Here is a 113,134-nt window from a genome sequence, read left to right as displayed (position 1 = left end):
CAGCGCCTCGGTCCCGTAGGGGGTCACGTCAAAGGTGTGCCCGGCCTCCATCAGCGCGGTCCACAGCTGCATCGCGTGGCCGGCCGGCACCGCAAGCTCGTAGCTGAGTTCCCCCGAGAAGGAGATGCGGAAGATCCGCACCGGGATACCCGCAACTATGCGATCCACCCAGCCCATGAAGGGCAGCGCCGCCGCGTCGATCTCTGCCGTGCCCAACACCTGCAACACCGCGCGGGCATTGGGGCCGACCACGGCGATCTGGCCGAAATGTTCGGTCACGTTGACCACGTGGACCTTCATGTCCCACCATTCGGTTTGCAGCCATTCCTCCATATGGGCATGGATCCGCTCCGCCCCGCCGGTGGTGGTGTGGCACAGGAAGGTATCGTCATCGATCCGCGCCACCACGCCGTCATCCATCAGAAAGCCATTGTCCGAACACATCAGCCCATAGCGGCAGCGCCCCGGTTTCAGGCTGGACATCATGTTGGTGTACATCATGTCCAGGAAGCGCCCGGCATCGGGGCCGGTCACGATCAGCTTGCCCAGGGTTGAGGCATCCAGCAACCCCAGCGAATTGCGCGTGGCCGTGACCTCCCGCGTGACGGCGGCATCGCGGGTTTCGCCGGCGCGGGGGTAGCAATAGGGGCGGCGCCACTGGCCCACCGGCTCCCATTCCGCGCCCTGTTGCGTGTGCCAGTCGTGGATCGGGGTCCGGCGCAGCGGCTGGAAGGCCGCGCCGCGCGCCTCCCCCGCGATGGCACCCATGGAGATCGGCGTATAGGGCGGGCGGAAGGTGGTGGTGCCGACCTGCGGGATCGTCGCATTCAGCGATCGCCCCAGAACAGCCAGACCGTTGATATTGCTCAGCTTTCCCTGATCCGTCGCCATTCCCAGCGTGGTGTATCTTTTGGCGTGTTCGACGCTTTCGAACCCTTCCTGCGCGGCCAGCTGCACATCGGTGACTTTCACGTCGTTCTGAAAATCCAGCCAGGTCTTGGCCCGCAGCGCCTGCGGCGCGCCCTGGGGCATGGCCCAGATCGGGACGATCGGGGCTTCGGGCTGCTCCCCCTCTGCCACGGGGGCGGCGGTGTCGGCGGGTGTATGGCCCAGCCCCTGCGCGATGCGGCGGCCGGTGGCATGGGCGTCGGACAGGATCGCCTGCAACGCCAGCGCGCCATTGGCCGCGCCGACGCAGGTGACAAAGCCCGCGCCATCCGCACCGGTGGGCGGACGGTCGGCATCGGGGCGGAACATCACCGCCGCGTCGTCCCAGGTCAGCTTGCCGCCGCAATGGGACCACAGGTGCACGACCGGCGACCAGCCGCCCGACATCGCCACAGCATCGCAGGCGATTTCCTCGGTCACCGCGCCCTCGCCGGACTGGGCGCAGATGGCCACGCCGGTGACGCGCTTGGTCCCGGTGACGCGGGCGATGGCGCGCCCGGTCTCCACGCGGATGCCGAGACGAGCGGCTTCCGCCGCCAATGTCCCGCCGCCCTCGGGCCGGGCATCCAGAATAACCGGCACGTCCAGCCCGGCTTCCCGGGCTGTGATGGCACTGCGATAGGCGTCGTCGTTATTGGTCACAACCACGATCCGATCTCCGGGGGAAACGCCGTAATCGGTGATGTAATCCCGCAGGGCCGAGGCCAGCATCACCCCCGGCACATCGTTCCCGGCGAAAGACAAGGGCCGTTCGATGGCACCGGAAGCCAGGATCACCTGCCCCGCCCGCACCCGCCACAGCCGGTGGCGCGGACCTTCCGCCGCCTCGGGCGGCAGGTGGTCACCCAGCCGTTCATAGGCCAGCACGTAGCCGTGATCGTAGACCCCGGCCCCCATGCAGCGCAGGCGCAGGGTGACATTCGGCATCGCCTCCAACGCGGCGACCAGGGCCGCGACATGTTCATGCGCCACCTGCCCGTCGATGCGTCCGCCATCGGTGGCGCAGCGCCCGCCCCAATGGGCGCCCTGCTCCACCAGCAACACCCGCGCGCCGGCGCGCCCGGCCTCCAGCGCGGCGGTCAGCCCGGCGATGCCGCCGCCCACCACCATCACGTCGGCAAAGGCGTAGAGATGTTCGTACCGATCCGCATCGCGGTCCTTGGGCGCCTTCCCCAGACCTGCGGATTGGCGCACGATCGGCTCGTATACATGTTTCCAGAAGGCGCGCGGCCAGAGGAAGGTCTTGTAATAGAACCCGGCCGGGAAATACCGCGCCAGCCGGTTGTTGATCGCACCGACGTCATGGTCCAACGACGGCCAGTGGTTCTGGCTTTGCGCCTCCAGCCCGTCGAACAGCTCTTGTGTGGTGGCGCGCTGGTTGGGTTCGAACCGTGCGTCCCGGCCCAGCCCGACCAGCGCGTTGGGTTCCTCCGCGCCCGATGCCACGATGCCGCGCGGGCGGTGATACTTGAACGACCGACCCACCAGCATCTGATCATTGGCCAGCAAGGCCGCCGCCAGGGTATCCCCGGCAAGGCCGGTCATCCGACGCCCGTTGAAGGTGAACCCGATCTGCCGGGCGCGATCCACAAGGCGCCCCCCCTTGGCCAGTCTCGTGCTCATGTCGTCAATCTCCGTTCTTGTGCGCTGTGGGCGGCTGCTGGGTCGTCGGGGTCAGGGCGGGTCCGGTCATGCGATATCGCGCCAGACGAAATCGGGCCTGCGGCTGCGGATCGTTTTCAGCAGATCGTCGGGCGGCGCGGTCATCTGGGCGGAATAGGTGCCGAAGACCTCAAGCGTGGCGGTATCGCGGGCGACGTTGAACCATTTCCCACAGCCATTCACATGGCGCCAACGCTCGAAATGCACACCGCGCGGGTTCTCCCGGTGAAACAGGTAGGCCTCGAACATGTCGGCCTCGGCCTGGGGGGCGGGGCGGGCGATATGCGCCTCGCCGCCACCGTGGAATTCGGTCTCTTCGGCGGTGACACCGCAATAGGGACAGTCAAGCAGCAGCATGTGCGGCCTCCCGTTGTGCAGACAGGGGAACGGTGCCGGACGCCGCGATGCGGCGGGCCGGACACGAAAAAGGGCCGGACGCCGATGGCGCCCGGCCTAGGGACAGGTAAGGGACAAGGGAAAAGGAATGGACCGGATGGTCCTGTCTTCTCCCAGGCAGTGTGGACACAACGCCGCGGCGGGCGGTCCGGTTCCACGCCCCCGAAACACGAAGCGGCGCGATTACAGCGGCTTGCCGCGCATCGACGCCTGTCGAAGCGGGGAGACGTCGCGGATGATGAGAGGTGCCGGTGGCGGGGTCTGCGCGGGAAACGACCGCATCCGGCGCCCAGCTGAGCGAACGGAGCAGGGCATCATCGCGCCCCGCGATGGCACACGAACCGGGGCAGCGGGCCTGCGCCCCCTGCCCCGGACCCGGACGCCAGGGCGCCCGGTCGTTGTCATTCAAGCGAGGGCCGTGGCGCACCGGCAAGGCCGCCCGCCCCACGCGATCAATTCTGCGCGTCAGCGCCGGACGTTGCGGCAGCGCCCGTTTCATCAGCACCCGTGTCGGCACCTGCGCCTGCACCGGCTTCAGCACCGGCACTTGCCGCCGCACCGTCATCCGCGCTGTCGGCAACTGCGCCGCTATCAGCTGCGGCCCCTTCACCGCCGGCACCCGCGGCGCTGTCGGAGGTGGCGTTGATCTCGATATCGCCGGCAGGGGCGGGATCACCCGTGCCGCCGACATTGCCGAAGACGATGTAGAGAACGATCCCCACCGCGACGACAAGCCCGCCAACGACGAAGGCGATTGCCCCGCTGCCGCCCGAACGCGGCTTGGGATCGGTGTGATAATCAGTGTGATAATGCTGGTCAGCCATGGTGGCCCCTCCGAAATTGCTTCGATTGGGAGGCCAACACCAAGCGCTCGGCGCAGGTTCCACCGGGCCACCGGCCGGGCGGATTGGCGCCGAGGCGCCGCAGCCCCCGCCCGTTGGGCGGAACTGCCGGGCGCAAAGGGGCGTTGTGCACATGAAGTAGGCAATCCCCCCCGGCGCCACCGAATTCTGCGGTACGTCATGGGGCCTACCACAGGATCTTGTGGCAAGCTGTAGACACCCTGTTGCGTAATGGAGCGACGAACATGGCCCGACCCGACTTGACCCGACCCGACACGGCCCAAGGCGAGCTGACCGAAGGCGACATGACCCAAGGCGAGACTCCCCCGGACAGCCCGGCCCCCACAGGCCACATGCTGGTCTTCGATCCGCGCGATCCCGGTGAGGCGCGGCGCAGCGGCGTCCCCGGACCGATCCGCTTTGCGCGCCATGACACGCTGGACGACCTGCCGCACGGGCCGGGTCTCTACGTGCTGATGGGGCGCGGTATCGCGGGCGGGGACCCCGTACCCCTGGCCTTTGGCCACGTGGCGGAGGATCTGAATCAGGCGCTGCCGAAACAGGCACTGTTCCGCGATGCGGTGGCACAGGGGCTGACAGGCTTTGCCTCCGCGCCCTGCCCGGCGGCTGCCCGTACAGATCCCGACAGGCTGATCACCGCGCTGGCCGAACGCTACCACGCGCCGCTGAACCTGCGCCGTCTCGCCTTGCAGGAGATCGAGCGCGCGCAGGCCCGGATGCGCCGAACCCACCCGCGCATCGCGGCCGAATAGGGCACAGGCCCCGCTCCGCCCGGCCTTGGGAATATCCAGCGCGCCTGTGATCAATGCGCCACCCCGGCGGCCACGCTTTCGTCGATGAACCGTCCGGCGCGGAACCGGTCCAGCCCGAAGTCGCGGGCCAGCGGACCGGGTGTGCCCTTGGCCATCATCTCGGCCATGGCCCAGCCGGATCCGGGGATCGCCTTGAAGCCGCCGGTGCCCCAGCCGCAATTGATATAGCAATTTCCCAGCGGTGTGGGTGAAATGATGGGGGAACGATCCCCGGTCATGTCCACGATCCCGCCCCATTGGCGCAGCATCTTCAACCGGGAGATCATCGGAAAGGTCTCCACCAGCGCGCGCACCGTTTCCTCGACATGATGGAAACTGCCACGTTGGGTGTAGTTGTTGTACCCGTCCGCGCCACCGCCGATCACCATCTCGCCCTTGTCGGATTGCGACATGTAGCCGTGCACCGTGTTGGCCATGACGACCACGTCCATGCAGGGCTTGATCGGTTCCGATACCAGCGCCTGCAAGGCCACGCTTTCCACCGGCAGGCGAAAGCCCGCCATTTGCGCCAGCACTCCGGAATGGCCTGCCACGACGATCCCCAACTTGCCGCAGGTGATGCGGCCCTGCGTCGTCTCCACCGCCGCGACATCGCCTTGCGCGTCGCGGTCGATGCCCGTGACCTCGCATTGCTGGATGATGTCCATGCCCATCGCCGAGCAGGCCCGCGCGTAGCCCCAGGCCACGGCATCGTGGCGCGCGGTACCGCCCCGCGCCTGCCACAGCGCGCCCAGCACCGGGTAGCGCGGCCCGTCCAGGGAAATGATCGGTACCAGTTCCTTGACCCGTTCGGGGGTGATGTATTCGGTCTGCACGCCCTGATGGGCATTGGCATGGGCGGTGCGCTTGTAGCCGCGCACCTCGTGTTCGGTCTGGGCCAGCATCATCACGCCGCGCGGGGAGAACATGATGTTGTAGTTCAGATCCTGGCTGAGCGTCTCGTAAAGGCTGCGCGCCTTCTCGTAGATCGCGGCAGACGGATCCTGAAGGTAGTTCGACCGGATGATCGTGGTATTGCGCCCGGTGTTGCCGCCACCCAGCCAGCCCTTTTCGATCACTGCCACGTTGGTGATTCCAAAGGTCTTGCCCAGGTAATAGGCGGTGGCCAACCCATGCCCCCCCGCGCCCACGATCACCACGTCGTAATGCGGCTTCGGCGCGGGAGACCGCCAGGCGCGGTCCCAGCCACTGTGGTACCTGGCTGCCTCGCGGGCGATGGCAAAGGCGGAATAGCGTTTCATCGGCAACTCCCTGAACACCGGATATCTCGACCGGCTGTCTTCACCGGGCCTGATCGCCGGGGGTCCGACCTGCGCCCCCGGTTCTGCGCGACCCTAGTCTTTCCATCATTCCGGCCCCGCCGCAAACCGTCACAATGACGTGCGCTTGCGACACCTTGACCGGGCGCGGGCATTTGTCCCTTTTTCGGGGCGTCTCGGCGGGCTAGATGAAACCCATCGCAACCACGGAGGGCCCATGCCCACGATGCTGTTCTGGGTGATCATCGCCGCGCTGTGCCTGGGTGTGGCCGCCGTTCTGGCCCGCGCCCTTCTGCAAGGCGGGGAGGACGACGGCCCGACCTCGGCGGCGGCCTTCGATGTGGCCGTCTACCGCGATCAGCTGGCGGAGGTCGATCGCGACCTGGCGCGCGGCACCCTGCCCCAGGCCGAAGGCGACCGCCTGCGCACCGAGATCTCCCGCCGGTTGCTGGCCGCCGATGCCCGCGCCCGGGCCGGTGCGGATGCCGGGCCCGCCACGACCACCGCACATCGCTGGCCCGCCCTACTGGCGGCCGGGGCCGTGGTGGCGGGGGCGGCGTCCCTCTACCTGATGACAGGCGCGCCGGGCTATGGCGATCTGCCGCGCGCCGACCGGCTGGCCGCGGCCCAGGCCCGGCTGGCGGACCGTCCCTCGCAAGCGGAGGCAGAGGACCGCCTGCCCGAAGCCCTTGCCATTCCCGGCGCCACCCCGTCGCAGGAGTTCACCGCCCTGATGGAAAAGTTGCGACAGGCCGTGGCGGACCGTCCCGACGACCTGCAAGGATTGCGCCTGCTGGCCCGAAACGAGGCGACATTGGGCAATTTCACCGCCGCCCACCAGGCCCAGGCCCGCGTTCTGGAGCTGACCGGCCCGGAGGCCAGTAGCCGCGATTTCGCCGATCACGCCGACATGATGATCCTGGCGGCGGGCGGCTATGTCTCGCCGGCGGCAGAGCGGTCGTTGCGCACCGCCCTGTCCCGCGATCCCGATGACGGTGTGGCCAATTACTACTTCGGTCTGCTGATGAATCAGGTCGGCCGCCCCGATGTCGCGTTCCGCCTGTGGGACCGGCTGCTGCGGCGCGGCCCGGCGGATGCGCCGTGGATCGCCGCGATCCGCAGCCAGATCCCCGATGTCGCCGCAGATGCCGGGCGCCCGAATTATACCCTGCCGATATCAGCCGAACCGCTGGCCGGCCCTTCCCTCGCCGAGATGGAGGCCGCGCAGGACATGGATGACGCGGACCGCGCCGCGATGATCCGGGGCATGGTCGACAGCCTGTCCGACCGCCTGGCCCGCCAGGGCGGCAGTGCCGCCGAATGGGCGCGGCTGATCACCGCGTTGGGTGTTCTGGACGAGACGGCGCAGGCCCGCGCCATTCATGCGGAGGCGCAAAAGGTCTTTGCCGCGCGTCCCGCCGAACTGGACCAGGTTGATGCGGCGGCGCGCCGCGCGGGAGTGCTGCAATGATCATCGAGGACATGGCCGAATTCGCCGCCGCCTTGCCCGATTTCGGCGGGTTGGCCGGGTTGGACCTGGGCGACCGGACAATCGGCGTCGCGGTCAGCGACACGATGCGCGGGGTCGCCACCCCTCTTGAGACGATCCGGCGCAAGAAGTTCACACCCGACGCGCAGGCTCTGCTGGCGATTGCAGACAGCCGCCGCATCTGCGGGCTGGTGCTGGGCCTGCCGCGCAACATGGACGGCACCGAAGGGCCGCGCTGCCAGGCCACCCGCGCCTTTGCCCGCAATCTGACACGGCTGACGGATCTGCCGATCTCCTTCTGGGATGAACGGCTGTCCACGGTGGCGGCCGAACGGGCCCTGCTGGAGGCTGATACCTCCCGTCGGCGCCGGGCGGAGGTGATCGACCACGTCGCCGCCTCCTATATCCTGCAAGGCGCGCTGGACCGGCTGCGCCATCTGGGGGCGGCATGAGCGGCGGCCGCGAGATCTGGAAGCGGGAGGAGGTTTCCTCTCCGTGCATCAACATCTGCGTGATCCATCCGCAGGCCCGGCTGTGCACCGGCTGCCTGCGCTCCATCGACGAGATCACCGGTTGGGCCCGGATGAGCGAGGCGGAGCGACAGCAGATCATGGCCGAACTGCCCGCCCGTGGCCCGCTGAAGGCCGAACGCCGGGGCGGCCGCGCCGCGCGCCTGAAAAAGCGGGATCCGGGCAAGGAATAGGGCACCGTCCGCGATGTGATGACCGCCCCCTAGCAGGCCCGGAAGACATCGCCGTCCAGACCGGGGAAAGGCCACCGCGCGTCCCTCCGCCACCACCGAAGACCAAGCCGGGCGGTCGGAGCGATGCCTCCCATACCCAAGCCGCCCCGCCGAGGCGCCGAATCCCCCAGCCCCCGCGCGCGGCACCAATTCCAGTATACCCGGTCTTTACATGGGCGTTGCGCGTGCCCTGGTTGCGCGGAGCGGCCCCGCTGCCGCCGTGGTGGCATCCGCGCTGCGGGCCTGGAGGCCGCGCTCCGCTCAGGCGACCTGTGCGCTTTCCTGCACCAGGTCGATGTGATGGGCCTTCACCCGGCCCAACCCGTCGATGACCACCGCCACCACGCTGCCCCCCAGGGTGATCCGCGCGGCGCCGGGGCGGTCGGGATCGGGCAGGATGCCGATCCGGCCGCTGCCCGCCTGGGAAGGGCGGTAGGAAATGACGATCTGGTCTTCGTCGGGGTTGAAATCCTCGATGATCGGGATCTCGGGCATTGTCTCCGTAGAGAGGGTCGGGGCGCCGTCAGCATCCAGCAGATCGCCCAGACGGTCGCCGGCTCTGGCCTCGCCTCGGCCCTCGTCCACCGCCGTATCGGACCGCGCGCGGGCGCGGCGGCCCTGGTTCACGTCCTCGGCACGCGGGGGGTCGACAAAATCGGCAGCTTCCAGCTCTGCCGCGGCGAAATCGCGGAACTCGGCCCGCAGGGCGGCGGTGTCGGTCACGCTGCGGGTATGGCCGGAGGCTTCGGCTGGCTGGCTGTCCTCCTCCGGCAGGTCTTCGAAGATGGCGCGGCCCTGGGCGGCGGCGGGATCTTCGGGATCACCGGCCCGATGTGCCCAGGCCTCGTTCACGTCGTCGTCCCAATCGGCGGCCATGGCGGGCATGGGCCGGACGTCGGACCTGTCCTCCGCTGGCCGCGCCGCGCCGGGCCAGAGGTCGGCGCTATCCGTGTCGGCGCTATCCGTGTCGGCGCTATCCGCATCGCGCGACTTCGCGGATGCGGAGGTGGTGGCGGGTGCGCTGTCGGACTTCGCCCCCCGCCCGGACCGTGCCGCCCGCGCCCCGCGCCGCTTGCGTCCGACGTCGATCCCGAAGATGCCGACGCTGTCGGCCCGTTCATCCGCACCATGACGGGCGGATTTGCGGGCGGCGGCCAGGCTTTCCTCCTCTCCGGTGTAGGAGGTGAAGACCACGCCGATGGCGGCAAGGATGACGACGACGATGAGTTCCAGCATGGATTCGGATTCCCCGTAAGGCTCCCGTGCAGAACACCATCCAAACATGCGGTGAAGACGCCGGAATTCCGGCTTTTTCTGGCCCCTGCCCCTGGTACGCGCAATCGGCCGGAACTGGCCGAAGGGGGCGGAATTGTTGCCGGATCAGCGCGCTATAAGCCGCACCCCCCGGCATTGTCGTCAAATCGGAACCAAACTCTAACCAAAGATCGCCCCGCGCAGCATGTTCCCCGCCACAACCAGCAGAAACAGGGCGAAAATGCGACGCAGCGGGCGCGGGTCCGTCGCGTGGGCCAGCCGCGCGCCCAGCGGCGCGGTGATCAGCGTCATGGCAATGACCAGCAGAAAGGCCGGCAGGTTGATCGCCCCCAGGGTCAGCGGCGGACGGGCGGTGGCGGGAATGTCCAGCACCGCGAAGCCGATGACCGAAGGCACGGCGATCAGCATTCCGAACCCGGCCGCCGTGGCGACGGCGCGGTGGATCGGCCGGCCATATAGCGTCATCACCGGCACGCCGAAACTGCCGCCACCGATGCCCATCAGCACCGACAGGAACCCCAGGGCCGGCGACAGAACCGACCGGGTCAGCAGGCCCGGCATCTCCTGCGCGATGCGCCAATGCGGCTTGCCGAACGCAAGGTAAAGGCCGATCACGATACCCAGGCAGCCAAACAGCACCTGCAACGCCAGCGAGGACACCCCCGCCGCCACCGTGACCCCCGCAATGGCGCCCAGCACGATCCCCGGCGCCCAGCCGCGCAGGATCGCCCAATCCACCGCGCCTTTGCGGTGATGGCTTTGCAACGACCGGGCCGAGGTCACGATGATTGTCGCCAGAGAGGTCCCCAGGCAGACCTGCATCAGCCCCGGGCCGTCATAGCCAAGCGTCTGGAACGCATAGAAGAATGCCGGCACCAGCACGATCCCGCCACCCACGCCCAGGAGGCCGGCCAGCACGCCCGCCAGCGCCCCGATCACCACCAGCAGCGCGCCCATCGACATCAGCAGCCCGAAATCATCCATCGTCGTCTCCCATTCCTGACCGCCGCAGCAGAAGCAGCTTTTCCCCACAGGCGCAAGACTGGCGCCGCTGGCGGACAAGGCGCCCCCTTGGGACAGGGAGCCAGCCAGGCCGAACCGGAGCGGCGGGGCGGTCGCCGGGCGGTGCGGGCTGCATCGGGTGGGTCCGGGTGGCGCGGGCATGGAGGGAGCAAAGGCGGGGATGCGCAAATGTTCCTTGGCACCCGCCCCGCACAGGGTCATGGAGGCGGCGCAATTCCCATCCCGCCCGAGTCTTCCCAGCTCTGCCGTCCGCCCGCCGAAAGGTTCATGATATGTTCCGCCTTGCCCTGATCCTGGGGCTGATGTCCCTCACCAGCCCCGCCGCCATCGACATGTACTTGCCCGCCCTGCCCGACCTCGCCCGTGATTTCGGCGCGACCGAGGCGGCGGTGCAGGCCACCCTGTCCAGCTATTTTCTGGCCTTCGGACTGGCACAGGTGATCTATGGCCCGATGGCAGACGCGATGGGCCGCAAGGCGCCGCTGATGCTGGGCATGGGGATCTTCCTGATCGGATCGGTCGGCGCGCTGCTGTCGGGCACGCTGGGGGCGCTGATCGCCTGGCGCTTTGTTCAGGGGCTGGGCGGCGCGGCACTGATGGCCGTCCCCCGCGCGGTGATCCGGGACCGCTACACCGGGGCCGAGGCGACGCGGCTGATGGCGATGATCATGCTGGTGATCTCGGTCTCGCCGATGCTGGCGCCACTGGCAGGCAGCCTGGTGCTGGCCTTTGCAGAATGGCGCGCGATCTTCGGCGTGCTGGTGGCGCTGGCGGTGCTCAGCCTGGGGTTGACCGCCTTCGTGCTGCCCGAAACCCTGACCCCGCAAAAGCGCCGCCCTTTCAGCCTGGCCGCCATGGGCCGGGGTGTCCGGCGACTGGTGACGGACCCGATGTTCATGGGCCTGACCTTCATCGGCGGATTCGGCATGGCCAGTTTCTTCGTCTTCCTGGCCACGGCGACCTTTGTCTACACCAAGAGCTACGGCATGACCCCCACCGGGTTCTCCATCGCCTTCGCGCTGAACGCGGTCGGCTTCTTCTCCGCCTCGCAGATGGCCGGGCCGCTGGGTGCGCGGTTCGGCATCACCCGGCTGGTGCGCCTGGGCGTCACCGGGTTCTTCGTCTCCGAACTGGTGCTGCTGACGCTGGTGCTTTCGGGGGTGGGCGGCATGTATGTGGTGATCCCCGGTCTCTTCATCGGCAACGCCTTCCTGGGGCTGGTGATCCCGACGACCATGGTTCTGGCGCTGGACGATCACGGCGATCTGGCCGGGCTGGCCGCCTCTCTCGGGGGGACGATGCAGATGGTCGCCGGGGGCGTGATGATCGGTCTCGTGGGGCCGTTCACCGATGGCAGCGAAGCGCCGATGGTCGCCGCGATCGCCATGTGCGCCACGATCAGCTTCGTACTGATGCTTCTGACTTTCCGGCGACGCATCGTCACCGCCTGAGCGGTCGGGGATCGGTACCGCGGGCGGGCGGTCAGGCTGCCCGTGCCGTGACTTCGCGCAGCGCACGTTCGACCAGCGCCGGGCCGGCATCGGGCCGGTGCGCGCCCTCCGACAGGATCCGCCGCCAGGCCCGCGCGCCGGGCCGGCCCTGGAACAGGCCCAGCATGTGGCGCGTGACCTGCGACAGCTTGCCCCCCGCGCTCAGGTGGGTCTCGATATAGGGCAACATGGCGCGGGCCGCATCCTCGGGCGACAGCCCGCCGGGATCGCCGAAGATCGCCGCATCCGCCCCCACCAGCACCGCCGCCGGATCATGATAGGCCGCGCGCCCCACCATCACCCCGTCCAGCCCGGCATCCAGAAAGCCGCGCGCCTGGGCCAACGTGGTAATGCCGCCGTTGATCGACAGATGCAGCCCGCCGAACAGGCCGCGCATCCGCTGCACCAGGTCATAATCCAGCGGCGGGATATCCCTGTTCTCCTTGGGTGACAGCCCCTGCAACCAGGCCTTGCGGGCATGGATGATGAACCGCTCGCAGCCCGCCGCCCCGACGCGGGAGAGGAATTCGGGCAGCACCTCCTCCGGCTTCTGGTCATCCACGCCAATGCGGCATTTCACCGTCACCTCGACATCCACCGCCTCGCGCATCGCCGCCACGCATTCAGCGACCAGGCCGGGCTGTTTCATCAGCACCGCGCCGAAGGTTCCCGATTGCACCCGGTCCGACGGGCAGCCGACGTTCAGGTTGATCTCGTCATAGCCTGCCTGCGCCCCCATCCGCGCCGCCTGCGCCAGCTCCGCCGGGTCGGACCCGCCCAGCTGCAAGGCTACGGGATGTTCGTCCGGCGTGAACTCCAACAGATGCACCGCCCCGCCCCGCACCAACGCCGGCGCGGTGACCATTTCGGTATACAGCAACGCATGCCGCGACAGCAGCCGATGCAAGGTCCGGCAATGGGTGTCGGTCCAATCCATCATGGGTGCCACGGCAAGCCGTGACGCATATTTTGCATTTAATTTCAAATACTTAGTCTCCGCGCACACAGACAGCCACCTAACGGGATTTCTCGTGATTCCCGGGGGTTTTCCCCGGTTTCCGTGGGTTTTCCAAGACAGCTTGCTACCGAGTAGCAACATCCATCCCGCCAATCATGTCCGAGCCAGAGCTCCGCCAGGGTCAGGCGAACCACCTGATTCTGGCGGAGCCCCGACTTACCCCATTCGGACGGTTTCCGGCCAGATCGAAGTGACACCCCGTTCTCGACGATCAACGAGGAAGGGACGGTCATGTCTCACACGACCCAAGTTAGCTCCAAAAAACTACTCCAGCAAATCTCGCGTGACCGCGCAGCGGGTTCTCCATTTGCCTTCCGCGCAGAACTGCCCGCCCAGCCGCGACCTGCCGAAAGTTCCGGGACCAGCAAGAAAGACTCTTCGCGAAAGCCGAAACAGACCAAGCGGACGCAAGTTTCGACCAAAGCAGATAACTTGCCCACAGTAGAAGACTGTTCGGACGAACCCTTCATTTCGGCACGCGCTCCGAAAGACGGCCTCCCGAGATACTGCGCGCAAATCCGTCGCAGGACCGACGGTGGTCCAATCAATATAAGCAAGACGTTCACCAGCCTCAAGGACGCCAGGAAGTGGCGAGATGACACCTTGGCCCAGATACAACTGGGTTTACTTGCTCCCAAGCAAGAAGAATGCTCAAAATCAGCACCTCGTGTCTGCGATCTAATTCAAAAAAGGAACGACAAGGGGCGGAGCGTCGAGAAGACCGCAACTCAAAATCTCGAATTTTGGATCAATCACCCACGCTGTCAGGAGCCAGCGTCTACCATAGACCTGAAGTGGTTCCAAAACGCGGCAGAGGACCTGCTCAAGTTGGAAATGATGCCGCAAGGCCGCCGGCTTTTCGGAGGGTCATGGACGGTGTCCTTTCGGGTGGTCTGCCGCATCGGCGAGGCGTGCGAAATGGTCGGAAAGGCGCCGCGTCCCGTAGCGGGGCGCGACCATGTCCATCCCGAGCGCGGTCAGGAAGAAGCGCGCGGGGCCGCTCATGCGGCGCGGCAGGATCCGCAGGATGGCAAGCGCGGCGCGGCGCAGGGCATCCGGGAGGTGGGTGATGCGCGGCTTGGTCCCCAGCGCGGCAAAGGCGGCAAGCGCAATCTCGTCCTGCGTCATCACGTCGGGGCCGCCGATCTCGGCCCACCCCCGTCCCGCATCGGTCGCGTCTGCGATGGCCTCGGCCAGGTCGGCGCCGTTGATCGGGTTGAGGCGCTGCGACCCGTCGCCGAACAGCCAGACACGGCCCTGCCGCGCCATCGCGAAGAGCTCGCCCATGTCAGAGAAATACCCGGTTGGCGCGATCACCGTCGCGGGCATGTCGGAGGCATGGAGCGCCTCGACAAGCGCAGCCTTGGCATCGACCAGCGGCACGCCGGCCATGGCGTCGGCATTCAGCACATGGACATAGGCAAAGCGTTTCACGCCCGCCGCCTCTGCCTCGCGCAGAAGATTCAGGTTGGCCTGAAAGTCGACCTCGCGATAGCCCAGCCCGTCGGCCTGCCGGGTGATCCCGAGTGACGAGACGACGAGGTCCACGCCGTCCATGACGCCCGTCAGCGTTTCGGGTCGGGTGGCCTCGGCCTCTACCAGCACATCGGCAAGCCCTTCGGCCCGGGCAGTATCGCGGACCAGCGCCGTGACGTGGTGGCCGCGCCGCGCGTATTCGGCGCAGAGAAAGCGTCCGAGGTAGCCAGTCGCGCCAGCGATGAAAACGTTCATGGATCTTCTCCGGGTCAGAGGAAACCGACGCCAAGCGCGGCGGCGGTCATGAGGAACAGAACCGGCGTCCAGAGCAGGCGCTCCGGGCGCGAGGGGCTTGCGGCATTGGCGGCCAGCGACAGCAGCGTCAGGACGACCGCGGGCCAGAACAGGACGGCCACGGGCAATGGGCCAATACCGGCCCGGGCGAGCACCGCCCCGGCCATCGTGCAAAGCAGCGCCGCCTGGACCAGCGCGAGCACGCGCCAGGCGGGCGGCAGGCAGCCGGGAAAGCGGCCCCCGACCGTCAGCCGTCCGAGAGGGGCGCCCGCCGCGTTGGCCAAGTGCATTAGCACCGGCAACGCGGTCAGGCCGGCGTAGGCGAAGGCGAGGGTCTGGGTCATCGGCCTGCCCTCACCGCCACCGAAAGATGCGCGCCGGGCGGGAGCACCGCTTTTCGGGCGTCTGATCCACCGGCAGGCCGATATCGCCCCAAAGGTGCCGCGGCGGATAGGTGGACCGCCATGACGGCTGGCGCGGCACGCCCGTCAGAAAGTGGTGCAGGCCGGTCATGCGCGTGTGGATGTCGTGCATCGCGCCCTCCCTCAATTGACAACCGCGTGGCCGCGGCCGCGAAGGCAGTTCAAGACGATTTCTTCGCGCGTCTCACTCGCCTCGGACACGCCCATCGCGGTGCCGGCCAGTGCGCCCGCAACAGCCCCGCCGAGTGCATCGCCATCGTCGTCCACTTCGCCCAGGAGACCACCGATCCCGGCGCCAATGGCGGCTGCAGCCATCGTCTCGTGATCGAGTTGCTTCTGACTGCGCGCGAGGCTCCGGCAGGCAGACAGGTCGCTCTGGAACTGCGCGTTCGGCGCGCCGTCGAGGATCGGGTCCACATTCGTGCCCATGTCGGCACAGGCGCCCAGAAGTCCGGTCAGGCTAAGCGGGGCAATCAGCATCGGTTTCATATCTTGTTTCCTTCGACCGTGTGTTGTGTCGAAGGCCGGTCTACGCGTCTGCATCGACCGCTGGCATGACCCCAGGGATCAACAGATTGACCGCTGGTATCAATCGGCAAGCCAGGCGGTCGGGCTTGTCCCGGTCCAGCGCCGAAAGGCCCGCACGAAGGCCGAGGCCTCCGAGAAGCCCAGCAGGTAGGCCGCCTCGCCCACCGAGACCTTGCGCGCGCTGAGGTAATCCATCGCCATCCGGCGGCGCAGGTCGTCGTGGACCTGCGCGAAGGTGATCCCCTCGTCCTTCAGGCGGCGGTAGAGGGTCTGCCGGCTCATGCCGAGATCGCGCGCGATGTGGTCCATCGAAAGCGTGCCTTCGTGCAAGTCGGCCAGCATCCGCGTCTCGACGGCTGCGCGCACGGTGTCGTGCGTCGCAAGCTCCTCCAGCAGCCCGTCGGCATGACGCGTGAAGACACCAAAGACATACTCCTTGCCGCCGTCGAAGGCCTCGTCGAGCCAGACCGGATTGATACGCAGCGCATTGCGCGCGGCGCGGAAGGTCACCGGCACTCGGAACAGATCGGGGTAGCGGTTGGCATGGGGCGGCGGCGCGTATGTCACCTCCAGCGCCTGCTCGAACGGGTGTTCGGGGGAAGAGCGGCGGAATTCGGAGATGAACCGCGCAAAGCTCGCCTCCGTCGCCATCCAGCTTCCATCGCAGGGGCGGTGATCGATCAGCCAGACCGCGCCGCCTTCGCGCGCGATTCCGAAGCGGTCCTGCCTGCCGGGGATCGGAACATCCGCCATGAGCCGCGCGTAACGATTGAGCTGACCGAGGCTGTGCGGAAAGGAGGAGGAGGCATGCACGATCTGCCCGACGATGGACATGGTCTCCAGCCGGGTTTCCAGCACGTGGCGCAGAAGCAGCGACGTGTCACCCACGGCCTCGATCCCCGCGGCAATGAGGGCCTGATAGGCGGAAACGGGAATGCGCGTGTCCTGATCGCCGAGCGCGTCTTCGGAGAGTTCTGCTGTCGCAAGCAGGCCCGCGCGCGGCGCACCCTCGGCCACGGCATAGTCGAGAAAGGCCGAGGCGAACCCGGCGGCCATGGTCTGATCCGACATGCGTCTGTCCTCCGGGGTCAAGATCCTGATGCGCCCGGTCATACCGTTGCCGAACCGGCGGCTACAGAATGTCCGAAGACATTACCCAAGGACAACCCCTATGCTGCGCCCCATGATTTCTCTGATCGTCATCCTCATTGGTCTCTTTGCCATCGGCTTCGCATCGCTGATGTGGATCACGCGGGTGCCGCCGCAGGTTCCCGCCACGGTTGTAGACGACCCTGCGCTGCCCCGGCTTCATGGTGAGGGCGTCCTGCTGCATGGCCGCTTCGCCGAAGCGGAAGGCGCACCGCTCGCCGTTGTGCTACATGGCGGTCCGGGCGGCGACCATCGGTCTTTGCTGGCGCTGGAGGCGCTAAGCGACACCTACCGCGTCCTTTTCTACGACCAGCGCGGCGCGGGCCTGTCGGAGCGGGTGACAGAAGCGCGGCTGGGCATGGCGGATCACCTTGCCGATCTCGATGCGCTGATCACCGCGCACGGCGGCGGCCCCGTTCTGCTGATCGGCCATTCTTGGGGCGCGATGCTGGCCACGGCTTACCTCGGCCATCGCCCCGAGGTGGTCTCCCGCGCCGTCCTGATCGAGCCCGGTTTTCTTGACGCGGAAGGCCTGACCTCTTTCGAGTCCCGGCGCGCCGCGCTCTCGCGCAGCCCGCGTGTGGTCTGGGCCGGTCTTCTGGGGGGGGTCCGCGCGCGCGGCGTGACCGGGGATGCAGAGGCGGCGCGGGACAGCATCGTCGGAACGGTCGTTCATGCCTTCGCCAACCATCCGGCGAACCCCTACCACTGCCCGGGGCAGACCTACGACACCCCCGCATGGCGCTTCGGCAGCAGCGCCAGCGACGCCTTCTGGAGCGACCCGGCCGCATCGCTCGGCGCCATCGCGCCTGGCCTCGCCTTCTCCGGTCCGATCCTGATCCTTGCCGGCGGTTGCAACGACTGGACCGGCGCGCCGCTTCAGGCCCGGCACATCGGACTTTTTCCGGATGCACGACTGGAGGTGATCGAAGGCGCGGGACATGACATGGTCTGGGACAAGCCCGAGGAAACTATCGTTGCGATCAGGTCTTTTCTCGCCTCTTCTCTTAGGGCGCTGGACCAGTGAGAGGAGGCTGCGCCATGTCACCTCAGACCTTTGCATTTCATGGTGTAGGTGACTACTGTCAAATTTCGGATCTGGACGACCGCTGCGAGGCCTTATTGAGCGCGACCAAGACCAAGCGTCTCGCTTTTGGAGCATGGTTGCGCGCGACACGACCGCCCCACTCCGGCTGTCCAAAGAGACCTTCGATGCGGCACCGCGCGTCACCGAAGAAGCCATTCATCTTCGCCGCAGCGTTTTCAAGTGAACGATCCCTTCGGCAATCGATTAAGGTTCTGCGGACAAGGCTAATAGTGGCTGTTGAGCGCCGATCCAGCGGTGCGGTCGTTTGTGCTAAAGACAACATCGGTGATCATGGGCTTGAGGCTGCCTTCCGCTGCCACGGAAAAACCCCGCGACGCTCTGAACTACCAGGCGTAGCGGTCGACCCGACCCGAACCTTCACCAAAACGTTTATTGCCGCATCGTAGCTTCCCTGGAGCGATCGTTCGGGAAAGCATATTGGTTTGAAACAAATCAATCTGTCTTCGGCGCCGCCGTCGATATTGAGCTCCGCCCCGGTCATGTAGGCCGCCTCATCTGAGGCCAACATGACGGCCAAGGCGGTGACCTCGTTGGGGTCACCGAACCGGCGCAGTGGTGTGTCCGCGACGAAGGCCGCCATGCGCGCCTGACGATCGGGGCCGGTTCCCAGCATCGGCTCCCAAATCGGGGTCAGGACGGCAGCGGGGTGGATCGAGTTGCATCGGATGTTCAACCGTTGCTCGGCGCAATAGAGGGCGACCGACTTCGTGTGGTTGCGCACGGCGGCCTTGAGAGCAAACAAGCGAAGGATGAAGTCTGGACCACTTCAACGGAAAATGCTCAGTCGGACAGGCACAGCTTGTTGCCGTCGAGGTCTCTCACATAGGCGGAGAACTTCGGGCCACGCTGGTTGGGCGCGCCTTCGCAGGTGCCGCCAAGCTCCAGCGCCCGGCTGTGCATCCTTTCGACATCTTCCCTGGCGCCGACGCAAAAGCCCACCATCGTGCCATTCCCGTTGGTCGCCGGCTTTTCGTCAAAAGGTCTTGCAACGGCGAAGGCAAAATCCTCGCCAAGCCAATATGTCATGCGATCCGAGGGTGACATGCTCTGTAGGCTCATGCCTTCGAAAAGAGCTCCGTAGAAGGCCCTGGATGCGTGCATGTCGTTTGTTCCAACGACAAAGTAGTTCATTTTCATAATAGTCTCTCCGATAGAATTTGTGGTTCCGGCGCTCGCTTTCCTGCGAGACTATCACACCACTACGACATTGCCGCGTTTACGACCGGTCTCGACATAGGCGTGCGCCTCGATCAGGTCGGCCAGCGGGTAGACCCGGTCCATGACCGGGGCGAGGCGCTCCTGGTCAATCTGGGCCAGGATCTCGGACAGCATGATCCGCAGGCGCTGAGGTTTCTCAAGGCCCGCGGCTGCGAACAACGCTCGTTTCCGCCCCACGAGGCGCGAAAGCAGGATTGCGGGTAAGCGCCCCAGCGTCAGCACCGGGCAGAGGTAAAGCCCCGCCGCGGCAAGCGCAGGTTTGGCGGCCGAAAAAGACGCAACGCCTACCGTGTCGAAGATCAAGTTGTATCCGGCGCCGCGCTGCAAAGCCTCCTCGCAGTTGTAGTCTATCACGCAGGTGGCCCCGAGGGACGCGACACGGTCGGCGTTGCGAGCGCTGCTGGTGGCCGTCACCTCTGCGCCCATGTTGGCGGCGATCTGCACGGCTGCGCTGCCCAAACTGCCGGCCCCACCGAGGATCAAGACGCGGTCGCTGCTTCGGACCTGACCGAGGTTGCACAGGTAGTGCCATGAGGTCAGCACGCCGTCGCACAGAACCGCCGCATCCTCATGCGGCAGGCTGTCGGGCTTGGGCATCAGAACCCCGCCCTCGTCGAGGCAGATGTGGCTGGCATTTGCTCCGAAGCGCATCCCGGCCTCGCCGAAAACCATGTCGCCCGGCCCGAAACGGCTAACCTTCCCACCGGCCGCGATCACCTCGCCCGACAGGCCTGTGCCGGACAGCCCGTTGCGCGGACGCCGCAGGCCAAGGAAAGGGCGGGCAAACAGTGGCTCGCCCTTGCGCATCATGCCGTCGGCGCGGGTGACGGCAGAAGCGTCGATGCGGATCAGCACCTCTGACGGGCCGGGTTCGGCCAGTGGAAGCGTGACGGAGGTGAGGACGTCGGGGCGGCCATAGCGCGGGATGTGCCAGGCAGAGCGGGTCGCGGTCATGGGGATCTCCTTGGTCCTGAGGTTTCCATCGGAATAAAGGTTTCAATTCGTTCCGTGCAGGGCCTATGATGACCCAAAGTGGTTCAAAAACGATCCGGGTGACGCATGGACTGGAAATCTCTTCCCGCCTTCCTTGCCGTTGCGCGACACGGTTCGCTCAGGTCCGCGGCCGAGCAACTGGGCGGCACCCATGCAACCCTGCGCCGCCAAGTCGAGGCGCTTGAGGCACAGCTCGGCACGCAGCTCTTCCGGCGCGGCGCGGAAGGCCTGTCTCTGACGGCAGCCGGGCGGCGGCTGCTGCCGCAGGCGCTCGAAGCCGAGGCGGCATTGCTCAAGGGGTTCAACGCGGTGCAGGGGCTCGACCGCGAGGCTGCGGGGCGCATCCGGCTGTCGGCCGATCCGATGACGGCGCATTACCTGCTGGCGCCGGTGCTGGCCGAATTTGCCGCGCTCTATCCTGAGATCGAAATCGAGCTGCGGCTTGCCTATACGCTCGACTCGATCGCTCGGAATGAGACTGACGTCTCGATCCGCCACGCCGCGGCGATCGAGGACGACGCGGTGGGGCGCAAGCTCTTTCCACTGTCGATCGGCGTGGTGGCGTCGCGGGACTACATCGACCGGGTGCTACCTGCGGCAGACCGCAAGGGGCGCGGTCTGAGCTGGATCGGTTACGGAGACGTGCCCGAGCTTTCCACCATGATCGCAAAATCCGCCTTCCCAGAGGCGCGCGTCCGCCACTCTGTGCCCGACCCGGAAATGCATCTGCACTTGGTCCGAGCCAGCGCGGGGATGACCTTCCTTGCGACCTGGGTCACGGCGGTCTTCCCCGAGCTACAACGCGTTCCCGGCACCGAACTCGACCAGCGGCGTTCGACCTGGGTTCTCCTGCACAGCGATCTGCGCCGGGTGCGCGGGGTCCGGCTTTTCGTCGACTACCTTTGCAGCGCGCTCCAGGAACGACGCGCGGCATTTCTGGGATCTTAATTTGATCGACTTCCCGTTAAGGCCGGGACACATGGTCAGACCGCTATCGAGACGAAACAGACCTTGATCCAGATTGTTCAACGCTGCTCACCTACAGTTGGAATAATCCTAAGGCATTCACCACCTCGCGTTTTGTCGCCTCGGTTCGCTCACGCGCCCGTTCCGTGCCCTCTTTGATTACCTCAAGAACGTATCCCCGGTCCTCGGAGAGTTGTGCCCTGCGCTCACGAATTGGGGCAATGAGGTCTTGGAGAATAACTTCCAGACGCGCCTTGATCGTGCCATCGCCAAGTCCTCCACGCTGATACTGTGTCTTGAGTTCGGCAAGCTCGTCCGGTCCTGATCGAAGGCGTCGAGATAGGCAAAGACGACATTGCCTTCGATGCAGCCCGGGTCTTCGACACGCAGGTGGCTCGGATCGGTGAACATTGCCCGAACAGCGCTTCGGATCTTTTCTGACGATGCGGACAGCGCAATGGCGTTTCCACTGGATTTCGACATATTGGCCTTGCCATCGATACCGGGCAACCGACCCGCTTTGGGGATGATCGCTCGAGCCTCGGGCAGCACGAGGCAACCTGCGACTGCATTGATGCGCCGCACAATTTCGTTCGTTTGCTCGATGAGCGGGGCCTGGTCTTCGCCGACCGGAACGACAGTTGCCTTGAAAGCCGTGATATCCGCAGCCTGTGCCGCTGGATTACAGAGAAACCCTGCGGGAATATCACGCCCGAACCCACGCGCGCGGATTTCATCCTTGATCGTCGGGTTCCGTTCGAGCCGCGCAACCGTTCCGAAGTTCAGGTAGAGCATCGACAACTCGGCCAGCGCCGGACGTTGCGATTGCAGGCGGATCGTCGTGTGGCTGGGATCAATGCCCACGGCCAGATAGTCAAGCGCGATCTCGATCACGCTGCGCCGCACCTTTGCAGGATCATGGGCGTTGTCTGTCAAAGCCTGGGTATCAGCCAGCAAAAGGAACTGTTCGTGGCTGTCCTGATAGCGCAGTCGGTTTTCAAGTGAGCCCGCATCGTGCCCAATGTGAGGTGGCCCCGTGGTGCGGTCGCCTGTCAGGATGGTTGGTCTGTGCATTTTGCGTGTTTGAATTGCCCCGCGTTTCTTAGGCTCAGGACCCATTGATTTGGTTGGACGATCGTGACTCACCGCTCGAAAACGAGCGGTGAACATGTCTGATCTTTTCTGGTTGAGCGATGCGCAGATGGCGCGTCTTGAGCCTTACTTTCCGAAGTCGCACGGCAAGCCCCGGGTCGATGACCGGCGGGTTCTGAGTGGCATTATCTTCATCAATCGCAACGGCTTGCGGTGGCGCGACGCCCCAAGGGAGTACGGCCCCCACAAGACACTCTACAACCGCTGGAAACGATGGAGCGATAAAGGCGTCTTCGCCCGGATCATGGCAGGGCTGGCCGCTGAGCACGGCGAGGAGACGACTGTGATGATCGACCCCACCCATCTGAAGGCCCATCGCACGGCGTCCAGCCTGGGCGTTAAAAAGGGGGGCGTGGACGCCTGATTGGCCGGACCAAGGGCGGCATGAACACGAAGCTGCACGCCATCTGCGACAGCCGCGGCCGGCCCATCGACCTGTTCCTGACGACCGGTCCCGTCAGCGACTACATCGGGGCGCGTGTCAGCGCACGCGGTCTACGCGCTTTCCGCAGTCGACCAGCCAGTCGCAGACAGCGGTCTGATCTGATCACGCTGGCCCACATCAAAGAACAATCACGTCTCAGCTTGGGAAGTTACGGCCGGCCACGGATGACCGAAGAACTGAAGGAGATCGGCTTGAACGTTGGACATCACCGGGTTGGCAGATTGATGCGCCAGAACGGCATATCTGTTGTCAGAACCCGCAAGCACAAGGTGACAACCGACAGCGATCACAAGTTCAATATCGCGCCAAACCTGCTGGATCGTGACTTTGCTGCAGATACGCCAAACCAGAAATGGGCGGGCGATATCAGCTATGTTTGGACCCGAGAAGGCTGGCTCTATCTTGCGGTGATCCTGGACCTGCATTCACGCCGTGTCATTGGCTGGGCGGTCAGCAATCGTATGAAGCGCACCTTGCAATCAGAGCTTTGAAGATGGCAATCGCGTTCAGACAACCGCCCAAAGGTTGCATTCATCACACGGATCGCGGATCGCAATACTGTTCCCACGACTACCAGAAGATCCTGCGCCAGCACGGGTTCAAGGCGTCGATGTCTGGGAAGGGAAATTGCTATGATAATGCCGCTGTCGAGACGTTCTTCAAATCCATCAAAGCTGAACTGATCTCGCGGCATACTTGGGAGACGCGGCGCAAGGCTGAGATGGCGATCTTCGAATATATAAACGGCTTCTACAATCCGCGCCGCCGACACTCAGCACTGGGCTGGAAAAGCCCGGTCGCTTTCGAACGATAGGTGGCGTAAACGAGCACTTGGGGCGGCACGAAGGCGGGACAGGTCCAGTTCAGCGCCGCCGCGGCAAAGGTATTGGTCAGGTTCGCGCCACCGACCGTGTCGAACACCACGTCGAAACCGGCCCCTGCGGTCTGCGCCGCGACATAGTCGTCGATCCTCTCAGTCATGAAGTCGACGGGCGTGGCTCCGAACCCCTGGATCGCCGACAACTGCGCGGTGCCCGTACCGGTCGCGGTGACTGTGGCGCCAAGATGCCGGGCAAGCTGGATCGCGATATGCCCGACGCCACCGGCACCGCCCTGAACCAACACCTTCTGGTCCGCTCCGACGCCAGCGCGGTGCAGCCCCTCCCAGGCGGTGATGCCGACCAGCGGCAGCGCGGCGGCCGCGCGCATGCTCAGCGTCTTGGGTTTGGGCGCGATCAACCGCGCGTCGGCCAGCATGAATTCGGCCAGCGCACCCTGAAGATCGGCCAGGCCGCCGGCGCAGCCATAGACCTCATCGCCCACGGCAAAGCCAGTCACACCGGCGCCGACCTCTTCGATCACCCCGGCGCAATCCATGCCCAGCACGGCAGGCAGCGCGGGCGACAACGGCAGGTCGGCGCCCATATCCTTGATCATCGTGTCGATGGTGTTGATGCTGGTCGCCTTGACGCGCAGGACGACATGGCCGGGCGTGGCCTCGGGGCGCGGCGTATCAGCCAGGGTAAAGGTCGCGTCGGGGCCGTAGTCGGTCAGGGCCATGGTTTTCATCGGTCACTCCATTGGAAAGTTGCGTTGACCGACAGATAAACGATCGACCCATTTCGTATAAAAAGGCCAATCGTTCTATCAGTTTTTAGATTTTCGATATAATCTCAATGCGGTGGAAGCCCGAACGCGGCAAGTATCCCGGACGAACCGCCAGAGGTCCGAAGGTCCTTGGACACGGCACCCGGCCGCGCGGCGCCGGTGCCGGTGCCGTGGCACGGGCAGGGCTACCGCGTAGGGCGCGCGCCGGTATCTGCCGCCCCCTCCCCGTCACGAGCGCTGTCAACCCTCCGGGACGGGCCCTGCCAGATCGCCCAGCGCGGCCATCACCGCCGCCACATGGGCCGCGTCGCCCGCCGCCGGATCGGGCCGGGCAAAGCCACCGGCGTCATTGTCGAAATACCGCCCCGTAGCGCCGGCGAACTCCTCCGACAGGGCGGCGCGGCACAGGATTTCGGCGCCGATGGACAGGTCGTTGCCGGTCATGCCGAACCCTTCCCTGACCATCTTCGACGCCAGCAGGGAGCCGGGGTTTACCGCGATGAAAGCCGGGCCGTCAGGCTGCGCGCGGGCCATCTCCTGCGTCCATATCGTGATCGCCAGCTTGCTCTGGGCATAGGCCGCCATGTGATCCAGGCTGCGCTGCCCGCGCAGCGCCGCGACATCGACCCGCGCCTGCGCGGCGGAGGACAGGTTCACCACGCGGCCCCTCGCCGGCAGGATCGGCAGCAGCCGACGGGTCAGCAGGTAGGGCGCGATGGTATTGACGACAAAGCGGGCATCCAGCCCCTGGGCGGTGCGGGGCTGGGGTGTCTTCAGAACTCCGGCATTGTTGATCAGCACGTCGATCCGCTCATGGCCTGCGGTGATTTCCCCGGCCAGGGCGCTGACCTCCTCCAGTTGCGACAGGTCGGCACGGTAGGTCCGGGGCGCGGCACCGGATGTGCTGACGCTTTGCACCGCCGCGGTCAGCTTCTCGGCGCTGCGGCCGTGCAAAAGCAGCGTGTGGCCGTCCTTGGCCAGCATCCGTGCCGTAAGCAGGCCGATACCGTCGGTGGCACCGGTGATGAGGATGGTCTTGGGCATGGGGAATTCCTAATTGTCGAAGTCCGGCAGGATCTCGTCCGCCAGCCTGTGCATGGTGCTGTCGATGGCCGCGCCGTTGAACCGCAGGTTCAGCGCGACGTGGTTGATGCCCAGGTCGCGCTGCTCGGACAGGTAGCGGCGCAGATATCCCGTGCCGGACCGAAAGCCGAGGTGGATGGGCGCCGGCGGCGCGTCCGGCTGGTCCACCAGATCAATGTAGAGCGATTGCATCACCGGCTTGTCCGACAGGCCCGCCGCACGGATTCCTTGGCGATACTCCGCCACCACCCGCCCCTGCGCAGCGGCATCGCGCGGATAGGTCATCCAGCCGTCGCCATGGCGTGCCACCCAGTCGGGCGATTGCCGGCTGCCCCCGGTGATCAGCAAGGGCAATTGCCCGCCTGCGGGTTTGGGCAGCATGTCGATTCCGCCGGACAGCCGGCCCTGCGCGGTGTCGCACTGCGGATAGTTGTCTGCCATGGCGCGGATGTAGGCGATGCTGTCGCGGAACCGTGCGCCCCGGTCCGCAAAGCCCATGTTCAGTGCCGGATATTCGTCCGGCCGGTCCCCAGATGCAACGCCCAGCAGGACCCGCCCGCCCGAGAGCACATCAGCGGAGGCTGCCGCCTTGGCCACATGTGCCGGGTGGCGCAGCGGCAACACGATGCTGGCAACGCCCAGGGCGATGTCGCGCGTCGCGACCGCCAGCGCCCCAAAGTAGACGAAAGGATCGAACACCTGTCCGGCATCGCCGAAACCGGGCACGTTGAACGGCACGTCGCGCAACCACAGCGCCGCAAAGCCGAGATCCTCCGCCAGCCGGGCACGGGCGAGGTGCTGCGTCATCTCCGGTACGGACGTGTCCGGGTAGCTTTCCAGCGGCACCACCAGGCCAAGGCTCATCCGGCCGGGCTGAAACACCGCGTTGTAGGCACGGTTCAACGGCGGGAAGGTCGTGGATTGCGAGGGGTCGGGCATCTGACGCTTCCTGTCCTGCGGCGGGATCAGAGACCGGTCAGGACCTGCTTGCCGATCACCCGGCCACTCTCCTGGCGACGATGGGCGGCGCGCAGGGATTCCACGCTCAGCGCTCCGGCGCGTTCGGTGACGGTGGAGACCAGGGTGCCCGCCTCGATCATCGCCGACACCCGGTTCAGCAGCGCGCCCTGCACCGCGATATCAGGCGTCCCGAACATGGAGCGGGTGAACATGAACTCCCAATGCAGGCTTAGCGCCTTGGGCTTGGCGGCCTTGATGTCCAGCGCCTGCGGGTCGTCGATCAGGGCGATCTGGCCGCGCGGGGCGATCGCCTGGATAATGGCGGGCCAATGCTGATCGGTCGCGGTCAGCGCGGCGACATGAGTGGGTACAAGGTTCAGCGCCTCGACCTGTTCCACCAGGTTGCCCCGGTGATCGATCACATGATCGGCGCCCATGCGGCGCACCCATTCCTGCGTTTCAGGGCGGGAGGCTGTGGCGATGACAGTCAGTCCGGTCAGCGCCTTGGCCAGTTGAATCAGGATCGAGCCCACGCCGCCGGCCCCGCCGATGACCAGCAGGCTTTGCCCCGCGCCGTCGCCTTCGGACAGGCGGAAGGCGTCGAACAGCATTTCCCAGGCGGTGATGGCGGTCAGCGGCAGGCCCGCCGCCTCCGCGAAGTCGAGGTTTTCCGGTTTGCGCCCGACGATGCGGGCGTCGACAGCGTGAAGCTCCGCATTGGTGCCGGCGCGGGTCACGTCGCCGGCATAGAACACCGCGTCACCGATGGCGAAATCGCGGACCGCCGCGCCGGTTTCCACCACCGTGCCGGCGGCGTCGAAGCCCAGCACACGCGGGCCGCCCTCCGGCTGGGCCGCGCCGCGCAGCTTGACGTCCACCGGGTTGACGGAGACACCCTTTACCGCGACCAGGATATCTTGCGCGCCGAGGGTCGGGCGCGCTATCTCCAGGCTGCTCAGCTGCTCCGCATCCCCGGCGCTGTGGTATCCAATGGCTTTCATGATCTCATCCTTGCTGGCACTGATCCGGCCCCAAGGTATTGCCATGCGGAAAGGGCGGAAACCGGGCGATTGCAGATTTCATTTTTCGCGATCGCGATACAATCGCCCCGAACCTGCCCAACCGGGCCCGTCCTGCGCCAGCGGCGCGAGATCAGGCAGCCGGCGCGTAGTGGGCCAGGAACATGTCCACGCAATCTGCAATGATGGCCTCCGCATTCACATCGGCCTTTTCACCCAGGAGGAACTCCGGCCACATCAGGAAGTGCTTTACCATCGACAGCAACTGACCGGCGGCGAAGGCCGGCTCTGCCCGGCGCATCGCCCCGGCCTGCATCGCCTCGCCGATCAGGTCCGAGATCGGACCATCCTGCAAAGCAGCCTTGGCAAAGAAGGCCTGAGCCAGATCCAGATCGCGCAGCAGCTCTGACAGGACCAGCCGGTTCAGGCCCAGGTAATGCTCTCCGGTCAGATGCTCGACATAGCCGCGCACTGCCGCGATCAACTGCCCGCGCATGGGCTGGTCGGGCTGAAACCGCAGCTTGGGCATGGCCGCGATCTCTTCCAGCAGGATGTCGGTGATGGCTGTGAACAGCACCTCCTTGCTTTCGAAATGCTTGTAGAGCGTTCGCTTGGACACCTCGGCCAGTTCGGCGATCCGATTCACCCGCGCGGCGGGAAAGCCCTGTTCGCGGAACTCCAAGATTGCCGCGTCCAGGATATCTTTGCGCTTTTTGTCAGTCAGTTTCATCACCTTGCCCCGCTTGGCGCGAAAAATGTAAACATTAGGGTTTACACTTTGCCGGTCTACCCCTTATGTAAACACCACGGTTTACAAACGCAAGCATAGCCACCCGGCGCACCTTCAGACGGCAGGATCAAGGACATGACTGACAAGACCTTCGGACCCAAGGGCTGGACGCCCGAGCGCCTCGGCTCCCTCGCCGGGCAGACCCATGTCATCACCGGCGCGAATGCCGGAGCGGGGTACCAGGCGGCGCGCATCCTTCTTTCGAAGGGCGCCGGGGTGGTGATGCTGAATCGCAGCGCCGAGAAGTCGCAGGCCGCCGTCGACGCGCTCAAACAGGAATTCGGCCCGGCCGCCGAAGTCAGTTTCGTCCGTATGGACCTGGCCGATCTTTCCTCCGTAAGGGGCGCCGCCGCCAGGGTCCTGGAGACAGTGCCCCGCATCGACGCGCTGATCTGCAACGCCGCCATCGCGCAGGTGCCGACCCAGAAACGCACCGTGGACGGGTTCGAAAGTCAGCTGGGCACCAACCATTTCGGCCATTTCGTATTGTGCGGGCTGCTGTTCGACCGGATCGAGGAATCCGGCGGCCGGATCGTCGTGGTGGCCAGCCTGGGTTACAAGTTGGGGCTGCGCACGATCCAGTTCGACGATCTGAACTGGGACAACAACTACAGCCCCAACCCCGTCTACAGCCAAAGCAAGCTGGCGCAGATGATGTTCGCCTATGAGTTGCAGGACCGGATCAAGGCCGCGGGCAAGCAGACGCGCGTCTATGTCTGCCACCCCGGTGCGTCGGCGACCTCTCTGATCTCCACCAGCGGCGGGCTGCTGACACGGTTTGCCTGGTGGCTGATGACCAAGACACCAATGGTCCAGACCGCCGAAAAGGGCGCCTTTCCCGAGGTCATGTGTGCCACCCAGGACGGTCTGGAACAGCGCGCGCTGCATGGCCCCACTGGCCGGATGGAAGCCGTCGGCCCCGTCGGGCGCGGCACGCTGGAACCCCATGCCCATGACAAGCCGGTCATGGTCCGGCTGTGGGAGCGGTCCGAACAGGAAACCGGCTTCGACTGGCCCCTGTAATGCCCTGCTCCTGAAATGCCCTTGCCCCACCAATTTCGGCCCGCTCAATCCCCTTACCGGCAGGGTCGTCCCCTTCGGGTCACCCTGCCCCCCTTCACTTCGCTCCGAGAGGCTCTCCCATGGATATTCTGAAGACCGCGACGGACTGGACCCGCGCCGAAATGCTGTCATCGGCTTTTTTCATCCTGTTCGGGCTTGGGTTCCTCCTGGCTGGCGCGGGGTTCTGGCAATTGGCCCGGACCGAGGTCGCAAGGGCCTATACCGGCCCCGCCCTGGTGGCGGGCACGCTGCTGTTGATCATCGGGGTGGGGATCTTCGTGCCCAGCCTGAGCCGCGTGTCGGGGTTCGCCGTCGCCCATGGCCAGGATGCGGCGCAATTCATCGCCAACGAGACCGCGCGGGCCGACAGCGTGCTGACCTCCTACCGGGTCGCCGTCTACCGGGTGATCCCGCTGATCGTCGCCTTCTGCGCACTGGCGTTGATGGTGTTGCAGGCCCCACTTTGGCGGGCGGGTCTGGTCACGACCATCGCCATGATGGCCGTGATCCTGCTGATCGATACCAATGCCAACGCCCGGCTGAAGGCCTATCGCGACCAGTTGGCGGTCGCGGCGGGCCTGGCAGGGCGGTGAGGCGCGGGCGTTCCAGGTGGCGTCCTGGAACGCAAGCGCGCCCTATCCCTGCCCCAGCAAGGCGCGGTATTTGCCGATGAACAGATCCTTGCCCTTCATCGCCCGCGTCAGCAGATCGCCCACGCTGACAAACCCCAGGAAGGATTTGCCCCGCTTTGGTCCCAGCGGAACCAGGAACGGCGCCTTCGCCCCCCAGGGCTTGTAGGGTTTCATCTGTTCCAGCGCCTTGCCCTGTCCAAGGCCCAGCAGCGTTTTCGTCAGCCAGGGCCGCTGGCGGCTTGTGGCGACAATGGTCATCGCGTCGCCCGCATCGGCGGCATCGCCTGCCGCGAAGACATTGGGCAGCGACGAGGGTCGCAGCCAGGGGTCGACCTTGACCCGCCCCCCGGACCCCGGCGCGGCATCGGGCAGACCCAGCAGAAGATCCGCGACGGGCCGCGCGCCCAGAACAGGAAAGATCAGATCATACGCCTGCACCGTTCCATCGGCCAGCCGCAGGCTGCCGGCATGGGGGGTGGTCAGGCTTTCCAGGGTCTCCACGCGCTGGCCCTGAATCTGCTGCACGCCCGCCTTCTCCAGCTTTGCCGCCAAGGCCGCGCCGAAGGCTGCCGGTTTGTCGGGAAACAGCCGGGATTCGGCAGAAATCAGGGTGATCCGTTTCCCCGGCATGGCATGGGCGATCTCGCCGGCAAGTTCGACCCCGACAGCGCCTGCCCCGACGATGGCGATCCGTTCGGCCGCCACCAGCTGCGCATGGACGCGCGCGTTCTGCGCCCGGAAGGCGTCGATGTCGTCCCCATCGGGTTTGAACGGTGTCGCGTTGCCGGAGCCGGTGGCGACGACCACCTGGGTCGCCGCGATGCGGCTGCCGTCCTCAAGGGTCACGCCCGCGGCATCCACCGAGGCCGCCCGCGCCCGAACCACGTGGCCCCGGGTCAACAGGGCGTCGTAGGGGATCAGTGCCCGATCCAGCAGCGCGGGATCGACCACCGCGCGGATCATCGCCGGAGCATGGACGAAATGGGTTCGGGGTTCGATCAAAGTCACCTCGGCTTTGGCGTCCAGGGATCTGGCAAGTTCGGCGCCGAAATAACCGCCGCCGACGATCGCGATGCGTTGCGTCATGATGATGTGCCTTTCTCAGAGGGTCAGGCACAGGTAGTGACAGGGGGTGGATATTTATATTTATACTTTTCACTCATCTTCATAATAATTTCTTTACAGGGTCCGGCATGAAACTCGATCAGCTGAATGTGCTGCGCGCCGTGGTAGAGGCCAGATCGGTCAAGGTGGCCGCGCAGCGGCTGAACCGCACCCAGCCGGCGGTCAGCCAGGCTTTGAAGGCGCTGGAGTTCCAGACCGGGACTGAGCTGTTCGACCGCTCCGGCTACCGGCTGGAACTGACGGCGGTCGGGCGCCGCGTTTACCTGCAATCCCTGCGCGTGCTGGCCGAAGCCGAAGACCTGGCGCAGCTGGTCCGTGACTTCGACAGGGGCCAGGAGGAAACGATCACCCTCGCCGTCGATGCGGGTACCGATCCCGGCCTGGTGACACCGATCCTGGCCCAGATACAGGCCCTGTATCCCGAGACACGCATGGTGCTGCGCGCGGAGATGCTGTCGGGCGGCCTGGGGGCGGTGAAATCGGGGGCCGCCGCGCTGGCTATCGCCCCGATGCTGTCGGTCATGCTGGAGGAAGACGGGCTGGACCACATGCGGATTGGCCGGATGGTGATGCGCAATGTGGCTGCGCCTGCGCTGCTGGACGCGATGGCGGGGCCTGCGCGGCTGTCGGATCTGCGCCGGTTCACCCAGGTGATCGCCAGTGACAGCGGCCAGGCCGCCGGGCCCTTCGCCCGGGAAATCGGCGTTCAGAAAGGCCAGCGCCGCTGGTACGTGAGCGATCTGCACACCAAGAAGACGCTGCTGATGGCTGGGCTGGGTTGGGGCCGCCTGCCCGATCACATGATCGCCGCAGAGTTGGCCAGCGGTGCCCTGAGGGACATTGCTTTGCCCCACACCCACCAGCCCTTCGCGGCGGAGATCTTCGCCTTTCGCCAGCCCCGGCCGATCATCGGGCCGGTGGCCGCCGCCCTTTGGGCAGAGCTTGGGCGGCGATCGACCGATCCATGAAAAGGCCACGCGGGTTACCCAGCGTGGCGTCGCCCCCTTCCTCGGCGGCCACCCGGATTGGCCGCCGGTCCTGCCGCCTCCGAAGACGGGCGCGGAAAGCTGTCTTCTGCCCCGTCCAGCCTCTCTCCGCCCCCGCCTGAGCGGTCACGGGTCAATCTGAAGATGCGGCGTCCCGTCGCTTGTCCGCTCGGCCGTGGCCCCCTTGGGACCGACGGTTCCGCGAATGCGCCTGCGGAAGTTGGAGAAACGCTCGGAGGTGACGACATCCACCGCCACGTCCAGTTGCAGGTCCAGCCGAACCCACCCCGGTGCAATATCCTCACACGCGACCACCCGCGCCGTGAAGGGGCGCGACAGGTAGCTGCCGCTGACCTTGTCCCCGACGGCCCAACGCGCGGGCGGATCATGGCTCAGGGCGGCGGACATGGTATTCCAGTCGCGAAACCCGTGTTGGCGGGCCACCAGTTCAAGCGCGCGGGCATGGCTGACAGAAGTGCCAGCCTCTGCCATCCCGGCGCGCAGGCGGCGGGCCGCATCCTTGGCCTGGGCCGCAGTCCTGGGCTGCGCGCTCATCGCGGCAGGCCTTCTGCGGGATGGAAGACACCCCAGCGCAGGCTGGATCGGCGCGCGCCCTGCCGCAGCACCAGAAGCGTCAGCCCCAGCAGCAGGATTTCGGCCAGGGGTCCGGCGTACCAGATGCCCGGCTCCCCGAACGGGACCGGCAGCAGGAAAGTGAGCGGGATGGCGAAACCGTAGGCCTTTGCCAGCCCGAGGATCGCCGCCGTCCTTGCGGCACCGATGGCCTGGAAATAGGCGCCGACCATCATCAGCGGCCCCATCAGGAAGAAGGCGCAGGTCATCACCGGCAGGATGCGGGCGACCTCGGCGATGACGGCAGCGTCCTGAACAAAGGCGCCGGCGATCAGGCGCGGGGCGCTCGTCACCGCGATCTGGATCGTCGCACAATAGAAAAACGCCGCCCATAGGGCGATGCGCAGGCTCCGGTCCGAACGCGACCACTGGCCGGCGCCGTAATTGTTGCCGGTGATCGTCTGCATGGCAAAGGACAACCCCAGCAGCGGCAGGAAGGCAAAGGTGACCACACGGGTGATGATCCCGTAGGCCGTCACCGTATCTGCATAGCCCGGCCGGCCCACCCATTGCAGCGCCGCGATGATGGCCGCGGACCCCAGCGCCAGCCCGATGAAATTGAGGCTTTGCGGTGCGCCCAGCGCCAGGATGCGGCCCCAATAGCCGCCCGGGGACTGGCGCAGCAGGATCGCGGGCCGCAGCGCGGTGTTGCCACCGAACCGGAATGCGAGGATGATCATCAACGCCAGCGCCTGGGCCGCCGCCGTCCCGTAGGCGGACCCCGCCACCCCCATGTGCAACACGGCGATCAGCAGGTAGTTGAAACCGATGTTGGCGACAGAGACCAGCAGGCTCATCCCCGCCATGAACCCCACGCGCCCCTCATTGCGCAGCGCGTCGGAATTGACCGACAACACAAAGAGAAGCGGTGTGAAGAAGATCGTGATGCGCAGGTAGACCACGCCCATCTCCGCCAGCTCGGCAGAGCCTCCCGCCGCCAGAAGCGCCATGGGCTGACCCAGAAGCGCGAAGGCGCAGATCAACGCCGCTGCCAGGCACAGCGCAAGCCCGTGCGCCCCGACAAAGACCGCCGCCGCGCCCTGCGCGTCACCGGCGCCAAGGCAGCGCGCCAGCAGGCTGGACATGCCGTTCGACACCAGGGTCGAGACCGCCACCACCAGCATGTAGAGCGGGAACATCAGCGTCACCGCCGCCAGCGCCTCGGGGCCGACATGAAGGCCCAGGAACAGCGCATCGGCCACCGCAAGCAGGCCGTTCATTGCCATCACGAAGATGATCGGCACGGCTGTCTTCAGGTAGATGGTTCCCAACGGGCCATCGGTGAAACTGTTCGGGGGGGTCTGGGTCATGTCCCGGATCTCTCTCGCTGGATCGCGCTGTCTGAGATGGGATCCGCGTTGCCATCCGCGCGATATGCGGAAAAGAGCAGGAGATGGGCATGTGTAGAACTTCACCATGACGAATGTCAGCGGACGGCAGGCGTCTACGGCCAGAGGCGGGATTAGCCGGCGCCATCATCCGCGTCAAGTGGCCATGGCTGCGATGGCGCCCCGCCGTGGTCAGACCTTGCAAAGGGCACGGGGGTCATGCCGGATCCGCGTGACCTGTGCTTCTTGTCCGACGGGATCGGGACGGGGCGACGGACAGCCTGAAGCAAGGGGGCCAGGCCTGCCGCAGCGCCAGTCGCGCCGGTCGCGCCGGTCGCGCCGGTCGCGGCCGGAAGGGGCTGCGCGACACGGCCCAGATCCCGATGTGGCGGCCAATGTGGAGCCTGATCGCCCCGCCCCCCGCCGCGCCCCCGATGTTTGCGCGACGCAGGGTCCAGCGTGGGGGGGCAGCGCAGGGACCAGTCCCGGACCTGTCAGCCCCCTGCCCGCCCCCGGTCTTGTTCCTATTCCACGAAATGACAGGCGACGCGGTGGCCGGGGCGCAATTCGCGCAACGCCGGGCGGTCCTGCGCGCAGCGGGGTTGCGCCAGCGGACAGCGGTCCCGGAATCGGCAACCGGAGGGCGGGTTGCGCGCGTCGGGCACGCCACCCAGGATCGGCAGCGGTGCGTGGCTTTGATCGACATGGGGCACCGGCACGGCGGCGACCAGCGCGCGGGTGTAGGGGTGCAGCGGCTCGGTGATCACATCCCTGGTCGGGCCGTCCTCCACCACCGCGCCAAGATACATGGTGATCGTGCGTTCGCAGACATAGCGCACCAGCGCAAGGTCGTGGCTGATGAAAACAGCGGCCAGGCCCATCTCCCGCTGGACCTTGCGCAGAACGTTCAGAATCCCCGCCCGCACCGACACGTCCAGCATCGACACCGGCTCGTCCGCGACGATGAATTCCGGGCGCAGCACCAGCGCACGGGCCAGCACGATCCGTTGCAATTGCCCGCCCGACAGCTGGTGCGGGTAGCTGTCCAGGATATGTTCGGCGCGAGGCAGATGAACCATGTGGATCGCCTCTGCCACGCGCGCGTCGTGTTCCTCGACGGGGATACGCGCATTGTAAAGCGGCTCGTACAGGCTGCGGCGGATGGTGAAATGCGCATTCAGCGCGTCGAACGGGTTCTGGAACACCAGCTGCGCACGACGGCGAAAGGCCAGTTCCTCCTTGCGGGTCATGCTGGCGATGTCCTGCCCGTCGAACAGGATTTCCCCCCCGGTGGTGGAAATCAGTTTCACCAGCATCCGGCCCAGGGTGGATTTCCCGCAGCCGGATTCGCCGACGATGCCCACGGCCTCCCCCCGCTTCAGGGTCAGGCTGACGTCCGACACGGCATCAACCACCGGGTGATGCCCGGTGAACACATCGACGATGGAGCGTGACAGCACGAAGCGGCGCGAAATGCCGCGCACATCGACCAGCGGCGCCTCGGAGGCCGGGGCCGCCTGCGGGGGGAGGTCGGCCTTGGGGGTGCCATCGGCGGGGATCTGTTCGGTCACACTCATTCTGCGGCCACTCCGGTCCAGGTTTCGGTATGGCGCGCGCGGTCGCGCAGCTGGGCGGCCTCCGGCGCGCGATGGCACAGGGCCTGATGGCCCGCGCCGACGGAGATCTGCGGCTGTTCGGCCTTGCAGCCATCGGTCGCAAAGGGGCAGCGGGCGCGGAACCGGCAGCCGCTCGGCGGGTTCAGCAGGTCCGGCGGGCTGCCCTCGATCGGGGTCAGCTCCTGATCATCATCGCCCGTCAGCTCGGGAAAGGCGTTGTACAGCCCTATCGTGTAGGGATGGCTGGGCGCGGTCAGCACCTCGTGAACCGGGCCCTGTTCCACGATCTGGCCGGCATACATCACCACGACGTAATCGCAGACATAGGCGACGACGGAAATATCGTGGGTGACCAGCAGGACGGACAGCGTCAGCTCTTCTTGCAGGCGTTTCAGCGTGTCCAGAACCTGCCGCTGGATCACCACGTCCAGCGCCGTCACCGGCTCGTCCGCGATCACCAGGTCCGGGTCCAGCGCCAGCGCCAGCGCGATGGAGGCGCGCTGCCGCATCCCGCCCGAGAACTGGTGCGGGTAATCGGCGAGGCGCTTGACCTCCAGCCCGACCATGTCGAACAGTTCCGCCGCGCGGGTGCGGGCGTCGCGCCAGGTATATCCGCCGCGCTTGACCAGCACTTCCTCCAGCTGCTTGCCCACCCGCCAGACCGGGTCCAGCGCGTTCATCGCACTTTGCGGCACATAGGCGATCTGGCGCCATTGCAATTCGCGCATCCGGCGCTTGTCCAGGCCGATCAGGTTCTCGCCCTTGAAGACGATTTCCCCCCCGGCAAAACTGGCGACAGAGGGCATGACCCCGGTGATCGCGCGCACCGCCGTGGTCTTGCCACAGCCGCTTTCGCCGACCACCCCCACGACCTTGCCGCGCGGCACCTCGAAACTGATGCCATCCACCGCGCGGATCTGACCGCGTGGGCTTTTGTATTCGATCTTCAGATCCCTGAGGCTCAGAAATTCCATGGCTCAGCCCTTCAGTTTGGGGAACAGGACTTCTTCGTAGCCGCGGCTGATGAAGAAGCCGGCGACGACGATGGCGATGATGCACAGGCCCGGAGGGATGAACCAGTAGTACTGGCCACGCCCCAGGGCCTGGCTGGCATAGGCGTCCTGCAGCATGTAACCCCAGGAGACGGTATCCGACGGCCCGAAGCCGAGGAAGCTGATCGAGGCCTCCGTCAGGATCGCCCAGCCCACCGCCACGGAGGCATAGAGGAAGGACAGTGCCAGCACGTTGGGCGCGATATGCACGAAGAGGATCCGCCACGGCCCCGCGCCGGTCACCCGCGCCGCCTCGACAAAGGCGCGTTCACGGTAGGACATGACCTGCGCCCGGATCACCCGCGCGGAATTCGGCCACAGCAGCAGGGCGATGCCGATCACCACGTTCCACTGGCTGGGCGTCAGGAAGGACGCCAGCACGATGACGAAGGGCAGGAACGGCACCCCCAGGGCGATATCGGCCAGGCGCATCAGCACGGTGTCGATCCAGCCCCGGAAATAGCCCGAGATCAGGCCAACCACGGTGCCGATGGCCACCACGCAGACCGCCGCCGTCAGCCCGACGATCAGCGCCGAACGGGTACCCATGATCAGCTGGGAATAGATGTCGCGGCCGGAATAGGTGGTCCCCAGCCAGTGATCGGCGCCGGGACGCAGGTTGCGGGCCAGGTCGTAATCAGCGGTGAACAGGATCTTCAGCGGATCGAAATGCACCAGCTGATCGGCAAAAACCGCGACCAGGATCAGCAGAAGATAGATGAACAGGCCCACGGCGGCATAGGGATCCTTGCGCGGAACCTTGAGGAAAGTCTGCACCCCCCGGCCCAACGTGGACAGGATGACCCGGTGCGCTTGCGGGGCGGCGATGGCGATATCAGGAGCTTGCGGCAACTCGAACCCTCGGATCCAGCAGTTGATAGGTCACGTCGGCGATGAAGTTCATGATGATCAGGAAGAAGGTGATGATCAGGAACGCACCCTGCGCGAGCGGATAGTCGGAGGCAGCGACGGCATTCACCAGCAACCGGCCGATGCCGGGCCAGGAGAACACGGTTTCCACCACCACGTTGCCGCCGATGGCACTGCCCAGGCCCAGGGCAAAGGCGGTGGCCACGGGCAGCAGCGCGTTGCGCGCGGCATGGCGCAGAAGGATGGTGGTGTTGGACAGGCCCTTCATGCGGCCCATGGTGATGAATTCCTCCTGCAACACCTCCAGCATGTTGGACCGCATCAGCAGCAGTGGCAGCCCTTGCAGGTAGATCGCCAGCGTCAGCGCCGGCAGCGTCAGGTGACGCAGGTAGTCGACAGAGAAGATCCGCGACCATTCGCCGGAGAATTCGGAGCCGGAGGTATTCGCCCCGCCCGCCGGGAACCAGCCCAGCTGGAAGGAGAAGACGGCCAGCATCACCATGCCCAGCCAGAATTCCGGCGCCGCGCGGGTGGTCAGGGCCAGCGGAATGCCCAGCCCCTCGACCCAGGAACCGCGGCGCCAGGCCAGGTAGGCGCCGGCCAGGGTGCCGAAGATATAGGCGATGACCAGCGACATCATGGTCAGGATCAGCGTGTTGGGCAGCACCTCCATCACGATGTCGGTGACCGGACGCTTGAAGAAGAAACTCTGCCCCAGGTCGCCTTGCACCGCGTTGGTGACGAACAGCCAGTATTGTTCCATCAACGATTTATCGAGCCCGAACTGACGGATCAGCGCCTCCTGTTGTTCGGCCGTCGTGGTGTTGTCGATGAAGGCCGCAAGGGGCGTGCCCGGCATCAGCCGGAACATGAAGAACAGGATGGTTCCGACGGCCCATAGCACAAGCAGCGTGTGCAACAGGCGGCTGAGCAGGTATTTCATGCCGATAGCTCCGGAGGGTCAGAGGATTCTGAGGAGGGCCCGCCCCCGGAATGGTCCGGGGACGGGCGGGATCACGGGATCACTCGGCGAATTGCTCGGTCACGCCGTCGGGGTAGTGCAGCACGCCGTCGACGATGGAATATCCAGCATCGGTCAACATCTGCCTTGCCAGGTCCATGCCGGTTTCCATGTTGTCGGTGGAGGTCTCGTGCCAATAGGGCAGCGCGCTGGAGACATGGCTGTTGGCAATCTCTGCAAAGCCGTTCCAGGCGGCGTTGCGCAGCAATTGCCGGTTGATCGCCGTCGACAGCGCCTTGCGGAAGGCGGCATCGTCAAACGGTGCGCGGCGGGCGTTGAACGCCGCGTACTGGAACCCGATGTCGACGGATTCGACCACGGCCAGATCGTCATCGGCCTCCGCCGCTTCCAGCAGAAGGGCCGGATCGCCGGTATAGTCGGACATGAAGTTCAGCTCGCCCGAGCGCAACATGCCCAGCCCGGCCTCGACGTTCAGCACGATGCGCATGATCAACCGGTCGATCTTGGGCGCCGACCAATGGTCTGCGTTCGCGGTCAGCACGACTTCCTGCTGGGTGGCCCAGCGGTCGAACTTGAACGGGCCGGAGCCGATGCGCGTGTCTTCGACGACGGCTTCGGCGGTTTCGCCCTCCGCCAGGCCTTCGACCAGCGGGCCCCAGACATGTTCGGGCACCAGGTTGACCTTGGACAGGGTCGAAGTCTCGAACGCCGCGTTGGGCTGGGCCAGGGTCAGGACGACGGTCTTGTCATCCGTGGCCTCGATGCTGGTGATCGGCTCCACGAAGGGCTTGTACATCGGGGCGACCATGTCGCCCTGCGGCGCGGTGAAGGAAAAGATGACATCATCCGTGGTCACCGGCTCTCCGTCGTGCCACATCATGCCGTCGCGCAGGGTCATCGTGACCTCGGTCCCGGTGTCATTCCATTCCACCGTCTCGGCGGCCCAGGGCATGGGGCGACCGTCTTCGCCGATCCGCATCATGCGGTCCCAGATCAGTTCGGTCATCCAGCTGTCCTGCGCACCGGAGATGTAGAACGGGTTGATGGCGTTCAGCTCGTTGGAGCTGTTCATGATCAGGTCCGTCTGCTCGCCCAGCGGCGCGATATTGACGAAGCTGAGGAAGTTCTTGATCCCCAGGCCGGGCTGCTCCACCACGCTGGTTTCGTCAAACACCGTCTTGTCGAAAGCAAACACCTTCGTGGGGTAGACCAGGAAGGCATAGGGCTGATTCTCGTTCACCAGGGTCTGCGCCTGCGAGATCAGCGCCAGCCGTTCCTCGGGATCGACGACCAGGCGTTGCTGTTCGGCGATCCGGTCGTATTCCGCGTTTTCCCAGCCGACGAAATTGTAGCCCGAGGGCGCGGTGCTGGAATGGAACAGGTTGTAGACGAATTCGTCCGGGTCGGAGCGTTCCGGCCGGCCCACCATCTGCCACATCGTGGTGTCCCAGCTGTCGCGGTTGTACCAGACGGTATCGGACAGCTGCGTGTTGGGCAGGGCCTGCACCGACACGTCCAGGCCCAGGTCGCTCCAGATCTGGGCGATCAGTTCGGCGGCCTGGAACTGCTGGGGATTGGCCGCCTGCGTCCGGCTGTACAATGTGATCGGCCGCACCGGATCGCCGGCGGCTTCGGCGACCACGGGCAGACCGCCCAGGCCCAATGCGACGGCTGCCCCGGCGGCACTTCGCAAGAGGTCTCTCTTGTTCACGTTCACTTTCATTTCACCCTCCGTGTTGGTGATCTGGCCGGCTTTGCGGCCTGTTTTGCATCTACCGTTTTTTCGCTAGATGAAACCTTGTTTTATTTACTATGCACAGGACGATCGCTCAGGTAAACGTTTTTTGTCCCAACAAGGAGAAATGAAGATGCTCGATTCGTCCGAAAGCGACATTCTTGGGCAGGCCCGCATCGATGACGCGTGGAGCCTGATCACCACCTTTTCAGGCATGCCCCGTTGGCGTCCGGAGGACGTGAACAAGGCCGGCGACCTGATCGCCGACCGGCTGAAAGCGCTGGGTCTGCCGGTCACCGTGCACCGCCCGAAATTGTTTCTGTCGGTGCCCCATGATGCCTCTGTCGAGCTGAACGGCGAGAAGATTCGCGCCAAGGCACCGTCTTCCAGCCTGAACTGCCCCGACGGCCAGGCGGGCGAACTGGTCTACTTGCCGGCGCAAAAATCCTCCCTCCGGTCCTACAACAAGAAAGCTGCCGCATTTTTTGGCGACCAGGTCGGAACGCCCGAGGAAATGCGGGCCAAGTTCACCGGAAAGATCCTGCTGACGGAAGGGTTCGGAAACCCTGCCCTTGCGGCACTGGCCGAAGAATGGGGTGCGGTGGCGGTGATTGCCGTCAATCCGGGCGTCGATATCCATTGGGGCACCTGCACGACGATCTGGGGCTCCCCCGACCTGGATGACATCGGCCGCAAGCCGCAGATTCCCGTGGTGTCGGTGAACAATGAAACCGGCGCGCGCCTGATCGCCGCTGCCGGTGAAGGCGGATCCGCCACGGTGCGCACGGAGATGCAGATCGGCTGGTTCGAACAGGCGATTCCCGTGGTCGAGATCCCCGGCACCGAAGAGGCGGAGAAATTCGTCCTGCTGCATGGCCATTACGATTCGTGGGACGTGGGCGTCGGCGACAACGCCACGGGCGATGCCACGATGCTGGAAATCGCCCGCGTGCTCTGGGCCAACAAGGACAAGCTGCGGCGTTCGGTGCGGATCGCGTGGTGGCCGGGCCATTCCACCGGCCGCTATGCCGGCTCCACCTGGTTTGCCGATACCTTCGCCATCGACCTGGACGAAAACTGCGTCGCCCAGGTCAATTGCGACAGCCCCGGCTGCCGTTGGGCGACCTCCTATCACCAAACCTCGGCCTTTGCCGAAACCCATGCGCTGGTGCAGGACGTGGTGCAGGAATGCGCCGACCAGACCCCGGTGTTCCAGCGCCCCCATCAGGCGGGCGACTACTCGTTCAACAATATCGGCATGTCGAGCTTCTTCATGCTGTCCTCCACCATGCCCGACGATCTGCGCGAGGAGAAAGGTTATTACGCCGTTTCGGGCTGCGGCGGCAACATCGCCTGGCATACCGAGAACGACACGCTGGAGATCGCCGACAAGGAGGTGCTGAAAACCGATATCGACATCTACCTGCTGTCGATCTGGCGCGTGGCCACCGATCCGCTGCTGCCGTTTGACTGGCGCGCCTTGATGCCGGAGCTGTCGGAAAGTGTGCAAAGCTACCAAACCGCCGCAGGAGAGCTGATGGACCTGTCCCCCGTGGCGCAGGAGATCACCGCCCTTTCCAAGGCGCTGGAGGATTTCTACGCCGGGGCCAAGGACGGCGCGATCCCGGCGGAGGCCGCGAACGAGACCATCATGCGCCTGGCGCGGATCCTGGTGCCGATGAACTACACCCGCGCGCCCCGGTTCGGCCATGACCCGGCCATCACCCGCCACCCTCTGCCCGAGATCGAGGTCGTGACGGAATTCAACCTGCACGAGGGTGACGCCCTGGGCTTTGCCCAGACCCAGGCCCTGCGCGGGCGGAACAAGACGGTCGCCGCCCTGCGTGCGGCGCGCGCGCTTTTGGGATGAACCCGTGAAAATGGGCAGTGCAGGGCTTGCCTTGCTCTGCCCAATCCTCACGACACAGCCGGGAAAGCCGCGCGCTGCGCATCATCGCGGCGCATGCGCCGCCCTGATGCCCGGATGCCAAACTTGAAGGCGCTGCCATTCGTCCCTGGCAGCGCCTTTTTTCATGTGCAGTGCCGAGAAAGCCATCGACTCGCCCGCCGGACGTGAAAACGGCCCGGACGCAGTGCCGGGCCGTGTCGTCATCCCGTCTGGGCGGTTGCGCCGCTATTCCGCCGCCGGGACCAGTGGGACGCCGTAATCGCGTGCCACGCCCTCTGGCGTGACGTAGCCTTCGTCCAGGTCGCGCTGTATCGCCTCGGGCGCACGTTCGGAGGGGGGGCCGAACCCGCCGCCGCCGGGCTGGACCAGCCGTACCCTGTCGCCCTGTCGCAGATCCGCACGGCCCGCGGTGCGGAAAGGCGCGCCATCGTTGACGGAGATATGGCCCAGCCCGCCGGGGGCGCCCTCCTCCATCCCCTTGGCCGGCTCGACCAGGCGCCCGCCGGACAGGGCCGACCGCACCGGCGCATCGGCCAGCACGCGCAGCACCGTCTCCTGCCCCAGCCCGCCGCGAAACCGACCGGCGCCGCCGGTGTCGGGCACCAGCATCCGCCGTTCCACCAGGAAGGGGCCGTCATGTTCGAACAGCTCCACCGAGGTGGAGGCGATGTTGCCGGGAAAGACCACCGCCGTGTTCCCGTCGCGATCCCGAAAGGCCCCCTGCCCGCCCTGGGCGTTGTAATGGGTGACAAAGGGCCGCCCATCCAGCCCGGTGCCGGCGAATTTCTGGATCCACAGCGGATAGGTGCCCGAGGGCGCCATGACCTTGTCCGGGGCGATCTTGCGCAGCGCGCCCATGATCGCCTCGACGGTGAAATAGGACAGCAGGCTGCGATACATCCCCGGCGCCGGATAGGTCGGGTTCAGCACGCTGCCCTCGGGCACCGAAATCTCCACAGGGCGGAAGGCGCCGGCATTCATCGGCAGATCGGGGCACAGCGTGGCAATGAAGGGAAAGACGCAATAGGCCCGGGTGATGTTCAGCACCGCATTGATCGGCTTGGCCACCTGCGGCGAGGTGCCGGTAAAATCCAGCTGCACCCGGTCCTCCAGGATCTTCAGCGCCACGCGGATGCGGATCGGATCGCCCGCGTCATCCGTCAGCTCGTGAAAGACCTCGTTCACCGTCTCGCCCTGCGGCAGACGACCGATGGCGGCGCGGAACGCGGCCTCGGAATGGGCGGTGACGCGATCGGCCAGTGGCTCCAGGCTGGTCAGGTCGAACTCGTCCATCATCCGCAGGATTCCGGCGGCGCCGACGCGGTTGGCAGCCATCTGGGCGCGAATGTCGCCCAGGATCTTCTCGGACATGCGGACATTGCGCCGGATCAGACGCACCAGCGCCTCGTCCTCCACCCCGGCAGAGACCAGCTTGGTCACCGGGATGATCAGCCCCTCTTCGTAGACGTCGCGTGCGTCGGTGGCGCCCAGACGCCCGCCCATGTCGGCGTGATGCGCGCAAGTGCAAGTGAACCCGACGAGCACGCCGTTGCGAAAGACCGGCGTGGCGATGAAGACGTCCGGCGCGTGGCCCGCACCGATCCACGGATCGTTGGAGATCAGCACATCGCCCTCCGCCAGAGTCTCCGGCGGGTAGACGGCCAGCAGATCGCGCAGAACCATGGGGGTGGATCCGGCCTGGCCGGGGGTGCATTGCATGGATTGCGCCAGCATCTGCCCGCGCGCATCGTAGATGGAACAGGCGTAATCGTGATTATCCCGCACCACCAGGCTGAAGGCGGTGCGGACCAGCGTGGTGGCAATCTCGTCCGCGATGGCCACCAGGCGGGACCACAGAACCTGCTGCTGGATCGCCGCCAGACCGTCGCGCGCAGCTCCGGTGGCAGAGGCCGTGCGCCCTTCGGGCAGGGCTGCGGCGGGGCGCGGCGGGGCGGGTGTGTTCTGGGCGCTCATGTGGCGGGCTCCTTCCGCGGATCGGGACGGGATGCTGATCGGGTCTGCGTAGCGGCGGCAGGGGCGGTCGCTTCGGCCTCCGCCGGGTCCGGCAGGGTGATGTCCAGCCAGCCGCCCGGCCCCTTGCGCGCCCGCGCCCCGGCGGGCAGCAGGATCGTGGTGCCGGACTGGCCGATCAGGGCCGGGCCCGTGACCTCGCCCGTCACGGCGTCGAAGGGCAGCACCTGGTGGTCCACCATCTGCCCGGCCAGCGGATCCCAGGCCCGACGCCAGCGTGGCGCGGGCGCCGGGCCGGCGGTCGCGGCGGCAAATCCCGGCCCCTCCTGCGCCGCCTCCGACACCAGCCGCAGGGTGACGATCTCGGGCACCAGATCATCATAGGTATAACCATAGGCCGCGTCATAGGCGGCGGCAAAGGCGGCGGCGATGGCCGGGGCGGACAGGTCGTCCTGCAGTCGGACGCGCAGCTGATGCCCCTGCCCGGCATAGCGCATCTCCGCATAGCGGCGGCGCGTCAGCGGCGCACGGGGCGCCACGGCGCCGACGACGGCATCCGCCTCGGCCGCCAGGGCCGCGAATTCGTCCTCCAGCGCACCGGGGGTCAGGGCGTCCAGCCGCGCGGGGCGGCTGCGCGCCACTTCAAAGCTGGGCGTGGCCATGAGGAACCCCAGGGCCGAAAAGACGCCCGCCGCCTCGGGCACCATCAGACGGGTGATCCCCAGCTTGCGCGCCACGGCGGCGCCATGCAGCGGGCCGCCGCCGCCACAGGCCACCATCGCCGCCCGGGCCGGATCGCCACCATGTTCGGCGGCATACATCCGCGCGGCCTGGGCCATGTTCTCGTCCACCATCGCGACGATGGCGGCAGCGGCCAGATCCACGTCCAGCCCCAGCAGGGCGGCCACATCGCGGGCGATCGCGGCGCGGGCGGCCTCTACGTCCAGGATGATGCCCCCGGCGCGGAACTCCGCCGGGTCCAGATAGCCCAGAACCAGGTTCGCATCGGTGATCGTCGCCCGCGTGCCGCCGCGTCCGAAACAGGCCGGGCCGGGATCCGAGGCCGCGCTTTCCGGCCCGATCCGCAGCAGGCCCAGGGCATCCACCTGCGCGATGGAGCCGCCGCCGGCGCCGATCTCGATCAGGTCAACAGTGGGCACCGCCAGCGGCGTGCCCGAGCCGCGCTTGAACCGGTGCACGCGATCGACCTCGTAGGCGCGGGTGATGGGCAGTTCCCCGTCGCGGATCAGGCAGGCCTTGGCGGTGGTGCCGCCCATGTCGAAGGCCAGGATATCATCCGCCCCGGCCGCCTGACCCAGACGCCCGGCGGCCAGAACGCCGCCCACGGGGCCGCTTTCGGCCAGGCGAACGGGGGCCTGACGGGCGGTCTGCGCTCCGATCACCCCGCCGCCCGATTGCATCAGGAACAGCGGATGGGCATAGCCCGCATCGGCCAGCGCGCCTTCCAGCGCACCCAGGTAGCGATCGACTTTCGGCCGAACGTAGGCATTTAGCGCAGTGGTGGAAAACCGTTCGAATTCCTGCACTTCCGGCAGGACATCACTGGATAGCGACAGGTCCAACGGCAGGTCCATCTCCGCCGCGATGGCCGCCGCCTGCCGTTCCTGTGCCGGGTTGGCATAGGAATGCAACAGACACAGCGCGACCGAGGCGACGCCCTGCCCCGCCAGATCGCGCAGCACATCGCGCAGCCCGTCGGCGTCCAGCGGCTCGAACTCCTGCCCGTCATGGCCGATACGCCCCGCGACCTCGCGGCGAAGCCTGCGGGGAACGATCGGCGCCGGGAAGGCCTGGCGGATGTCGTAGATGTCATAGCGGATCTCCCGCCGCGTCTCCAACACATCGCGAAAGCCCGCATTGGTGATCAGCGCGGTCTCGGCCCCCTTGCGTTCGATGATGGCGTTGATCACCAGCGTGGTGCCATGGATCAGCGTTTCCATCCCCTCCAGCAGGCCGGGACGCGCGGCGGCCAGTTCGGCCAGCCCGGCCATCACGCCCTGTTCCGGGGCTTCGGGTGTGGTCGGCACCTTCAGCGTCTCCACCGCGCCGGTGGCCGGATCGAACAACAGGAAATCGGTAAAGCTGCCGCCGACGTCGCAGCCGATCCTCAGCCCGGCGCTCATTCCAGCGTCTCCAACAGGCGCTTCAGCAGGTCGCGGCGCGGTTCAAGCGAGGAGATCAGCAGATGTTCGTTCAGGGTGTGGGCGTCGTTGCCATCCACGCCCAACCCGTCCAGCGTCGGGGTCAGCGGAGCGGTGAAATTGCCATCGCTGCCACCCCCGGTCTTCAGCCCGACCAGGTCAAATCCGATCTCCGCCGCCAGCGCGCGCGCATGGTCGAACAGCGCCGCGACACGGGCGTCCGTCTCGTAGGCCGGGCGGTTCAGCCCGCCGGTGATCGACAGGCGGATATCGGGATCCTCGGCCCACAGCCCGTCGACGAAGGCCTGCACCTCCTCTGCCGCCTCGGCATCGGGGACGCGCACATCGACGCGGATGCGGGCATGGGCGGCCACGACATTCACGCCGGTGCCGCCGGTGATCTCGCCGACGTTGCAGGTGATGCCGCGGTCATAATCGGTCAGCGCGGCGAATTTCAGGGTCAGCCGGGCGATCTCCACCACGGCGGAGCGTCCTGCCTGGTGACGGGTGCCCGCATGGGCGGCGGTGCCGAATGTCTCGGCCTCGAAGCGCATGACCCCCTTGCGTGCGGTGACGATCTTGCCGCCCTCCCGCGCCGGTTCGGTGACCAGCACGTATTTCGCCGCGCGGGCCAGCTCCTCGATCACCGCCCGCGAGGTCGGAGAGCCGATTTCCTCGTCCGAGACCATCAGATGCGTCACCGGCAGGCGCCCGGTGCCGGCGGCGGCGATTTCCCGAACCGCCTGCATGGCGATGTAGCTGCCGCCCTTCATGTCGCAGATGCCCGGGCCATAGGCCAGGTCGCCCTCTACCCGGAAGGGGAATTCACCAATAGTTCCAGCTGGATGCACCGTGTCGTTGTGGCTGAGAACCAGGATGCCAGGCGCGTTCGATCCCTCGCCCCAGGGCGCCCGCACGATCAGCTGATCACCCTGACCGTCGCGGCCCGCGATCCGTTCCGACCGGGCGCCACAGCTGGCGTAATCCGCCGCGATCGTGTCGCACAGCCGCGCGATGCCTGCCACGTCGGGGGTGTGGCTTTCGATCTCGACCCAGCGGCGGATCCCCGCCAGCATCTCTTCTGCGGTTGCGCTTGTCATTTTGTCCCTCTTTCTCCGATGTCCCAGAACAGACCCGCCATCAGGCCCAGCCCCTCGCGCACGATCGGCGCCAGCATGTGTTCGTCCGGCCCGTGCTGCCGGCATCCGCCATAGGAATGCGGGATCCAGATCACCGGACAGCCCAGATGGCGGGCGAAGATCTCGCTGGGCAGCCCGCCGGAGGAATTGGGCATCAGGATCGGCCGCTCCCCCCGCGTCCGGGTGAGAGAGGCCAGCACCTCCTCCACCCAGGGATCGTCGGGATCGGTGCGCCAGGGCGGGAAGCGATTGCCGGGCAGTTCCTCGACCTCCACCATGTCGAAGCCATGGGCGTCCAGATGGCGCCGCAGGGCGGGCATGAACTTCTGTGCATCTGCATCGACGGTATGCCGGATCTGACATCGCGCCCGGGCCGCGGGCTGAACCCCGTTCACCGGGTTTTCGGGCCGTCCCGACAGCATCGCCAGCACGATGAAGCTGGTCCAGCCGTACATCTTTTCAGGCGTCGTCAGCCCCGGCTGGCCCCAATCCTCGGGCATGATCAGCGACGGATCGGACGGATCGACGCGGATGTCGCGGATCGCGGCGCGGATCCTTGGCGGGATGTCGCGGGGCAGCCAATCCTCGATCAGGATTTCGCCACGCGGGCTGGTGATGCAGGACAGCGCCTGCGCCAGGATGATCGCCGGATCCTCCAGCACCCCGCCCCAATGACCCGAATGGCGGCTGCCCTCGCGCAGGGTCAGGTGCATGTCGAAGGTGACAGAGCCGCGGTTGCCCAGTTTCACGTCCGGGCGTTCCACCACCAGACGCGGCCCGTCCGAGGCGATCAGCACATCCGCCGCCAGGGCCTGTGCCTCGGTCTCCAGCAGCTGGTCCAGCCCGGTGGAGCCGATTTCCTCGCTGGTCTCGATCAGCACCTTCACGTTGAAGCCCAGGCGCCCGCGCACTTTCAGCACCTCGTTCAGGGCGGCCAGAACCAGCGCGTGCTGGCCCTTGTTGTCGGCGGTTCCGCGTCCGTACCAGCGATCGCCCTCGACCGCGACGGTCCAGGGGTCCAGCCCTTCGCGCCATTGTTCGGGAATGCCGCGCACCACGTCGCCATGGCCATAGGTCAGCACCGTCGGCAGGGCCGGATCCTCGATCCGGGTGCCGATCAGGAAGGGGCCGCCGCCCGGTTCGGGATTGGGCAGGATGCGACTGTCGAACCCCATGTCGGCAAGGGCTGGCGTGATCTGATCCGTCAGATAGCGGTGCAGATCGGCATGGCGGTCCGGCTCCTGGCTTTCGGTGGGGATGGCGATGCGGCCACGCAGGATCTCGACAAAGGCACCGCTGTCCACCAGCCCCTGCGCGGCGGCGACGGCCTGCTCCCGGCTGCTCATCCTTGGATGGGTCCGGCTTGGGGGCGGCGGGGGGGAAACTGGGTCAAATCGGGCGCCTTTCGGTCAATCGGTTTCGGGTGTTCGGCGAACGGGACGGCTTGCATTTTTCATTGTGTGAAACAACGTTTCGTCTGCAATAAAATCAGAATGCGCCGCGCCGGGCAAGACCCCAACCCCATCAAACGCGAAAACGGACCCGCAAAGGTCCGTTCTGCCCGGATTTCACCCAAAGGATCCCGGCCTCCGCCGCCCCAACCCCCGGCGCCGCCGGGGCGCGATCAGCTGACCACCACCGGCGTGCCACGATAGCCCAGCGCGACCGACAGCCGCCCGGAGGCGCTGACCAGCGCGTCGCGGGTCTCGGTGCGCAGCGTGTCGCGCAACCGATCTGCCGCGCCGGTCACGCTGAGCGCGGCGATGACCATGCCGCTGGCATCGCGCACCGGCGCCGCGACAGAGCATTTGTGCAAGTCCAGCTCTCCTTCGGAGATGGTCCAGCCGTCGCGGCGAATCTGATCCAGCAACGAGCGCAGCACGTCGGGGTCGCGGATCGTGCCATCGGTAAAGGCCTGCATCTCGCCTTCCAGCACCGCGTCCTGAATGTCCTGCCGGGCATGGGCCAGCAGGACCTTGGGCCCGCCCCCTGCATAAAGCGGCCCGTGCCGCCCGACCTGGGCAAAGATCTGGTCCGGGTCGGGCGAAGACCGCAAAAGGATACAGACCGAATTCAGCCCGTCGCGCACCAGCAGCAGCACGTTTTCGCGCAGCCGGTCATAGAGTTCATGCAGGAACGGTTCTGCCGCCGCGATCAGCCGCGATTGCCGCCGCGCCTGATCCCCCAACAGCATCGCGCGAAAGCCCAGAGTGTAGCGCCGGTCGGCGTCCTTGGTCACGAAGCCCCGCGCCTCCAGCGTGAACAGCAGGCGGAAGGTCTGGCTCTTGGTGCAGCCTGTGGCGGCGGCCAGTTCCGTGACCCCACTGCCGGGATTGTCGGCGAGTGCCTCCAACATGCGCAGCGCGCGGTCCACGGATGAAATCGTGTAGTCCAATACAAGCTCTCCTCAAATCTGCTCTTTACCCGATGCGGGTCTTCTGCCTACCATCAACGAAACAACGTTTCAATCAGTGAAAAAACGGAGACATTCATGCTTGATCGCGAGGCCGCCCGAAACGACGTGACCCTGTCCGCCCCCTGGGCGCTGATCGAGGCCTTCGCGAACCAGCCGCGCGAGAAGCCCCAGGATGCCAATGCCGGTGCGGACATGATCGTGCAGGCCCTGGAAAATCTGGGTGTTCCGGTGCGCGTATATGAGCCCGAGATCTACATGTCACTTCCGATCTCGGCCTCTGTGACTGCCGGGGACCGTACCTTCGCGGCCAAGCCGCCGGCCTTCTGCGCCTCGGTTCCCGAGGGCGTGACCGGCGAGCTGATCTTCATGGAGGACGCCTCGGGCGGCACCCCGCTGGACCGCAACCCCGCCGCGCTGGACGCGCTGAAGGCGGCGGCGGGCAAGATCGCGGTGATCGAGGGTTTTGCCCTGCCGAACTTCATTGCCGGGCTTGAGGCGGCAGGGGCCATCGCGGTGATCGCGGTCAATCCCGGCCAGCGCATCCACTGGGGCACGGTCAATACCGTCTGGGGCACGCCTGAACCCGAAGACCTGCGCAACCTGCCCAAGATCCCGTCCGCCGCCGTGAACCGGCCCGATGGCGCGGCGCTGATCGCTCTGGCGCGCGAAGGCGGCACCGCCACGGTGCGCACCACGCTGGAAACCGGCTGGCACGCCCAGAAACTGCCCGTGGCCGAGATCCCGGGCAGCGGCGAGACGGATGATTTCGTGCTGGTCCATGGCCATTACGACAGCTGGCAGGAGGGCGTGGGCGACAACGGCACCGGCAATGCCTGCATGATCGAACTGGCCAATGTCCTGTGGCGCAACCGCGCGGCGCTGAAGCGCGGGGTGCGGCTGGCCTGGTGGCCGGGCCATTCCGCCGCCCGGTACGGCGGATCGGCCTGGTTTGCCGACGAATTCGGGCTGGAGCTGGATGCGAATTGCGTGGCCCATCTGAATTGCGACAGTCCCGGCTGTCGCTGGGCGACCTCCTACGAAGCGATTGCCTGCACCTCGGAGGCGGAGCAATTCGTGCGCGAGGTGGTGCAGGAAGTCACCGGACAGACCCCCGTGCGCAAGCGCCCGCAGCGCAATTCCGACTACACGTTCAACAACATCGGCATCACCGGCGCCTTCAACGGATCCTCCATGTTGCCCGAAGAGGTGCGCAAGGAAAAAGGGTATTACGTGGTCGGCGGCTGTGGCGGCAACATCGCCTGGCATACCGAGGACGACACGATCGAAATCGCGGACAAGGACGTGCTGGACACCGATATCCGGCTCTACCTGACCGCCGTGCTGCGTCTGGCCTGCGATCCTGTGCTGCCGCTGGACTGGCGCGCTGCGGCGATGGAATATGCAGAGACGGCAGCCAGCTACCGTCAGGCGGCCGCGCCCTGGATCGATCTCGCGCCGGTCGAGGCGGAGATCGCCGCCCTGGCGACCGAGCTTGACGCCTTCTATGCCGGGGTGGAGAGCGGCGCCATTGCTCCCGATGCGGCCAACGCGGTGATCCGCGGACTGGCGCGCATCCTGGTGCCGGTGAACTACGTGCGCGGCCCCCGCTTTACCCATGATCCGGCACTGAACGTGCCGCCCCTGCCCGCCATCGCCGCAGCGCAATCGCTGCCCGGCATGGACGCGGGGCTGCGCGGCTTTGCCCTGGCGCAGGTGCTGCGCGGGCGCAACCGGGTGATCAGCGCCCTGCGCGCGGCGACCGATCTGATCGCCACGGCAGGCTGAGAGGATGCGCGCCCTGCTGTATACCCGCACCGGCCCGGCGACAGAGGTTCTGCATCTGGCCGACCGCCCCCTGCCCCGGCCCGGACCGGGCGCGGTGCGGGTGCGGGTGGCGGCCTCGGGCGTGAATCCGCATGACACGAAATCCCGATCCGGCTGGTCCGGGCGGGAGGTGCCGCCGGGCGGGGTGATCCCGCATAGCGACGGCGCCGGGGTGATCGATGCGGTGGGCACCGGAGTGGAATCCGCGCGGATCGGTGAACGGGTCTTTGTCCTGGGGGCACCCCATGGCGCGGGCACGGCGGCGGATCATGTGGTCGTGCCCTCCCTGCAGGCGCCCCCGCTGCCCCCCACCTTTTCGATGGCCGAGGGCGCCTGCATCGGCGTGCCCGCCTATACCGCCTGGCTGGCCGTGCTGGCCGACGGGCCGGTGGCGGGCCAGCTGGTCGTGGTGCAGGGCGGCGGCGGCGCTGTGGGGCGCATCGCGGTCGAGCTGGCGCGCCTGTCGGGCGCCACGGTGCTGGCCACCGGACGCAGCGAACAATCCCGCGCCGTGGCTGCCGCGCGCGGGGCCCATCACGTCCTGCCTGCCGGGGACGCAACCGCCCTGCGGGACATGGTGGCCCGGCTGGGCGACGGGCGCGGCGCCGCCCGCATCGTCGAGGTCGATTTCGCCGCCAACCGGGCGCTGGATGCCGCCCTGCTGGCCCCGCATGGCACGCTGGCGGCCTATTCCTGCTCGTCCGACCGCACGCCGCCGCTGGATTACTATGCCTTCGCGCGCAAGGCCGCGCGGCTGAGCTTTGTGCAGGGCAACGATCTGACCCCCGCCGAACTGGCCGGCGCCACCGCCTGCCTGACCCGCCATTTCGCCGCCGGGCAGCTGCGCCCGGACATCGCCGCGACCCATCCGCTTGATCGGGCCGCCCGCGCCCACGAAGCCGTGGAACGGGGCGCCCCCGCCAACATCGTCGTCACAATCGACTGACCGCCGAGGACAGAATGCCCCGAGACAAACATACACAAACGCTTTGCGATCCCGTCACGCTGGAAATCATCCGGGGCGCCATCATGGCCGCCCAACGGGAGATGGAGGCGCTGATCGAGCGCACGGCCATTTCGGCCTTCATCCGCGAGAAGAAGGATTTCTATACCGCCCTGTTCGATGGCAACGGCACGATGGCGGTGGGCTCCATGGTGCCGATCTTCGGCGATCTGACCTCTCCCGTCTTCGAGCATTTCCCGCGCGAGGAGATGAAGCCGGGCGATCTGTACTGGTACAACGATTGCTACGGCTCCAGGGGGGCGGTGACCCATTCCAACGATCAGGTCCTGCTGGCCCCCGTCTTTGCCAACGGCACCCTGTCGGCCTTTGTCATGTCCTGGGCGCATTTCGCGGATATCGGCGGGCTGATGCCCGGATCCATCAGCCCCGATGCGACCTCGATCTACCAGGAGGGGATCATCGTCCCCCCGACCAAGCTGATCGATGCCGGCGTCACCAACGAAAGCGCGCTGGCGATCTTTCACCGCAATTCCCGCTATCCGGAACAAAGCATCGGTGACATGTCGGCGCTGATGGCCTCGGTCAATCTGGGTGTGGCCCGCATGGCCGAGGTGGTGGAGCGGCACGGAACCGATGTCTTTGCAGACGCGCTGTCACAGCTGCTGGACCGGACCCGCAGTCTGGTGCGCCGCCGCATGGCGGAAACCTTCGACTACGGCACCCACCGCTTTGCCGACACGATCGACACCGACGGCCATGGCAACGGCCCCTTTGCCCTGCGCTTTGCCATCACGCGCGAGCGCGATGCCGATGGCGGGGACCGGTTCATCTTCGACGCCACCGAAAGTGACGATCAGGCCCCCGGCCCGGTCAACCTGATCATGAACCCGGCCGTGCCCGGCATGGCCCTGGGCCTGTACTATCTGGGCGGCGATCCCGCGCAGGTCTGCAATGCCGGCGGCCCGCTGAGTTTCGACGAGGTGCGGCTGCGCGAAGGATCGATCGTGCAGCCGAAATTCCCCGCCCCGCTGGGGATGCGCGGACTGACGATGATGCGGATGCTGGCGGTGCTGAACGGGCTGGTGAACGTGGCCGGGGGCGGCGCACCGGCGGCGCATTCGGCCTATGTGATCACCATGATGCGCGGCACCTACCGCGATGCGGAGAATACCGTGGTCCCGTTCCTGCTGGCCGACGGAATCGGCGTGGGCTACGGCGCGCGCGACTTCGCCGACGGGATCGACGCGGTCTATTTCGTCGCGCAGGAGAACTATCCGGTCGAATTCCTGGAAGCCGGCTACCCCTATCGTCTGCGTCAGTACGGCGTCGTGCCCGATTCCGGCGGACCGGGGCGCTGGCGCGGTGGCACGGGCATCATCCGCGAATACGAGATCCTGGCCGACGAGGTCACGATGGCCGTGCGCATCGACGGGGTGAAGAACCCGCCCTGGGGCTATGCCGGCGGCATGTGCGGCGGGACGGGCCGCGCCATGCTGAACCCCGGCACGCCGCAGGAATTCACGCTGGACCCCCTGTCGGACGGCACCCGGATGAAAAAGGGCGATATCCTGCGCATCGAAACCGGCGGCGGCGGCGGCAACGGCCATCCGCATGACCGGCCTGCCGAAACCGTGCTGAAGGATGTGCTGGGCGGCTTTGTCACCGCCGAAGCCGCGCGGGTGCATTACGGCGTCGTCATCACCGACGAAACGCTGGACATCGCCGCCACCGAGGCGCTGCGCGCCGACCGGCCCGCTGTCCTGCCCTTCCACCGCAACACCTACCGAGAGGAGCTTCTGTGATGGCGCTCGACACCTCCGTCTCCGCCCTGGCCATCGCCGTGGACATCGGCGGCACCTTTACCGACATCGCGCTGGTGGATCACGCCACCGGCCAGACCTGGCGGGCCAAGACGCCCTCGACCCCGGCGGATCCCTCCGAAGGGTTCCTGAACGGCATCCGCCTGGCCCTGGAAGAGGCCGGCCGCCCCGCCTCGGATCTGGCACAGGTGCTGCATGGCACCACCGTGGCCACCAACATGATCCTTGAGGGCAAGGGGGCGAAAACCGCGCTGGTGACCACCGCGGGCTTTCGCCACGTGCTGGGGATCGGGCGGCAGGACATCCCGCGCAAGGCCAACCTCTATACCTGGATAAAGCCCGAGCCGCCGGTGCCCGCCGAACATGTGGTGGAGATCACCGAACGGATCGGCGCCGGGGGTGTGGTGATCACCCCGCTGGACGAGGACAGCGTGCGTGCCGCCGCCGCCCGCATCGCCCGCATGGGGGTCGAGGCGGTGGCCGTCTCGCTGCTGCACGCCTTTGCCAATGCCGATCACGAACGCCGTGTGGCGCAGATCCTGGCAGAGGAACTGCCGGATCTGGCGATCACCATTTCCACCGATGTGCTGCCCGTGTCGCGGGAATACGAACGCTCTCTCACCACGGTGCTGAACGCCACGGTGATGCCCGGTGTCACCCGCTATGTCGCGCGGCTGGAACAGCGGCTGGCCGAGGAAGGGACGCAAACGCCCCTGATGCTGATGCAGTCCAACGGCGGCGTCGCCGGCGCGCCCAAGATCCGCGTCGCGCCCGCCCTGACCGCCCTGTCCGGCCCCGCCGCCGGGGTGGTGGGCGCCCGCGCCGTGGCCCGCGCCTGCGGGATCGATGATCTGATTACCGTGGATATCGGCGGCACCTCGGCCGACATCTGCCTGATCAAGGGCGGCGAGATCGGCCTGACCCAGGCCGGAAGCGTCGGCGATTGGCCCCTGGCCCTGCCGATGGTGGACATGATCACCATCGGCGCCGGGGGCGGATCGCTGGCGCGGGTCAAGGACGGCGCCCTGGCCGTCGGTCCGGAAAGCGCGGGCGCCCGGCCCGGCCCGGCCTCCTATGGCCATGGCGGGACCGAACCCACGGTGACCGATGCCCATGTCGCCCTGGGCCAGCTGCCCGCCAGCCTGCTGGGCGGGCGGATGAAACTGGACGTGGCCGCCGCCCGCCGCGCGGTTGGCGATCTGGCGCAGGTGCTGGGGCTGGATCTGGAAACCGCAGCACGCGGGATCCTGGCCATTGCCGACAACCACATGGTTGGCGCGATGCGCGTCGTGTCGGTCGAACGGGGGCATGATCCGCGCGATTTCGCACTGGTCCCCTTTGGCGGGGCGGGGCCGCTGCATGGCTGCGCGCTGGCTGATCTTCTGGGTCTGACCCGGGTGCTGCTGGCCCCCGCGCCCGGTGTGCTCTGCGCCGACGGTCTGCTGGCTGCGGATCTGCGGGCCGAGTTCTCCCGCGCCATGGCCCGCCCCGGCCCGATGCGCCCCGAAGAGGCCCTGCCCCTGGTGGCCGAGCTGACCGAAGCCGCCGACCGCTGGTTCACCGCCGAGGATGTCGCCCCCGAGGCACGGATGGTCCTGCCCGTGGCGCTGATGCGCTTTGCCGGTCAGGGCGGCGAGCTGGCCGTGCCCTTCGCCGACACCCGCGAAGCGCTCGAACGGAATTTCCGCAGCGCGCATCAGGCGCTTTACGGCTTTGTTCTGGAGGCCCAGGTTGAACTGGTCACCCTTCGGATCGAGGCGACGGGCCTGGCCCGGACCCCGGCGCCCGCCCAGCTGGACCCTGGCCCCGCCCCGTCGCCCAGCGAACATGTCAGCGTGCAGCTGGCCGATGGCCCCGCCGAGGTGCCCGTGCTGGACCGCGCCGCCTTTGGCGCCGGGGCCAGCGTCACCGGTCCCGCCATCCTGACCCAGCTGGACACCACCACCTTCCTTGCGCCCGGATGGACCGCCACGGCCCATCCCTCGGGTGCGATGATCCTGACCAGGGACACTGCCGCATGACCGATCTGCAACCCGTTCTCGACCATATCGATGCCCGCTCTGACGAATATGTGCGGCGGGTGATGGACTACGTCAGCCATCCCTCCATCTCGGCGCAGAACATCGGCATCCGCGATGTCTGCAACCTGCTGCTGGACATGCTGGGCAAGCTGGGGATGCAGCCCGAGGCGATCGAGACGCCGGGCCATCCCTTCGTGCTGGCGCGCTACGACGTGTCGCCGGACAAGCCGACGATCCTGCTTTATGGCCATTACGACGTGCAGCCACCCGAACCGCTGGAGCTGTGGACATCCGATCCCTTCACCCCCGAGATCCGCGATGGCCGGATCTGGGCGCGCGGCATCGGCGACAACAAGGGCCAGCATTTCGCCCAGATCCTGGCATTGGAAGCGCATCTGGCCGTGCATGGCACCCTGCCCTGCAACGTGATCTTCCTGTTGGAAGGCGAGGAAGAGATCGGATCGCCCCAGATCGCCGATTTCATCCGGGCCCACAAGGACCGGCTGGCCTGCGATCTGGTGGTGACGGCCGATGGCCCGCTGCATTCCTCCGGCGCGCCGGTGCTGACCTACGGGGTGCGCGGCGTCGTGGCCTTTGAACTGCACGCCCGAACCGCCGGGCGCGATGCGCATTCGGGCAATTACGGCGGGGTGATGCCCAATGCGATCTGGACACTGGTGCACCTGCTGTCCACCATGAAGACCCCGGAGGGCGAGATCACGATCGACGGGCTGCACGATCCGATCATCCCCCCCACGAATGCCGAGATCGCCGCCATGGCCGATCTGCCGCTGGACGTGGAGGATCTGATGCAGGACATGGGCATGCACCGGCTGGACGCCCCCGCCGACCGCCCGTTCTGGGAACGGCTGATGTTCCGCCCCACCCTGACGATCAACGGGCTGCATGGCGGTTATGGCGGCGCGGGGGGCAAGACTGTCCTGCCCGCCGAGGCGATCGCCAAATGCGACATCCGCCTGGTGGAGGCGATGACTCCCGATCAGGTGATCGCCTGCGTGCGCGATCACGTGGCCCGTCATGCGCCCGAAGGCGACGTGGAGGTGGTGGCCTCCGAAGGGATGCTCCCCTCAAAGACGCCGTTCGATGCGAAATGGGGGCCGGTCATTCAGGCCTCCATCCAGGCGGCACGGGGGCAGAAACCGCTGGTCTATCCCTGCGTCGGGGGCTCCCTGCCCGATTACGTCTTTACCAAGATCCTCGGCGTGCCCGCCTATGTGACCCCCTATGCCAACGCGGACGAGGCGAACCACGCCCCGAACGAGAACATGGAGGTGGCGCTCTTCCTTCAGGGCATCCGCAGCGGGGCTGCCCTGCTGGACCACATCGGCCGCGCCTGAGCCAGCGCGCCCGCCCGCTCCCGGCCGGTCGGGATCGGCGGCGGGGTCGCGAACGGGGTCGGGACAAACCGGGAGGCGATTCACCATGGCCGGACGGCGGGCACCTGCCCCGCCGCTGCGCCTGAAATCGCGCCCGGCACCGCGCCCGCTGCCGCATAACATGTCGAAAACATGGCGAATTTTCGGCAAGAATCCGGCCTGTCCGCTCCGTTCACATAGGGCGCCCCCTCCCGATATGATCCGACCTATCCCTTCGGGATGTCCCGCTCTCCCCTTGTCCGTGCGCAATGCGATGACCGGTCTGCGATAAAGATCCCGACGGCGCAGACAGCGCCGGACGGCACCCTGAACGCCCGACCAGAGCAAGAGGATTTCGACATGACCCGCAGCTTCCGCACCCGCGAATTCACCGCCACCCCGCGCAACGACCTGATCCTGGACGGCTACATCACCGCGGACGGCGAAGTCTTCGTCGATACCTCCGCACCCGCAGAAGGCACCATGATGGTGGTCGCGCAGCAGGCGGCCTTGGCGGCACTGATCAGCGGCCCGGCCTTCGCCCGTCTGTCCTGATCGGCCTGACGGCCCTGTCACAGGGAATGCATCGCAGGCCAATCGTCGCAAGCCAGTCGTCGCAGGCCAAACGTCACGGCCAAACCGTCACCAGATGCCCCGCGACAGCGGCCCTTGCCATAATGGCCCCCGGCAGCTGCACGGCAACCAGCGCGCCCGCCGGTCTGTTCCGAAACTGCGCCGGGGTGTTTGCCGCGCCCAGGCTGATAAAAGGGGGGCAGCGCGCCGACGTCGCCGCATCGCAGGCCCCCCGGCCCCGCCCTCAGTCGCGGTAGATCGCCGTCACCGGGTCCGAACCTTCGCGGACATGGGCACGGTACATGCCCTCGCAATTGAACGGCAGCACCAGCGTGCCGTCGCCATCCACCGCAATCACCCCGCCCGAGCCGTCATGCGCACCCAGGTCGCGCATCACGACGTGATCGGCCGCCTCTGCCAGGCTTTGCCCCGCATGGCGCATCCGCGCGGCGATTTCCGCCCCGGCGGTGTACTTGATGAACACCTCGCCATGGCCCGTACCGGAGACCGCGCAGGTCGCATTGTCGGCAAAGGTGCCCGCGCCGGGCATCGGCGTATCGCCCACCCGGCCCGGCAGTTTCGCCGTCATCCCCCCGGTGGATGTCGCGGCGGCCAGGTTGCCGTCGCGGTCGCGCGCCACCGCGCCGACAGTGCCGTGCCGGCGGGCGGGATCGTCGCTTTCCTCGCCACGGGCGCGCATCTCCAGCGTCTGCTGCAAGGCGTCCCAGCGGGATTGGGTGAAGAAGTAGTCGGGATCGCAGAAATCCAGCCCGGCCGCCCGCGCGATTTCCAATGCGTTGGGACCGATCAGACAGACATGCGAGGTCGTCTCCATCACGGCACGCGCGGCGCGGATCGGGTTTTTCGGCCCGAAGATCCCCGCCACGGCGCCGGTGGCGCGGTCCCGGCCGTCCATGATGCAGGCGTCCATCTCCTGCTGTCCTTCGGTGGTGAAGACCGCGCCGCGCCCGGCGTTGAACAGCGGTTCGTCCTCCAGCTGGCAGACCGCCGCTGTCACCGCATCCATGGCCGTGCCGCCCTGACGCAGCACCGCCTCGCCCGCCTCCAGCGCGCGGGCCAGACCGGCATGGTATTCGGCCTCCTGTGCGTCGGTCATCTTCGACTTCAGAATGGTGCCGGCGCCGCCGTGGATGGCAAGGGAATAGGTGGTCATGTGCGTCCTTTCAGCCCGGCCTGTTCGGCGCAGTAGCGGGCGATCTCTGCATGGGTGGCGATCCAGCAATCGCCGGTGGAGCGGATGTGATCCAGCAATTCGTCCAGGATGAAGATGCGGGACCGGTAGCCCGTGATATGCGGATGCATCGTCAGCAGGAAAAGCCCGCCCTCGTTCCGGGCACCATCGAATTCACGGCGGAAAATGTCCAGCACATCGGTCGGCGCCGTATAGGGCCGCTGCGCGCCAAAGCGGTTCATCATGAAATAGACCGCATCGTCGCGGATCCATTCCACCGGCAATTCCACGATGCCCGTTTCCTCGCCCGCATCCAGAATCTCGTAGGGATCGTCGTCGGCGAACAGCGAGCTGTCGTATTCCAGCCCCAGCTCTCGCGCGATCTTCAGCGTGGCGGGCGAATAATCCCAGGACGGGGTACGCATCCCCACAGGGCGCTGGCCGGTGATGTTTTCCAGCACATCGGCGGCGCGCAGCATCAGCTCCCGCTCCGCCTGGGGCGGGACGTCGGTGTTGCGCTCGTGGATCCAGCCGTGCAGGGCGATCTCGTGGCCCTGCTCCGCCAGGCTGCGCTGTTCCTCGGGATGCAACAGGGCGGCAACGGCGGGGACAAAGAAACTGGCCTTGACCCCATGGCGGTCCAGCACGCGACGGATACGCGGGATGCCACGCCGGGCGCCGTATTCCCCCCAGCTGAGCCGCCCGATGGAGGCGCCGCCGTCGCGCAGTTCATTCGTCTCGTGATCGCTGTCAAAGCTCAGCGCCACGGCACAGCGCGCACCTCCCGGCCAGCGGTCAGGCAGCAGATTGCGCCCGGCGCGCACCTGGCCCACCAGCCCGCGCCACGTCTTTTCATCCCATTCATGCGGCTTGCCCGTCACATCCATCACGCATGCCCCCCGTCCACGGACAGGATCTGCCCGCTGATCCATTCCGCCTGGTCGGAGGCCAGAAAGGCCACCGCATCGGCGATATCGTCGGCCCGCCCGAGCCGGCGCATATGAATGCCGTTCAGGACAGATTGCTGTTTCGCGGCCCCGAACGCCTGCCATTGCCGTTCGGTGGAGGGGTTCGACAGCACGAAGCCCGGCGCCACGGAATTCACCGTGATCCCCGCCGGTCCCAGTTCCAGCGCCAGTTGCCGGGTCAGTCCGACCAGCGCGTGCTTGGCCGCCGCGTAGGCTTGTATCCCGGTCAGCGAAGGCCGCAGCCCCGCGCCGGAGGAGATGGTGACAATCCGCCCCGCCCCCCGGTCGCGCATCCCCGGCGCCACCGCCTGTGCGCACCACATGGCGGCATCGACATTGGCCTGGAAGATCGCCTGCCAACCGGCTTCGTCGATTTCCTCCAACGGGCGGCCCGTCTGGCCGCGGACCCCGCCGGCCGATGTGACCAGGATGTCGGCCCGGCCATGGGTCGCGATGACATCGGCGATGGCGGCCTGCGCGCCGTCGCGGCTGCCCAGGTCGGCGGGGTGCAGGGTCATGCCCTCCGCACCCAGCGGCTCCATCCCGGCCGCGTCGATATCCACCGCTGCCACCTGCGCGCCCGAGGCGGCAAGCCGCCGTGCGATGGCCGCGCCGATGCCTTGGGCCGCACCAGTGACAATTGCGGTTTTTCCGTCGAAATTCAGCTGCATATCGGCAAAAGCTCATGCACCACATCAACCGACTGCGGGCGTCGGCCTTCTTCGATGTCGTGGATCAGATCGACCATCCGCGCCAGCGCCCGCACATCCAGCCCGCGCGCCTGTCCCAGCGTGACCATCACGCCGATCTGGGCGTCCACCTCGGTCCGGCGCTTGCGCACCGCAAGGTCACGCCAGATGCCGGAATGGGTTTTCGCGGTCTTGCGGTTATGGGCAATCATCCTGTCCATGGCGCGGGTGATCCCGGCCATGTCGCCGGTACGAAAGGCCACCGGATCGAAGCCGTTGAACCCCAGCGGCGCGACCCCTTCGGCATCGGCCAGCCGCATGACCTCCTGCCCCAGCTTGACATAGGCCGGACGATGGTCTGGCCGCTCCATCGCGTCGGACATGCTGTCAGGGGTCAGGGCGGTGCAGAACAGCAGCGCGCCATAGCCCATCTTGCCCCAGAGGTAGCCCCAGATATTGTCCGTCAGCGCCGCATCCGGTTCCACGATGGAAAACAGCGCATGGATGTGACGGGCGCGGTCGGTGATCTGGCCGTCCAGCTCTCCGATGGCGACGGCGGCGCGGTTGCCGTAGAGAATCCGCCCCGGCTCCAGCCAGTCGGCGCCGAAATTGACAAAGCAGCCCAACGTGCGGTCGGCGCCGATACGATCCGCGATCACCCGTTCGTTCAACCCGTTCTGCGCAGAGACGACGAACCCGTCCGGCGCCAGATGCGGCATCAGCATCTCCAGCGCCTCGGGCGTGTGATGCGCCTTCACCGCCAGAATGATGCAATCGTAGGTGCCGGTCACTTCCTCGGGGGTGAATGACGGCAGAACCTCTGTCATCTCGTCCACCGGACCCTCGATCCGCAGGCCGGTGGTGCGCATCGCGGCGACGTGATCGGCCACGATATCCACCATATGCACCACGTGGCCCGCACGCTGGAACGCCGCGCCCAGAATGCCGCCGATGGCCCCGGCGCCCCAGATCAGGATGGGGCTGTCCGCCGTGCCCGGCGCTGCGGCTGCGTTGGCCGCCGTCATGCCCAATCGCCTTCCAGCTGGGCGCGGGTCTCCTCGACCGCGACGGACCACAGCCGATCGGTATCGGCGTCGGGCCGCTGGTAATGGCCGCCGTAATTGCCGTCCCCGATCAGGGCGCGCACCCCGGCGGCGTTGCGGTCGCGCAGCTTGTCGAAGGGGACAAAGGGCTTCTTTTCCTGCGGCAGCTCCCGGCCCGGCAGACGCGTCCAGGGAAAGTTCTCCATCCAGCTGGCATGAGAGGCGACCGGGTCGATCTCCTGCACGCAGGCCCATGTCTTCGGCGCGCGCCACCAATCGTGGAACCGGCAGCGGGCACCGGCATTGGACTCCATCCATTCCATCGTGACGGGCTGCACCGGACTGTTCCCGCCATGGCCGTTGACGATCAGCACGCGGCGGAACCCGGTTGCATAGAGGCTGTCCAGAATATCGCGCAGCAGCGCCGCATAGGTCGCCAACTTCAGTGAGACGGAACCGGGAAAGCCCATGAAATATGGGGTCAACCCATAGGCCACCGCCGGAAACACCGGCACGCCCAGCGGTTCGGCTGCATCCGATGCGACCTTCTCCGACAGGATCGAATCCACTGAAAGGCTGAGGTAGGCATGCTGTTCGGTACTGCCCAGCGGCAGAACACAGCGGTCATCCGTTTTCAGGTAGTCTTCGACCTCGAACCAGTTGCTGTCGGTGATCCTCACGTTGCGGGTTCCTTTTGCTTGTCGATCAACAGCCGCGCGGCCTCAACCGCGGGCAGCAATTCGCGCCGCACCGAATCGGTGTCGGGCGTATGACGGTATTCAAAGGCGGACTGGTCGGCGCGCAGCCCGTCGCGCAGGTATTCCGCGCCGGTGGCATAGATCAGCACATCCGCGCCCGAGACGTTCAGATCGCTGTCCGCCTCTCCCCGCACGACCATGGTCAGATCGGGCACATGGGGCGCAAACCGTCGGATACCGGCCTTCATGATGGTGACGAAACCGGGGAAATAGGAATAGCCCGCGACCTTGGCCTCCGGCGGGATGGAGGCAAGGGCGACACGCGTCGCCTCGTTCGGGATCAGGGTCAGGCCGACCTGCGGCGTATCCGGGAAATATTCGCGCGCGGCCTGCAACAGGGTCCGGGGCGCCACGATCAGATCGTGATCCTGCGGCCCGATGGCGTCGATCTCGCCCATGGTGGCGGCGGTCACGGTGTCCCCGTCGGGCAGGTGCGGGCGGATCGCGTCGGCATAAGCCTCTGTCGCGTCATCGAAATTGCCCAGCATCAGAATGCGCACCCGGCGCCGGCGCCGGGCCGGGGCGGCGGTCAGACGCATGGCCAGCTCCGCCGGCGCCAGCCCGCATTCGCGACCCAGATCAACCAGTTCGGCGATGCGCTGTTCCAGCTCCCGCATCTTGGCGGCGGGCGGGATCGGCGCAGCGGAGTTCACAAAGGTCCCCGACCCGACGCGACCCACGATATGCCCGGCCTCCTGAAGGATCGCGTAGACATTGCTGACCGTCACCGGCGAGATCGCCAGCCGCCCCGCCATCGCCCGCACCGAAGGCAGCCGCGCCCCGGCGGGAAGCTCCCCTGAGGCGATGCCGAATTCAAGTGCGCCGCGCAGCTGCACCGACAAGGATACCGAAGATCCCCGATCAATCGCCTGGGCGATTCGGTCCATGGCCCGCTCTAACTCTGCCTGTTCTCTACTCATATCGTTACAATGTAGGAAAACACTTGAGCTGCCAAGTGTAATTTTTTTTGTCGAATAATTGGAATGCCGCATATTTTGTATCGCCAAACTGTCACAAATTTCTTGACCGCTTCAAAAAACACCTCGTACTGTTTCAGGACAATGTAACACACAGGGGAGTTCTTGTTCATGTCTCGCACCACGTTGAAGACGGCCGTTGCCGCCATCGCCCTGCTGGCCGCCGCGCCGCAGGTCTTTGCTGAGGATCTGGTCATCGGCCTGCGCGCCGGTCCCGATTCCATGGATCCGCATTGGTCCACCCTGGGCAGTCAGGCCGACGCCCTGCGCCATGTCTACGACACGCTGATCGACGTGGATGACAAGTTGCAGCTGCAACCCGGACTGGCCGTCTCCTGGGAAGCCATCGACGACACCACCTGGGATTTCAAACTGCGCGAAGGGGTGAAATTCCACGACGGCACCGACTTCACCGCCGAAGACGCCAAGTTCTCCATCGAGCGGATCCCCGAAGTGACCGGCCCGATGTCGATGACCCTGTACACCAAATACGTGGACAGCGTCGAAGTGGTGGACGATTACACCCTACGCGTGCACACCAAGGGTATCGCCCCCGCCCTGCCCAACGACTTCACCCGCCTGTTCGTGGTGCCCTCCGAAACCGGCATGGAAGCCGGGAACGAGGAATTCAACTCGGGCGACAAGGCCATCGGCACCGGGCCCTACAAGCTGGTGTCCTGGCAACCCAAGGGCGACATGGAGCTGACCCGCTTTGACGGCTATTGGGGCGACGCGCCGGTCTGGGAAAACGTCACCCGCCGCGAGATCCCCGATGACGCGGCCCGCGTGGCGGCCCTGCGCTCGGGAGAGGTGGACCTGATCAACTATGTCCCCGCCTCCGACTACCTGGCGATCAAGGGCGACAGCGACATGGAGACCTTTGTCTCCGATTCCGTCTATATCCTGAACGTCCAGCCCTCTGTCGTCGACGAAGAACCGCAGCCGATCACCATTGATGGCGAGCCGGTGGACGGCAACCCGCTTCAGGATCTGCGCGTCCGCAAGGCGCTGGACCTGGCGATCAACCGCGACGTGCTGGTCAATATCGTCCTCGAAGGGCTGGGCACCCCGGCCAACCAGCTGATGCCCGAAGGGTTCTTCGGCTATTCCACAGAGCTGCCGACCCGCGAATACGACATCGCGCAGGCCAAGGAATTGCTGGCCGACGCAGGCTATCCCGACGGGTTCGAAATCGACTTCACCTGCACCAACAACCGCGTGCCCGGCGATGCCGTGGTCTGCGAGGCGCTGGCGCAGATGTGGTCCCGGCTGGGGCTGACGGTGAACGCCCAGGCGCTGAACGGCACGGTCTTCTTCCCCGCCGCCGCGCGCAAGGAATACACCATGGCCATGTCCGCCTGGGGCACCCTGACGGGGGAGGCCGCCTATACCTACGGTGCGCTGGTGCACACCCCGGACGAGGAAAAGGGCTTTGGCAACTTCAACCGCACGATGTATTCCAACCCGGAATTCGACGAGGTCTTCAACAAGGGCGCCCAGACCCTCGGCCCCGATGCGCGCAAGAAACTGTACGAAGAAGCGTCCTTCATCGCGATGGAAGACCGCGCGCTGATCCCCACGGTGATCCTGCAAACCGTTTGGGCGGCGGAGGCCGGCACGCTGGAGTTCACCCCGCGTGTCGACCAGGAAACCCGCGCCTACGCGATCACTCCGGCGGAGTGACCCGTCCCGGTGCGTGCCCTTCGGGGCGCGCACCACCCCCCGCCCCGGCAGGTGTCGCCGCCATGCGTCCCGCCGCAGCACAAGAACGAGGATTCCATGTTCGGATATCTTGTCAGACGGCTGATCCAGGCCGTCGCCGTCGTTTTCGCCATGTCGATCATCGTCTTCGTCGGCGTCTATGCCATCGGCAACCCGATCGACGTGCTGATCGACCCCGGTGCGACCCAGGAAATCCGCGCCAAGCTGATCGCCCAATACGGGCTGGATCAACCGCTTTGGCGCCAATATTTCACCTTCCTGACCAATGTGGCACAGGGCGATCTTGGCACCTCCATGGTGTATAACATTCCCGTGGTGGATCTGGTTTTCTCCCGCCTGCCCGCGACGCTGGAACTGGTCTTTGTCTCCGTCTGCATCGCCACCTTCGTCGGCATTCCCGCCGGTCTCTACGCAGGCTACCGCCCCGACAGCGCGGCGGCGCGGGCGATCATGGCGCTGTCGGTGCTGGGCTTTTCGGTGCCGACCTTCTGGATCGGGATGCTGCTGATCATGCTGTTCGCCGTGAACCTGGGCTGGTTGCCCTCCGGCGGGCGCGGCGATGTGGCCTCCTTCCTCGGGATCGAAAGTTCGCTGTTCTCCGCCGATGGCTGGAGCCATGTGATCATGCCCGCCCTGAACCTGTCGCTGTTCAAGATGGGGCTTCTGATCCGGCTGACCCGCGCCGGAATGGTGGAGGCGATGCAGACCGATTACGTGAAATTCGCCCGAGCCCAGGGCCTGCCCGACGGGCAGATCATCCGCCAGCACGTGCTGCGCAACATCTCCATTCCCATCGTCACCGTCTTCGGGCTGGAGCTCGGCTCCACCCTGGCCTTCGCGGTGGTGACCGAAAGCGTGTTCACCTGGCCCGGCGTGGGCAAGCTGATCATCGATTCCATCCTGCAACTCGACCGGCCCGTCATGGTTACCTACCTGATTCTGGTGGTTGTGCTCTTCGTGCTGATCAACCTGACGGTCGATCTGATCTATGCCCGGCTTGACCCCCGGGTTCGTCTGAAAGGGGGCGCCTGATGACCGGGACGGCACCGACCACCGAACCGCAGGACGGCATCACGCTGGCCCTGCCCTCCGCCCCGCCCGTTGACACCCGCGCGCAGCGGCTGCGCAACTTCTGGTCCGATTACCGCCGCTCCCCGGTGGCCGTCGCCTCGCTGATCGTGATCGGGCTGCTGCTGTTCGTCTCCTTCGGCGCCGCGCTGGTGTCGCCGCAGGATCCCTATGACATGGCGGCGCTGGACTGGCTGGACGCCTTCCTGCGGCCCGGCACCGAAGGGTCAGGCGGCTATGTCCACTGGCTGGGCACCGACAATGCCGGGCGCGACATGCTGTCGGCGATTTTCTACGGGCTGCGCACCAGTTTCATCATCGGCCTGTCGGCCGGGGCCTGCGCGCTGATGGTGGGCATCTGCGTCGGCCTGACGGCTGCCTATTTCGGCGGCCGGGTAGAAGCGCTGCTGATGCGGATCGTGGATCTGCAACTGTCGATGCCCGCCATCCTGCTGGCGCTGGTGCTGGTGGCGATGCTGGGTCAGGGGGTCAGCCAGATCATCCTGGCGCTGGTGGTGGCGCAATATGCCTATTTCGCCCGTACCACCCATGGCGCCGCCACCGTCGAACGCGGCAAGGATTATATCGAGGCGGCGCGCTCTACCCCCCTGCCGACGCGCCGGGTGCTGTTCCGCCACCTGCTGCCCAACGTGATGCCGCCGCTGATCGTCGTGGCCACCGTGCAGGTCGCCAGTGCCATCGCGCTGGAGGCGACGCTGTCTTTTCTGGGCGTGGGCCTGCCACTGACCGAACCGTCGCTGGGATCGCTGATCTCAAACGGGTTCAAATACATCCATTCGGATCGCTACTGGCTGTCCATCTATCCGGGGATTTTCCTGATGATCACTGTCGTTGCCATCAATCTGGTAGGCGATCAGGTCCGCCACGTTCTGGACCCGAGGCACGCCCGATGAGCGTCGCGCTGGACGTCCGGGGCCTGACCACCCGGTTCGAAACCCGTGGCGGCATGGTAACGGCGGTGAACGATGTGTCCTTCTCCGTTGAGGCGGGGCGCATCATGGGCCTTGTGGGCGAAAGCGGATCGGGCAAAAGCGTCACCGGCTTTTCCATCCTGGGCCTGATCGAGGAACCGGGCCGCGTCACCGGAGGGCAGGTGCTGGTGGATGGCACCGACCTCCGCACCCTGCCCGCCGAGGCGATGCGCCGGATGCGCGGATCGCGGGTGGCCATGGTGTTCCAGGATCCGATGATGACCCTGAACCCGGTGCTGCGCGTCGGCGACCAGATGGCCATGGCCGTGCGTGTGCACGAGAAGATGAGCAAGGCCGCCGCCTGGGACCGCGCCCGTCAGGCGCTGGAAACGGTGGGCATCCCCGCCCCGGCGGAACGGCTGCGCGCCTATCCGCATCAGCTGTCCGGCGGCATGCGCCAGCGCGTGGCCATCGCCACCGCCCTGTTGCACCGCCCGGCGGTGATCATCGCGGATGAGCCGACGACGGCGCTGGACGTGTCCATCCAGGGCCAGATCCTGGCCGAGGTGCGGCGCCTGGCCGACGAGACCGGCACCGCCATCGTCTGGGTCAGTCACGATCTGGCCGTCGTGTCCTCCCTCGCCGATGACATCAGCGTCATGTATGCCGGGCGCATCGTCGAAAGCGGCCCGGCGGAGGCGATCATCGCCGCGCCCCGCCATCCCTATACCAAGGGGCTGATCGACAGCGTGCCCAGCCTGCATGAACCGGGCGGGAAACTGCCGCAGATCCCCGGATCGACGCCGCAGCTGTCGAACCTGCCCTCGGGCTGCCCCTTCCGTCCCCGCTGCCCCCGCGCGACCGAGGTCTGCGCCACCCCGCCGCCGCGCGTCAGCCGGGGAGACAGCGACCTTCTGTGCCATCACCCGCTGGAGGCCTCATGACCGCCACCCCTTCCAAGACCGCAGCCCCCGCCGATGCGCAGTCCCCGCTGCTGCGGATCGACAATGTCTCCAAACGGTTCAGCCGGGCGCCTGGCCTGCTGACCCGTGCGCTGGACCGGATCACCGGGCGGGACAGCCAGGTCACGGTGCATGCGCTGACCGATGTCAGCCTGACCGTCCCCCGGCGGGAGGTGCTGGGCGTGGTCGGTGAATCCGGCTGCGGCAAGTCCACCCTGGGGCGCATCGTCTCGGGGATCTATGCCCCCACGGCGGGCAGCGTCACCCTGGACGGCAAGCCGGTGGCGCGTGGCCCGGACGGCAATGTCGAAAAGCTGACGACCCGCGTGCAGATGATCCATCAGGATCCCTTTGCCAGTCTGAACCCCCGCATGAAGGTGGGCGAGACGATCGCCGAAGGCCCGCGCCTGCACCATATCACCCCCGCAGGCGAGGCGCAGGCCCGTGTATCCGCCTTGCTGGAACAGGTCGGTCTGGAAGGCGCCTATGCCAACCGGCTGCCGCACCAGTTCTCCGGCGGGCAACGCCAGCGGATCGCCATCGCCCGTGCGCTTGCCATGGAACCGGAACTGCTGGTCCTGGATGAGGCTGTCGCCTCTCTCGACGTGTCCATTCAGGCGCAGGTTCTGAACCTTTTCATGGACTTGCGGCGCGATCTTGATCTGACGGCATTGTTCATCTCGCATGATCTGTCGGTGGTGCGCCATGTCTGCGACCGGGTGGCGATCATGTATCTGGGCCGGGTCGTGGAACTGGCCGATGCCGCAGCGCTCTATCAGGAACCGTTGCACCCCTATACCCGCGCGCTTTTTGCCTCCGTCCCGACGCTGGGCACGGGCCGGGCCAGTTTCCACCCGATCAAGGGGGAAATCCCCTCGCCCATCAATCCGCCCGGCGGCTGCGCCTTTCACCCGCGCTGTCCCTTTGCCGGGCCGCGCTGCAAGGTGGAGGTGCCGGTGCTGAAGGCCCCCGGCGCGACGGCGCGCACGGTGGCCTGCCATCTGCATGACGGCGGCACAGGCAGCGATGCTGCCACGACGGAGGTGGCGGCATGAGCGATCTGGACACCCGCGTCGCGCGGCTGAACGACGTGCTTTGCGCGGTGAATGCGCTGCAATGGGATGCACGGGTGATGATGCCCGCCGGCGGGGCCGAGACGCGCGGCCACCAGATTGCCACGTTGAAAGGGCTGGCGCGGGAGATGATCCTGGATCCCGCCATGGCCGAGGCGGCGCAGGTGGCCCTGGCGGAGGCCCCCGACGACCGCGCCCGCCGCGCGGCGCAATCGGTGCTGGAGGCGCGCAACCACCATGCCCGCATTCCCGCCGACCTGCTGCGCCGCCAGGCGGAGAAATCGGCCATCGCCGGTGCGGCCTGGGCCGCGGCGCGCGCCAGCGCCGATTTCGCCCTGTTCCGCCCGCATCTGGAGGAAACGATCGATCTGGCCCGCCAGGTCGCGGATGCCTTGGGCCATGACGGCCACCCCTATGATCCGATGGTCGAGATCTTCGAACCCGGCGAGACCGCCGCCAGCCTGGGCACGCTGTTCGATCAGCTGCGCGCCGGGATGAAACCGATCCTGGATGCCGCCCTGGGCCGCCCTGCCTCGCGCAAGGATTTCCTGTACCGCGATTACGATCCGGCGCTGCAACAGGTCTTCTGCCGCGACACCGCGCAGGCGCTTGGCTATGACATGACGCGCGGGCGGCTGGACACGGCGGTCCATCCGTTCGAGATCAGCTTTACCCGGCAGGACGTGCGCATCACCTCCCGCTGGGCGCCCAATTACCTGCCGATGTCGATCTTCGGCACGATCCACGAGGTGGGTCATGCGCTCTACGAGATGGGTGCCGACCCGACCCTGACCCGCGGGGCACATGCAACGGACATGGTGGGGCTCTATGCCGTGGCGGGCAGCAGTTTCGGAATGCACGAAAGCCAGTCGCGCCTGCTGGAAAACCACGTCGGCCGCACCCCGGCCTTCTGGGCGCATCACTTCGGGCGGCTGCGGGATACCTTCCCCGAACAGCTGCGCGACGTGAGCGAGGCGGAATTCGTCGCCGCCGTCAACCGGGTGGAGCCGGGGCTGATCCGTGTGGAGGCGGACGAGCTGACCTATGATTTCCACATCATGCTGCGGGTGCGGATCGAAATGGCGCTGATGGATGGCAGCCTGTCGGTCGCCGATGTGCCCGAGGCCTGGAACGCCGCCATGCGCGACGATCTGGGGCTGGAGGTGCCGGACGACGGGCTGGGCTGCCTGCAGGATGTGCATTGGTCCTCGGGCTATATCGGATCCTTCCCGACCTACACGATCGGCAATATCACCGCCGCGCAGATCATGGCCCATCTGGACGCCGGCCAGCCCGGCATCCGCCGCGCGCTGGAAGGCGGGGACACCGCCCCCCTGCGCGGGGCTTTGGGCGATCTGGTCTGGCAACATGGCCGCAGCCGCAGCCGCGCCGAGGTGCTGGAGGGGATCGGCGCCCGCGCCAGCGATCCGTCGGCCTATCTGGCCTATCTGGGGCAGAAATTCGGCGCCTGAGCGCGCTGACATCATGCCGGCTTGCCCGATCCCGGGCCGGTATGAAACGGACCGCCGGGGCCCCCACCCCGGCGGTCCGATCCGTTTCGTGACCGGGCGGCGCGCCTACAGGTAATCGGCGCGTTGCAGCCCGTATTTGGCCATCTTCTCGTTCAGTGTGCGGCGCGGCAGGCAGAGTTCTTCCATCACGTTGGAGATGGAGCCCTTGTGCCGCCGCATCGTGTTGTCGATCAGCATCCGCTCGAACGCTTCGACATATTCCTTCAGCGGCTTGCCCTCGGTGGTCATGACGGGCTGCATTTCCTCGTGATCGCTCATCAGAAGCGAGGCGATGGTGCCCGAGCCACGGCGCGATTGCAGCACCGCGCGTTCGGCCACGTTGATCAGCTGGCGCACGTTGCCGGGCCATGGCGCCTGCAACAGCTGCGCGGCCTCCTGGGCCGAGACCTGCGGCGTGTCACAGCCGTATTCCTCCGAGAACTGCTCGGACAGACGGGTGAAAAGGGTCAGAATGTCCTCCCCCCGCTGGCGCAGGGGCGGCACGGTGATGCGCAGCGCGGCCAGGCGATAGAACAAGTCGGGGCGCAGCACGTCCTCGCAGGTGCGGCCCTGTTCCTGAAGGTTGGAAATCGCCACGATCCGCGTTTCCGCAGGGGTGCCCTGCTCGTTGATCACGCTCAGCAGCCGCGCCTGAAGCACATCTGGCAGCGCCTCGATATCCTCCAGCACCAGTGTGCCATTGCGGGCTTCCTCCACCGCCGGAAGCTGGCTGTCTTCGGGCAGCATCGGACCGAACAGCCGCTTGGCCAGCGCATCCTCGCCCAGGGCGGTGCAGGAAACGAGGACGAATTTCTTCCCGGCCCGCGCGCCCACGGCGTGCAGCGCATGGGCCACCAGCGTCTTGCCGGTGCCGGTTTCCCCGTCGATCAGCACATGCCCGTCGGCCTGACCCAGATCCAGAATATCCTCCCGCAGACGTTCCATCACCGGGGAGGTGCCGATCAGTTTCTTCATGATCTGCCCGCCATCGCTGAGTTCGCGGCGCAGCTGGCGGTTGTCCATGGTCAGGCGGCGGGCATTGGCCGCCTTTTTCGCCAGGGCGCTCATCTTGTCGGGGTTGAACGGTTTCTCCAGAAAATCGAAGGCGCCCAGCCGCATCGCCTCGACCGCCATGGGAACATCGCCGTGGCCGGTGATCATGATCACGGGCAGCGTGCTGTCCTGCCCCATGATCTTGCGCAGGAAGGCCATGCCATCCATGCCCGGCATCTTGATGTCGGAAATCACGATGCCCGGGTAATCGGGGCCCAGAACCTTCAGCGCCTCTTCGGCGGAGGCGAAGGTTTCCGTGTCGAACCCGGACAGGGCCAGCCATTGGCTGATCGATTGACGCATGTCCTGCTCGTCGTCGACGATCGCGATTTTCATGGCTTTTTGCATATATTCTGCTCCGGCTTTCTATTCGGCGGCTTCTATCTCTTCGGACAAGATAGGGAGTTGTACCTCGAAAACAGCCCCACCCGCCTCTGCGTTCCGTGCCGTGAGCCGTCCGCCGAGGTCTCCGACGATACCAGAAGAGATGGCAAGCCCCAGTCCGACGCCGTCTCCGGGCTGTTTCGTGGTGTAGAACGGCTCGAACAGGCTTTCCAGATCCTGAATGCCATCGCCGTTGTCGCGCACCGTCAGGGTGGCGGTTTCGCCAGCCGACAAAAGGATGTCGATCTGGGCGTCGGACACGTTGCGGGTGGCGTCCAGCGCGTTGCGGATCAGGTTGATGATCACCTGCTCCAGACGCATCTGATCGGCCAGTACCATGACCGGGTTGTCGGGCAGCGCGCGGGTGATGCGCACATGGCGCTGACGCAGCTGCGGTTCCATCATCGCAATGGCAGAAACCAAGGCATCCTTGATGTTTACGGGCGCAAGTTGATCCCCGCCCTTGCGCGCGTAGCTCTTCAATTGGCGGGTGATGGCACCCATCCGGCCGATCAGGTCGTCGATCCGGCCAAAGCTGGCCAGCGCCTCGTCCGGGCGGTTGCGCCGGAGCAGCAGGGAGGCCCCGGCGAGGTAGGTCTTCATCGCAGCCAGCGGCTGGTTCAGCTCGTGACTGACGGCGGCGGACATCTCCCCCAGGGCGGCCAGCTTGGAAGACTGGGCCAGCGTCTGCTCGGCCACGGCAAGGGATTTCTGCATCCTTTCCCGCTCGGCGATTTCCCGCTGTAGCCTGGTGTTCAGCGCGCGAAGTTCCGCCGACTCACGCTGGAACAGCGCCATTCGCAACGCGGTCTTGCGGCTGAGCGCGTAGAAGGCCAGTGCCAGCAGGATGGCAAACCCCATGATTTCAAGCGCCAGAACGCCGTTCACCTTTTCGCGGACCGAGGCATAGGTGGTGAAGCTTGTGATCGACCAGCCGTGAAACGGAATGCGGGCAGAGACGCGCATCACCGCCTCCCCTTCCAGGTAGGCATCGGCGGGCAATGCGGTCCAGTCGGCGGTCGCCTGAATGGCCCGCTGGATGGCCGAGGTCGGCGGTTCGCGTTGCAGGGCGATCTGTTCGTTCAGCCCCCGCCAGCGCGGTTCGGTGGCCAGGATGATCTTGCCGGTGCTGTCGGTGACATGCAGCGCGTCCGAAATCCCCGCCCAGGCGCGTTCGAATTTCTGTAGATTGACCTCCACCACGATGACGCCGACCAGGTTGGACTGGCTTTCGATGCGGCGCGAATAGGCGAAACGATAGCCGCCCGCCTCGCGTTGCAACATGGTGAACACCGTCCCGCCAGAGCGCTGCGCCTCAATGAAATAAGGTGCTTGGCGGTGTTGTTCGCCCAGCCGGTTGCGATCCGTAGCGGCCACGGCGCGCCCGTCGGTGTCCAGCAACATCAGGGAAGCGGCGCCGATCTCGTCGACAAAGGACAGCAGCCGCTGGGTGGATTGGGAATAATCCTGGCTGTTCAGCGCCCCGATCAGCGCCGGGTCGCGGGCCAGCAACTGGGGCACGATGGAATTGCGCTGCAATTCGCTGACCAGGTTGGCACCGAACAGGGTCAGCCGCAGTTCCGCGCGGTTGCGCGTCGATTGGGTAAAGCGGGAGGTCAGCAGATTGTTGGTGATCGCCACCACGGCAACGGCCATGAGAACGAACAGCGCCAGCGCCAGCCGCGCGCGCCACGAAATGGTCCGGCCCGAGGCCGGGCGAGGGTCGGTGCTTTCCAGCATGTGCGAAGTCTACTGCCCGGCCGCGCCGCGCTCAACCCGCGCGGGCGTCCCCGCAGCGCTCAGGCCGCAACCAGCGCCTGGGTCAGCGCCTCGAACATCGCGCGTCCGTCGGTGCCGGTGTGGCAATCGTCGAAGGCCCGTTCGGGATGTGGCATCATGCCCAGCACCCGGCGGTTCTCGCTCAGCACCCCGGCGATGTCCCCCGCCGACCCGTTGGGATTGTCGGCATAGGTAAAGGCGATGCGGTCCGCATCCACCAGCATCTGCCGCGTCGCGTCATCGACACGGTAATTGCCGTCATGGTGGGCGATGGGAATGCGCACTTCCTGACCGGCAGTGTAGCCCCGCGTGAAATCGCTGTCGGCTGTGCCGACGATCAGCGGCTCGTCCCGGCAGACGTATTTGATGCCGGCATTGCGCAGCAGCGCGCCGGGCAGAATCCGTGTTTCCGTCAGGATCTGGAACCCGTTGCAGATCCCCAGCGCATAGCCGCCCCGGTCCACATGCGCCTTCAGCGCGGCACAGATCGGCGAGTTCGCCGCGATCGCTCCGCAGCGCAGGTAATCGCCATAGGAGAATCCGCCCGGCACGCCGACGATGTCCACCTCATCCGGCAGCGCGGCGTCCTTGTGCCAGACCATCGTGACATCGGCGCCCGTTTTCTCGAATGCGACTTTCAGATCCCGGTCGCAATTCGATCCGGGAAAGACAAGGACGGCGGCTTTCATCGGGCAGGCTCCTTCCCGGTTGCTACCGGGTGAAATCGGTGATGACGGCCACGCCCGGTGGCGTCGGCCCGTTGAAGGCGGCAAGTTCGGTGCCGGTGTCACTCAGCCCGATCCTGCGCGCGATAAGCGGGGAGATATCGACCGCTCCCGCCTCTATCAAGCCCAGAAGCGACGGGTAGCGCCACGCAGGCATCCCGCGCGTGCCGAAAAGCGCGATATTGCCCAGATAGACCGCCGACATGTTCACCTGCATCTGCGCGGTATGGCCCACCGGCATGCCGACCTGCACATGCCGTCCCAGCGGCCGCAGACATTCGATGGAGCCATTCACCGTCGCCTCGATCCCCAGCGCCTCGACACTGACATGGGCCCCACCGCCGGTCAGGTCGCGGATCTGTTCGGCCACCGGCCCGTGATCGGGGTTCACGCCCGCGTCGATGCCCAGCGACAGCGCATGGTCCAGTTTCTCCTGCACCACGTCGACCACCACGACATGCGCACCCAGCGCCTTGCCCAGAAGGGCGGCGGACAGGCCGATCCCGCCGGTGCCATGTACCGCCAGCCATTCCCCCCCGCGCAGCGCCGCGCGTCCCGTCAGCGCGTGCCAGGCCGTCGTCACCCGGCAGCCCAGCCCGGCGGCCAGGTCCGGCGACATGGTCTCCGGCAGGCGCGCCAGATTGTGATCGCGCGGCACGGCGACATATTCGGCAAAGGCGCCCGGTTCGGTGAACCCCGGCACGCGCTGATCCAGACAGGTGTTCTGCGCGCCCATCTGGCATTGCGGACAGGATCCGCAGGACAGGATGAACGGCGCGACCAGCCGGTCGCCCACCTGCCAGCGGCTGGCCGGCCCGGCCTCCACCACCTCGCCGCAATATTCGTGTCCGCCGATCTGGCCCGGCATCACCTTCGGGTGTTCGCCGACCCAGCCATGCCAGTCGCTGCGGCAGACGCCGCAGGCCAGCACCTTCAGCACCACGCCATCGGCCGGGCAATCGGGATGCGGCACCTCCCGGATCTCCAGATCTTCGTTATAGGCCTTCAACACGGCGGCGCGCATGGTCGTTCCTCCCTCGGGTTGGGTCCAGATGACCCCGCGCGCGACCTGAAATCAAGCGGCACGGCACGCCGCTTTTCCGCCGATGCGCGCCTTTGCGGTGGACATCGCGCCGGGGCGCCGCCACTCTCGTCCCGCCAAAGGAAAGGGACAGCATGCCGCGCAGGATCATCATCGACACAGATCCCGGTCAGGACGACGCCGTCGCCATCCTGCTGGCCCTTGCCAGCCCGGAAGAGGTGGAGGTTCTGGGCATCACCGCCGTCGCCGGCAACGTGCCGCTGGCCCTGACGGCCAAGAACGCGCGGATCGTCTGCGAACTGGCCGGACACCCGGAGATCAGGGTCTTTGCCGGTTGCGACCGCCCCATGGGCCGCGCGCTGGTCACCGCCGAACATGTGCATGGCGATACCGGTCTGAATGGCCCGGAACTGCCCGACCCGGTGATGGCGTTGCAGCCCGGACATGGCGTTGATTTCATCATCGACACCCTGCGCGCCGAACCGGCGGGCACCGTCACGCTGTGCCCTCTGGGGCCGCTGACCAACATCGCCACCGCCTTTGAGCGGGCGCCAGATATTGTTGAAAAAGTTCAGGAAATCGTCCTGATGGGCGGCGCCTATTTCGAGGTGGGAAACATCACCCCAACCGCCGAATTCAATATCTACGTCGATCCGCAGGCTGCCGATATCGTCTTTCGCTCCGGCGTGCCGATTGTCGTGGCGCCGCTGGATCTGACCCACAAGGCGCTGGTCACCCCCGCCCGGAACGAGGCCTTTCGCGCCCTAGGCACCCCTGTCGGCATCGCCGTGGCGGAGATGACGGATTTCTTCGAGCGGTTCGACCTTGAGAAATACGGCGCCGACGGCGCGCCCCTGCACGATCCCTGCGTCACCGCCTATCTGATCCGGCCGGAAATCTTCTCCGGTCGCCATGTCAATGTCATGATCGAAACCGGATCCGAACTGACCATGGGCATGACCGTGGCGGATTGGTGGGGCGTGACAGACCGGCCCGCCAATGCGCTGTTTCTGGGCGATCTTGACGCCGACGCGTTTTTCACTCTTCTCACCGAACGGCTGGCGCGCCTGTGACGCCCGCCCAACCGGAGCATTCATGACCGCGCTTCACCTGGCCTCGGAGGCCGATTTCGACACGCTGCTGCCCCTTGTCCGCGCCTTTCACGAGGAATTCGGCATCGATCTGGACGATGCCGGGCGGCAGGCGGCGCTGGACCCGATCCTGTCCGGCTCTCCCTTGGGGGTGGCCTATCTGATCGGCCCGGCCCGCGCGCCCATCGGCTACATCGTCATCACCTTTGGCTGGTCGATCGAATTCGGCGGGATGGACGGATTCGTTGACGAATTGTTCATACGTCCGGGGGTAAGAAACCGGGGCATCGCGGGGGAGGTTCTGTCCGCCCTGCCCCGTGCGCTGGCGGGGGCCGGGCTGCGGGCCTTGCATCTGGAAGTGCGGCGCGACGACACGCGGGCGAAACGGCTCTATGCCAAACAGAAGTTCGCCGCCCGTGACGATTACATGCTGATGACCCGCCGGTTAAGCTGACCGGCCAGGGCATCGGGCCACTTTCCGGTGCGTTGTCTGGCACGGGGGATCGGCCCGGCACAGGGTCCTGCCCGGGCCTGGTGATTGAATGCCTGACGCAGCATAGGCGGCGGCTTGCGCGTTGGTTCAGGCGTTGCGACCACCCGCTGGCTGCTGCCTCAGGCCCTGGGGGCGGGACAGCGCGGGCGTGGCCCAGACCGAGGAATGTTTGTTGAAACGGGACGCGTCCTGAAACGGATCGGGATTGGCGCAGGCATTGAGGTTGTTGCAGGCAAGGCCGGGCGACGGGCAGAAGGGCGACTGCGTTGAACGTTCGGGGCGCAGCCGGTGCGGCACCATGGGGACCGTGACCGCCCCGGCACCCCCCCGCGCTGTGGCATTCTACGGCGGCAACGCTCAGGATCAACTGCCGGCTGGCAGGGAAAATCCATCGCCCCTCCCGGCTGGCAGCGGCGAAGGGACGCCCCTATATTCCGGGCATGACCCTGCACATCCCTTTCGACAATTCCTTCGCCCGCCTGCCCGAAGGCTTCGCCGCCCGCCACGCGCCCGATCCGGTCCCCGCGCCCCGGCTTCTGGCTGTCAACCGCCCGCTTGCGGCGGATTTGGGCATCACCCTTCCCGATGACGACGACGCTTTGGCGCGCGTCTTTTCCGGCAACGCCCTGCCCGAGGGGGCAGAGCCATTGGCGCAGGTTTATGCGGGCCACCAATTCGGCGGCTTCTCTCCTCAGCTGGGCGACGGTCGTGCCCTGCTGATCGGCGAGGTCGCACCGCAGAACGGCCCCCGCCGCGATATCCAGCTCAAGGGTTCGGGCCGCACGCCGTTTTCCCGCATGGGCGATGGCCGCGCCTGGATGGGGCCGGTGCTGCGCGAATACCTGGTGAGCGAGGCGATGCAGGCCCTGGGCATCCCCACCACCCGCGCCCTGGCCGCCGTGGCCACCGGGGAGACGGTGCAGCGCGAAACCGGCCTGCCCGGCGCCGTACTGACGCGGGTCGCGGCCTCGCATCTGCGCGTCGGGCATTTCGAGTATTTCGCCGCCCGCCGCGATACGCCACGCCTGCACATGCTGCTGGATTACGCCATCGCCCGCCATGCGCCCGACGCGGCGACCCCGCTGGATTTCCTGCAAACCGTGATCGCCCGGCAGGCCGACCTGGTGGCGCAATGGATGTCGGTCGGGTTCATCCACGGGGTGATGAACACCGACAATACCTCCATCTCCGGAGAAACGATCGATTACGGGCCCTGTGCCTTTCTTGACAGCTACCACCTGGAGCGGGTGTTTTCCTCCATCGACACTGGCGGACGCTACGGCTTTGCCAACCAGGCCGCGATCCTGCCGTGGAACATGGCGCAGCTCGCCTCGGCCCTGATCGCGGCGGAACCGCAGGGCGCGGCGGTGCTGGAGGCCTATACCCAGGCGGTGCATGCCATGCCCACTGCCATTGAAACCGCCTGGTTGCACCGCTTTGGCCAGAAGATCGGACTGGCCCGCGCCGCCCAGAGCGATCGCCCCCTGATCGACGCGCTGCTGGGGCTGATGATGCGCGACGGAGCCGATTTCACCAATACGTTCCGCGCCTTGTCCGGGGCAGACCCGGCGGCGGCGCGCGATCAGTTCCTTGACCGCGCGGCCTTTGACGATTGGGCCGGCGACTGGCAGGCCCGCCTGCGGCAGGAAGACGACCCCGCCGCCCTGATGGCCCGCGTGAACCCCGCGCTGATCCCACGCAATCACCGGGTGGAGGCGATGATCCAGGCGGCCGTCGCCGGCAACATGGCGCCGTTTCAGGAGTTGTCGGATGCGCTGGCCACACCCTTTGCCGATCCCGGTGACGCCGCCGACCTGACCCGCCCCCCCACGGCGGAGGAGGCGGTGACCCGCACGTTCTGCGGCACTTGACCGGCGCAGGCCGGCCCGCGCGCCCCGGTGTTGTGCCAAGCCGTCCGGCCTGCGGCAAATAATCCTGCTGCGCCGGGGCGCGGAATACGGTTTAACACGCGGCATATGACGCGTTCGGCCTTCTCCGTGATTCCCGCGCTTTGCGCCGTGCTGCTGATCCTTGTGACCAGCAGTGTGTCGGCCTGGTTCATGGCGCCCGACCGGGCAGAGCAGGCGAAATTCGTCACCGCGGTGACCTTTGCTCTGAGCCCCGCGGATTTCTGCGGCGACCCGTCCGGGCACGATCACCGATGCCCCTTCTGCCATTCCCTGCCCGAACCGCCCGCGGCGCAGGCGCCCGACGTGATGGCCCTGCTGCGCCCCGCCGATGGCTGGCGCCGGCTGGCGGATCTGCACCGGGCGGCACAGGCGCGCGATCTGTCCCATGCGCCGCGCGCGCCTCCGGTTCCGGCCTGATCCCGGCCTGCGGGCCATGCAATCACAATTCGGAATTCGCGGCCATGCCGCAGGGACCGCAGCGGGCACGATATGCCCCGCCTGCGCGCCCACAGGAGAGACAGATGTTCAGGACATTCACCCCCGCCCTTCTTGCCAGCTCCGTTCTGGTCACAGCCCTGCCGGTCGCGGCCCTGGCGCATGCCACGCTGGAGCAGAAGACCGTCGCCGCAGGCGCCACCTCCAAGATCACCTTGCGCGTGCCCCATGGCTGCGACGGGGAGGCCACCCATACCGTGCGCGTCACCCTGCCGGAGGGCGTCTATGCGGCCAAGCCGATGCCCAAGGCGGGCTGGGAGATGACCCTGGAAACAGGGGCCTACGCCACGCCGTTCGACAATCACGGCACCATGATGACCGAGGGCCTGCGCGAAGTCACATGGTCCGGCGGTCACCTGGAAGACGGCTGGTACGACGAATTCGTCCTGCGCGGCACCTTCGGCCCTGGTCTGGCGCCGGGCAGCGTGCTGTATTTCCCCGCCATGCAGGAATGCGCCAATGGCGTGGCCGACTGGACAGACACCAGCGGGTCGCATGACGTGCCGAACCCGGCGCCGAACCTGACCATCACCGCCGCCGATCGCGCGCATGGGCACGGCCATGGCCACGGTCATGGGGCGGCGGAATCCGAGGCTGGGGACGACCATTCCAAGCATAAAGGTCATGGTCATGACGATCACGCGGGCAACGATCATGCGGGCCACGATCATGGCGATGCCATCACGCTGGGCGATCTGACGATCACCGGCGCCTACAGCCGCGCGACCCTGCCCAACGCCCCGGTGGGGGGCGGGTTCTTCACCGTCGCCAATACCGGCGCGCAGGCGGATCGGCTGGTCTCCGTGTCCAGCCCCGTCGCAGGCCGGGCGGAGATCCACGAAATGGCGATGGAAGGCGACGTGATGCGGATGCGCGCCCTTCCCGACGGGCTGGAAATCCCGGCCGAAGGGACCGTCACGCTGAAACCCGGCGGGTTTCACCTGATGCTGATGGACCTCAAAGACCGGCTGATCGAGGGGGAGACCCTCACCGTCACCCTGACCTTTGAACAGGCGGGCGCGGTAGATATCCTGCTGCCCATCGGCGCCCCGAACGCCAAGGGCCATGCCGGCCACGACCACTAGGCACATTCCGGCGGGCGGTTCCGAACCGCCTGCCCTCCCCGCATCACCGCGACCTCCGCGAAAGGAAGGCACCCGATGAAAATCACCCCGAAACTTCTGGCCATCGGTACGCTCTGGACCTTGGCCATCGCCGCGCTTCTCTGGGTCGGCTGGAGCCGGTTCATCGCACCCGGCTTCGAACGCAGCCTGGCGGACACGATCGGGCCGGGCGATTACCGGCTGGAGACGACAAGCGGCGGCACCTTCACACAGGCCTCTCTCCGCGAAGGCCCCTCGGCCGTGTTCTTCGGCTTCACCCATTGCCCCGAGGTCTGCCCGACCACCCTGGGTGACATTGCCACCTGGCAGGAGGAACTGGGCCCCGACAGCCCGCTGAACGTCTATTTCGTCACCGTCGATCCGCGCCGGGACGATATCGACACGCTGCGCGATTACGTCTCCTGGGTGGATGGGGTCGAGGGCGTCTCGGGCGACCCGGCCGAGGTTGACAAGGCGCTGAAGGCGTTTCGCATCTATGCCCGCGAAGTGCCCCTGGAAGGCGGCGACTATACGATGGACCATTCCGCCAACGTGCTGTTGTTCGACGAAGACGGCCGGTTCTTCGAGCCGATCGGCTACCAGGAGGACACCGACCGGGTGATGGCCAAGATAGAGCGGATGCTGGCCAGCTGATCGCGGTCAGCGCCCCCCCTTCCCTTCCCCACCATCAGGGCCGCACCTCCGGGCGCGGCCCTTTTTGACGTCAGCCGCGCAATTCCTGTTCCACCAGCGCGACCAGGTGGCAGGTGGCGATCGGGGTCAGGTCGTCGTTGTAATCATAAGCCGGGTTGTGGACCATCGGCCAATCCTGGCCCTCGGGTACCAGGCCGAAGTTCATGTAGGCGCCCGGCACCACCTCCAGCATGTAGGCGAAATCCTCTGCCGCCATGATCGGCGGCTCCTCGGGGCGGAAATCGGCCTCCGGCCCGGAGGACAGTGCCCGCGCCACCCGTGCGGCGGCGTCGGCGTCGTTGATCAGCGGCGGGTAGCCGCGGGTGTAGCTCACCTCGGCCTCCAGGTCGCGGCTCAGGGCGGTCGCGCGGGCCATGCGGGCGATCCCGGCCTCCAGCTGGTCCCGCTCCGCCGCAGCAAGGCAGCGCACGGTGCCGCCCAGCCAGCCGCTGCCGGCCAGCACGTTGTGCGTGGTCCCGACATGGATCTGCGTCACCGACAGCACGGCCGAGGCGAGGGCGCTGACCTCCCGCGCGACCAGCGATTGCAGGGAGACCGTCAGCTCTGCCAGGGCCAGCGCGCAATCGCGGGCGTGGTGCGGCAGGGCCGCATGGCCGCCGCGCCCGGTGAAGGTGACGGTGAATTCATCGGCCGAGGCCATGGCCGCACCCGGCCGCACCGTGGTCGCGCCCAGCGGCAGCAGCGGCGAATTGTGAAAGCCATAGACCCGCTGGCAGGGAAAGCGGTCGAACAGCCCGTCCTGCACCATGCGCAGACCGCCGCCCAGCCCCTCCTCCGCCGGTTGAAAGATCAGGTGGACGGTGCCGCTGAAATCAGCCGCTTCGGCCAGCGTTTCCGCCACGGCCAGCAAGGTGACGGTGTGCCCGTCATGGCCGCAGCCATGAAACACGCCGGGCACGGTGGAGGCATGGGGCAGGTTCGTCTGTTCGTCCATCGGCAGGGCGTCCATGTCGGCCCGCAGGCCGATGCTGGGGCCGTCCCCCCGGCGCAGGCGGCCCACCACGCCGGTGCCGCCGATCCCCTCGGTCACCTCCCAACCGGCGGCGCGCAGGCGGTCGGCGACCAGCCCTGCGGTACGGTGTTCCTGGAACCCCAGTTCGGGATGGGCGTGAAGGTCGCGCCGCCAATCGCGCCAGATCTCGGCGCGGCGGGCGATGAAATCGGTGGTCCGGGTCATCTGCTGCCTTTCAATGCGTCCGCCCAGTCTGCCCGGATCACGGCGCATCGCAAGGGGCGCGTGGCTCAGCGGACCAGGCGGGCCAAGGGCAGCGGACGATTGGTCAGGATCGGCTCCATCGCGAAATGGCCGGTGACGGTTTCGATGTCGAAGCCGTGGATCAGGGCCTGGTAGAACCGGTCATAGCCGGCCATGCCGTCGCAGACGGCCTTGATCATGTAGTCCCAGCTGCCGCCGATGCGGTGAAAATCCACCACCTCGGGCAGCGCCTCCACATGGGCGCGGAAATCGCGGGCCCAGTCGGCGGCGTGGTGACGGGTGCGGATCATCACGAAGACGGTCAGCTCCAGCCCGATGGCCGGCAGATCGATTTCGGCCCGGTTACCGCGCAGCACCCCGGCCTCCTGCAAGCGTTTCAACCGCCGCCAACAGGCGTTCTGCGACAGGCCGACGACCTCCGCCAGGTCACGTTGCGAGCGGCTGCCATCCTGTTGCAGCGCATCCAACAGCCGCAGATCAATCCGGTCCAGTTTCAGATCTTCCAGGGTCATATGATAGAATATCTCCTTTATCAAAGGTGTAAGAAGGTGAACATTCCCGCGCTCGGCGTGTCAATCTGCACCAACACACCGGCAGAGAGGATTCCATGGTCACGCCCCCCACCCCCGCGTTCTTTGACACGTTCGAGGCCGAGCTGGCCGCCGCCGGCCCCGAGGCCCTGCACGCGGGCGAAATCGGGCGCGGCATGACGATCGACGGGCCGTTCGGGCCGGTTCCCATGCTCTATGCCGATTTCGTCGCTTCGGGCCGCGCCTTCGAACAGCTGGAGGACCGGATGCGCACCATCCTGCCGTGGTATGCCAACAGCCATACCGAAGCCTCGGTCTGCGGCGCCACGATGACCAGCCTGCGCCGGGCCGCGCGCAGCTATATCGCCCGGCAGTTGGGGGCCGGGGCGGATCACGCGGTGATCTTTGCCGGCTCCGGCGCGACGGCGGGGATCAACCGTCTGCCGCATCTGCTGGGCTTTGCCGCTGCGCGGGCGGCGGGGCGGCGGGTGATCGTTCTGGTCGGCCCCTACGAGCATCATTCCAACCTGCTGCCCTGGCGCGAAAGCGGGGCGGAGGTACAGGAAATCCCCGAATGCCCTACCGGCGGCCCCTGCCCCGATGCGCTGCGCGCCGCACTGGACGTGGCCGGGCCCGATGCGCTGGTGCTGGGGGCGTTTTCGGCCGCCTCCAACGTCACCGGCGCCCTGACCGACGTGGCCGCGATCACCGCCATCCTGAAACAGGCGGGCGCCCTGTCGTTCTGGGATTACGCCGGGGGCGGACCGTACCTGCCCATCGCCATGACCCCCGCCCCGGGGGTGGAGATCGACGCCCTGGCCCTGTCACCGCACAAGTTCCCCGGCGGGCCTGGCGCCTCGGGGCTGTTGGCGATCCGGCGCGATGCGGTTCAGGGCGCGCGGCCCGCGACGCCGGGCGGCGGCACCGTCAGCTTTGTCTCGCCCTGGGGGCATGATTACGCCGCCAATGTCGAACAGCGGGAGGAAGCGGGCACGCCCAACGTGCTGGGCGACCTGCGCGCCGCGCTGGCGCTGGCGATGAAGGCCGCCCTTGGCGCCGCCTGGATTGCCGATCGCAACGCCGACCTTCTGGCGCGGGCGGAGACGGCGCTGGCCGCTGCGCCGGGGATCGCCGCGCTGCCCACGCCCCCCGGCGCGCGCCTGCCGATCCTGTCGTTCCGCGTGGCCGACGGGGCGGGCGGCTACCATCACCACCAGTTGGCGACGCGGTTGCTGTCGGATCTTTTCGGGGTGCAAGCCCGAGGCGGCTGTGCCTGTGCCGGGCCATACGTGCACCGGCTGTTCGGCATCGACGCCACCGAATCAGAGGCCCTGCGCCAGCGTCTGCACGCGGGCGAGGAGATGGCCAAACCCGGCTTCGTACGGCTGAACCTGTCCTACCTGCTGACCGACGCGGAGGCAGATCACGTCCTCAGGGCGATTCGCGCTCTGCCGGCAGCGCTGGCGGAGCACGGCGCCCGCTACCGCGCCGATCCGGCCCGCGCGGTCTTTGCCGCCGCGTAGATCAGGCCTCTGGATCCGCCGTCTGCCTGCCCCTTGGCGGACGGCGGTACGGTCGCACGGGCCGGGCCCTTTCACCGGGCGTGCGACCCTCGCCCCGATCTTCGCGACGGGGCCGGCGGCCCGACCTGACACGGGACCGGGGCTTCTCCGCCCGCGCGGTTTGCGCTAAGCCCTGCAAACAGCCGCAGGATGCAGCCCATGACCGACAGCCTTGATCCCGTTTCCGCCGCGCGGTTCGACCTCGTGATCTTTGATTGCGACGGCGTGCTGATCGACAGCGAGGTGATTTCCTCGCGGATGCTGATCGCGGCGCTGGCCGGTTACGGGGTAACGATCGACGGCGCCTATGTCGCGCGGCATTTCCTGGGCCGGTCCTACCCGGTGGTGCTGACCCGAATCCGCGATGAATTCGGCATCGACCTGCCGCCCGGTTTCGAGGCCGAGTACCGGGCCCGTCTGCTGGAGGCCTTCCGCTCGGAGTTGCGAATCATCCCCGGTGTGCGCGCCACGCTGGACGCGCTGGCGTTGCCGTTCTGCCTGGCGACGTCCTCCAGCCCCGGACGGCTGGCGCATTCGCTTGAGATCGTCGGGCTGACGGCTGATTTCCACGGCCGCAGCACCACGGCGGCGGAAGTCGCGCAGGGCAAGCCGGCGCCGGACCTGTTTCTGGCCGCCGCGCGAAAGGCCGGGGCCGATCCCGCCCGGTGCCTAGTGATCGAGGATTCGCAGGCCGGCATCCGGGCCGCGCGCGCCGCGGGGATGGAGGTCTGGCATTTCATCGGTGGCAGCCACCTGCGCGGGTTGGACCTGCCGCCCGATCCGCAGGTCCGGCCACACCGGCGGTTCGCACGCTTTGCCGAAATCTTCCAGATTGCCCCGGAACTGCGCCGATCGGATCGGCATTCTCTGCAACAACGGAACGTCGCGACATGACCCGCCATGGCCCCGAGGACAAGGACGTCTCTCCGCGTGATCTGGCGGCGCGGGCGGCGTGGATGTCCTTTGTCGGCGGGATGACCCAGGACCAGATCGCCCGCGACCTCGGGATTTCGCGGCAACGCGCGCAGCGGCTGGTGGCCCGCGCCACGGCCGAAGGGCTGGTGCGGGTGCGCGTCGACCATCCGATCGCCGCCTGCCTGGATCTGGAACGGCGATTGCGGGCGCGGTTCGACCTGCTCTCGGTCCGGGTCGCCCCCTCTGTCGGGGCGGAGGCCGAGGCCCTGCGCGCCCTGGCCCCCTTTGCCGCGCCGGAGCTGGAGCGGCTGTTTCACGACGGCGCCCGCGTGCTGGCCCTGGGCACCGGGCGGACCCTGCGCGCCGTGGTGGAGGAAATGCAGCCGCAGGAGGCGCCGGGGCTGAAGGTCGTGTCGTTGATCGGCAACGTGTCGCCCGATGGTTCCGCCTCCTTCTACGAGGTGATCATGCGGCTGGCGGACAAGACGGGCGCGGCGCATTACCCCATGTCCATCCCGGTCTTTGCCCGCAATGAAGCCGAGTACGCGCAATACCTTGCCCTGCCCCATGTCCGCGCTTCACGCGATCTCGCGCTGACCGCCGACATGGCGGTGGTGGGGATCGGGCAGATGACCGATGACGCGCCGCTGCATCAGGACGGGTTCCTGTCCGCCGCCGATCTGCGGGATCTTCAATCGCGCGGCGCGGCCGGAGAGATCTGCGGCCATATCTTCGATGATCAGGGCCGCTATCTGGACCATGTGATCAACCGGCGCATGGTCGGCATCCGCGTGCCCTTCGGCAGCGCGCCGGTGCTGTGCATCGCCGGCGGCAGCTCCAAGATCGGGCCGATGCGCGCCGCATTGCGCGGCCAGCTGATCCACCACCTGATCACCGACGAGCTGAGCGCCCGCGCCCTGCTCGACGGCTGACCCTCTCCCTTTACCGCTGGCTGATGGCAGGTCCGTTTCCGGGCCGGCCCATGCTGCGCCGCGGCGTCTTTTGCGTGGTGAAATCGCTTGACTCACTTCATGTGACGTGGTGAGCATATGCCCGAGAGGTGAGCATATGCTCAGGTCTCTATCGGGAGGATATCATGAACCAGACTTTCCGCGCCCTCATGGGCGCCACCGCCCTGACCGCGCTGTCCACCGCCGCGCAGGCAGAGACGATCACCATCGCTACCGTGAACAACGGCCAGATGATCCAGATGCAACGGCTGGCAGAGGATTTCACCGCCAAGCACCCGGACATCGAACTGGAATGGGTCACGCTGGAGGAAAACGTGCTGCGTCAGCGCGTGACCCAGGACATCGCCACCAAGGGCGGACAGTTCGACGTGATGACCATCGGCACCTACGAGGTTCCGATCTGGGGCGCACAGGACTGGCTGACCCCGCTGGACAACATGGGCGCGGATTACGACGTCGATGACATCCTGCCGGCGATGCGCGGCGGCCTGTCTGTGGACGGCACCCTGTATGCCGCGCCGTTCTACGGTGAAAGCTCCATGGTCATGTACCGTACCGACCTGATGGAAGCCGCCGGCATGGAGATGCCCGAAGCGCCCAGCTGGGAGTTCATCCGCGACGCCGCCGCTGCCATGACGGACCGCGACGCCGAACAATACGGCATCTGCCTGCGGGGCAAGGCCGGCTGGGGCGAGAACATGGCCTTTCTCTCCGCCATGGCCAACAGCTTTGGCGCGCGTTGGTTCGACGAGGATTGGCAGGCCCAGTTCGACACCGAGGAATGGAATACAACGCTGTCCTTCTACATGGACCTGATGACGAATTACGGTCCGCCGGGCGCCTCCACCAACGGGTTCAACGAGAACCTGTCGCTGTTCCAGCAGGGGAAATGCGGCATGTGGATCGACGCGACCGTCGCGGCGTCCTTCGTGACCAACCCCGATGACAGCACCGTGGCGGATCAGGTCGGCTTTGCCCTGGCGCCCGACAACGGGTTGGGTCCGCGCGGCAACTGGCTGTGGGCCTGGTCCCTGGCCGTGCCGGCCGGATCCGACGCGACCGATGCTGCCAAGACCTTCATCGCATGGGCCACCTCCAAGGAGTACCTGGCGCTGGTGGCAGAGAAGGAAGGCTGGGCCAACGTGCCGCCGGGCACCCGGACCTCGCTCTACGAGAACCCGGAATACCTGGAAGCGGCGCCGTTCGCGCAGATGACACTCCAATCCATCAACGCGGCCGATCCGACGCAACCAACCGTCGATCCCGTGCCCTATACCGGTGTGCAATTCGTGGCGATCCCCGAATTTGCCGGTATCGGCACCCAGGTGGGGCAGGAATTCTCTGCCGCGCTGGCCGGTCAGCAATCCGTGGACGAAGCGCTTGAAAAAGCGCAGGATCTGACCACGGACGAGATGGAGGCGGCGGGCTACTGACCCCTCCCCCTCCTTCCCGGATGGTGGTGCGCCGCTGTCCGGGTTGGCCCGACGTCTCCGGCGGGACGCCTGCGTCCCGCCCCCCTATTTCTCCGCGCCTCCCGCGCGACCCGCATTCACGCCAGACCGGAGGTCCAGATGGCCACCCAGCATTCCCGCAGCGCCGCCCGCCTGATGATGGCGCCCGCCGTGATCCTGCTTCTGGGGTGGATGCTCGTCCCGCTGGTGATGACGCTCTACTTCTCATTCATGGACTACCGCCCCTTGCGTGGCGTGGCCGAATGCTGCGTGGGGTTCAAGAATTACGAACGGTTCATCACCTCCTCGTCCTTCATGGATTCGGTACTGGTCACGCTGATCATGGTGGGCGGCATCCTGGCCATCACGGTGATCGGCGGCATCCTGCTGGCGCTGCTGCTGGATCAGCCGATGTGGGGTCAGGGGATCGTGCGGATCCTGGTGATCGCGCCGTTCTTCGTCATGCCGACCGTATCGGCGCTGGTGTGGAAGAACATGTTCATGGACCCGGTGAACGGCGTGCTGGCCCATGTCTGGCGGTTCTTCGGGGCGGTGCCCCATGACTGGCTGTCGCAATCGTCGTTGTTCTCCATCATCCTGATCGTCAGCTGGCAATGGCTGCCCTTTGCCACGCTGATCCTGCTGACCGCGATCCAGTCACTGGACAGTGAGCAGCTGGAAGCGTCGGAGATGGACGGCGCCAAGTTCCTGTCGCGGTTCTGGTACATCATCCTGCCGCATCTCAGCCGGGCGATCACCGTGGTGATTCTGATCCAGACGATTTTCCTGCTGTCGATCTTCGCCGAGATCTTCGTGACCACGCAGGGCAGCTTTGGCACCCGGACCCTGACCTACCTGATCTACCAGCGCGTGCTGGAAAGCCAGAACGTCGGCCTTGGCTCCGCCGGGGGGATCCTGGCTGTCATCCTGGCCAATATCATCGCCATCTTCCTGATGCGCATCGTCGGCAAGAACCTGGATACCTGAGGGAGAGACCGGACATGGCCCGCGCACAGACCCCCCGCCGCAAGCTGATCACCACCCTGGCCGCATGGACAGTGGGACTGCTGATCTTCTTTCCGATCCTCTGGACGATCCTGACCTCCTTCAAGACCGAAGCCGAGGCCATCGCCAGCCCGCCGTCCTTCCTGTTCTTCGATTGGACGCTGGAGAATTATTCCATCGTGCAGGAGCGGTCGGATTACGCCCGCTACCTGTGGAACTCGATCATCATCGCCGGCGGATCGACCTTGCTGGGCATCATCATCGCGGTGCCGGCAGCCTGGTCCATGGCTTTTGTGCCCGGACGCCGGACCAAGGATATCCTGATGTGGATGCTGTCGACCAAGATGCTGCCGGCGGTGGGGGTGCTGTACCCGATCTACCTGGTGATGATCCGCATGGGTGTGCTGGACACCAAGGGGGCGCTGATCGTCGTATTGATGTTGATCAACCTGCCGATCATCGTCTGGATGCTCTACACCTATTTCAAGGAAATCCCGGTGGAGATCCTGGAGGCCGCCCGCATGGACGGCGCCACCCTGCGGGAGGAAATCCTGCATGTGCTGACGCCCATGGCCGTGCCGGGCATCGCCTCCACCCTGCTGCTGAACATCATTCTGGCCTGGAACGAAGCTTTCTGGACGCTGAACCTGACGGCCGCCAAGGCGGCGCCGCTGACCGCGTTCATCGCCTCCTACTCCTCGCCCGAGGGGCTGTTTTACGCCAAACTTTCGGCCGCCTCGACCATGGCGATCGCGCCAATCCTCATCATGGGCTGGTTCAGCCAGAAACAACTCGTCCGGGGTTTGACCTTCGGCGCGGTCAAATAAGGAACCAAGATCATGGGACGCATCACACTTGACAAGGTAACCAAGAGCTTCGGCGACTTGCAGGTCATCCCGCCGCTGGACCTGACCATCGAGGACGGCGAGTTCGTGGTCTTCGTCGGCCCCTCGGGCTGCGGAAAATCCACCCTGCTGCGGCTGATCGCCGGGCTGGAGGACGTTTCCACCGGACAGATCCGCATCGATCGGGAGGACGCCACCATGCTGCCGCCGTCGCGGCGGAAACTTGCGATGGTGTTCCAGTCTTACGCGCTGTATCCGCATATGTCGGTGCGCAAGAACATCGCCTTTCCGCTGAAGATGGCGGGAATGGAGCGCGCCGAACAGGACCGCAGGGTGGAGGACGCCGCCAAGGTTCTGAACCTCACCGATTATCTTGACCGCCGTCCGGGCCAGCTGTCCGGCGGCCAGCGCCAGCGGGTCGCCATCGGGCGGGCCATCGTGCGTGAACCGGCGGCGTTCCTGTTCGATGAACCGCTGTCGAACCTTGACGCCGCGCTGCGCGTCGGCATGCGGCTGGAAATCTCCGAGCTGCACAAGCGGCTGGCGACCACAATGATCTACGTGACCCACGACCAGGTGGAGGCAATGACAATGGCAGACAAGATCGTCGTCCTGCGGGCAGGTGAAATCGAACAGGTCGGCAGCCCTCTGGACCTGTACCGCAACCCGCGCAACCGGTTCGTCGCCGGGTTTATCGGCTCGCCCACGATGAATTTCGTCGAAGGATCGGAGGCCGCGAAATACGGCGCCCATGCCATCGGCGTGCGGCCCGAACATATCACCGCCTCCCGGACCGAGATGCCGGGTGCCTGGCGCGGCGTGGTGGGCGTAGCCGAGCACCTAGGCTCCGACACGTTCCTGCATGTGCACGAGACCGGACTGGCCGAGACCATCACCTTCCGCGCCAACGGCGAATTCGAGGCCCGCCATGGCGACACCATCTGGCTCAGCCCCGATCCCGAGAAACTGCACAGGTTCGATGCGCAGGGACTGGCCCTGACCTGACGGCGGGCCGGGACGCAGCCCGCCGGGCCGAACCGACCGCCCCCCCCGGCCAGCCCCGCGCCACCACCACCGCCCCGCCGGTTCCGCGAACCGCCCCCCACCCCGCCGCATCCCCCCGCGGCGGGGGCCACGCCCTGTCTGCCCCGCAGACGGACCCGACGCCGTAGACCACCGCCCCGATGTCACGGGCCCCGCCGTCCCGCAGTCCTGACATCCCCGGCCCCCTGGATGGACCCATGACGCTTTCGACCGCGACCCTTGCAGATCTTCCCGACCGTATCGCCCGGCCCAATTACGACCGCGCCGCCCTGCGCCCCGGCATCGTCCATATCGGCCTGGGCAATTTTCACCGCGCCCACCAATCATGGTACCTGCATCGGCTGTTCCAGCAGGGCCATGACCACGATTGGGCCATCCTGGGCGCCGGGGTCCGGCCCTATGACGACGTGATGCGCGAACGGCTGCTGGCGCAGGATTGCCTGACCACCCTGATCGAGCTGGACCCCGCCGGCAGCGCCGCCGAGATCGTCGGCGCGATGATCGACTATGTGCCCATCGTCGAGGGCCAGGCGCCGCTGATCGCCGCCATGGCCGATCCGGCGATCCGCATCGTGTCGCTGACCGTGACCGAGGGCGGGTATTACATCGATCCGGTCACTGGCGGATTCGACGGGGATCACCCCGACATCCGCCACGACGCCGCTCATCCCGACCGGCCCCGCACTGCCTTTGGCGCCATGATCGCCGCGCTGCGGCTACGGCGGGATGCCGGTTCGGGGCCCTTCACCGGCCTCAGCTGCGACAATCTTCAGGGCAATGGCGATGTACTGAAACAGACGCTGCTGTCGCTGGCCCGCCTGTCCGATCCGACGCTGGCGGAATGGATCGCCACGCAGTGCAGCTTTCCCAATTCGATGGTCGATTGCATCGTCCCGGCCACCGGCCCCGCCGAACTGGCGCTGGCCCGCGACCTGGGCGTCGAAGACGCCTGTCCCGTCACCCACGAGAACTTCCGCCAATGGGTGATCGAGGATGATTTCTGCGCCGGGCGCCCCGCCTGGGAGCTGGCCGGCGCGACCTTTACCGACGACGTGCACGCCTACGAGACGATGAAGATCCGAATCCTGAACGGCGGCCATCAGGTCATCGCCGCGGCGGCGGAGATCCTGAACATTCCCACCATCGCGGGGGCCATGGCCTACTGCAAGCTGCGCGCCCTGTTTCGCAAGGTCGCGCTGGAGGAAATCGCCCCCCATGTCGCCCCGGTCCCCGGCACCAGCCCGGCGGATTACGTCGACCTGATCGAGGGGCGTTTCGCCAACCCGATGATCCGCGACACCACACGCCGCGTCGCCTTTGACGGATCGTCGCGCCATCCCGGCTTCATCCTGCCCTCGGTCCGCGACGGGCTCGCCGCCGGCACCCCGGTGGAAGGGCTGGCCCTCGTTTCCGCCGCCTGGGCGCGCTACTGCACCGGCTGGCGCGAGGACGGCACCGAGGTGGCGCCCAACGATCCATTCTGGACCGACCTCTCCGTTAGGGCTAACACGGCGGAGGAAAACCCGGCGGAATGGCTGGAGATGCGCCACATCTACGGCGATCTTGCCGATCAGCCGCGCTTTGCCACCGCGTTCGGCCGGTGGTTGGGCCTGATACATGCGCAGGGCATGGAGGCGGCGCTTGCGGCGTATCTCTCTGCCTGACGGCAAAGGGAGAGAGACGTTGAACACATATCTGGGCATCGACCTTGGAACTTCGGGCCTGCGCGCCCTGCTGGTGGATGGCGACAGCCGCCCCATCGGCGCCGCAGAGGCGCATTACACCAGCGACGCCCCCGCCCCCGGCTGGTCCGAACAGGATCCCGCCCGCTGGATCACCGCGCTGGACCAGGCGATCGACCAGCTGCGCGCCCGCCATCCCGAATTCGCCGCCCTGCGCGGCATCGGGGTGGCCGGGCACATGCATGGTGCCACCCTTCTGGACAGCGCCGACGAGGTGCTGCGCCCCTGCATCCTGTGGAACGACACCCGCGCCCATGCCGAAGCCGCCAGCCTGGACAGCGCCGAACGGGTGCGCGACCTGTCGGGCAACATCGTCTTTCCCGGCTTTACCGCACCCAAGCTGGCCTGGGTCGCCACCCATGAGCCGGCGATTTTCGAGCGCGTGGCGCGGGTGCTGTTGCCCGCCGCCTATCTGAACCTGCACCTGACCGGACAGCATGTCTGCGACATGTCCGATGCCGCCGGCACAGCCTGGCTGGATGTCGGTGGGCGGGACTGGTCCGGGGATCTGCTGGCTGCCGGCGGTATGCGCCGCGATCAGATGCCTGCCCTGGTGGAAGGCGCCGCCCCCGCCGGTACCCTGCGCCCCGAACTGGCCGCGCGGTGGGGGCTGAAGGACACGGTGACCGTGGCTGGCGGCGCGGGCGACAATGCCGCCGCCGCCTGCGGGATCGGCGCGCTGGCCGAAGGTGCGGGCTTTGTCTCTCTCGGGACATCGGGCGTGTTGCTGGCGGCACGCGACGGCTATGCCCCGGCGCCCGCGACGGCTGTGCATACCTTCTGCCACGCGGTGCCGGGGCGCTGGTACCAGATGGGCGTGATGCTGTCGGCCACCGACAGCCTGAACTGGCTGGCCAGGATCACCGGCCAGTCCCCCGCGCAGCTGACCGCCGGGCTGGACGAACGGCTGGAGGCCCCCGGCCCGGTGCGGTTCCTGCCCTACCTGTCGGGCGAACGGACTCCGCATAACGACGCCGCGATCCGGGGCGCGCTGACCGGGCTGGGCATCGCCACCGACCGCGCCGCCGTAACGCGCGCCATCCTGGAGGGCGTGGCCCTTGGCCTGCGCGATTCCGCTGAGGCGCTGAAAGCCACCGGCGCGCGAATGGACCGGCTGTTCGCCATCGGCGGCGGCGCGGCCTCGCGCTATTGGGTGAAACTTCTGGCCACGGTGCTGGACCTGCCCCTGCACCTGCCTGCGGGCGGCGAGTTCGGCGCCGCCCTGGGCGCGGCGCGGCTGGGCCTGTGTGCCGCCACGGGCGCGGCGCCCGAAGACGTCATGACCCCGCCTGACACCGGCGAGGTGATCGAGCCGGTGACCGAGATGGTCCCCGTCTTTGACGCCGAATATGCCCGGTTCCGCGCCGCCTATCCCCTGATTCGCCAGGCCCAGTAGCGCCGCGCCCGGCGGCCCGCTGCCTTGGGGGGACCGGAGCGCCGGGCCGGGCTGGTCGCTGCCGGCGCGGCTGGTCGCTGCCGGCGCCGGGCGCGGCGGGCGGGATTGGCGACTGGTCGCTGGCGGGCGTCTGTCCAACCCTTTCCGCTTGCGAGGCGGTGTTGGTCCGGGCGTTGGATGTCGGGCCGCGCGGAGCGTCCCGACAGGTCCGGCAGCCTCTCCCGCCTGGCCCTGCCTTTCCCATCTTCGCCCTGTTCAGTCCAACTCCGCTGCCCAGGGCGGATTGGCCCCGGCGCGCGACACAGTGATCGCGGCCACCCGCGCACCCAGGGTCAGCGCCTCTGCCAGGTGGTCCTGCGACAGGCTGGCAATGCCCTGAGGCGACAGGCCGCCGCGCCGGTCCAGCGCGTGCAGCAGGCCGGAATTGAACGTATCGCCCGCGCCCACGGTATCGACCACCTCAACCCTTGGAGCAGGCACGGTGACCTGCCCGCCACTGCGCATGTAGCCGGTCGCGCCCTGCGCGCCGCGTGTCACGATGATCAGCGCCGGGCCGGACGCCTGCATCCGGGAGACCCGCGTCGCTTCGCTGCCGTCGGGGTCCAGCCAGGCCAGATCCTCGTCCGAGATCTTGACGATATCGGCCCGCGCCACCATCCGGGCCATCCGGTCCCGGAACCGCGTCGGATCCCGGATGAAATCGGGGCGGATGTTGGGGTCCAGCATGACGGCGCGGCCTGCGCCCTCTGCCGCCTGCAACGTGGCGTAGGTCTCTGCCCCCGGCTCGCAAGCCAGCGAAATGCCCCCGAAATAAAGCGCGCTGACCGACTCCCCCACGGTGGGCAGGTCGGCGGGCGCGATCATGCGGCCGGCGGAATTCTCGTCCATGAAATGGTAGCGGGCCTGGCCGTCGGTCAGCGTGACAAAGGCCAGCGTGGTCGGCCGGTCCGACAGGATCACGTGATCCCCCTCCACGCCCGAGGCCGCCAGTTCCGCCCGCAGCTGATCGCCGAACATATCGCGCGACACGCCCGACAGGAACCCGACCCCATTGCCCAGCCGCCCCAGTCCGATGGCGGTGTTGAACACCGATCCGCCCGCATGTGGCGCATAGGCGATGCCCCCGCCCGGCAGGGTCCGGGGCAGCATGTCGATCAGGGCTTCGCCACAGCAGAGGATCATCGGGGCACCTTTTTCGGCAGGGATGTTACCGCTCACATTCGCAGCCCGCGAAGGCGAAGTCCAGTACCCGCCCCCGCCTCCGTCGGCACGGACGGCGACTTGGGCCGGCAGGTGGCGCCGCAGACCCAGACCAGCGGGCGGCCCGCGCCCCGCACCGGCATTTGCGGCTGTTTGCCCTTACCCCGCCCCGTCAAACCGGCTATGTGCCCGGGATGCAGAATGACCCGTTCGAGATTTTCCTGACCGCTCCGCCGGGGCTGGAGTCCACCCTGGCCGAGGAGGTCGCGGCGCTGGACCTTGGTCCCGCCGACACCGTGCCCGGCGGCGTCACGATCCGGGGCGGCTGGGCGCAGGTCTGGCAGGCCAACCATGCCCTGCGCGGCGCCACTCGGGTGTTGATGCGGCTGGGCGGGTTTCGGGTGTTCCACCTGGCGCAGCTGGACAAGAGATCGCGGAAATTCCCCTGGGCCGACGTGCTGCGCCCCGACGTGCCGCTGAAAATTGAGACGACATCGCGCAAGTCCAAGGTCTACCACGCCCGCGCCGCGACCGACCGCATTGCCCGCGCCATCACCGAGGAGCTGGGCGCGCCCGTCGCCGATGATGCCCCCCTGCGCCTGATGGCCCGGATCGAGGATGATTACGTCACCTTTTCGCTCGATACCTCGGGGGAGCCGCTGCACAAGCGCGGCCACAAGCAGGCGGTGGGCAAGGCGCCGATGCGCGAAAGCCTGGCGGCGCTGTTCCTGCGCCAATGCGGCTATGACGGGCGCGAGCCGGTGCTGGATCCGATGTGCGGCTCCGGCACCTTCCCGATCGAGGCGGCGGAGATCGCCGCCGGGTTGCGGCCCGGCCGGTCGCGCAGCTTTGCCTACAAATTGCTGGCCGGATATGACGCCGCCGCGCGCGATGCCGCGCTGGCGGCGCTGCCGGTTCCGATTGCCATGCCGGAGCTGCTGTTCCACGGATCGGATCGGGACGCGGGGGCGGTGACCTCGGCGCTGGCCAATGCGGAGCGGGCCGGGGTGGCCGGGCAGACCCGGTTCGTCCAGACCTCCGTCGGAGATCTGGTCCGGCCGGAGGGACCGCCGGGACTGGTCATGGTGAACCCGCCCTATGGTGGTCGCATCGGCAACAAGAAGCTGCTGTTCGCCCTGCACGGCACCCTGGGCGCGCGGCTGAAGGACCAGTTCAGCGGCTGGCGCGTCGGCATCATCACCAACGAGCCGCAATTGGCTCATGCCACCGGCCTGCCCTTTGTCCCCTCCGGGCCGCCGATCCCCCATGGCGGGCTGAAGGTGAAGCTTTACCGGACCGATCCCCTGCCCTGAGCCGACCAGCCCGCGCGCGCCCTGCCCGCCGCGAACCGGACGGGATGATCGTCCGCCCGAAGGCATGTGCAAATCGCCGGGCCAGTCCCGCGCGGAACCGTCCGTCGGGCTGCAAGCCGCTGTGCCCAATCCGGGCGAGGCGGCGCCCGCAGAATGCCCCCGGTGGCTGCCGTCAGGCGTCCTCCAGGGGCAGCCGGGCCTCCCAAAGGCGCCGCGCCTGGGTCAGCGCCGCGATCATGGAGGCAGGATCGGCGATCCCCCGGCCCGCGATGTCGAAGGCGGTGCCGTGATCCGGCGAGGTGCGGATGAAGGGCAGGCCAAGGGTCACGTTCACCCCGTTTTCCAGGCCCAGATACTTGACCGGGATCAGCCCCTGGTCGTGATATTGCGCCACCACGACGTCGAACTTCCCCTGCCGCGCCTGCATGAAGACGGTATCGCCGGGCCAGGGGCCGCTGGCGTCGATCCCCTCCGCACGGGCCGCGGCGATGGCGGGGGCGATGATCTCGATTTCCTCGCGACCGAACAGCCCGCCCTCTCCGGCATGGGGGTTCAGCCCGGCCACCGCCACGCGCGGCGCGGCCACGCCAAACGCCCGGCACCCGGCCTCGGCCAGCCGGATGGCGCGCATCTGGGCGTCGAAATCCGCCTGTTCGATCGCCGCCCGCAGCGAGACATGGATCGTCACCAGGACCGTGCGCAGATCGTCATTGGCCAGCATCATCGCCACCCTGGCCCCGCCCGCGTGATGGGCCAGCATTTCCGTGTGACCGGGAAAAGGCACGTTGGCAGCCGACAACGCCTCCTTGTGGATGGGCGCGGTCACGATGCCGGCCACCCGGTCCTGCAAGGCCAGCGCGATGGCGGCGCGGATGGCATCATGGGCGGCCTGTCCGGCGCTGGCGCTGACCGCGCCATAGGCGGGCGGCGGGCCGTCGGGGGCGATGTCCAGCAGGTGCAGATCGGTCCCTGTCCGGGACTCGGGCGTTTCGACGACGGCGATCCGCGCGCCCGGCGCCACCAGGTCGCGCGCCCGTTCCGCCACGGCCCGCTGACCGATCAGCAGGCAGGGCGGCGCGTCGGGGCGCAACACGGCGCGCAGGGCGATTTCGGGGCCGATCCCGGCGGGATCGCCCAGGGTGACGGCCAGGGGCGGCATCGGCAGGTCGGGACGGTGCTGGGGCTGTATCATGGCGCCACCTTAATCCCGCCGGGGCCGGACGCCACCCCCCCTCTCTCTTTCGTGCAGCGCCCCCACCGTCGGACGCCAGGATTGCCCCGGGATCACAGCGTCCGCGCGAACGCGAACACCGGGTCGAAAGTTCCCGCCTCTCGCCGAAAAATTCCTGTGAGCGGAGCCGGAACCTCAGCCGCCTTTCGCCTGTTGCTCCCTCATACAAGCGGCGCCTTGCCGCCGCAGAATACACCGCGCGGTCTTCGCGACCGCACAACGGAAAGGATCGGAGCTTCAGTCATGAAAAAGCTGCTTCTTACAACCGCATTGGTCACCGCCAGCATCGCCGGCGCCCCCGCCATCGCTCAGGACACCCAGACCCCGTTTGTCGGCCAGGCCGAACAGCAGATGGTCCGGGCTTCGGACTTCATCGGCATGCGCGTCTACGCCGCCGAGCAGGCCAATGACGCGGCCGAGGTCGACGGTGCCTCCCAGGATTGGGAAGACATCGGCGAGATCAACGACGTGATCATGGACCGCGACGGCAACGTGCAGACCGTGCTGGTCGATATCGGTGGCTTCCTGGGCATCGGTGAGCGCCAGGTCGGCATCACCCTGTCGGAGATCGAGTTCAAGTCCGATGCCTCTACCGGCGATGACGACAACGATTTCTTCCTGGTCGTGAACGCGTCTGCCGATCAGCTGGAGAACGCACCGGAATTCAACATGGATGAGCGCGCAGCCAATGCCGGCGACACCATGGAGACCGAGGCGCGCGACACCGCCGCCGCCACCGGTGCCGCCATGGACGAGGCTGCCGACGACGTCGAGCGCACCGCCGAAAACCTGGGCAATGCCGCCGAGGATGGCGCCGAGGCCGCAGGCCAGGCCATGGAAGACACGGCCGCCGCCGCTGGTGAGGAACTGGAAGAGGCCGGTGACGAGATCGCCGCCGAAACCAATGCCACCGATACCGAGGCAGAGCTGGACGAGATGGCTGAATCCACGACCGAGGCCCCGGCCGAGGACGCGCAGATCGAAGCCAATGCCGAGGCGACGGCCACGACCGATGCCGACGGTGAAGGCGACGCCATGGCCGACGCACAGGTCGAGGACGGTGAAACGCAAGCCACCGACACCGACATGGCCGCGACCACCGCGACCGAGGAGCCGGCCGATACCGAAACGATGAGCCGTGACGGCTTTGCCGCCGCCGAGATGGAACAACTGACCGCCGAAGACCTGGAAGGCGCGCGCGTCTATGACAGCAACGACGAATGGATCGGCGAAATCTCCGAACTGGTGCTGACCAGCGACGGCCAGATCCAGGACGCCGTGATCGACGTGGGTGGTTTCCTGGGCATTGGCGAGAAGCCGGTGGCCCTGGCCCTGGACGATCTGGACATCCTGCGCCAGGACGGTGGTGACGAAGTGGTCGTCTACCTCGCCATGGCCGAGGACGAACTGAAGTCCATGCCCGAATACGAGCCCGCCGAGTAATCGGCCACGCTTTTGATATGCAGGACTTTGGACTGCATGACCTGATTGGGGGCCCGCGCCTGGCGCGGGCCCTTTTCCGTGCGGTCTCGCGCAAAGATGCCGCGCAGTTGTGCATTGCCGAACCCGGAGGCGGGCCCCGGTGCTGCCCTGTCGCCGGCCCATGATTTCAAGGCCCCCCCGCGCGCGCCGCCAGGCCCTGCCACTTCTCGCCAACCGTCGCGCGGCACCCGCCGCATGCTTGCCTATCCGGTGGCAAGCGGCTACCCTGAACTCAACTCGAAATGGAGGGCGCAACCATGGCGCCCAGGCGTCCCAAGGGTGCGGGCGCGTTCCCGAAACCGGTGGCAACCCCCGCGCCGAAACTGCCCGATCCATCGGAGCTTTATGCTGCGCTGGACCTGGGCACCAATTCCTGCCGCATGTTGATTGCCCAGCCAAAGGGCAGTCAGTTTCATGTGGTCGACAGCTTCTCCAAATCCGTGCAACTGGGCGCGGGTCTGGAACGTTCCGGCCGGTTAAGCCGGGCGTCGATGACGCGCACCGTTCAGGCCTTGCGCATCTGTCAGCAGAAGCTGCGCCGCCACAACGTCAAACGCATGCGCCTGGTCGCGACGGAGGCCTGCCGCCGCGCGACCAATGCCGATGCCTTCATCCGGGAGGTGGAGCGGGAAACCGCTCTGAAGCTGGAGATCATTCAACCGGAAGAAGAAGCCCGGCTGGCCGTGATTTCCTGCGCGCCGCTTGTCTCCACCAAGACGGAGCAATTGCTGGTGGTCGATATCGGCGGCGGCTCCACCGAATTGGTGTGGATCGACATCTCCTCTGTGCCCAAGCGTGACCGGCCCAAGGCGATCATGCGGCTGCACGCCGGGTTCCACCCGACCGAAAGCCCCTTTCCCGCCGCCAAGGTCGTCGACTGGATCTCCGTCCCGCTGGGTGTGGCCACCCTGCGCGACCAGTTCCGCGACGTCGAGGACGACAGCGCCCGGTTCGCGCTGATGTCGTGGTTTTTCGAGGAAAGCCTTGAGGAATTCGCGCCCTACAAGGACGAACAGGCCCGCGACGGATTCCAGATCGTCGGCACCTCCGGCACGGTCACCACGGTCGCGGCCTCGCATCTGGGGTTGAAACGCTATGACCGGACCAAGGTTGACGGGTTGCGCATGACCTCGGACCAGATCGACCGGGTGATCCGCTCCTACCTGACGATGGGGCCGGTGGGACGGCGGCGTGATCCGCGCATCGGACAGGACCGGCAGGCGCTGATCATGTCGGGTGCCGCGATCCTGCAAGCCCTGCTGCGCTGCTGGCCGACGGATCGGCTGTCAGTCGCGGATCGCGGCCTGCGGGAGGGGCTTCTTTATGCGCAGATGAGCGCGGATGGCGTGCTGGAAGACGTGCCGTTCTGAACCGTCGCGGGGTGTGCGGGGCTTTGCAACCGGCCCCGCCGCCTGTATGCCCCCGAGATACAGCGGGACCGGAAGGTGTGATCATGGCGAAGAAACCGGGTAGCAAGAATACCTCCGGGCGTGGACAGCGCGATCTGACCGTCAAGGTCAAGACCGCCCGCGGGCGCAAGCTGTCCTCCACCCGCTGGCTGCAACGGCAGTTGAACGATCCCTATGTGATGCGCGCCAAGGCCGAAGGTTTCCGGGGTCGCGCCGCGTTCAAGATCATGGAGCTGGACGACAAGTTCCGCTTTCTCGTGCCCGGCGCGCGGGTGGTCGATCTGGGCTGCGCGCCCGGCGGCTGGATTCAGGTGGCCGTGCCGCGCATCAACTCGCTGGGCGAAAAGAAGGGCAAGGCGCAGGGCCGGATCATCGGCGTCGATTTGCAGGAGGTCGATCCGATCCCCGGCGCCGAGGTGCACCAGTTGGATTTCATGGCCGACGGCGCCGATGACCAGGTGAAGGCCTGGCTGGGCGGGCGTGCGGATGTGGTGATGTCGGACATGGCCGCGTCGTCTTCGGGGCACAAGCAGACCGACCACCTGCGCATCATCTCCCTGTGCGAGGCCGCCGCCTACCTCGCCTTCGACGTGCTGGACGAGGGCGGCACATTTGTCGCCAAGGTTCTGGCAGGGGGCGCGGAGGGGGAATTGCAGAAGCTGCTGAAGCAGAAATTCACCAAGGTGGCGAATGTGAAACCGCCAGCCTCCCGTTCGGACAGTTCGGAGAAATTCGTGGTGGCCACCGGCTTTCGCGGGGCTGAGGACGCGCCGGGCGAGGATTTCGACAACGAGGCGCAGCCGCTTTAACCCGGACGCGGCTCGCGCGGATCTTCTGTCCGGCGGCGTGCAGTCCGAAGGGAGCGGTACAGGAAATCCTGCACCGGATCGGCCCAGATGCCGGGAGTCGGCGACAGGAGTTCCGCCCGCGCCATCGCCTGTTGCTGGGCGTTCTCGCGACGTTGCAGCAATTCGGCGATCGCCTCTTTCTGCGATTTGGATGTCTGTGTCATGGCGCTAACGGCTCTGCTTGCAGTGTCGGCCCGCGCTTTGGCGCAGACCGAATCCCCCCGGATCGCCCCAGTCTAGCCGCACCGCGTGTCTCAAACGCGGCCAAAGACAGGCAATGTCCCGAAATTACGCAGGGCGTGACGCCGCAGCACCATATGGGGGGCTTGCCGAAGCACCCCGGTGCGGGCAAAGGTCGCCACCCTGCGCAAAGGTGTCGAAAACGGACCTTTGCTCCCAGTACAAACCGCGTATCACGATTCCCAAGCGAGAGGACTTTCCCATGCCCGACGTCACCATTGTCTACTGGCGCGACATTCCCGCCCAGGTGATCGTCGGCAAGGGGCGGCGCGCGGCCAAGGCCGTGCTGCCCGAACGCTTTGAACAGGCGATCGACCGGGCCGCGATGAAGACGGGCGACACGGAGACCGACGCCTACCTCGCCGAATGGCGCAAGGGCACGCCCTTTGCCGTCGAGGGTGAGGCACAGGAGATCGCCGCGCGGGAAATCGCGCGGCTGGACGCGGAATATGATCGGGACCGCCTCAAAGCCCTGATCGCCAACGACGGGCGCGACTGACGCTCGCACCAACACCGGAGGCAGCCATGGGCCTGCTGCAATTCAAGCGCCGCGATGCAACCGCCCCTGCCGCCGGATCCGGCACCACAATGGCAGGCTACTCGATCGAGGTGATGCCCCGCACCGCCGCCAAGGTCGAGGATTTCCGCACCCTCCTGCCCCGTGGCACCCGTGTCTACATCGCCCATATCGACGGCACGCCCATCGACGACATGATCGCCACAGCCCGCCGCATCGCGGAACAGGGCTTCGAGGTCATGCCCCATTTCCCCGCCCGGTCGATCCCGAATGCCGCCACGCTGGGCGATTGGATCGCCCGCTATCAGGGGGAGGCCGGCGTGGATCAGGCGCTTCTGCTTGCCGGCGGGATTGCCGAACCGGCGGGCGATTTCCATTCCTCCATGCAAATGATCGAAACCGGGCTGTTCGACCGCGCCGGGTTCCGCCGCCTGCATGTCGCCGGTCACCCCGAAGGCAACCGTGACATCGACCCCGACGGCGGCGACGCCCTGGTCATGGAGGCGCTGCACTGGAAACAGGCGATGGCCAATCGCAGCGACGCGCAGATGGCGATTGCCACGCAATTCGCCTTTGACGCGGCGCCGGTGCTGGATTGGGCGACCCGGTTGCGCGCCGAAGGGATCGACCTGCCGATCCACCTGGGCATCGCGGGCCCGGCGAAATTGCAGACGTTGATCCGGTTCGCCATAGCCTGCGGCGTCGGCCCGTCGCTGAAAGTGCTGCAAAAACGCGCCATGGACGTGACGAAGCTGCTGCTGCCCTATGACCCGACGGAGGTTCTGGACGATCTGGCCGCCGCCGGGGCCGTGGGTCCGGGGCAATTGTTCGAACAGTTGCACATGTTCCCTTTAGGCGGCATCGCGGCCACCGCGCGCTACGCGATCGAGCATGGCGGCGCCGCGACGCAGCCCGCCGCCGCCGCCAGCGGCTGACCCGATCCGGCTGACGTATCCGGGGGCGCCGCCCCACGCCCCTTGCCCCCGGCTCATTTGCAGGGCCGCGCCAGACCGGCTATGCCTCCGCCCAAGGCAACCCGGCATCGCCGGCCCCACCCCATCAGACACCGCCCGCAGGGGCGCATAACCCGAGGGATGTCCATGACCCGCACTGTCGTCGAGTCCAAGACCAAGACCGTCACCATCGGCTTTGACGAGCCGTTCTGCGTGATCGGCGAACGTATCAACCCCACCGGCCGCAAGAAACTGGCGGCAGAGCTGGAGGCCGGCGATTTCTCCACCGTCGAACGAGACGCGCTGGAACAGGTCGCTTGCGGGGCGATGATCCTCGATATCAACGCGGGCGTGGTCTACAATTCCAACCCCAACCCGAATGAAACCGAACCGCCCCTGATGACCAAGATGGTGGAAATGGTGCAGGGACTGGTGGACATCCCGCTGTGCATCGACAGTTCGGTCCCCGGCGCGTTGGAAGCAGGTCTGGAGGCGGCGCAGGGCCGTCCGCTGCTGAATTCCGTCACCGGAGAGGAAGACCGGCTGGAACTCGTCCTGCCGCTGGTGAAGAAATACAACGTCCCCGTCGTCGCCATCTCCAACGACGATACCGGCATCTCCGAAGATCCCGAGGTCCGGTTTGCCGTGGCCAAGAAGATCGTGGAACGCGCCGCCGATTTCGGCATCCCGGCGCATGACATCGTGGTCGATCCGCTGGTGATGCCCGTGGGCGCCATGGCCACCGCCGGGCAGCAGGTCTTTGCCCTGGTTCGCAAGCTGCGGGAAGAGCTGGGCGTGAACACCACCTGCGGCGCCTCCAACGTGTCCTTTGGTCTGCCGCATCGGCATGGCGTCAACGCGGCCTTCCTGCCGATGGCCATCGGTGCCGGCATGACCTCGGCCATCATGAACCCCACCCGCCAGGTCGAGATGGAAGCGATCAAGGCCGCGAACCTGCTGATGAACCACGACCCCAACGGCGGCGCCTGGATCGGATTTTCCCGCGTGATCGACGCGGTGAAGGAAGGCGCGACCTTCCCCGAGGCGGCAAAGGCCGCCGCAGCCACCGCATCGGGTGGCCGTGGTGGGCGCCGCGGCGGCCGGCGCCGGGCCTGATCGCGCCAAACCCGGCAAACGTGCCGCCGTGATCCCTGGCGGCACGTTCCCGCTTGCGGGGCCGGGCGGTGCCTTCTAACGTCGCGCCATGTCAGATCCGGTTGAATACCTTGTCGCCGATATCGGTGGAACCCGCCTGCGCGCCGCCCGCGCCGGGTTGGACGGGCTGCGCTCCGATCCGGTGGTGCTGCGCAACGATGGCCATGACGGCATCCTCGCCGCGCTGGAGGCGACCGGCCTGATGTCGCCCGCCCCGGCGGCGATCTGTCTGGCCGTGGCCGGACCAGTGGGCTGCGGGCCGGACGGCGCCTGGATCCGCATGACCAACCGCCCCTGGTCCCTGACGGAAGCCCAGGTCAAAGCCCGGATCCCCGGCGCGGATGTCATGTTCCTCAATGACTTGCAGGCCATAGGTCATGTTCTGGACACACCCGGCCCGCTGGACGTGATCCTGCCCGGAGAACCGGTCGCCGGCGCGCCCCGCCTGGTCGTGAACGCCGGCACCGGGGTGAATGCGGCTGTCAATCACCCCGGACCGCACGGCGCGCTGGTGCCCCCTTCGGAAAGCGGTTTTCTCGGCCCTGATTTCGCCGGGATGGAGGATTGGCGCGCCTGTCTGGTGGAAGATCACGGCCATGCCTTCGCCGATATCGCGCTGTCCGGCCGGGGCATGTCCGCCGCCTGGCGCAGCCTGACCGGCACCCCTCGCCCGCCCGAGGACATCACCGCAGCCGCCGCCGCAGGAGAGGCCGACGCCCGCGCTGCCATGACCCTCTACTGGCGCCTGATGGGCCGCTATTGCCGCGATCTGGTGCTGGTCCATATGGCCACCGGCGGGCTCTATTTTCATGGCTCCGCCGTGGCAGCCGCGTTGCGCGCCTTCGATGCCGACGCCTTCGGAGAGGCCTTCGCCGCCACCGGCGCCTACGCCCCGATGCTGCGCCGAATTCCGGTCCGCGCGATGCGCGACGACCTGTCCCCGCTGCGCGGCGCGGCCAATGCTCTGGCGGCCCGCGTGGCGGCGATCGGCTGACGGACGCGCCCGCGGTCGAACGCGGTCAGGTGACAAATCGGGAATTTCCTTTGTTCAACGTAACGCGGTCTTAACATTCGCGGCTCTAGAACCACGCACAGGCTGGTTTTCTTGAGGGAGCCCCGAATGAACCCGATCAGGTCACGTTGGCACGATGGATAGCCCCGCGCCCCCGACGCGCCCGCATCCTCCGCCGCATACGCGAAATTCAGGCGGGCTGGCGCGCCTGTCGATTCTGGCCGTCGATGACAGCCGCACCATACTGGAGATGATCCATATCACCCTGGCCACCGCCGGGTTCGACGTGCACCTGGCAGAGGACGGCCAGCACGGAATGTCCATGCTGGATCAGGCCCGGCCTGACGCGATCATCACCGATATCAACATGCCAAATATGGATGGGTTCGAATTCATCACCGCCGTCCGGGCGCGGCCCGGCTTCGAACGGCTGCCGATTCTGGTCCTGACCAGCGAAAGCGCTCAGGATCTGCGCCGGCGCGCCCGGCTGGCCGGGGCGACAGGCTGGATCGTCAAACCCTTTCAACCGCGCAAGTTGATCAAGGCGCTGCGCATGGTGGCGGGGTAGCGCGATGACCGGCCAGCCGGACCCGATGATCGCCATCCGCGCCACTTTCTTCGCTGAATGTGAGGAGCTGGTGGAGGCGCTGCACACCGGCCTTGACCTGCTGGAGCATGAAGCCCCCCCCGAGGCGGAGACGATCAACACCCTGTTCCGCGCGGTCCATTCGATCAAGGGCGGCGCCGGGGCCTTCGGCCTGACCGCGCTGGTGGATTACGCCGATCATTTCGAATCCGTGCTGGCCGCGACCCGCGCTGGCGCCCTTGTGCCCGATGCCCCGACGCGGGCGCTGTTTCGTGCCGCCAGCGACACCCTGACAGACCTGATCGCCGCATGCCGGTCCGGCACGCCCGCGCCCCAGCCCGCCTGCCAGACCATGCAATCGCGCCTGTCGGCATTGCTGCCCCCCGGCCCTGCGGCGGGCGTGTTCCTGCGCAGTGCCAATTCTCCGCTCCCCGATGCGGTCGCGCCAAACCCGCCACCTGGCGAAGCTCCGCTGCCCGCCCCCCCTTGCCTGGCCGTGGCCGATCCGCCCGCCACAGCGGACCCGCCGTTGGTCCGCGTCAGCCAGGACCGCATTGAACGTCTGGCCAACCTGGTGGGCGAGCTGGTGATCAATCAGGCCATGTTGGCCCGCAGCCTGGACCGGATCGGCCTCCGCCCCTATTCGGAGGCGGTGCAGGCGGTGGACGAATTCCAGCGCCTGACCCGCGAACTTCAGGACAGCGTCATGACGATCCGGGCACAGCCTGTGCACTCCCTTTTCCGCCGCATGGCCCACAGCGCCCGGGAGAATGCCGCAACCTTGGGAAAACCCGTGCGTTTTCTCACCCAAGGCACCGAGACAGAGGTTGATCGCACCGTGATTGAACGCCTCGCCACTCCGCTGACCCACATGATTCGCAACGCCATTGACCACGGTATCGAACCAGAGGCACAGCGCCGCGCCGCCGGAAAACCCGCTGTGGGCACCGTCACCCTTGCCGCCAGCCAGCACGCCGGGCGCCTGCTGATCGAGGTCGCGGATGACGGCGCGGGCATCGACCGGGCGCGGCTGAGGCGCAACGCGGCGGCACAGGGGCTGGCCCAGGACGACGACATCCCGCCCGAGGCGGATATGGATGCCCTGCTCTTCCATCCCGGCCTGACCACCGCCGCCAGCCCCACCACTCTCTCAGGTCGGGGCGTCGGCATGGACGTGGTGCGCAACGCCGTGAGGGGGTTGAGCGGCCGGATCTCCGTCACCTCCACGCCCGGTGCGGGCACCAGGTTCACCCTTTCCCTGCCGCTGACCCTTGCGGTGATCGACGGGCTGGTCCTGCGGGTGGCGGGGGAAACGATGGTGGTGCCGCTCTCGCAGGTGGTGGAGGTTCTCGCCCCCTCTCCCGCCGATATCCAGCACGTCCCCCCCGACCGCCAAATCCTGCGCAAAGGGTCTGATTTCATACCGATTTTCGATCTCGGCCAGCATCTCGGCTTTCGCGGGACCGGCCCGCCCGCGCCCCGTGGCATCATCCTCATCGTCACGCAGGAGGACGGCAGCCGCGCCGGCCTCACCCTCGACGGGGTGGAAGAACAGCGCCAGGTCGTGGTCAAACCCCTCTCCCCCGGCCTGACCCGCGCCCGCGGCATCGCCGCCGCGACCATCCTGGGCGACGGTCAGATCGCCCTGATCCTCGACCCGGCCGAGCTGATCGCGGGGTTCCCCCCTGCAACGGACGGGCAGGCCGCACATGGATGAGAGGCCTCCTCCCCAGGGGCCGGAGGTTCTGGTCCTGCATATCAGCGGACAGGATTTTTCTCTGGATATCGGCTTGGTGCGGGAAATTCGCGGCATGTCGCGCATCACCCCGATGCCCCATGCTCCGCGCTTCATCTGCGGTGTGGTCAACCTGCGCGGCGCTGTTCTGCCGGTCCTTGATCTGTCCCGCCGGCTTGACCTGAAGGCAGAGGCAAGCCCCCGCAATGTCATCATCGTCGTCGCGATATCGGGGCACAGGACCGGGCTGCTGGCCAGCGCAGTCACCGGGATCGCAACGCTACTGCCCGAATCCGACCCGCCGCCGGATCAATCCGCATGCGCCACATGTGTGGAACGAAGGCTGGTCGATGGTCGGTCCCTCAGACATCTGAACATGCTCCAGATCCTGAGTGCCGAGACGGAGGCCGCGCCATGATCCGGCCGTCGCCCTCCGGCTCCGCGCCTGCGCCGGTTGCAAGGCTGGCACGCACCTTGCGCAGGCTTTCCCGCCTTTGGCAACGAACCGCCAGGCGGCGGCGCAGCCTGCCCGCTCATGGGCTCCGCAGGATCATGGCATGTTCAGCCAATCCGGTAATTCGGGCTTTCCCGCGTGATCTGCACGTCATGCACATGGCTTTCCTTCAGCCCCGCGCCGGTGATGCGCACGAAATTGCAGTTCTTCCGCATCTCATCGACCGTCGCGCAACCTGTGTAACCCATCGCGGCCCGCAGCCCGCCGACAAGTTGGTGCAGCACCGCGCCCGCCGGTCCCTTGTACGGCACCTGCCCCTCGATCCCCTCGGGGACAAGCTTGTCGCTGGCGGCGTCCTTCTGGAAATAGCGGTCCGCCGACCCCCGGGCCATCGCGCCGAGGGAGCCCATGCCGCGATAGGATTTGAACGACCGGCCCTGGTACAGAATGACCTCGCCCGGGCTTTCGTCCGTTCCCGCGATCATGGAGCCGACCATCGCCACAGAGGCACCTGCCGCGATCGCCTTGGCAAAATCGCCGGAAAACTTGATCCCGCCATCCGCAACCACCGGAATATCGCCGGCCGCCCCGGCACAATCCATGACTGCGGTCAATTGCGGCACGCCGACCCCGGCGACCATCCGCGTGGTGCAGATCGACCCCGGCCCGATCCCGACCTTGACCGCATCGGCGCCGGCACCGATCAGCGCGCGGGTCGCCTCTGCCGTGGCGACGTTGCCGGCCATGACCTGAACGTCGCTGGACAACCGCTTGACGCGCTCCACGGCCATGGCGACCCCTTCGGAATGGCCGTGCGCCGTGTCGATCACGATCAGGTCGCAGCCCGCATCCACCAGGGCCTCAGAGCGTTCGAACCCGGCATCCCCGACTGTCGTTGCCGCGGCGACCCGCAGCCGGCCAAGATCATCCTTGCAGGCTGTCGGGTTCAGGACGGCCTGTTCGGTGTCCTTCAGGGTCAGCAAACCGGTCAGTTTGCCCGCAGCATCGGTGACCAGCAGTTTCTCGATCCGGCGCGCCTTCATCAGGCTGATCGCCTCGTCGCGGTCTGCGGGCTCATGCAGGATGGCCAGGTTGTCCGCCGTCATCATCGCCCGCACCGGCGTCCGTTCGTCGTTGGCAAAGCGCATGTCGCGGTTGGTCACGATACCCAGAACGCGGCCGTTCTCGTCCACCACGGGGAAGCCGCTGATCTTGTAGCGTTCGCGCAGCGCATTGGCATCGGCCAGCGTCTGGTCGGGCCGCAGGGTGATCGGCTTGTAGACGATCCCGCTCTCGAACCGCTTCACCCGGCGGACCTCGTCGGCCTGGGTCAGCACATCCAGGTTTCGGTGCACGACCCCCATGCCACCGGCCTGGGCCAGGCAGATCGCCATGGCGGATTCGGTCACCGTGTCCATGGCCGAGCTCAGCAGCGGAATGTTCAGGGAAATGCCCTGCGTCACGCGCGTTCGCGTGTCTGCCGTGGAGGGCAGCACCGACGAGGCGGCGGGAACAAGCAGAACGTCATCGAAGGTCAGCGCCTCACGAATCTCCATCGGGGGTCTCCTGCGGGATGTTCGTATTGGCGCCTCCCTATTTCACGATCCCCGCCGGGGGGAAAGGGGAAAAGCCCGTTCCAGCCGCGCCACCCGCCGACCGGGCCCCCGTCTGCCCCCACCTGCAGCCGATCAGCCCGGCGCGCGGCCACCATGCCGCTGCCCGGTGCCATCGCGTCGCAGGCGGCCCTTTCGCTCTGCCCCGGCCCGACATAGGTTGGCGCCAATCATCAGAGGCCACGACATGAGCGAACAGGACCCCATCGTCATCTTCACCCCTTCGGGCAAACGCGGGCGGGTCGCGCGCGGCACCCCGGTGCTGGACGCGGCGCGGCGGCTGGGCGTCGACCTCGATTCCGTCTGCGGCGGGCGGGGGATCTGTTCCAAATGTCAGATCACGCCAAGTTTCGGTGAATTTTCCAAACATGGGGTGACGGCCCGCCCCGGCGCGCTCAGCGACTGGAACGCGGTGGAGCAGCGCTACGATGACAAGCGCGGGCTGGCCAAAGGGCGCCGGCTGGGCTGTCAGGCCCGGATCGAGGGTGATATCGTCATCGACGTGCCGCCCGAAAGCCAGGTTCACAAGCAGGTGATCCGCAAGAATGCGGATGCCCGCGCCATCGCCATGGATCCTGCCACGCGTCTCTACCTGGTGGATGTGGCCGAGCCGGACATGCACGAACCTTCGGGTGATTTTCAACGCCTGGCCAAGGCCTTGGCTGATCAATGGCAGATCTCCGGGGCCACGGCGGACCTGTCGCTGCTGGCCCGGCTTCAGGGTGTTCTGCGGCGCGGTGCGTGGCAGGTCACCGTTGCCGTCCACCACGATCACACCGGTGCCGCGCCGCGCATCACCGAGGTCTGGCCCGGGCTGCACGAAACCGGTCTGTATGGCCTGGCCATCGACCTCGGCTCCACCACCATCGCGGCCCATCTCACGGACCTGGAGACCGGCGAGGTGCGCGCCGCCTCTGGCCTGATGAACCCGCAGATCCGCTTCGGCGAAGACCTGATGAGCCGCGTCTCCTACGTCATGATGAACCCCGGCGGCGAGGTGGAAATGCGTGACGTCGTGCGCAAGGCCCTGTCGGACCTCGCAAATTCTCTGTCGCAGGAGGCCGGGATAGATCCTGCCCTGATCGTCGAGGCCACCATCGTCTGCAACCCGGTGATGCACCACCTGTTGCTGGGTATCGACCCGACGGAGCTGGGCCAGGCGCCCTTTGCGCTGGCCACTTCCGAGGCGCTGTGCCTGTCGGTCGCCGATCTGGAGCTGACCCGGATCAACCCGCGCGCCCGGGTCTATATCCTGCCCTGCATCGCCGGCCACGTGGGCGCGGATGCCGCCGCCGTGGCCCTGTCCGAGGCGCCGGAGCAATCTGACGACCTGGTGCTGATCATCGACGTCGGCACCAACGCGGAGATCCTGTTGGGCAATCGCGACCGCGTGCTGGCCTGTTCCTCCCCCACCGGGCCGGCGTTCGAGGGGGCGCAGATCTCTTCGGGGCAGCGGGCGGCGCCCGGAGCCATCGAACGGGTGCGGATCGACCCGGTCACCAAGATCCCGCGCTTTCGCATCATCGGATGCGATTTGTGGTCTGACGAAGAGGGATTCGCCGAGGTATCCGCCGCCAGCGGAATCACCGGGATCTGCGGTTCCGGGATTATCGAGGCGGTGGCAGAAATGCGCATGGCCGGACTGCTGGATCCGTCGGGGCTGATCGGCTCTGCCACGCAGACCGGCAGCGATCGCAGTCTTCCCGAGGGCCGCACCCATGCCTACCTTCTGCACGACGGCCGCGAAGACGGCGGGCCGCTGATCACCGTCACGCAGGGCGATATCCGCGCAATTCAGCTTGCGAAGTCAGCGCTTTACGCCGGTGCGCGCCTGTTGATGGACGAAATGGAGGTCGAGCATGTGGACCGGGTTGTCCTGGCCGGGGCCTTCGGGGCGCATATCTCTCCGCTGCATGCCATGGTGCTGGGCATGATCCCCGATGCGCCGGTGGATCGCGTGACCTCCGCCGGGAATGCCGCCGGAACGGGTGCGCGACTGGCCCTGTGCAACCGCAGCGCGCGCGCCCTGATCGAACGGAACGTGCGCCGGATCACCAAGGTGGAGACCGCCATCGCCCCCCGTTTCCAGGAGCATTTCGTCGCCGCGAACGCCATCCCGCATGCCACCGCGCCCTTTCCGCACCTTGCCAGGGCGGTGACCCTGCCGCAGGTCGGGTTCAACACCGAGGGCGGGGCCGGCGGAGGGCGGCGACGGCGCAAGCGGGGATGACGCGCCGTTTGCCTCTTGACCGCTGGTCGTGCTTGGCATAGCTCTCACGCCACCCTGAGCGGGTATGATGTAATGGTAGCCTGTCAGCTTCCCAAGCTGAACGCGCGGGTTCGATTCCCGCTACCCGCTCCAGAATTTTCCTCAGAACTCCGCCTCTGCCTTCATGCCGATGGGACCGTTGTCCGACGCGGTCCAAAGCGTCCACCCCTGGTCCGTGCGGTCCGCATGAAGATGAACCGGCGTCACATCGAACAGCGGCGCGGTCGACCGGAACCGGAACCGCCGGGGGCGGCGCCCCTGAAGGCGGGCCGCCATGTGGCACAGCCATGTCGCCTGTAGAGGACCATGCACGATCAGGCCGGGATAACCTTCCACCTCAGTGACATAGGACCGGTCGTAATGGATGCGGTG

101 protein-coding genes, 1 tRNA gene and 2 pseudogenes (2 of these 104 running past the window's edge) are annotated in these 113,134 nt (G+C 66.9%); 53 read left to right on the top strand and 51 right to left on the bottom strand.

Annotation, left to right across the window (positions count from 1 at the left end; genetic code table 11):
* The 3 genes from G5A46_RS11855 to G5A46_RS11845 all read right to left on the bottom strand — a co-directional run.
* Nucleotides 1-2,571, bottom strand: the 5' portion of a protein-coding gene (locus tag G5A46_RS11855; RefSeq protein WP_163849586.1) for a sarcosine oxidase subunit alpha family protein. Its footprint begins 450 nt before the window's first position; the window shows 2,571 of its 3,021 coding nt (coding positions 1-2,571); the start codon lies at nt 2,569-2,571; the stop codon falls past the left edge of the window.
* A gap of 66 nt (nt 2,572-2,637) precedes the next feature.
* Nucleotides 2,638-2,967 carry a sarcosine oxidase subunit delta gene (locus tag G5A46_RS11850; protein WP_163849585.1) on the bottom strand — a complete coding sequence of 110 codons (330 nt, stop codon included), beginning with the start codon at nt 2,965-2,967 and terminating at the stop codon, nt 2,638-2,640.
* Between the two features lie 491 nt (nt 2,968-3,458).
* On the bottom strand, nt 3,459-3,830 hold the full coding sequence (locus tag G5A46_RS11845; protein WP_163849584.1) for a hypothetical protein: 372 nt from the start codon (nt 3,828-3,830) through the stop codon (nt 3,459-3,461).
* A gap of 263 nt (nt 3,831-4,093) precedes the next feature.
* Between G5A46_RS11845 and G5A46_RS11840 the strand changes: the two genes are divergently transcribed.
* Nucleotides 4,094-4,621 (top strand): hypothetical protein, encoded by a 528-nt coding sequence (locus G5A46_RS11840; protein WP_163849583.1) that lies wholly within the window; start codon nt 4,094-4,096, stop codon nt 4,619-4,621.
* Between the two features lie 50 nt (nt 4,622-4,671).
* Here the strand turns inward: G5A46_RS11840 and G5A46_RS11835 are convergent, their stop codons facing one another.
* On the bottom strand, nt 4,672-5,922 hold the full coding sequence (locus G5A46_RS11835) for a sarcosine oxidase subunit beta family protein (protein WP_163849582.1): 1,251 nt from the start codon (nt 5,920-5,922) through the stop codon (nt 4,672-4,674).
* A 235-nt stretch (nt 5,923-6,157) separates the two neighbouring features.
* Between G5A46_RS11835 and ccmI the strand changes: the two genes are divergently transcribed.
* The 3 genes from ccmI to G5A46_RS11820 are packed head-to-tail and all read left to right on the top strand — an operon-like array spanning nt 6,158 to nt 8,132.
* Entirely contained in the window at nt 6,158-7,411 is a 1,254-nt protein-coding gene (gene ccmI, locus G5A46_RS11830; protein WP_239520788.1) for a c-type cytochrome biogenesis protein CcmI, read from the top strand.
* Entirely contained in the window at nt 7,408-7,881 is a 474-nt protein-coding gene (gene ruvX / locus G5A46_RS11825) for a Holliday junction resolvase RuvX (RefSeq protein ID WP_163849581.1), read from the top strand. Before ccmI ends, ruvX begins: the two co-directional genes overlap by 4 nt.
* Entirely contained in the window at nt 7,878-8,132 is a 255-nt protein-coding gene (locus G5A46_RS11820; protein ID WP_163849580.1) for a DUF1289 domain-containing protein, read from the top strand. The genes ruvX and G5A46_RS11820 overlap by 4 nt, the downstream gene beginning before the upstream one ends.
* 300 nt (nt 8,133-8,432) lie before the next feature.
* Here the strand turns inward: G5A46_RS11820 and G5A46_RS11815 are convergent, their stop codons facing one another.
* Together G5A46_RS11815 and G5A46_RS11810 are read right to left on the bottom strand one after the other, a co-directional pair.
* Nucleotides 8,433-9,407 carry a hypothetical protein gene (locus G5A46_RS11815; protein WP_163849579.1) on the bottom strand — a complete coding sequence of 325 codons (975 nt, stop codon included), beginning with the start codon at nt 9,405-9,407 and terminating at the stop codon, nt 8,433-8,435.
* 198 nt (nt 9,408-9,605) lie between these two features.
* Nucleotides 9,606-10,430, bottom strand: coding sequence for a sulfite exporter TauE/SafE family protein (locus tag G5A46_RS11810; protein ID WP_163849578.1), 825 nt, complete (start codon nt 10,428-10,430; stop codon nt 9,606-9,608).
* A 311-nt stretch (nt 10,431-10,741) separates the two neighbouring features.
* Here G5A46_RS11810 and G5A46_RS11805 point away from each other — a divergent pair, with 311 nt between their 5' ends.
* Complete coding sequence (locus tag G5A46_RS11805) at nt 10,742-11,920, top strand: multidrug effflux MFS transporter (RefSeq protein WP_163849577.1); 1,179 nt, start codon at nt 10,742-10,744, stop codon at nt 11,918-11,920.
* A gap of 31 nt (nt 11,921-11,951) precedes the next feature.
* Here G5A46_RS11805 and dusA read toward each other — a convergent pair whose 3' ends face one another.
* The 6 genes from dusA to G5A46_RS11775 form a co-directional block, all read right to left on the bottom strand.
* Complete coding sequence (gene dusA, locus G5A46_RS11800) at nt 11,952-12,944, bottom strand: tRNA dihydrouridine(20/20a) synthase DusA (protein WP_275585256.1); 993 nt, start codon at nt 12,942-12,944, stop codon at nt 11,952-11,954.
* 900 nt (nt 12,945-13,844) lie between these two features.
* The gene (locus G5A46_RS11795) at nt 13,845-14,708 is read right to left on the bottom strand and encodes an SDR family oxidoreductase (RefSeq protein WP_163849575.1); all 864 of its coding nucleotides are present in this window, start codon (nt 14,706-14,708) and stop codon (nt 13,845-13,847) included.
* A gap of 14 nt (nt 14,709-14,722) precedes the next feature.
* Nucleotides 14,723-15,091, bottom strand: coding sequence for a hypothetical protein (locus G5A46_RS11790; protein WP_163849574.1), 369 nt, complete (start codon nt 15,089-15,091; stop codon nt 14,723-14,725).
* Nucleotides 15,092-15,101: 10 nt separating this feature from the next.
* A complete protein-coding gene (locus G5A46_RS11785) occupies nt 15,102-15,281 on the bottom strand; it encodes a hypothetical protein (RefSeq protein ID WP_163849573.1) in 180 nt (59 codons plus the stop codon).
* A gap of 11 nt (nt 15,282-15,292) precedes the next feature.
* Nucleotides 15,293-15,658: a glycine zipper family protein gene (locus tag G5A46_RS11780; protein ID WP_163849572.1), complete on the bottom strand. Its 366-nt coding sequence runs from the start codon at nt 15,656-15,658 to the stop codon at nt 15,293-15,295.
* Nucleotides 15,659-15,757: 99 nt separating this feature from the next.
* Complete coding sequence (locus G5A46_RS11775) at nt 15,758-16,768, bottom strand: AraC family transcriptional regulator (protein ID WP_163849571.1); 1,011 nt, start codon at nt 16,766-16,768, stop codon at nt 15,758-15,760.
* Between the two features lie 100 nt (nt 16,769-16,868).
* Between G5A46_RS11775 and G5A46_RS11770 the strand changes: the two genes are divergently transcribed.
* Nucleotides 16,869-17,873: an alpha/beta fold hydrolase gene (locus G5A46_RS11770; RefSeq protein ID WP_163849570.1), complete on the top strand. Its 1,005-nt coding sequence runs from the start codon at nt 16,869-16,871 to the stop codon at nt 17,871-17,873.
* A gap of 349 nt (nt 17,874-18,222) precedes the next feature.
* Here the strand turns inward: G5A46_RS11770 and G5A46_RS19755 are convergent, their stop codons facing one another.
* From G5A46_RS19755 to G5A46_RS11755, 3 genes are read right to left on the bottom strand one after another with little or no spacing between them, the layout of a single operon-like run.
* Nucleotides 18,223-18,696 (bottom strand): SDR family oxidoreductase, encoded by a 474-nt coding sequence (locus G5A46_RS19755; RefSeq protein WP_239520786.1) that lies wholly within the window; start codon nt 18,694-18,696, stop codon nt 18,223-18,225.
* A gap of 38 nt (nt 18,697-18,734) precedes the next feature.
* Nucleotides 18,735-19,091, bottom strand: coding sequence for a VOC family protein (locus G5A46_RS11760; RefSeq protein ID WP_163849569.1), 357 nt, complete (start codon nt 19,089-19,091; stop codon nt 18,735-18,737).
* A 54-nt stretch (nt 19,092-19,145) separates the two neighbouring features.
* Nucleotides 19,146-20,126 (bottom strand): NAD(P)-dependent alcohol dehydrogenase, encoded by a 981-nt coding sequence (locus tag G5A46_RS11755; protein ID WP_163849568.1) that lies wholly within the window; start codon nt 20,124-20,126, stop codon nt 19,146-19,148.
* Between the two features lie 105 nt (nt 20,127-20,231).
* Between G5A46_RS11755 and G5A46_RS11750 the strand changes: the two genes are divergently transcribed.
* Nucleotides 20,232-21,113, top strand: coding sequence for a LysR family transcriptional regulator (locus G5A46_RS11750; protein WP_163849567.1), 882 nt, complete (start codon nt 20,232-20,234; stop codon nt 21,111-21,113).
* 177 nt (nt 21,114-21,290) lie between these two features.
* On the opposite strand, the gene G5A46_RS11745 is transcribed toward G5A46_RS11750, so the two are convergent.
* Nucleotides 21,291-22,301: a tryptophan--tRNA ligase gene (locus G5A46_RS11745; RefSeq protein ID WP_275585255.1), complete on the bottom strand. Its 1,011-nt coding sequence runs from the start codon at nt 22,299-22,301 to the stop codon at nt 21,291-21,293.
* Between G5A46_RS11745 and G5A46_RS11740 the strand changes: the two are divergent.
* Together G5A46_RS11740 and G5A46_RS11735 are read left to right on the top strand one after the other, a co-directional pair.
* Nucleotides 22,300-22,760: pseudogene (locus G5A46_RS11740) on the top strand (IS5 family transposase); the annotation flags it as partial. The gene G5A46_RS11745 and the pseudogene G5A46_RS11740 sit on opposite strands and share 2 nt — an antisense overlap.
* Before the next feature lie 3 nt (nt 22,761-22,763).
* Nucleotides 22,764-23,542, top strand: a pseudogene (locus G5A46_RS11735) (IS3 family transposase); the annotation flags it as partial.
* On the opposite strand, the gene G5A46_RS11730 reads toward G5A46_RS11735, so the two are convergent.
* The 5 genes from G5A46_RS11730 to G5A46_RS11710 all read right to left on the bottom strand — a co-directional run bounded on the left by G5A46_RS11730 (nt 23,479) and on the right by G5A46_RS11710 (nt 28,128).
* Nucleotides 23,479-24,297: an alcohol dehydrogenase catalytic domain-containing protein gene (locus tag G5A46_RS11730; protein ID WP_163849566.1), complete on the bottom strand. Its 819-nt coding sequence runs from the start codon at nt 24,295-24,297 to the stop codon at nt 23,479-23,481. The pseudogene G5A46_RS11735 and the gene G5A46_RS11730 sit on opposite strands and share 64 nt — an antisense overlap.
* Nucleotides 24,298-24,576: 279 nt before the next feature.
* Nucleotides 24,577-25,380 carry an SDR family NAD(P)-dependent oxidoreductase gene (locus tag G5A46_RS11725; protein ID WP_163849565.1) on the bottom strand — a complete coding sequence of 268 codons (804 nt, stop codon included), beginning with the start codon at nt 25,378-25,380 and terminating at the stop codon, nt 24,577-24,579.
* Nucleotides 25,381-25,389: 9 nt separating this feature from the next.
* Nucleotides 25,390-26,358: an LLM class oxidoreductase gene (locus tag G5A46_RS11720; RefSeq protein ID WP_163849564.1), complete on the bottom strand. Its 969-nt coding sequence runs from the start codon at nt 26,356-26,358 to the stop codon at nt 25,390-25,392.
* Nucleotides 26,359-26,384: 26 nt separating this feature from the next.
* Entirely contained in the window at nt 26,385-27,380 is a 996-nt protein-coding gene (locus G5A46_RS11715) for a zinc-binding alcohol dehydrogenase family protein (RefSeq protein WP_163849563.1), read from the bottom strand.
* A gap of 151 nt (nt 27,381-27,531) precedes the next feature.
* Nucleotides 27,532-28,128 (bottom strand): TetR/AcrR family transcriptional regulator, encoded by a 597-nt coding sequence (locus G5A46_RS11710; protein ID WP_163849562.1) that lies wholly within the window; start codon nt 28,126-28,128, stop codon nt 27,532-27,534.
* A gap of 135 nt (nt 28,129-28,263) precedes the next feature.
* Between G5A46_RS11710 and G5A46_RS11705 the strand changes: the two genes are divergently transcribed.
* Together G5A46_RS11705 and G5A46_RS11700 are read left to right on the top strand one after the other, a co-directional pair.
* Complete coding sequence (locus G5A46_RS11705) at nt 28,264-29,211, top strand: SDR family oxidoreductase (RefSeq protein WP_163849561.1); 948 nt, start codon at nt 28,264-28,266, stop codon at nt 29,209-29,211.
* A 119-nt stretch (nt 29,212-29,330) separates the two neighbouring features.
* Nucleotides 29,331-29,843 carry a hypothetical protein gene (locus G5A46_RS11700; RefSeq protein WP_163849560.1) on the top strand — a complete coding sequence of 171 codons (513 nt, stop codon included), beginning with the start codon at nt 29,331-29,333 and terminating at the stop codon, nt 29,841-29,843.
* 42 nt (nt 29,844-29,885) lie between these two features.
* Here the strand turns inward: G5A46_RS11700 and G5A46_RS11695 are convergent, their stop codons facing one another.
* The gene (locus G5A46_RS11695; protein WP_163849559.1) at nt 29,886-30,968 is read right to left on the bottom strand and encodes an NAD(P)/FAD-dependent oxidoreductase; all 1,083 of its coding nucleotides are present in this window, start codon (nt 30,966-30,968) and stop codon (nt 29,886-29,888) included.
* Between the two features lie 107 nt (nt 30,969-31,075).
* Here G5A46_RS11695 and G5A46_RS11690 point away from each other — a divergent pair, with 107 nt between their 5' ends.
* Nucleotides 31,076-31,975, top strand: coding sequence for a LysR family transcriptional regulator (locus G5A46_RS11690; protein ID WP_163849558.1), 900 nt, complete (start codon nt 31,076-31,078; stop codon nt 31,973-31,975).
* A 144-nt stretch (nt 31,976-32,119) separates the two neighbouring features.
* Here G5A46_RS11690 and G5A46_RS11685 read toward each other — a convergent pair whose 3' ends face one another.
* From G5A46_RS11685 to G5A46_RS11655, 7 genes are all read right to left on the bottom strand, one after another.
* Nucleotides 32,120-32,548: a glyoxalase superfamily protein gene (locus G5A46_RS11685; RefSeq protein ID WP_163849557.1), complete on the bottom strand. Its 429-nt coding sequence runs from the start codon at nt 32,546-32,548 to the stop codon at nt 32,120-32,122.
* On the bottom strand, nt 32,545-33,936 hold the full coding sequence (locus G5A46_RS11680; protein WP_163849556.1) for an MATE family efflux transporter: 1,392 nt from the start codon (nt 33,934-33,936) through the stop codon (nt 32,545-32,547). The genes G5A46_RS11685 and G5A46_RS11680 overlap by 4 nt, the downstream gene beginning before the upstream one ends.
* 542 nt (nt 33,937-34,478) lie before the next feature.
* Nucleotides 34,479-35,531, bottom strand: coding sequence for an ABC transporter ATP-binding protein (locus G5A46_RS11675; protein ID WP_163849555.1), 1,053 nt, complete (start codon nt 35,529-35,531; stop codon nt 34,479-34,481).
* Nucleotides 35,528-36,544 (bottom strand): ABC transporter ATP-binding protein, encoded by a 1,017-nt coding sequence (locus G5A46_RS11670; protein WP_163849554.1) that lies wholly within the window; start codon nt 36,542-36,544, stop codon nt 35,528-35,530. Before G5A46_RS11670 ends, G5A46_RS11675 begins: the two co-directional genes overlap by 4 nt.
* Nucleotides 36,545-36,547: 3 nt before the next feature.
* Nucleotides 36,548-37,474 (bottom strand): ABC transporter permease, encoded by a 927-nt coding sequence (locus tag G5A46_RS11665; protein ID WP_239520784.1) that lies wholly within the window; start codon nt 37,472-37,474, stop codon nt 36,548-36,550.
* A complete protein-coding gene (locus G5A46_RS11660; RefSeq protein ID WP_163849553.1) occupies nt 37,458-38,435 on the bottom strand; it encodes an ABC transporter permease in 978 nt (325 codons plus the stop codon). Before G5A46_RS11660 ends, G5A46_RS11665 begins: the two co-directional genes overlap by 17 nt.
* Nucleotides 38,436-38,514: 79 nt before the next feature.
* Complete coding sequence (locus G5A46_RS11655) at nt 38,515-40,197, bottom strand: ABC transporter substrate-binding protein (RefSeq protein ID WP_239520782.1); 1,683 nt, start codon at nt 40,195-40,197, stop codon at nt 38,515-38,517.
* 145 nt (nt 40,198-40,342) lie between these two features.
* On the opposite strand from G5A46_RS11655, the gene G5A46_RS11650 reads away from it, so the two are divergent.
* Nucleotides 40,343-42,079 (top strand): M28 family peptidase, encoded by a 1,737-nt coding sequence (locus G5A46_RS11650; protein WP_163849552.1) that lies wholly within the window; start codon nt 40,343-40,345, stop codon nt 42,077-42,079.
* A gap of 264 nt (nt 42,080-42,343) precedes the next feature.
* Here G5A46_RS11650 and G5A46_RS11645 read toward each other — a convergent pair whose 3' ends face one another.
* The 5 genes from G5A46_RS11645 to G5A46_RS11625 all read right to left on the bottom strand — a co-directional run bounded on the left by G5A46_RS11645 (nt 42,344) and on the right by G5A46_RS11625 (nt 49,785).
* Nucleotides 42,344-44,092, bottom strand: a complete 1,749-nt coding sequence (locus G5A46_RS11645; RefSeq protein WP_163849551.1) for a hydantoinase B/oxoprolinase family protein — start codon at nt 44,090-44,092, stop codon at nt 42,344-42,346.
* The gene (locus G5A46_RS11640) at nt 44,089-46,233 is read right to left on the bottom strand and encodes a hydantoinase/oxoprolinase family protein (RefSeq protein ID WP_163849550.1); all 2,145 of its coding nucleotides are present in this window, start codon (nt 46,231-46,233) and stop codon (nt 44,089-44,091) included. The genes G5A46_RS11645 and G5A46_RS11640 overlap by 4 nt, the downstream gene beginning before the upstream one ends.
* Nucleotides 46,230-47,351, bottom strand: a complete 1,122-nt coding sequence (locus G5A46_RS11635) for a M20 family metallopeptidase (protein WP_163849549.1) — start codon at nt 47,349-47,351, stop codon at nt 46,230-46,232. The genes G5A46_RS11640 and G5A46_RS11635 overlap by 4 nt, the downstream gene beginning before the upstream one ends.
* Nucleotides 47,348-48,736: a M20 family metallopeptidase gene (locus G5A46_RS11630; RefSeq protein ID WP_163849548.1), complete on the bottom strand. Its 1,389-nt coding sequence runs from the start codon at nt 48,734-48,736 to the stop codon at nt 47,348-47,350. The genes G5A46_RS11635 and G5A46_RS11630 overlap by 4 nt, the downstream gene beginning before the upstream one ends.
* 278 nt (nt 48,737-49,014) lie before the next feature.
* Nucleotides 49,015-49,785, bottom strand: coding sequence for an IclR family transcriptional regulator (locus tag G5A46_RS11625; protein ID WP_163849547.1), 771 nt, complete (start codon nt 49,783-49,785; stop codon nt 49,015-49,017).
* Between the two features lie 96 nt (nt 49,786-49,881).
* Here G5A46_RS11625 and G5A46_RS11620 point away from each other — a divergent pair, with 96 nt between their 5' ends.
* From G5A46_RS11620 to G5A46_RS11595, 6 genes are all read left to right on the top strand, one after another.
* A complete protein-coding gene (locus tag G5A46_RS11620) occupies nt 49,882-51,591 on the top strand; it encodes a M28 family metallopeptidase (RefSeq protein WP_163849546.1) in 1,710 nt (569 codons plus the stop codon).
* Nucleotides 51,592-51,595: 4 nt separating this feature from the next.
* Nucleotides 51,596-52,576, top strand: a complete 981-nt coding sequence (locus tag G5A46_RS11615) for an NADPH:quinone reductase (RefSeq protein WP_163849545.1) — start codon at nt 51,596-51,598, stop codon at nt 52,574-52,576.
* Between the two features lie 14 nt (nt 52,577-52,590).
* A complete protein-coding gene (locus tag G5A46_RS11610; RefSeq protein WP_163849544.1) occupies nt 52,591-54,396 on the top strand; it encodes a hydantoinase B/oxoprolinase family protein in 1,806 nt (601 codons plus the stop codon).
* Nucleotides 54,396-56,435 (top strand): hydantoinase/oxoprolinase family protein, encoded by a 2,040-nt coding sequence (locus G5A46_RS11605; protein ID WP_163849543.1) that lies wholly within the window; start codon nt 54,396-54,398, stop codon nt 56,433-56,435. The genes G5A46_RS11610 and G5A46_RS11605 overlap by 1 nt, the downstream gene beginning before the upstream one ends.
* A complete protein-coding gene (locus G5A46_RS11600; protein ID WP_163849542.1) occupies nt 56,432-57,793 on the top strand; it encodes a M20/M25/M40 family metallo-hydrolase in 1,362 nt (453 codons plus the stop codon). The genes G5A46_RS11605 and G5A46_RS11600 overlap by 4 nt, the downstream gene beginning before the upstream one ends.
* Before the next feature lie 378 nt (nt 57,794-58,171).
* Nucleotides 58,172-58,366 carry a hypothetical protein gene (locus G5A46_RS11595; protein WP_163849541.1) on the top strand — a complete coding sequence of 65 codons (195 nt, stop codon included), beginning with the start codon at nt 58,172-58,174 and terminating at the stop codon, nt 58,364-58,366.
* Between the two features lie 262 nt (nt 58,367-58,628).
* Here the strand turns inward: G5A46_RS11595 and G5A46_RS11590 are convergent, their stop codons facing one another.
* From G5A46_RS11590 to G5A46_RS11565, 6 genes are read right to left on the bottom strand one after another with little or no spacing between them, the layout of a single operon-like run.
* Nucleotides 58,629-59,558 (bottom strand): isoaspartyl peptidase/L-asparaginase family protein, encoded by a 930-nt coding sequence (locus G5A46_RS11590; protein WP_163849540.1) that lies wholly within the window; start codon nt 59,556-59,558, stop codon nt 58,629-58,631.
* Nucleotides 59,555-60,463: a polysaccharide deacetylase family protein gene (locus G5A46_RS11585; RefSeq protein ID WP_163849998.1), complete on the bottom strand. Its 909-nt coding sequence runs from the start codon at nt 60,461-60,463 to the stop codon at nt 59,555-59,557. The genes G5A46_RS11590 and G5A46_RS11585 overlap by 4 nt, the downstream gene beginning before the upstream one ends.
* Nucleotides 60,463-61,215: an SDR family NAD(P)-dependent oxidoreductase gene (locus G5A46_RS11580; RefSeq protein WP_163849539.1), complete on the bottom strand. Its 753-nt coding sequence runs from the start codon at nt 61,213-61,215 to the stop codon at nt 60,463-60,465. The genes G5A46_RS11585 and G5A46_RS11580 overlap by 1 nt, the downstream gene beginning before the upstream one ends.
* Entirely contained in the window at nt 61,206-62,258 is a 1,053-nt protein-coding gene (locus tag G5A46_RS11575) for a ketopantoate reductase family protein (RefSeq protein ID WP_163849538.1), read from the bottom strand. Before G5A46_RS11575 ends, G5A46_RS11580 begins: the two co-directional genes overlap by 10 nt.
* The gene (locus G5A46_RS11570; RefSeq protein ID WP_163849537.1) at nt 62,255-62,956 is read right to left on the bottom strand and encodes a creatininase family protein; all 702 of its coding nucleotides are present in this window, start codon (nt 62,954-62,956) and stop codon (nt 62,255-62,257) included. Before G5A46_RS11570 ends, G5A46_RS11575 begins: the two co-directional genes overlap by 4 nt.
* A complete protein-coding gene (locus G5A46_RS11565) occupies nt 62,953-63,921 on the bottom strand; it encodes a GntR family transcriptional regulator (RefSeq protein ID WP_239520780.1) in 969 nt (322 codons plus the stop codon). Before G5A46_RS11565 ends, G5A46_RS11570 begins: the two co-directional genes overlap by 4 nt.
* 201 nt (nt 63,922-64,122) lie before the next feature.
* On the opposite strand from G5A46_RS11565, the gene G5A46_RS11560 reads away from it, so the two are divergent.
* The 6 genes from G5A46_RS11560 (at nt 64,123) to G5A46_RS11535 (ending at nt 71,240) form a co-directional block, all read left to right on the top strand.
* Nucleotides 64,123-65,694, top strand: a complete 1,572-nt coding sequence (locus G5A46_RS11560; RefSeq protein ID WP_163849535.1) for an ABC transporter substrate-binding protein — start codon at nt 64,123-64,125, stop codon at nt 65,692-65,694.
* Between the two features lie 96 nt (nt 65,695-65,790).
* On the top strand, nt 65,791-66,765 hold the full coding sequence (locus G5A46_RS11555) for an ABC transporter permease (protein WP_163849534.1): 975 nt from the start codon (nt 65,791-65,793) through the stop codon (nt 66,763-66,765).
* Nucleotides 66,765-67,715 (top strand): ABC transporter permease, encoded by a 951-nt coding sequence (locus G5A46_RS11550; protein ID WP_163849533.1) that lies wholly within the window; start codon nt 66,765-66,767, stop codon nt 67,713-67,715. The genes G5A46_RS11555 and G5A46_RS11550 overlap by 1 nt, the downstream gene beginning before the upstream one ends.
* Nucleotides 67,712-68,677, top strand: a complete 966-nt coding sequence (locus G5A46_RS11545) for an ABC transporter ATP-binding protein (RefSeq protein ID WP_163849532.1) — start codon at nt 67,712-67,714, stop codon at nt 68,675-68,677. Before G5A46_RS11550 ends, G5A46_RS11545 begins: the two co-directional genes overlap by 4 nt.
* Nucleotides 68,674-69,750, top strand: coding sequence for an ABC transporter ATP-binding protein (locus tag G5A46_RS11540; RefSeq protein ID WP_163849531.1), 1,077 nt, complete (start codon nt 68,674-68,676; stop codon nt 69,748-69,750). Before G5A46_RS11545 ends, G5A46_RS11540 begins: the two co-directional genes overlap by 4 nt.
* Nucleotides 69,747-71,240: a carboxypeptidase M32 gene (locus tag G5A46_RS11535; RefSeq protein ID WP_163849530.1), complete on the top strand. Its 1,494-nt coding sequence runs from the start codon at nt 69,747-69,749 to the stop codon at nt 71,238-71,240. Before G5A46_RS11540 ends, G5A46_RS11535 begins: the two co-directional genes overlap by 4 nt.
* Before the next feature lie 105 nt (nt 71,241-71,345).
* Here the strand turns inward: G5A46_RS11535 and G5A46_RS11530 are convergent, their stop codons facing one another.
* The 4 genes from G5A46_RS11530 to G5A46_RS11515 are packed head-to-tail and all read right to left on the bottom strand — an operon-like array spanning nt 71,346 to nt 76,244.
* Nucleotides 71,346-72,680, bottom strand: a complete 1,335-nt coding sequence (locus tag G5A46_RS11530; protein WP_163849529.1) for a sigma-54-dependent transcriptional regulator — start codon at nt 72,678-72,680, stop codon at nt 71,346-71,348.
* Nucleotides 72,681-72,698: 18 nt separating this feature from the next.
* A complete protein-coding gene (locus G5A46_RS11525; RefSeq protein ID WP_163849528.1) occupies nt 72,699-74,456 on the bottom strand; it encodes a sensor histidine kinase in 1,758 nt (585 codons plus the stop codon).
* Nucleotides 74,457-74,515: 59 nt separating this feature from the next.
* Entirely contained in the window at nt 74,516-75,184 is a 669-nt protein-coding gene (gene purQ / locus G5A46_RS11520; protein ID WP_163849527.1) for a phosphoribosylformylglycinamidine synthase subunit PurQ, read from the bottom strand.
* 22 nt (nt 75,185-75,206) lie between these two features.
* Nucleotides 75,207-76,244, bottom strand: a complete 1,038-nt coding sequence (locus tag G5A46_RS11515) for a zinc-binding dehydrogenase (RefSeq protein ID WP_163849526.1) — start codon at nt 76,242-76,244, stop codon at nt 75,207-75,209.
* A 152-nt stretch (nt 76,245-76,396) separates the two neighbouring features.
* On the opposite strand from G5A46_RS11515, the gene G5A46_RS11510 reads away from it, so the two are divergent.
* The 6 genes from G5A46_RS11510 to G5A46_RS11485 all read left to right on the top strand — a co-directional run bounded on the left by G5A46_RS11510 (nt 76,397) and on the right by G5A46_RS11485 (nt 82,008).
* The gene (locus G5A46_RS11510; RefSeq protein ID WP_163849525.1) at nt 76,397-77,335 is read left to right on the top strand and encodes a nucleoside hydrolase; all 939 of its coding nucleotides are present in this window, start codon (nt 76,397-76,399) and stop codon (nt 77,333-77,335) included.
* Between the two features lie 22 nt (nt 77,336-77,357).
* Nucleotides 77,358-77,807 (top strand): GNAT family N-acetyltransferase, encoded by a 450-nt coding sequence (locus tag G5A46_RS11505; protein WP_163849524.1) that lies wholly within the window; start codon nt 77,358-77,360, stop codon nt 77,805-77,807.
* A 479-nt stretch (nt 77,808-78,286) separates the two neighbouring features.
* Nucleotides 78,287-79,717 carry a protein adenylyltransferase SelO gene (locus G5A46_RS11500; RefSeq protein ID WP_163849523.1) on the top strand — a complete coding sequence of 477 codons (1,431 nt, stop codon included), beginning with the start codon at nt 78,287-78,289 and terminating at the stop codon, nt 79,715-79,717.
* Nucleotides 79,718-79,822: 105 nt separating this feature from the next.
* Entirely contained in the window at nt 79,823-80,173 is a 351-nt protein-coding gene (locus tag G5A46_RS11495; RefSeq protein ID WP_163849522.1) for a hypothetical protein, read from the top strand.
* Nucleotides 80,174-80,277: 104 nt separating this feature from the next.
* Nucleotides 80,278-81,336: a DUF1775 domain-containing protein gene (locus tag G5A46_RS11490; RefSeq protein ID WP_163849521.1), complete on the top strand. Its 1,059-nt coding sequence runs from the start codon at nt 80,278-80,280 to the stop codon at nt 81,334-81,336.
* A 75-nt stretch (nt 81,337-81,411) separates the two neighbouring features.
* Nucleotides 81,412-82,008: an SCO family protein gene (locus tag G5A46_RS11485; protein WP_163849520.1), complete on the top strand. Its 597-nt coding sequence runs from the start codon at nt 81,412-81,414 to the stop codon at nt 82,006-82,008.
* 70 nt (nt 82,009-82,078) lie between these two features.
* Here the strand turns inward: G5A46_RS11485 and G5A46_RS11480 are convergent, their stop codons facing one another.
* Both G5A46_RS11480 and G5A46_RS11475 read right to left on the bottom strand, forming a co-directional pair.
* Nucleotides 82,079-83,245, bottom strand: a complete 1,167-nt coding sequence (locus tag G5A46_RS11480) for an amidohydrolase (RefSeq protein WP_163849519.1) — start codon at nt 83,243-83,245, stop codon at nt 82,079-82,081.
* 65 nt (nt 83,246-83,310) lie between these two features.
* Nucleotides 83,311-83,796 (bottom strand): Lrp/AsnC family transcriptional regulator, encoded by a 486-nt coding sequence (locus G5A46_RS11475; protein ID WP_163849518.1) that lies wholly within the window; start codon nt 83,794-83,796, stop codon nt 83,311-83,313.
* 95 nt (nt 83,797-83,891) lie between these two features.
* Between G5A46_RS11475 and G5A46_RS11470 the strand changes: the two genes are divergently transcribed.
* From G5A46_RS11470 to xylB, 9 genes are all read left to right on the top strand, one after another.
* Entirely contained in the window at nt 83,892-85,337 is a 1,446-nt protein-coding gene (locus G5A46_RS11470) for an aminotransferase class V-fold PLP-dependent enzyme (RefSeq protein WP_163849517.1), read from the top strand.
* A 198-nt stretch (nt 85,338-85,535) separates the two neighbouring features.
* Nucleotides 85,536-86,270: an HAD family hydrolase gene (locus G5A46_RS11465; protein WP_163849516.1), complete on the top strand. Its 735-nt coding sequence runs from the start codon at nt 85,536-85,538 to the stop codon at nt 86,268-86,270.
* On the top strand, nt 86,267-87,223 hold the full coding sequence (locus G5A46_RS11460; protein ID WP_163849515.1) for a sugar-binding transcriptional regulator: 957 nt from the start codon (nt 86,267-86,269) through the stop codon (nt 87,221-87,223). The genes G5A46_RS11465 and G5A46_RS11460 overlap by 4 nt, the downstream gene beginning before the upstream one ends.
* Before the next feature lie 164 nt (nt 87,224-87,387).
* Complete coding sequence (locus tag G5A46_RS11455) at nt 87,388-88,695, top strand: ABC transporter substrate-binding protein (RefSeq protein WP_163849514.1); 1,308 nt, start codon at nt 87,388-87,390, stop codon at nt 88,693-88,695.
* Between the two features lie 138 nt (nt 88,696-88,833).
* On the top strand, nt 88,834-89,700 hold the full coding sequence (locus G5A46_RS11450; protein WP_163849513.1) for a carbohydrate ABC transporter permease: 867 nt from the start codon (nt 88,834-88,836) through the stop codon (nt 89,698-89,700).
* Between the two features lie 14 nt (nt 89,701-89,714).
* Nucleotides 89,715-90,545 carry a carbohydrate ABC transporter permease gene (locus tag G5A46_RS11445; protein ID WP_163849512.1) on the top strand — a complete coding sequence of 277 codons (831 nt, stop codon included), beginning with the start codon at nt 89,715-89,717 and terminating at the stop codon, nt 90,543-90,545.
* Nucleotides 90,546-90,557: 12 nt separating this feature from the next.
* Nucleotides 90,558-91,568, top strand: a complete 1,011-nt coding sequence (locus tag G5A46_RS11440; protein ID WP_163849511.1) for an ABC transporter ATP-binding protein — start codon at nt 90,558-90,560, stop codon at nt 91,566-91,568.
* Nucleotides 91,569-91,804: 236 nt separating this feature from the next.
* Nucleotides 91,805-93,271, top strand: a complete 1,467-nt coding sequence (locus G5A46_RS11435) for a mannitol dehydrogenase family protein (protein WP_239520777.1) — start codon at nt 91,805-91,807, stop codon at nt 93,269-93,271.
* A gap of 19 nt (nt 93,272-93,290) precedes the next feature.
* On the top strand, nt 93,291-94,745 hold the full coding sequence (xylB, locus tag G5A46_RS11430; RefSeq protein WP_239520776.1) for a xylulokinase: 1,455 nt from the start codon (nt 93,291-93,293) through the stop codon (nt 94,743-94,745).
* Between the two features lie 255 nt (nt 94,746-95,000).
* On the opposite strand, the gene G5A46_RS11425 is transcribed toward xylB, so the two are convergent.
* On the bottom strand, nt 95,001-95,927 hold the full coding sequence (locus tag G5A46_RS11425; protein WP_163849508.1) for a carbohydrate kinase family protein: 927 nt from the start codon (nt 95,925-95,927) through the stop codon (nt 95,001-95,003).
* Nucleotides 95,928-96,139: 212 nt separating this feature from the next.
* On the opposite strand from G5A46_RS11425, the gene G5A46_RS11420 reads away from it, so the two are divergent.
* Nucleotides 96,140-97,258: a THUMP domain-containing class I SAM-dependent RNA methyltransferase gene (locus tag G5A46_RS11420; protein ID WP_163849507.1), complete on the top strand. Its 1,119-nt coding sequence runs from the start codon at nt 96,140-96,142 to the stop codon at nt 97,256-97,258.
* 172 nt (nt 97,259-97,430) lie between these two features.
* Here G5A46_RS11420 and pdxA read toward each other — a convergent pair whose 3' ends face one another.
* A complete protein-coding gene (gene pdxA / locus G5A46_RS11415) occupies nt 97,431-98,450 on the bottom strand; it encodes a 4-hydroxythreonine-4-phosphate dehydrogenase PdxA (RefSeq protein ID WP_239520775.1) in 1,020 nt (339 codons plus the stop codon).
* Between the two features lie 282 nt (nt 98,451-98,732).
* Between pdxA and G5A46_RS11410 the strand changes: the two genes are divergently transcribed.
* From G5A46_RS11410 to G5A46_RS11400, 3 genes are all read left to right on the top strand, one after another.
* Complete coding sequence (locus G5A46_RS11410) at nt 98,733-99,932, top strand: PRC-barrel domain-containing protein (RefSeq protein ID WP_239520774.1); 1,200 nt, start codon at nt 98,733-98,735, stop codon at nt 99,930-99,932.
* Nucleotides 99,933-100,228: 296 nt separating this feature from the next.
* Nucleotides 100,229-101,341 carry a Ppx/GppA phosphatase family protein gene (locus tag G5A46_RS11405; protein ID WP_163849506.1) on the top strand — a complete coding sequence of 371 codons (1,113 nt, stop codon included), beginning with the start codon at nt 100,229-100,231 and terminating at the stop codon, nt 101,339-101,341.
* An 83-nt stretch (nt 101,342-101,424) separates the two neighbouring features.
* Nucleotides 101,425-102,189: an RlmE family RNA methyltransferase gene (locus tag G5A46_RS11400; RefSeq protein WP_163849505.1), complete on the top strand. Its 765-nt coding sequence runs from the start codon at nt 101,425-101,427 to the stop codon at nt 102,187-102,189.
* On the opposite strand, the gene G5A46_RS11395 is transcribed toward G5A46_RS11400, so the two are convergent.
* Nucleotides 102,186-102,392, bottom strand: coding sequence for a hypothetical protein (locus G5A46_RS11395; protein WP_163849504.1), 207 nt, complete (start codon nt 102,390-102,392; stop codon nt 102,186-102,188). The genes G5A46_RS11400 and G5A46_RS11395 overlap by 4 nt on opposite strands.
* Before the next feature lie 278 nt (nt 102,393-102,670).
* Between G5A46_RS11395 and G5A46_RS11390 the strand changes: the two genes are divergently transcribed.
* From G5A46_RS11390 to G5A46_RS11360, 7 genes are all read left to right on the top strand, one after another.
* Complete coding sequence (locus G5A46_RS11390; RefSeq protein WP_163849503.1) at nt 102,671-102,967, top strand: virulence factor; 297 nt, start codon at nt 102,671-102,673, stop codon at nt 102,965-102,967.
* A gap of 26 nt (nt 102,968-102,993) precedes the next feature.
* On the top strand, nt 102,994-103,920 hold the full coding sequence (locus G5A46_RS11385) for a methylenetetrahydrofolate reductase (RefSeq protein WP_163849502.1): 927 nt from the start codon (nt 102,994-102,996) through the stop codon (nt 103,918-103,920).
* Between the two features lie 165 nt (nt 103,921-104,085).
* Complete coding sequence (locus G5A46_RS11380; RefSeq protein WP_163849501.1) at nt 104,086-105,054, top strand: methyltetrahydrofolate cobalamin methyltransferase; 969 nt, start codon at nt 104,086-104,088, stop codon at nt 105,052-105,054.
* A gap of 88 nt (nt 105,055-105,142) precedes the next feature.
* Nucleotides 105,143-106,087: a glucokinase gene (locus G5A46_RS11375; RefSeq protein ID WP_163849500.1), complete on the top strand. Its 945-nt coding sequence runs from the start codon at nt 105,143-105,145 to the stop codon at nt 106,085-106,087.
* A gap of 154 nt (nt 106,088-106,241) precedes the next feature.
* The gene (locus tag G5A46_RS11370; protein ID WP_163849499.1) at nt 106,242-106,673 is read left to right on the top strand and encodes a response regulator; all 432 of its coding nucleotides are present in this window, start codon (nt 106,242-106,244) and stop codon (nt 106,671-106,673) included.
* Nucleotides 106,674-106,677: 4 nt separating this feature from the next.
* On the top strand, nt 106,678-108,408 hold the full coding sequence (locus G5A46_RS11365) for a chemotaxis protein CheA (protein ID WP_163849498.1): 1,731 nt from the start codon (nt 106,678-106,680) through the stop codon (nt 108,406-108,408).
* Nucleotides 108,401-108,844: a chemotaxis protein CheW gene (locus tag G5A46_RS11360; RefSeq protein WP_163849497.1), complete on the top strand. Its 444-nt coding sequence runs from the start codon at nt 108,401-108,403 to the stop codon at nt 108,842-108,844. Before G5A46_RS11365 ends, G5A46_RS11360 begins: the two co-directional genes overlap by 8 nt.
* 143 nt (nt 108,845-108,987) lie before the next feature.
* Here G5A46_RS11360 and guaB read toward each other — a convergent pair whose 3' ends face one another.
* On the bottom strand, nt 108,988-110,436 hold the full coding sequence (guaB, locus tag G5A46_RS11355) for an IMP dehydrogenase (protein WP_163849496.1): 1,449 nt from the start codon (nt 110,434-110,436) through the stop codon (nt 108,988-108,990).
* Nucleotides 110,437-110,680: 244 nt separating this feature from the next.
* Between guaB and G5A46_RS11350 the strand changes: the two genes are divergently transcribed.
* Entirely contained in the window at nt 110,681-112,723 is a 2,043-nt protein-coding gene (locus G5A46_RS11350) for an ASKHA domain-containing protein (RefSeq protein ID WP_163849495.1), read from the top strand.
* A 58-nt stretch (nt 112,724-112,781) separates the two neighbouring features.
* A tRNA-Gly gene (locus tag G5A46_RS11345) sits at nt 112,782-112,855 on the top strand.
* A 9-nt stretch (nt 112,856-112,864) separates the two neighbouring features.
* Here G5A46_RS11345 and G5A46_RS11340 read toward each other — a convergent pair.
* Nucleotides 112,865-113,134 carry the final stretch of an HTD2 family dehydratase gene (locus G5A46_RS11340; protein ID WP_163849494.1) on the bottom strand. Its footprint extends 561 nt past the window's final position, so 270 of the gene's 831 nt are visible here — the last part of the coding sequence; its start codon lies off the right edge, out of view; it ends in the stop codon at nt 112,865-112,867.

This window comes from Pseudooceanicola aestuarii, assembly GCF_010614805.1.
Classification (GTDB): Bacteria; Pseudomonadota; Alphaproteobacteria; order Rhodobacterales; family Rhodobacteraceae; genus Pseudooceanicola; species Pseudooceanicola aestuarii.
Note: the sequence above shows the minus strand (reverse complement) of the source record. Positions and strands in the feature narration are given on the sequence as shown.

Coding starts and splice junctions, on each gene's coding strand:
- G5A46_RS11610 (WP_163849544.1), top strand. CDS start 52,591: ATGCCCCGAGACAAACATACACAAACGCTTTGCGATCCCGTCACGCTG.
- G5A46_RS11565 (WP_239520780.1), bottom strand. CDS start 63,921: ATGGACCGAATCGCCCAGGCGATTGATCGGGGATCTTCGGTATCCTTG.
- G5A46_RS11365 (WP_163849498.1), top strand. CDS start 106,678: ATGACCGGCCAGCCGGACCCGATGATCGCCATCCGCGCCACTTTCTTC.
- G5A46_RS11585 (WP_163849998.1), bottom strand. CDS start 60,463: ATGGATGTGACGGGCAAGCCGCATGAATGGGATGAAAAGACGTGGCGC.
- G5A46_RS11795 (WP_163849575.1), bottom strand. CDS start 14,708: ATGAACGTTTTCATCGCTGGCGCGACTGGCTACCTCGGACGCTTTCTC.
- G5A46_RS11675 (WP_163849555.1), bottom strand. CDS start 35,531: ATGAGTGTGACCGAACAGATCCCCGCCGATGGCACCCCCAAGGCCGAC.
- G5A46_RS11510 (WP_163849525.1), top strand. CDS start 76,397: ATGCCGCGCAGGATCATCATCGACACAGATCCCGGTCAGGACGACGCC.
- G5A46_RS11405 (WP_163849506.1), top strand. CDS start 100,229: ATGGCGCCCAGGCGTCCCAAGGGTGCGGGCGCGTTCCCGAAACCGGTG.
- G5A46_RS11820 (WP_163849580.1), top strand. CDS start 7,878: ATGAGCGGCGGCCGCGAGATCTGGAAGCGGGAGGAGGTTTCCTCTCCG.
- G5A46_RS11545 (WP_163849532.1), top strand. CDS start 67,712: ATGAGCGTCGCGCTGGACGTCCGGGGCCTGACCACCCGGTTCGAAACC.
- G5A46_RS11575 (WP_163849538.1), bottom strand. CDS start 62,258: ATGACGGCGGCCAACGCAGCCGCAGCGCCGGGCACGGCGGACAGCCCC.
- G5A46_RS11840 (WP_163849583.1), top strand. CDS start 4,094: ATGGCCCGACCCGACTTGACCCGACCCGACACGGCCCAAGGCGAGCTG.
- G5A46_RS11785 (WP_163849573.1), bottom strand. CDS start 15,281: ATGCACGACATCCACACGCGCATGACCGGCCTGCACCACTTTCTGACG.
- G5A46_RS11845 (WP_163849584.1), bottom strand. CDS start 3,830: ATGGCTGACCAGCATTATCACACTGATTATCACACCGATCCCAAGCCG.
- G5A46_RS11635 (WP_163849549.1), bottom strand. CDS start 47,351: ATGACAAGCGCAACCGCAGAAGAGATGCTGGCGGGGATCCGCCGCTGG.
- G5A46_RS11560 (WP_163849535.1), top strand. CDS start 64,123: ATGTCTCGCACCACGTTGAAGACGGCCGTTGCCGCCATCGCCCTGCTG.
- pdxA (WP_239520775.1), bottom strand. CDS start 98,450: ATGATACAGCCCCAGCACCGTCCCGACCTGCCGATGCCGCCCCTGGCC.
- purQ (WP_163849527.1), bottom strand. CDS start 75,184: ATGAAAGCCGCCGTCCTTGTCTTTCCCGGATCGAATTGCGACCGGGAT.
- G5A46_RS11660 (WP_163849553.1), bottom strand. CDS start 38,435: ATGAAATACCTGCTCAGCCGCCTGTTGCACACGCTGCTTGTGCTATGG.
- G5A46_RS11835 (WP_163849582.1), bottom strand. CDS start 5,922: ATGAAACGCTATTCCGCCTTTGCCATCGCCCGCGAGGCAGCCAGGTAC.
- G5A46_RS11750 (WP_163849567.1), top strand. CDS start 20,232: ATGGACTGGAAATCTCTTCCCGCCTTCCTTGCCGTTGCGCGACACGGT.
- G5A46_RS11595 (WP_163849541.1), top strand. CDS start 58,172: ATGACCCGCAGCTTCCGCACCCGCGAATTCACCGCCACCCCGCGCAAC.
- G5A46_RS11500 (WP_163849523.1), top strand. CDS start 78,287: ATGACCCTGCACATCCCTTTCGACAATTCCTTCGCCCGCCTGCCCGAA.
- G5A46_RS11670 (WP_163849554.1), bottom strand. CDS start 36,544: ATGGAATTTCTGAGCCTCAGGGATCTGAAGATCGAATACAAAAGCCCA.
- G5A46_RS11605 (WP_163849543.1), top strand. CDS start 54,396: ATGGCGCTCGACACCTCCGTCTCCGCCCTGGCCATCGCCGTGGACATC.
- G5A46_RS11715 (WP_163849563.1), bottom strand. CDS start 27,380: ATGAAAGCCATTGGATACCACAGCGCCGGGGATGCGGAGCAGCTGAGC.
- G5A46_RS11790 (WP_163849574.1), bottom strand. CDS start 15,091: ATGACCCAGACCCTCGCCTTCGCCTACGCCGGCCTGACCGCGTTGCCG.
- G5A46_RS11455 (WP_163849514.1), top strand. CDS start 87,388: ATGAACCAGACTTTCCGCGCCCTCATGGGCGCCACCGCCCTGACCGCG.
- G5A46_RS11535 (WP_163849530.1), top strand. CDS start 69,747: ATGAGCGATCTGGACACCCGCGTCGCGCGGCTGAACGACGTGCTTTGC.
- G5A46_RS11705 (WP_163849561.1), top strand. CDS start 28,264: ATGACTGACAAGACCTTCGGACCCAAGGGCTGGACGCCCGAGCGCCTC.
- G5A46_RS11780 (WP_163849572.1), bottom strand. CDS start 15,658: ATGAAACCGATGCTGATTGCCCCGCTTAGCCTGACCGGACTTCTGGGC.
- G5A46_RS11495 (WP_163849522.1), top strand. CDS start 79,823: ATGACGCGTTCGGCCTTCTCCGTGATTCCCGCGCTTTGCGCCGTGCTG.
- G5A46_RS11555 (WP_163849534.1), top strand. CDS start 65,791: ATGTTCGGATATCTTGTCAGACGGCTGATCCAGGCCGTCGCCGTCGTT.
- G5A46_RS11515 (WP_163849526.1), bottom strand. CDS start 76,244: ATGCGCGCCGCCGTGTTGAAGGCCTATAACGAAGATCTGGAGATCCGG.
- G5A46_RS11810 (WP_163849578.1), bottom strand. CDS start 10,430: ATGGATGATTTCGGGCTGCTGATGTCGATGGGCGCGCTGCTGGTGGTG.
- G5A46_RS11490 (WP_163849521.1), top strand. CDS start 80,278: ATGTTCAGGACATTCACCCCCGCCCTTCTTGCCAGCTCCGTTCTGGTC.
- G5A46_RS11710 (WP_163849562.1), bottom strand. CDS start 28,128: ATGAAACTGACTGACAAAAAGCGCAAAGATATCCTGGACGCGGCAATC.
- G5A46_RS11745 (WP_275585255.1), bottom strand. CDS start 22,301: ATGTTCACCGCTCGTTTTCGAGCGGTGAGTCACGATCGTCCAACCAAA.
- G5A46_RS11540 (WP_163849531.1), top strand. CDS start 68,674: ATGACCGCCACCCCTTCCAAGACCGCAGCCCCCGCCGATGCGCAGTCC.
- G5A46_RS11370 (WP_163849499.1), top strand. CDS start 106,242: ATGGATAGCCCCGCGCCCCCGACGCGCCCGCATCCTCCGCCGCATACG.
- G5A46_RS11650 (WP_163849552.1), top strand. CDS start 40,343: ATGCTCGATTCGTCCGAAAGCGACATTCTTGGGCAGGCCCGCATCGAT.
- G5A46_RS11395 (WP_163849504.1), bottom strand. CDS start 102,392: ATGACACAGACATCCAAATCGCAGAAAGAGGCGATCGCCGAATTGCTG.
- G5A46_RS11530 (WP_163849529.1), bottom strand. CDS start 72,680: ATGCAAAAAGCCATGAAAATCGCGATCGTCGACGACGAGCAGGACATG.
- G5A46_RS11600 (WP_163849542.1), top strand. CDS start 56,432: ATGACCGATCTGCAACCCGTTCTCGACCATATCGATGCCCGCTCTGAC.
- G5A46_RS11700 (WP_163849560.1), top strand. CDS start 29,331: ATGGATATTCTGAAGACCGCGACGGACTGGACCCGCGCCGAAATGCTG.
- G5A46_RS11725 (WP_163849565.1), bottom strand. CDS start 25,380: ATGCCCAAGACCATCCTCATCACCGGTGCCACCGACGGTATCGGCCTG.
- G5A46_RS11645 (WP_163849551.1), bottom strand. CDS start 44,092: ATGAGCGCCCAGAACACACCCGCCCCGCCGCGCCCCGCCGCAGCCCTG.
- G5A46_RS11730 (WP_163849566.1), bottom strand. CDS start 24,297: ATGAAAACCATGGCCCTGACCGACTACGGCCCCGACGCGACCTTTACC.
- G5A46_RS11440 (WP_163849511.1), top strand. CDS start 90,558: ATGGGACGCATCACACTTGACAAGGTAACCAAGAGCTTCGGCGACTTG.
- G5A46_RS11720 (WP_163849564.1), bottom strand. CDS start 26,358: ATGCCCGACCCCTCGCAATCCACGACCTTCCCGCCGTTGAACCGTGCC.
- G5A46_RS11480 (WP_163849519.1), bottom strand. CDS start 83,245: ATGACCCGGACCACCGATTTCATCGCCCGCCGCGCCGAGATCTGGCGC.
- ccmI (WP_239520788.1), top strand. CDS start 6,158: ATGCCCACGATGCTGTTCTGGGTGATCATCGCCGCGCTGTGCCTGGGT.
- G5A46_RS11380 (WP_163849501.1), top strand. CDS start 104,086: ATGACCCGCACTGTCGTCGAGTCCAAGACCAAGACCGTCACCATCGGC.
- G5A46_RS11505 (WP_163849524.1), top strand. CDS start 77,358: ATGACCGCGCTTCACCTGGCCTCGGAGGCCGATTTCGACACGCTGCTG.
- G5A46_RS11755 (WP_163849568.1), bottom strand. CDS start 20,126: ATGACCGCGACCCGCTCTGCCTGGCACATCCCGCGCTATGGCCGCCCC.
- G5A46_RS11410 (WP_239520774.1), top strand. CDS start 98,733: ATGAAAAAGCTGCTTCTTACAACCGCATTGGTCACCGCCAGCATCGCC.
- G5A46_RS11690 (WP_163849558.1), top strand. CDS start 31,076: ATGAAACTCGATCAGCTGAATGTGCTGCGCGCCGTGGTAGAGGCCAGA.
- G5A46_RS11435 (WP_239520777.1), top strand. CDS start 91,805: ATGACGCTTTCGACCGCGACCCTTGCAGATCTTCCCGACCGTATCGCC.
- G5A46_RS11580 (WP_163849539.1), bottom strand. CDS start 61,215: ATGCAGCTGAATTTCGACGGAAAAACCGCAATTGTCACTGGTGCGGCC.
- G5A46_RS11805 (WP_163849577.1), top strand. CDS start 10,742: ATGTTCCGCCTTGCCCTGATCCTGGGGCTGATGTCCCTCACCAGCCCC.
- G5A46_RS11460 (WP_163849515.1), top strand. CDS start 86,267: ATGACCCGCCATGGCCCCGAGGACAAGGACGTCTCTCCGCGTGATCTG.
- G5A46_RS11680 (WP_163849556.1), bottom strand. CDS start 33,936: ATGACCCAGACCCCCCCGAACAGTTTCACCGATGGCCCGTTGGGAACC.
- G5A46_RS11615 (WP_163849545.1), top strand. CDS start 51,596: ATGCGCGCCCTGCTGTATACCCGCACCGGCCCGGCGACAGAGGTTCTG.
- G5A46_RS11375 (WP_163849500.1), top strand. CDS start 105,143: ATGTCAGATCCGGTTGAATACCTTGTCGCCGATATCGGTGGAACCCGC.
- G5A46_RS11815 (WP_163849579.1), bottom strand. CDS start 9,407: ATGCTGGAACTCATCGTCGTCGTCATCCTTGCCGCCATCGGCGTGGTC.
- G5A46_RS11385 (WP_163849502.1), top strand. CDS start 102,994: ATGGGCCTGCTGCAATTCAAGCGCCGCGATGCAACCGCCCCTGCCGCC.
- G5A46_RS11640 (WP_163849550.1), bottom strand. CDS start 46,233: ATGAGCGCCGGGCTGAGGATCGGCTGCGACGTCGGCGGCAGCTTTACC.
- G5A46_RS11695 (WP_163849559.1), bottom strand. CDS start 30,968: ATGACGCAACGCATCGCGATCGTCGGCGGCGGTTATTTCGGCGCCGAA.
- G5A46_RS11420 (WP_163849507.1), top strand. CDS start 96,140: ATGCAGAATGACCCGTTCGAGATTTTCCTGACCGCTCCGCCGGGGCTG.
- G5A46_RS11620 (WP_163849546.1), top strand. CDS start 49,882: ATGCTTGATCGCGAGGCCGCCCGAAACGACGTGACCCTGTCCGCCCCC.
- ruvX (WP_163849581.1), top strand. CDS start 7,408: ATGATCATCGAGGACATGGCCGAATTCGCCGCCGCCTTGCCCGATTTC.
- G5A46_RS11770 (WP_163849570.1), top strand. CDS start 16,869: ATGCTGCGCCCCATGATTTCTCTGATCGTCATCCTCATTGGTCTCTTT.
- guaB (WP_163849496.1), bottom strand. CDS start 110,436: ATGGAGATTCGTGAGGCGCTGACCTTCGATGACGTTCTGCTTGTTCCC.
- G5A46_RS11470 (WP_163849517.1), top strand. CDS start 83,892: ATGGTCACGCCCCCCACCCCCGCGTTCTTTGACACGTTCGAGGCCGAG.
- G5A46_RS11525 (WP_163849528.1), bottom strand. CDS start 74,456: ATGCTGGAAAGCACCGACCCTCGCCCGGCCTCGGGCCGGACCATTTCG.
- G5A46_RS11465 (WP_163849516.1), top strand. CDS start 85,536: ATGACCGACAGCCTTGATCCCGTTTCCGCCGCGCGGTTCGACCTCGTG.
- G5A46_RS11350 (WP_163849495.1), top strand. CDS start 110,681: ATGAGCGAACAGGACCCCATCGTCATCTTCACCCCTTCGGGCAAACGC.
- G5A46_RS11550 (WP_163849533.1), top strand. CDS start 66,765: ATGACCGGGACGGCACCGACCACCGAACCGCAGGACGGCATCACGCTG.
- G5A46_RS11775 (WP_163849571.1), bottom strand. CDS start 16,768: ATGTCGGATCAGACCATGGCCGCCGGGTTCGCCTCGGCCTTTCTCGAC.
- G5A46_RS11390 (WP_163849503.1), top strand. CDS start 102,671: ATGCCCGACGTCACCATTGTCTACTGGCGCGACATTCCCGCCCAGGTG.
- G5A46_RS11630 (WP_163849548.1), bottom strand. CDS start 48,736: ATGAGCAGCCGGGAGCAGGCCGTCGCCGCCGCGCAGGGGCTGGTGGAC.
- G5A46_RS11760 (WP_163849569.1), bottom strand. CDS start 19,091: ATGAAAATGAACTACTTTGTCGTTGGAACAAACGACATGCACGCATCC.
- G5A46_RS11445 (WP_163849512.1), top strand. CDS start 89,715: ATGGCCCGCGCACAGACCCCCCGCCGCAAGCTGATCACCACCCTGGCC.
- G5A46_RS11360 (WP_163849497.1), top strand. CDS start 108,401: ATGGATGAGAGGCCTCCTCCCCAGGGGCCGGAGGTTCTGGTCCTGCAT.
- G5A46_RS11590 (WP_163849540.1), bottom strand. CDS start 59,558: ATGACCACCTATTCCCTTGCCATCCACGGCGGCGCCGGCACCATTCTG.
- G5A46_RS11685 (WP_163849557.1), bottom strand. CDS start 32,548: ATGAGCGCGCAGCCCAGGACTGCGGCCCAGGCCAAGGATGCGGCCCGC.
- G5A46_RS11425 (WP_163849508.1), bottom strand. CDS start 95,927: ATGATCCTCTGCTGTGGCGAAGCCCTGATCGACATGCTGCCCCGGACC.
- G5A46_RS11450 (WP_163849513.1), top strand. CDS start 88,834: ATGGCCACCCAGCATTCCCGCAGCGCCGCCCGCCTGATGATGGCGCCC.
- G5A46_RS11475 (WP_163849518.1), bottom strand. CDS start 83,796: ATGACCCTGGAAGATCTGAAACTGGACCGGATTGATCTGCGGCTGTTG.
- G5A46_RS11485 (WP_163849520.1), top strand. CDS start 81,412: ATGAAAATCACCCCGAAACTTCTGGCCATCGGTACGCTCTGGACCTTG.
- G5A46_RS11850 (WP_163849585.1), bottom strand. CDS start 2,967: ATGCTGCTGCTTGACTGTCCCTATTGCGGTGTCACCGCCGAAGAGACC.
- G5A46_RS11655 (WP_239520782.1), bottom strand. CDS start 40,197: ATGAAAGTGAACGTGAACAAGAGAGACCTCTTGCGAAGTGCCGCCGGG.
- G5A46_RS11400 (WP_163849505.1), top strand. CDS start 101,425: ATGGCGAAGAAACCGGGTAGCAAGAATACCTCCGGGCGTGGACAGCGC.